Genomic DNA, 115,343 nt, shown 5'->3' with positions numbered 1-115,343 from the left:
GACAGCAAGCTGCCCGTCTCCGGCGCCATGGTCATCGTGACCGACGTGCGCGGTGACGTCCTGGCCACCGGGCTCTCCGGCGAGCAGGGCGAGTTCACCTTCGCCGAGCTGGTGCCCGGCACCGTGACCATCGCGGTGAACGCCGCGGGTCACCGGCCGATGGCCCTGCCCGTCGAGATCGGCGGCGCCGGTGTCACCCGGGTCGAGGTCGAGCTGAACTCCGGCGCGCAGGTGCTCGGCACCGTGCGTGCGGGCGGCGCGGCGCTGAACGACGCCCGGGTCACCCTGGTGGACGCGGCGGGCAACGTCGTCGCCACCGCGACCACCGGGGCGGACGGAGCCTACGGCTTCACCGACCTGGACAGCGGTGAGTACACGGTCATCGCGACCGGTTACCCGCCGGTGGCCACCGGCCTGACGGTGACCGGCAGCGGCGTCGACGGCCACGACATCGAACTCGCCCACCCGGGCGAGTGACGGCCCCGGCCCGTGGCCGCGCCCCGAGCGGAGGCGTGGCCACGGGCCGGTCGCGGAAAAGGGCCCCCGGGCCGATGGTGGCATTCACGGCAGGGGACGGCCGGCCACCACCGGCCCGGGGGCCCTCTGCGAGGGCCGCACGGCCCCGCGGCCGCCCCGCCAGACTCGATCTTTCTTGATCTTTCTTGATCTTTTATGGCCTTCGCTGACGGAGGCCCGGCAAGGAGTGAACGGATGGGACTCAACGCTCGGATCCGGACGCGTGACGGTTGGGCCGTGCCCCACGCCGTCGTGACGGTGACCGACATGACCGGGGCGCAGGTGCTGCGGGCCGCGGCGGACGAGGAGGGACTCGTACGGGACGCCACGGCCCTGCCGGCGGGCCCGTACACCGTCATCGTCACCGCCGTCGGCTACGCGCCCATCGCCTCGACCGCGCTGGTCACCGCCAGCGGGCGGGCCGACGTGGGCAACGTCGTCCTCGCCCGGCAGGGCGGCACCGAGCTGCCGCCGCCCGGACCCTGGACGATCGACCCCGCGCACTCGACGGTCGCCGCCGTCGCGCAGCACCTCGGGATCACCAGCGTGCACGGGCGGTTCCTGGAGTTCGGCGGGCGCGTCGAGATCGCCGAGGACGTGGAGAAGTCGCGCGTCGAGGCGGTCATCCGCTCGGCCTCGATCGACACGGGCAACGCGATGCGCGACGGGCACCTGAAGTCGGCCGACTTCCTGGACGTCGAGCAGTACCCGGAGATCACCTACCGGTCCAGCGGCCTGACGCCCGCGGGCCAGGACCGCTGGACGGTCCACGGTGAGCTGGGCATGCACGGCGTCGTACGCCCCGTCGACCTGGAGCTGAGCTACCTCGGCACCGGGGCGGACCCGTGGGGCGGCACGCGCGCCGCGTTCCGCGCCACGGCGGAGCTGCGCCGCGAGGACTTCGCGATGAACTACAACCAGGTCGTCCAGGCGGGCATCTCCGCCATCGGCACGACGCTGCGGGTGGAGCTGGACATCCAGGCGGTGCAGGGCGACGCCCTCCCGCAGGTCTGACACACCGCCCGTCGCGGGGGCGGGGCGGCATCGCGCCACCCCGCCGCCTCGTCACTCCCGGGAGACCAGCGCCTCGATCCCGGCGATCATGAGGTCGAGGGCGATCGTGAAGTCCCGGTGCCACATCTCCTCGACCGTGTCCTCGCCCCGGGCCCGGATCAGCTCGTCCGCGCTCTCCAGCACCTCGTGCGCGGCCAGTTCGTGGTGGACGGTGCCGATCGCCTCGCGGTAGTACTCGTCCTGGGAGACCCCGGCCTCCGCGCACCGCGCGATGTAGTGGCCTTCAATGGTCCCGAAGCCGTACACGAACTGGAAGACCGCCGAGATCGCGCCGTTCTGCGCGTACGCGGGAAGTCCGGTGTTGCGTACGGTGTGCTGGATCGCGACGGCGAAGGCCAGCCAGTTCGGGCCGATGTTGAGATAGCGGCCGACCAGCGGCGACACCCACGCGTGGCGGATCAGCAGCCCGCGGTACTCCTCCGCGAGGGCCCGCAGCTGGTCCCGCCAGGCGTCGGGGTCCGACTGCGGTTCGGGGATGCGCATCTCGCCGCACACCGCGTCCAGGGCGAGTTCGAGCAGGTCGTCCTTGGTGTCCACGTACCAGTAGACGGACATCGCGGTGACGTTCAGCTCGGTCGCCAGCCTGCGCATGGAGAACTTCGCGAGGCCCTCGGCGTCCAGGAGCCGCACCGTGGCCCCGGTGATCCGCTCCCGGTCGAGGCCGCTCGGCTGGTCGCCCTTGCGGGTGCCGCCGCGGGAGGCCTTGCCCTGCAGCCAGACGCTCGTCCGCGCCGTGTTCTTCGTGCGGCCGGCTGCCTTGACCATGGCGCACCTTCCTGATCGCTTCTCGAACCCGGGGCGGCGGCTCCGGCTTCCGACGGTTCGGGCCCCCGCAGGGCGGCCCGGCTTCCGACAGCCCCGGAACCCGGCGCTCCGGAACCCGGCTGCCCACCCCACCAGGATGCTATGCCGCCTTCGTCCCCACGGAGTCCGCCCTCTCCGCCCTGCGCAGCAGCGCCGCGGCGAGGACACCCCCGAGGAACACCGCGGCGGCCCCCACGAGCTGGCTCGTCTCCAGGCCCGAGGAGAACGCGTCGGCGATCCGCGCCCGCTCCCCGTCGGAGTCCGCCGCGGCCATGGCCGCCGGGAAGGACGTCGCGGAGACCGCCACGAGCGAGGCGAAGCGGGAGTTGAGGACCGCGCCGAGCACGGCGACGCCGAGCCCGTTGCCGAACTCCGCGAGCGTGCCGTTGACGCCCGCGCCCACGCCCGCCTTCTCCACGGGGATGGCGCTCATGATGGCGTTGGCCATGGCCGGCATGGCGATCGCGATGCCCGCGCCCATGACGACGAGCCCGGCGAGCATGCCGTTGTAGTCGTCGCCGCCGAGCAGGGCGATCACCGCGAGCCCGGCCGCGAGGCCGCTCATGCCGGTCAGGATGGTCACGGGCGTGCCGAGCTTCGCGTGCAGCTTGGCGCCGAGGCCCGACAGGTTCAGGGCCACGATGGTCACCGCGAGCGGCGCCGTCCGCAGCCCGGCCTCCAGCGGCTCGTATCCGAGGACGAACTGCAGGTGCTGGGTGAGCAGGAACAGCGAACCGCTGAGCCCGAAGGCGACGAGGATCGCGCCCGCCACCGCCCCGACGAAGCGCTGGTTGCGGAAGAAGTGCATGTCCAGCATCGGGTACGGGATGCGCAGCTCCCAGAGCGCGAAGGCGCCGAGGACCAGCACACCGACGGCCGCCGCCACGCCGACCTGCGCCGACGTCCAGCCGTGCTCGGGGCCCGAGATGATCGCGTAGACCACGGAGGCCATGCCGATCGTGGAGAGCAGCGCGCCGAGCAGGTCGGGGCGGTCGCCCTGGGGGTTCTTCGACTCGGGCACCAGCTTGGCGACCGCGACGAGGCCGAGCAGCGCCACGGGGAGGTTGATCAGGAAGATCGAGCCCCACCAGAAGTGGTTCAGCATGAAGCCGCCGAGCAGTGGTCCGGCCGCGAAGCCGAGGGAGCTGACGGTCGACCAGACGCCGATCGCCTTCACGCGCTCGGAGTCGTCGAAGATCTGCATGACGACCGCGAGCGTCGTGGTCATCAGGAGCGCCCCGCCGACGCCCATGCCGGCGCGGGCGGCGATGAGCTGCGCCGACGTCTGCGCGAACGCCGCGACCAGCGAGCCCGCGCCGAAGAGCGCGAGGCCCGCCATGAGCATCTTCTTGCGGCCGTAGCGGTCGGCGGAGCTGCCCGCGGTGAGCAGCAGGCCGGACTGCACGAGCGAGTAGGCGTTGATCATCCACTGGATGTCCGACGTGGACGCGTCCAGCTCCTCGGTGAGGGAGGGGATGGCGACGCTGAGGACGGTGTTGTCGAGCAGCACGGTGAGCTGGGCGAGGCAGATGACGCCGAGGATCAGCCAGCGCTGCGGATGCCGGGTGGTGGTGGCCGATGTGTCGGCGGTCGTCGCCGTCATGGGTGGGCTCCTTCGGGGACCGGGGGAACGACTGCTCTACGGTGTACGAGAACTGTCCCGTACACCGTAGAGCACATCCCATACGCCGTACAAGGCGTTATCGTCGCCGCCCCCGCGCTCCCTTGCTCCCGCGCTTTCCGGGCCCGGGCGCTACTTCTTCGGCCGCGTCAGGTCATAGAAGGTCGCGTCGCCCACCGTGACCTCGGTGAACGTCGACTCCACCCAGGAGGTGACCGCGGACGACGCGCCCTCGCCGCCCATGCCGCCCCCGCCCATGCCGCCGCCCGCGACGAAGTAGTGGATCTCGCCGTCCGCCACGTACCGCTTGATCTGCCGCAGCGTCGGGGAGGGGTCGCTGCCGTTGAAGCCGCCGATCGCCATCACCGGCTCGCCGGTCGCGAGTTGGTGACTCGCCGCGTTCTGCGAGCCGACGGCCGCCGCGGCCCAGGTGAACTCCCCGGCGTCCTTCTCCAGGAGCTCCTTCGCCTTGGCGGAGACCTGGGCGCCGTCGAGCAGGCCGCCCATGCCGCCGCCCCTGCCGCCCTCGCGCGAGCCGCCGGGGAATCCGCCCTGCCGGCCCTGCCGCGCCTGCCCGTTGCCGCCGGGGCCGCCGGTCGGCGCCTGTCCCGTACCGGCGTCCTTCGAACCACCCGGACCGCCCTGGCCGCCGCCCTGGCCGCCGCCCGCCGGGGGCCGACCCATGCCCTGGCCGCCCCGGCCGGGGCCGCCGCCACCGGGTCCCGTCCGCCCCGCGGACGCCGGGCCCGCCGTCACGATGGAACCGGTGTGCGCGCTGTCCACCGTCGAGAGGGTGTACGCCACCGGGCCCGCCAGGGACGCCGCGAGGCTCACGCCCACCGTGGTGAGCGCGAGACGGCGGCCGAACCGCCCGGCGAGCAGCAGCCCCGCCGCGCCCACGAGGCCGGCGCACAGCACCGCCCAGCGCAGCCACGGCAGGTGGTCGGGGACCCGGCCGAGCAGGACGTACGCCCAGACCGCCGTGGCCGCGACCGCCGCGCCGAGCGCCGCGCACGCCCACCGCGAGGCCCGCTCCTCCCACAGGACCGTGGCGCCCATGCCGATCAGCGCCGCGAGGTAGGGCGCGAGCGCCACCGTGTAGTACTGGTGGAAGATCCCCGCCATGAAGCTGAAGACGGCCGCGGTCATCAGGAGCGCACCGCCCCACGCCACGAACGCCGCCCGCGCGGTGTCCGTGCGGCGCGCCCTGCGCGTGAGCACGAGTCCGGCCGCCAGGAGGATCAGCGCGGCGGGCAGCAGCCAGGAGATCTGGCTCCCGACCTCGGCGTCGAACATCCGGCCGATGCCGGTCTCGCCCCACTGGCCGCCACCGGGGCCGCCGCCCCCGCCGACGCTGCCGGTCTCCTCGCCGTTGATGCGGCCGAGCCCGTTGTAGCCGAAGGTCAGCTCCAGGAAGGAGTTGTTCTGGGAGCCGCCGATGTACGGGCGCGAGGACGCGGGCCACAGCTCCACGACCGCGACCCACCAGCCACCGGCCACGACCGTCGCGAGCCCGGAGAGGGCGAGCTGGCCGAAGCGCCTGCGCGGCCGTGCCGGCGCGCACACCGCGTACAGGACGGCCAGCGGCGGCAGGATCAGGAACGCCTGGAGCGTCTTCGTCAGGAAGGCGAGGCCCACCGCGACGCCCGCCCACACCAGCCACGCGGTGCGGCCGTGCTCCAGGGCGCGCAGCACGCAGTAGACGGTGACGGTCATCAGGAGGGCGAGCAGCGCGTCCGGGTTGTTGAAGCGGAACATCAGCGCGGCCACCGGAGTCAGCGCGAGCACCGCGCCCGCGATCAGACCGGCCGCCGGGCTGAACCGCCGCCGCACGGCGGCGTACAGCACGCCGACCGTCGCGACGCCCATCAGCGCCTGCGGGACGAGCACGGCCCAGGAGCCGAGCCCGAAGATCCGTACGGAGAGCGCCATCGGCCAGAGCGCGGCCGGGGGCTTGTCGACGGTGATCGCGTTGCCCGCGTCGAGCGAGCCGAAGAACAGGGCCTTCCAGCTCTGGCTGCCCGCCTGGACGGCCGCCGAGTAGAAGGAGTTGGCGTAACCGGACGCACTGAGGTCGACGAGATAGAGGGCCGCCGTGGCGAGGAGCAGGCCGAGCAGCGCGGGGCGCGCCCAGCGGGGGTCGTCGGGCCGGCCGCGCCAGAGGCGGGCGCCGACGGAGGGGGCCGTCGTCATCGTGCGTTCCTCGGGTCGTCGGCGCGGGCCGTTCCGTGCGGGGGTACGGGGGTGTCGTGCCGGTCCGGGAAGACCCACGCCCGCAGCAGCAGGAACCGCAGGACCGTCGCCGCGAGGTTCGCCGCGACGAGGACCGCCAGTTCCGTGGAGTGCGCCGGGTCGCCGGACGCCGCGCCGAGCGCCGCGAGCGAGCCGCTGGTCAGGGCCAGGCCGATCGCGAAGACGACGAGGCCCTGCGCCTGGTGGCGGACCGCGCGGTCCCCGCCGCGTACCCCGAAGGTGAGCCTCCGGTTGGCCGCGGTGTTGGCCACGGCCGACACCAGCAGGGCGAACGCGTTGGCCGCCTGCGCCTCCGTGAACGTACGGAAGCCGCTGTAGAGCAGCAGATAGAACAGCGTCGAGAGGACGCCGACCACGCAGAAGCCGACGAGCTGGCGGGCAAGGCCGCGCGGGACGCCGGTCAGCTCGCGGTCCCTCGGGTCGTCGCCGAAGGGGCGGGCCAGCCGGTCGAGCGGCAGCGCGCCGACGGCGAGCGCACGGCCCACCCGCCACACGCCCTTGAGGTCGTCCGCGGCCGTCCGCACCAGATGCACCGTGGAGTCCGGGTCGTCGACCCAGTCGACCGGCACCTCGTGGATGCGCAGCCCGGCGCGCTCGGCCAGCACCAGCATCTCGGTGTCGAAGAACCACCCGGTGTCCTCGACCAGCGGCAGCAGCACCCGCGCCACGTCGCCGCGGATCGCCTTGAACCCGCACTGCGCGTCGGAGAACCGGGCGTGCAGGGACCCCCGCAGGATGAGGTTGTAGGCCCGTGAGATGAACTCGCGCTTCGGGCCGCGCACCACCCGTGAGCTACGCGTGAGGCGCGAGCCGATCGCCAGGTCCGAGTGGCCCGAGATCAGCGGGGCGACCAGCGGGAGCAGCGCGTTGAGGTCGGTGGAGAGGTCCACGTCCATGTACGCGAGGACCGGCGCGTCGGAGGCGGACCAGACCGCCCGCAGCGCCCGGCCGCGCCCCTTCCGGTCGAGCCTGACGTGCCGCACCTCCGCCACGGAGTCCGCGAGCCCGGCGGCGACCGCCGGGGTGCGGTCCGTGGAGGCGTTGTCGGCGACCGTGATGCGGAAGGGGTAGGGGAAGGTCCGCACGAGGTGGTCGCGGAGCCGCGCGACGCACGGCCCGAGGTCCTTCTCCTCGTTGTGGACGGGGATCACGACGTCCAGGACGGGGACCTCGCGCCAGGCGGCGGGAAGGTGCTCCCGGGCCGGCAGGACGCCCCGCGTCCGGGCGGGGACGGCTCGCGTGGCCGCGGGGGCGGACGCGGCCGGTGAGGGATCGGTTCGCATGCCACCGACGGTCGCCAAGTGGTCTGTCAGGGGCGTGTGGTGAGGCTGTGGCCGTGCTGTGAGGTGGGCTCGGGAGCCTGCCTGCGGCTGGTGGCGGCGGGCAGCTCGACGGCGAAGACGGTCCGCCCCGGCACGCTCTCGACGGTCACGGCGCCGCCGTGCGCGGTCACGATGGCGCGTACGAGGGCCAGCCCGAGGCCCGTCGAACCGGCCCGCCGGGAGCGGGACGCGTCACCGCGCGCGAACCGTTCGAAGACGGAGGGCAGCAGCTCGGCGGGGATGCCGGGCCCGTCGTCCCGCACCTCAAGACGGACGCGGCCCCCGGCCGCGCGCACCCGGACGGTGACCTCCGTGCCCGGCGGGGTGTGGGTGCGGGCGTTGGCGAGGAGGTTGGCCACGGCCTGGTGCAGCCGGTCGGTGTCGACGCGGACCAGGGCGGGTTCGTCGGGGCCGGGCAGTTCGAGCCGCCAGCGGTGGCCGGGCCCGGCGGCACGGGCGTCACTGACGGCGTCGACGACCAGCGGCGCGAGGTCACCGGTCCGGTACGCCGACGGGCGCACGCCCCCGCCGCCCGTGAGCCCCGTGCCCTCCTGCCGCTCGGCGTCGAGCCGCGCGAGCAGCAGCAGGTCCTCGACGAGCCCGGTCATCCGCTCGGCCTCGGACTCGATCCGCCCGAGGGCGTGCCGGGTGTCGGGCCCGGCGGACTCCCGGCCGCGACGGGTCAGTTCGGCGTAGCCGCGGATGGAGGCGAGCGGCGTGCGCAGCTCGTGGCTGGCGTCCGCGACGAACTGCCGCACCCGCGTCTCGCTGCGCTGACGTGCGTCGAGGGCGGAGTGGACGTGGTCGAGCATGCGGTTGAGCGCGGCGCCCACCTGTCCGACCTCCGTGTGCGGATCGGCGTACGGGACCCGCTCGCGCAGGTCCACCTCGCCGCTGTGCAACGGCAGTTCGGAGACGCGGGTCGCGGTGCCGGCGATCCTGCGCAGCGGGCGGAGCGCCACGCCGACCATGGCGGCGCCCGCGAGCGAGGCGGCGGCGAGGCCCGCGGCGGTGACGCTGACCTCGACGACGATCAGCGTGCCGAGGGTGTTGGCCACCTCGGCGGTCGGCACGCCGACGACGAAGTCGCCGTTGACGCCGGTCGCGTATGTGACGCGGTACTCGCCGAGCCCCGGAACGTCGACGGTGTGCTCGTCGCCGTCCCTCGGCGCCGCGGCGAGCGCGTCGACCTGGCCGGTGTCGAGGCGCGTCGCCTCGGGCGGGTCGCCGACGCTCTCCGCCTCGGTGCTGACCAGCGCGCGCTCGATGGACCCCGCGGCCACCTCGGCGCCGATCGTGCCGATCTCCTGCGGCCCCCGCGAGACGAACTCCAGCGGGTCACGTGACGCCGGGGGCCCGTCGCCACGGCGCCCCGGCAGGGCGACGCCGTCGGGCGCCCCGGCCGGCCCGGCGGCCCGCTCGGCGACCTGCCCCAGGGCGTCGTCGAGCTGCTCGTACAGATGTGACTTCAGGGCGATGGTGGTGACGGTCCCGATCACCGCGCAGACGACGGCGATCAACGCGACGGCGGAGAGCACGAGGCGCGTCCGCAGGGTGCGCCGCCGAGGCGGTGTCCGTGCCGCTGTCCGTACCCGTGTCCGTGTGCGTTCCCGTCTCACGAAGGCACGGGCACGGCGGACTTGATCAGGTACCCGGCGCCGCGCCGCGTGTGGATCATCGGCTCCCGGCCCGCGTCGATCTTCCTGCGCAGATACGAGATGTAGAGCTCGACGACGTTGGCCTGGCCCCCGAAGTCGTAGTTCCACACCCGGTCCAGGATCTGCGCCTTGCTGAGGACGCGCCGCGGGTTGCGCATGAGGTAGCGCAGCAGCTCGAACTCGGTGGCGGTGAGGTGGATGGAGTCGCCGCCCCGCGTCACCTCGTGGCTGTCCTCGTCGAGGGTCAGGTCGCCCACGACCAGCGTGGAGTCACTGCGCTTGTCCGCGGCCCCGGCCCGCCGGATGAGCCCGCGCAGCCGCGCCACGACCTCCTCCAGGCTGAAGGGCTTGGTGACGTAGTCGTCGCCGCCCGCCGTGAGCCCGGCGATACGGTCCTCCACCGCGTCCTTCGCGGTCAGGAACAGCACGGGCACGTCCGGCAGCTCGCGGCGCAGCCGGCCGAGGAGGGAGAGGCCGTCCATGTCGGGCAGCATCATGTCGAGCACCACGGCGTCGGGCCGGAAGGAGCGCGCGGCCCGAACCGCGCCCGCCCCGTCGCCCGCGCTGCGGATCTGCCAGCCCTCGTAGCGCAGGGCCATGGACAACAGCTCGGTGAGCGACACCTCGTCGTCCACCACGAGTACGCGGACGGGGCTCCCGTCCGGCCTGAGCAGTGCGGAGTGCGCGTGCGCCTGGGGAGAGATCGTGGTCATACCCCACACCTTGGGAGCCGCCCGTGAGAGCACTCTTGCGTGAACCTGTGAATTCCCTGAGAAAGGCGGGCGGGGGCTGTGGCCCCGGGGGGCGGCATCCGCCGGTGGCGGGAAAGTCCCGCCGACACTCCGTGGGACGCGGCATGCCGCAGGGGCTTTCCCGCTCGCTCCACGGCACAGCCCTGTCTGCCGCCGGGCGGAGGAACGCTCCAGGCCCCCGCCAGGTGGCCGGGAACGCCCCACGTCAGAACAGCCCCACCTGCTCCGCGCCGCCCGCGGCCCCGCCCCCGTCACCCCCGGCGGCCGCCACCGGCACGGTCACGCCGTCCGTGACGTCCGCCTTCACCAGCTCCCACCCCACGAGCACCCGCGTATCGACCACCAGGAGTGAGTACGCACCCGCCCCGCCCGGCACCGCCAGGTGGAGGTCCGGCCCGGCGGCGGCCACGAGCCGTCCCCCGACGCTCCCGCCGACGACCAGCTCCCGCACCACTCCCGCGGTTTCGCCTCCCAGTGCCGCGAGGCCGAAGGCCGGGGCGTGGTCGACCGCGGCGAAGTCGAGGCGCTCCAGCGACTCGGCCCAGCCCTCCAGCGCCACGGCCCGCCCGTACAGCTCCTCCAACTCCCGCGCCCGCTCGCCCCACTCGGGCAGGGCGGCCCGTACCGCCCGCTTGCGCGCGTACGGCACCCGGTCCGGCACCCCCAGCGCCGCGCGCAGCAATTCCTCCGTGCGCCGGGCCGCCATCAGCGGTCCGCGCCCGAGCCAGCAGAACGCCACGGCACCCTGTTCGAGCAACCGCACGGAACCTCGTTCCTCCGCGGTGATGCCGACCTTGACCATCCCTGGCCCGAACCACGCCAGGTAGACCCGATACGTCCGCGGATCATCGGGCACCCCGTCCGCCGCCACGGAGAACGCCCGGTCCAGCCGTGCGCACTCCGGGCACCGCGCCTGCGTGGCCCGTCCCGGCACCACGGCCCGCAGCGGACAGGCGTTCCCCCGCGCCCCCACGCACCGCCGCTCACCGACGGCCCGGAACCCGACCGCCTGCCCATACGCGAGGGAACTGACCCGGCCCCCCGCCCACCGCAGCACGGGCCGCCCCTCCGGCCACCCGAGCCCCGCACAACGCCACTCCAACGCCGCACTCCTTCCACCGACCGGACGCCCCGCCCTCCGGCCCCGGACACGCAAAAGCCAGAGGCCCCGTGGATTCCTCCACGGGGCCTCTGGTCTGCTGTGCACTCGGCAGGATTCGAACCTGCAACCTTCTGATCCGTAGTCAGATGCTCTATCCGTTAAGCTACGAGTGCTTGATTTTTCTTTTGTTCTCGTCTCCGCTTCCCGGCGCTTCGGCCCGTTCCCGGCGACAGGAAGAACATTACATGACTGCCGCCGCCATGTGAAATCCATTGGGCGGACCCCTTGTGAGCTGCGGAAACACCGTCCAGCGAGCTCCGCAGGGCCCATGACGCACCGAAGCCCCGGTCCAAGAGGACCGGGGCTTCGGATCGAGCTGCGGAGGCGGAGGGATTTGAACCCTCGATGGGCTTTAAGGCCCAAACCGCATTAGCAGTGCGGCGCCATAGACCGGACTAGGCGACGCCTCCAGCTTGCACACCACCACGAGCGCGGGGGTGCGTGCAGATGATGACACAGCCAGGCGGCGTGTCACCAATCGCGGCCTCCACGGTACAAGGAGCGCGCCCCGCAGAGCAAAGCACTTCGCCCCGCCCGCAACGTCCGGTGGCGCACGGCGTTAGAGGCGGTAGAGCCATCCGTCTACGTTCCGCCGACCCCCTGGGAGCCCCCATGCTGCGCCGTCTCCTCCTCACCGCCGCCGCCTCCGCCGCCGCGCTGTCCGCCCTGCCCTCCGCCGCGCAGGCGGCCCCGGGCCCCGTGGCCCCGGCCGACCGGCTGACCATCACCGTCGCCGGCACGGAGGGCGCCGACGGCACGTACGTACTGGACTGCCACCGCACGGGCGGCACCCATCCGCAGGCGGCGAAGGCGTGTGAGCGCCTCGACGCGGTCACGGTCTACGGAAAGGACCCGTTCGCCAAGACGCCGCCCGGCGCGATGTGCACCATGCAGTACGGCGGGCCGGCCACCGCCCGTGTGACGGGCACCTGGCAGGGGCGGCCCGTCAACGCGACGTACGACCGCAGCGACGGCTGCGAGATCTCCCGCTGGAACCACCTCGTCCCCGTGCTCCCCGACACCTCCGCGCGGACGTGACCCGGCGGGCGTGCCGGCGCGTCGGCCGCCCGTCGCACGAGGGCGGCCGCCGACCCGCGTACGAGGGCGGCGGGCGCCCCGGCCGTGACCTGGAGGTACGGAAAACTCACACGTTCTGCGTGCGACCTCCCTCTCATCCGGCGTCGCGCCCGCAACCTCTCCCCGTAGACTCCCTCCCGTGACACGCCACGGGCCGAGGGGCAAGATGGCCTGAGCGGGTCGGCAAGCAGCGGTAACCAGGGAGGAAGCGTCGTCGTGAGCAGCAGGCCATCCCGAGGCGCTGCTCGCCTCGCAGCCATACTCGACGCGCTCCCGGACGCCCTGGTGCTCGTCAACGCCAACGGCACCGTGGTGAACGCCAACGCCATCGCCCTCGAGGCGTTCGAGGCGCCGGGCACGGCCCTGGTGGGGCGCGGACTGCTCGATCTGCTGCCGGAGTTCGACTCCCGGCTCATCCCCGGGTCCATGCGGCGCCCCGACACCATCGACGACCGCGGCAGGACCAAGCCCACCCGGATGACCGCGCGCCGCACGGACGGCGCCGAGTTCCCCGTCGAGGTGACCAGCTCCCCGCTGGAGGACGGCAGGGCCGCCTACGACCAGTACGGCTACACGGGCGACGAGCTGCTGATGCTCGTCGTGCGGGACCTTTCGGGCACCGTGGACACCGAGGCCGAGCTGGCGCGTTCGCAGCGGCAGACCGAGATGATCCTGCGGGCCGCGGCCGAGGGCGTCGTCGGCACGGACACCGAGGGACGCGTCGTCCTGGTCAATCCGGCCGCCGCCCAGATCCTCGGCTTCCGGGCGAGCGACCTCGGCGGGCGGGAACTGCACCCGCTGGTCCTGCACTCGCGCGCCGACGGCGAACCCTTCCCCTACGACGAGTCCCCGCTCGCCGACACGCTCCGCTCCGGGCGCAAGCACCGGGTGCGCGGGCAGGTCCTGTGGTCCAAGAGCGGCGCCAAGGTGCCCGTCGACCTCACGACGTCGCCCGTGCGGGACGGGGACCAACTGGTCGGCGCGGTGATGACGTTCACCGACCGCAGGCCCTACGACGAGCTGAACGAGAAGTACGAGGCCGCCCTCGCGCGGCACGCGGAGGAGCTCGCCGCCGCCGCCGAGGAGCGCGCCGCCGAGATCAAGGCCGCCGAGGAGCAGCGGGCCGAGGCGCTGGCCGCCGAACAGGAGCGGTACGCGGCGCTCGCCGAGCGCGAGAAGGACCGCTTCGAGGAGCTGGCCGAGCGCGAGAAGACGCGCTATGAAGCGCTCGCCGCGCGGCACGAGCAGCTGCTCGCGGTCCTCGGCTCCTCGCTGCGCGGCCCCTTGGACGAGCTGCGCAGGGAGCTGGCCGCCCTCGCCTCCGACGACGCGGGTCAGCTCTGGCCCGAGGCCAACCAGGTCCTGCACCACCTGTCCGCCGGGTACGCCCGGATGACCACGCTCGTCGACAACGTCCTCGGCTTCCAGCGCCTGGACGCGGGGGACGAGCGGCTGTCCCGTACGCCGGCCATGCTCGACGCGGTCGTCGCCGCCGGCGTGGAGGGCGCGGTCGAGCTGATCGGGCCCGGCCGCGCGCAGTTCGCGGTGCACGCGCCGCCGATCGAGGTCTCGGTCGACGCGGGGCGGCTCGCCACGGCCGTGGCGCACCTCGTCGCGGACGTGGCGGGGATCGACGCCACCGGCAACACGCGCGCGGACCTCGGCGCGGGCACGGCCGGCGGCGGTTACGCCGACTCGACCGTCGTCGTGGCCGCGGCGCAGCGGGGCGAGGTCGTCCGCATCGAGGTGCGGGGGCCGTACGCGGGTGGCGACCCGGTGCACGAGCCGATCGTGCGGGGCGTCGTGCGGGCGCACGGCGGTGTGCTCCAGACGCACGAGGCGCCGGGCATGAGCGGCAGCGCGTACGTGCTCGAAGTCCCGATCGGCGCGGGCTCCGCGGAGAGCGCTGCCCCCGGGTCGGCCCCCGCGAAGAGCGGTGCTCCGGAGGGCGGCTCCGCGAAGACGCCGGTCCCCGGGACGGGGACGCCCGGCGGCGCGGTCGCCGTGCCCGAGCAGTCCACGGGCGGCGGGCGTCGGCGGGCCCGGCGTCCCTCCGTGGACTCCTTCCTGGAGAGCGGTGTCCCGGAGGCGGCTCCCGGTGGTCCCGAGGCCGGGGCGCCCGCCGCGCCGACCGGCACGGGGCGGCGCAGGGGGCGGCGTGCCGCGGAGGCCGCTCCGGACACGCTCGGCGGTTCGGTGACGACCGCTCCGGGCGTCGGCCCGGCCGGAATCGGCGCGCAGGCGCAGTCCCCTGAGACGTCCGGCGGGGCCGCCGGGGTGATGGGTGGCGCTTCGGGCGGGACCGGGCGGCGGCGCGGGCGGCCGAGTGCCGCCGAGGGGACGCAGGGCCCGGTGGAGGCCGCGGAGGCCTCGGGGGCCCCTGGTTCAGCCGGGTCCGTCGGGTCCGTGGTGACCGCGGCCGAGCATGCCGCCGGGTCCGCCGCGCTGGGGCAGACGGTGCCGCCGCAGGGCGTGCCCGTGCCCGCGGGCGGTACGGGGCGTCGCGCGCGGCGGGGCGGCGAGCAGCACGCGCTGCCCGCGCTCGCCTCCGGCCCCTCGGAGGCGTCCGGCGCCCCCGGCAACGAAATCGCCTCGGTGGAGGCCGGGCACGGCGATGCCGCGCGTCCCACGGGACGTCGGGCGCGGCGTGCGCTGGCCGCCGCCAAGGAGCGTGCCGCGGCCGAGGAGGCGAACAGCGGGCGCGTCTTCGCCCTGCCGCCCGCCACGGCCGACCGCGCGCCGGGCCAGGAGCTCGGCGGCCAGGAGCTGAGCGGGCCGGGAGACGCGGGCGTCGGCGGGCCCGGAGCCCCTCGGCCTGGCGTGGGCCATGCCGTGGTGAACCAAGGCGCTGTCGCCGTGAGCCAGGGCGCTCTCCAGCCGGGCACGGGACCGCAGGGCACAGGACCGCAGGGCACGGGACCGCAGCGCACCGGACCGCAGGGCACCGGACCGCAGGGCACCGGCACACCAGGCGCCGGCGTCCAGGGTGCCGGTACACCGGGCGGCGCCGACCGGCGGGGCGTCGGCCCTAGCGGTGCGCCCGCGGGCGCTCCCGGCCACGCCGTGCTGAATCAGGCGGCGGCCGGCCGTGCCGCGGTCGGCGAGGCTCCGCTGCCCGGCGGGTTCACGGTCCCCGTGACGCCGGGCGCCCCGGGGTATCCGGGCGTGCCGGGTGACGGCACCGGACAGCACGCCGCGGCGGCGCACGCCCCCGGCGACGACCACACCCCGCCGCAGCCGCACCCCGCGCAGGCTCCCACGGGGCGCCGCCGCTCCCGGCAGGCGCCTCCGGCTCAGGGGATGGTCCCGGGGGCGGCTCAGGGCGGCGCCCCGGGCAGCGCTCCGGGTGGAGTGGTTCCTCCGCGGCAGGCGAATGCCCGGCCCGTGGCGGCCCCCGGCGGCCCGGCCGGCCCTGCGGCCCCGGGCAATCCCGCGGCCACGAGCGGCCCTTCGGCACCGTCGGCCCCCGGCGCCCCGCAGACCACCTCTGCCCCGAGCGTCCCGGCAGCCCCGGGCACCCCGCAGGGCCCAGGAGCCCCGCAGGCCCCAGGAACCCCGCAGGCCCCGGGCGTCCCGCCAGCCGCAGCCGTCCCCGGCCCGCTCCCGGAGCCGCAGCAGCCGCCGCAGCCGCAGCCGTGGCCCGAAGGCGGCACCCCGGCGGCCGGTGTTCCGGCGCAGGGCGACCCGCACTCCACGGGCACACCGGCGCAGGGCGTTCCGGCGTCCGGCAGCGCCCAGCTCCCGCCGGAGCGCGGCGCCCAGGCGCGCGCCGCCCAGCCGCTGCCCGCGGAGGCCGCGCCGGTCGACCCCGACTCGACGCAGGGGCGCGCGTTCAGCGTGCGCACGCTCGGGCAGGGCGTGCCGTTCGGCCAGCGGATCACCGAGCAGCAGCGCGGGCCGCAGGACGAGGCGGCGCCCGCCCAGGAGCGCCGCTCGACACAGGGCCCGCGTGTCCCGCAGGCTCCGCTGCCCCCCGAGGCGGCCCCCGCGCCGCCGCAGGCTCCGAGTGGTTCGGGGCGTCGCCGCAGGCTGGGCACGCCTCCGGACCCGGCGGCCGAGGAGCGCGCCGAGGCTTCGGCGCGCCCGCACCCGCAGGCCCACGCCTCCGGCCCCGGGCTGCCCCAGTCCCGTATCGCCGCCGTGACGGAGGGCGCCGGACGTTCGTACGCGATCGGCGCTCCCGACGAGGACGCCGACGAGGGGCCTGAGCCGCTGGACGGCCCCGGTGGCGCGGTCGAGATCTCCAACCGGCCCCAGCCGCAGCCGATGGACGACGAGCTGCCGCCCGAGCCGCTGGACAACCCGCGCCGCCTCCTGGTGTGGCCCGCGCCCGACGTGACCACCCAGCAGGCGCTCAGCGACCGGGGCTACCGTCCCGTGATCGTGCACTCGCGCGAGGAGGTCGACGCGCAGATCGCGGCGTTCCCCGCGGCCCTGTTCGTGGACCCGCTGACCGGCCCGATCACGCGGACGGCGCTCCAGTCGCTGCGCCAGGCCGCGGTCGCGGCCGAGGTGCCGGTGCTCGTGACGGCGGGTCTCGGCCAGGCGACGCGGGAGGCGGCGTACGGCGCCGACCCCGCCGTCCTCCTGAAGGCGCTCGCGCCGCGCGACAGCGAGCAGCATCCGCCGCGGGTCCTGCTCATCGAGGAACATGAGGAGATCGCGCTCGCCCTGACCGCCACGCTGGAGCGGCGCGGCATGCAGGTGGCGCGGGCCCAGAGCGACGCGGACGCGGTCACGCTGGCGGCCCAGATGCGGCCGAACCTCGTGGTGATGGACCTGCACCAGGTGCGCCGCCGCAGGGCGGGGATCATCGACTGGCTGCGGGCGAACGGGCGGCTGAACCGCACGCCGCTGGTCGTCTACACCGCCGCCGTCGACGAGACGGAGCTGCCGCGGCTCGCCGCCGGTGAGACGGTGCTCTTCCTCGCGGAGCGTTCGACGAGCTCCGAGGTGCAGGACCGCATCGTGGACCTGCTGGCGAAGATCGGCACGAACTGAGCCACCGGTCCGGGAGCCGCCGGGCTCCCGGACCGCGCGGTCTGGGTCAGGTGGCCATCCGCCGTGCGGCCCGCGCGCCCCGTGGGGTCACAGCCGCGTGACGTCCAGGTCCCCGTCGGCGTACTGCCGGCGCAGTACCTTCTTGTCGAACTTGCCGACGCTGGTCTTGGGGACGGCGGGGATGATGGCCCAGCGCTCGGGGAGCTGCCACTTGGCGACGCTGCCGGCGAGGAAGTCCCGCAGCGCGGCGTAGTCGGCGGTGGCGTCCTCCTTCAGGACGACCGTGGCGAGCGGGCGTTCCCCCCACCGGTCGTCGGGGACGGCCACCACGGCGGCCTCCGCGACGTCGGGGTGGGCCATCAGGGCGTTCTCCAGCTCGACCGAGGAGATCCACTCGCCGCCCGACTTGATGACGTCCTTCGCGCGGTCGGTGAGGGTGAGGAAGCCGTCGGGGCTGATCACGCCGACGTCACCGGTCTTCAGCCAGCCGTCCTCGCTGAACTTGTCGGCCGGCCGGTGGTTCTCGCCGCCCGCGCCGCCGTAGTAGGAGCCCGCGATCCAGGGACCGCGCACCTCCAGCTCACCGGCCGACTCGCCGTCCCAGGGGAGGTGTTCGCCGCCGGGACCGACCAGGCGGGCCTCGACGGAGGCGGGGAAGCGGCCCTGGGTGAGCCGGTAGCCGAACTCCTCGTCGGTGCCGACGGCGTGGGCCGGCGGCCGGGCGATCGTGCCGAGCGGTGACGTCTCCGTCATGCCCCAGGCGTGGCAGACCCGCATGCCGAGGCGGTCGAAGGCCTCCATCAGGGACGCCGGGCAGGCCGAGCCGCCGATGGTGACCTGGCCGAGGGAGCTGACGTCGCGCGGCTTCGCGGTCAGCTCGGCGAGCAGGCCCTGCCAGATGGTGGGGACGGCCGCCGCGTGGGTGGGCCGCACGGTCTCGATCATCTCGGCCAGCGGGGCGGGCTGCAGGAAGCGGTCGGGCATCAGCATGTTGACGCCGGTCATCAGGGTGGCGTGCGGCAGGCCCCAGGCGTTCACGTGGAACTGCGGGACCACGACCAGGGAGGTGTCCGCGTCGGAGAGGCCCATCGACTGGGCCATGTTGACCTGCATGGAGTGCAGGTAGATGGAGCGGTGGGAGTACACGACGCCCTTGGGGTCGCCGGTGGTGCCGGAGGTGTAGCACATGGCGGCGGCGGAGCGCTCGTCCAGCTCGGGCCAGTCGTAGGCGGTGGGCTTGCCGGCGAGCAGTTCCTCGTACTCGTGGACCCGCACGTGCGCGTCCGCGAGGAGGGAGCGGTCGCCGGGCCCGGAGACCACGATGTGCTCGACGCCGGGCATCCGGGGGAGCAGCGGCGCAAGGAGGCCGAGGAGGGAGCCGTTGACGATGATGACGCGGTCCGCGGCGTGGGCGACGATCCAGGTGAGCTGGTCGGCGGGCAGCCGCAGGTTCAGGGTGTGCAGGACGGCGCCCATGCAGGGCACCGCGTAGTAGGCCTCGACGTGCTCGGCGTTGTTCCACATGAAAGTGGCCACACACTCGTCGCCGGTGACGCCGAGGTCGTCGCGCAGGGCGTGGGCGAGCTGGGCCGTGCGTTCGCCGATCTCGCGGAAGCTGCGGCGCTGCGGGGCGCCGTCGCCGGTCCAGGTGATGACCTGGGACGTCCCGTGCACGGTCGAACCGTGACGAAGGATGCGGGTGACGGTCAGCGGTACGTCCTGCATCGTGCTCAGCACGGCGTCCTCCTGGGGCGACATCGCCTACGCGGCAGTAGGGGCTGGGCCGATTCTGCGCGCATACCGCTCGGTATGTCACTAGGCCAGGGGATGATCGATCATCGGATCGGGCCGGGGGCGTCCGGAGCGGGGCCGCGGGGCGGGACGTGGGCCGGGACGTGGGCCGGGCGGAAGGACCGGTTCAGCGGACCGGCGTGAGTTCCGGGTCGTCGCGGAGCTTGCCGAGGGCGCGCGACACCGCGCTCTTCACCGTGCCGATGGAGACGCCGAGCACCTCGGCGGTCTGGGCCTCGCTCAGATCCTCGTAATACCTCAGTACGACCATCGCCCGCTGCCGCGTCGGCAGCTTCGTGATCGCGCGCCACATCGCGTCGCGGAGCACCTGCTGCTCGGCCGGGTCCCCGGCGGGCGCCGCGTCGGGCTCCGGAAGCTCGTCGCAGGCGAACTCGTCGACCTTGCGCTTGCGCCACTGCGACGTGCGCGTGTTCAGCAGGGCGCGGCGCACATAGCCGTCGAGCGCGCGGTGGTCCTCGATCCGGTCCCACGCCACATACGTCTTGGTCAGCGCCGTCTGCAGCAGGTCCTCGGCATCGCTCGGGTTCGCGGTGAGCGAGCGGGCGGTGCGCAGCAGCACGGGCTGGCGTGCCCGTACATAGGACGCGAACGACGGGTAGGTGAAGGGCCCGCCGGCCCGTGCCGGACCCGTGCCCCGCGTCGCGGCCTTCGATGCGCTGGTGCACACGGACACCATGGATGCGGTCATGGCTCCACGCTAGAAGCGCCCCCTACTCAGCGGATCGGCCCCAGGTCCCGAAGCGGTGTCCGCCTCAGGTTGTACGAGGGGTGCCTGCCCCACCTCCTACAGGTGGAGGAGGCGGAGCAGACCCCTTGGGGGTTCGTCCCGGAGAGCCGCCCCGGCGCACGGGCGCGGGAACAGGCGCGAGCGGCTAGAAGCGCGCCACGGGGGCGTGCATCAGGTTGCGGTCGATCACCAGCGTGCGTCCGCCGTGCCGCTCCTTGACGTTCCCCGCGTACTGGTGGATGCGGCGCGCGGGCCGCCACGCGCTGTCCCCGAGCGCCGGCTCCCCGTACAGGCGCGGCGCGGTGCGCCAGCGCGCGAACCACATCACCGAGGGGAGGTCCTTCTCGCCCGCGCGCCGGGCCACGTCCATGTGCCGCACGCCGGAGTCGGCGCTGCTGTAGAAGCCGGGCACGTAGCCACTGGCGCGCACCGTGCGGTTCCAGGACTGGATGAAGGCGAGCGTGGTGCGGGCGCACGCCGCCTTCTTGTACGCGTACGCCTCCATGTCCAGGTAGAGCGGGCTGCCCGCCCGCATGCCGTAGGCCTTGGCACGGGTGACCGCGTCGCGGCCCTCCTTCTTCCCCTGGCTCGTCGGGTACCGGCCGATGGGCACCCCCTTCTTGTTCTTCGCGCCGACGCAGGGCGACTGCGAGCCCACGTACACCGGCAGGATCCGCCAGCCGTCGGCACGCACCGTGTTCATCCAGCTCCGGCTCAGGTTCGGCTGGTTCTTGCAGGCCCGTCCCCGGCCCGCGTAATAGACCCCGATGGCGCGGTACTTGGAGCTCTTCCAGCGCCGCATGGTGTCGGCGGTCGGGGCGACGCAGGTGTCGAACGCGTAGCCGCGGAAGACGGACACGGGCGCGGCGGCGCCGGACTCCGGCTCCGGAGCGTCGCCGCGGGCGGGGGCGGCCGTCGCGCCCGGCGGGGAGGTGGTCATGTCGAGGGAGAGTGCGGCCAGGACCAGGACAAGTCCAATGATCATTTTTCGGAGACGCATACGCCGAGTGAACGGCGCGGGCCCTGCCGCGGCCCGAGGACACGCGCGCGTTCAGCCGTCCGACCCCAATATCAGCCCCGATGTGGGGACACCCGTGCCCGCCGTGACCAGCGTGCGCGCGGCACCTTGAATCTGGTTCACGGATGTGCCGCGCACCTGCCGGACAGCCTCGGCGATGCCGTTCATCCCGTGCAGGTACGCCTCGCCGAGCTGCCCGCCGTGGGTGTTGATCGGCAGCCGCTCCTCGGCGACGAACCCCGCCGCCTCCCCCCGGCCGCAGAACCCGAACTCCTCCAGCTGCGTCAGCACGAACGGCGTGAAGTGGTCGTAGAGGATGCCGACGTCGATATCGGCCGGGCCGAGCCCCGACGTGCGCCACAGCTGGTCCGCCACGACGCCCATCTCCGGCAGCCCGGTCAGGTCGTCGCGGGAGAAGCCGGTCATCTGCTCCTGCGCCCGGCCCGCGCCCTGGGCAGCCGCCGTGATCACGGCAGGGGGGTGCGGCAGGTCGCGGGCCCGCTCGACACTGGTCACGACGACCGCCTGGCCGCCGTCCGTCTCCTGGCAGCAGTCGAGGAGCCGCAGCGGTTCGACGATCCAGCGGGAGGCGGCGTGGTCGGCAAGGGTGATCGGCTTGCCGTGGAAGTACGCCGCCGGGTTCGTCGCCGCGTACTTCCGGTCCGTCACCGCCACGGGGCCGAAGGCGTCCGGCGTGAGCCCGTACGCGTGGAGGTAGCGCTGGGCGGCCATCGCGACCCAGGAGGCGGGGGTCAGCAGGCCGAACGGCAGCATCCAGCCGAGTGCGACGCCCTCCGCCGAGGGTTCGCGCCGCTGCACCCCGGAGCCGAACCGCCGCCCCGAGCGCTCGTTGAACGCCCGGTAGCAGACCACGACTTCGGCCACGCCCGTCGCCACCGCGAGCGCCGCCTGCTGCACGGTGGCGCAGGCCGCGCCGCCGCCGTAGTGGACGCGGGAGAAGAAGGACAGTTCGCCGACGCCCGCCGCCTGGGCCACCGTGATCTCCGGGCTCGTGTCCATGGTGAAGGTGACCATGCCGTCGACGTCGGCGGGGGCGAGCCCCGCGTCGTCGAGCGCCGCCCGCACCGCCTCCACCGCGAGCTTCAGCTCACTGCGCCCGGAGTCCTTGGAGAACTCCGTCGCCCCGATGCCGGCGATCGCCGCCCTGCCGCCGAGGCTGTCGCGCGTACGGACGCTCATGCGGCGCCTCCCGCCGGGACGGTCACGGTCACGGTTCCGGTGACGTGCCTGCCGACGCCGTTGGCCCCGACGACGCCGACCGTGGCGGTGTCCCCCTCGGGCGTCGCCTCGACCCGCTCAACGGTGCCGGTCAGGACCATGGTGTCGCCCGGGTGGTTGGGCGCGCCGAGCCGTATCGCCACCTTGCGCAGGATCGCCGTGGGGCCGAAGTGGTCGGTGATGTAGCGGCCGACGAGGCCGTTGGTCGTCAGGATGTTCATGAAGATGTCGGGCGAGCCCTTCGCCCGCGCCAGCTCCGCGTCGTGGTGCACGTCCTGGTAGTCGCGGGAGGCGATGGCCCCGGCGACGATCAGGGTGCGGGTGATCGGCACCTCAAGGGGCGGCAGCTCCTCACCTGGCCTCATGGGGTCCTCCGTCCGCCGAGGCCCGGAACACGGGCAGTTCGAGTTCCTCGTCCACCCGCTGGAACTCCAACCGCACCGGCATCCCGATGCGCACCTCGTCGCAGGGCACCCCGACGACGTTGCTGACGATCCGCACGCCCTCGGCCAGCTCGACGAGGCCCACGGCGTAGGGGGGATCGAAGGCGGGGAAGGGCGGATGGTGCATCACGACGTACGAGTGGACCGTGCCCTCGCCGCTCGCCTCGACGGTGTCCCACTCGGCGGAGCCGCACGCGTTGCACCCCGGCAGCCAGGGGAAACGCGGGGCGCCGCAGCCGCAGCAGCGCTGGATCAGCAGCCGGTGGGCGGCGACCCCCTCCCAGAACCCCGCGTTGTCGCGGTTGACCACCGGCCGGGGACGCCTGGCCACGGGCTCGCGGCGCGCGGCGGGGGCGTACTTGAGGATGCGGAAGCGGTGCGTTCCCGCGAGTGCGCCGTCCGCCCTGACATCCATCCGCGTGGTGACGAAGTGGCCCGTGCCGAGCCTGGTCGTCTTGCGCTCGGACACCGACTCGATCACCGCGTCGAAGGTGATCAGGTCGCCGGGCCGCAGCGCCCGTACGTACTCCTGCTCGCAGTCGGTGGCGACGACCGAGGTGTAGCCCGCCCCGTCGAGCAGGGCGAACAGCGCGTCGTACGCGTCCGAACGCCCCTTGTGCCCCTCATGCCCCTCCTGCCCCTCCTGCCCCTCGTGCTCCTCATGCCCCTCGCACCCCTCGCGCCCCTCGTGTCCGGAGAATCCCTCGTGTCCGGAGAGCCCGCCCATCGTCCACGCCTGGAGCATCGTCGGCGGCGCCACCTGGTCCGGGCCCGCGTACGCCGGGTTGGCGTCGCCCATGGCCTCGCACCAGTGCCTGATCATCGGCCCGTTGACCGGGTCCTTGCCGCGCCCCGCCACCGCGGCGGCCCGCCCCTCGAACGCCTTCAGCTCCACGTACGGAATCTCCTCGGCCCCCGCGTCCGCGCCCCCCGCGCCCTCCGCCACCCGCTCCGCGCCGCCCACGCATCCCCCTCCGAGTCCCGCCGCTCACCGAGTACCGCGCGGCTCCGGCTTCCGTCCCTCCGCCGGTTTCTGACTGTCCGTCAGCTCTTATGCCGGTGTCAAGACGTCGTGGCCGCCGGCGCCTCCCGCCCCCCCCTGCCGCACACAACTGTGCGGCGACGCCGAGGCGCCGCCGCACAGGACCCTTGTCCCATCACCCCTGAATGCCGGTCTCACCGGCCCCGCGGAGCCGTCCCGAGCGGCTCCGTGGGGGCCCGGTTCACCAGAGCTCGGCGAAGTTGACGGTGACGTTGTCGTTCGTCTGGTAGATCGGGGTCCATGCCGAGCCGTCCACCTGGGCGGTGTTGTTCTGGTTCGAGGCGCCGTTGCCGACGGCCTGCTGCTGCGTGGTGGACGAGTTGCCGTGGTTGCTGCCCGCGACGCCGCTGCCGACGACGGTCGCCACACCGGCGTTGGACCCGTTGCCCGCGATGGCGCCGTTGTCGGCCGTCGCGACGCCCGTGAAGAGGGCGGCGGCCAGGGGAAGGGCCGCTGCGGCGGCGATGACGCGGGCGGTACGGATGCTTGCCATGTCTTGATCCTCCGGAACAGGCGGTGCGCACCGGCGAGACCGGTGGCACCGGGAAGTACGGCTTGGCCGAAGCGGTCAACCGACCGCTTCGAGGTGCTGCGCGGCGGCCGGCCGACCGCCTGGAACTGCTGCTGCACGACGTCGCGGCATCAGAGTTGCCCACCGCGTCGCGGCGGACCACCCCGGAATCATGGAATCCCCCGCACGCGTGATGGCTTGTCGATAAACGCCGAATGCGCCCTTCGGGGCGCGAACCTGGCCCGAAACCCCCGCTCACGCGCGGGCGTCATGCACCCCTGCGCCGGGTGCCCCAAGGGGTGAAGCGTTACCGCACCCCTGCGGCGGAGGGGCCTGATATGGCGCGTGGCGTGCGCTCTCACGGACCACCCGGCCTGCGCCCTCTTCCCTTCTTCGAACATATGTACGAAACTCATTCCATGGCCCTCACCGACCGCCATGCCGCCGCCCTCGCGCTCGCGCACGCCCTGTCGGCCGCCGAGCGCGGGCTCGCGGTGATCCCGCTCTCCCGCACGAAACTGCCGGCGGTGCGCTCGCCGCACGTCCCGCACCGGGCCACCGCCCCTGACCGGGCCCCCGCCCCGGACCGGTCCGAGCGCATGGCCGGGCCCGCACCCGACGCCGTGCCCGGCTCCCGCCCCTGTCACGGGGAATGCGGCCGTCCGGGACACGGGGTGTACGACGCGACGACCGACCCGCAGCGCATCCGCGAGCTCTTCGCCGCCGCCCCCAAGGCCACCGGGTACGGCATCGCCTGCGGGCTGCCCCCGCACCATCTGATCGGCGTCGACCTGGACACCAAGTCCGGCACCGACGCCTCCGCCGCCCTGCGGGAACTCGCGCTGCGGCACCTCTTCACCATCCCCGAGACCGTCGTCGTCACCACGCCGAGCGGCGGCCGCCACATCTGGCTGGCCGGGCCGCCGGGCACCGTGGTGCCCAACTCGGCGGGGCGGCTGGCCCCCGGCATCGACGTCCGGGGCGCCGGCGGCTACCTCGTGGGCCCCGGCTCCCACACCGAACACGGCGTCTACGGCACCGTCCCCGGCACGGCCCACCTGGCGCCCGCGCCCTGCCCGCCGGCCCTGCTGCGCCTGCTCACCCCGCCGCCGCGCCCACCGCACCCCGCGCAGCCGCGCGCGAACGGGACCGGCGGCGCGCGGCAGGGCCTGGGGCTCGTCCAGTTCGTCCTCTCGGCGCACGAGGGCCAGCGCAACACCCGCCTCTTCTGGGCCGCGTGCCGCGCCTACGAGAACGGCATCGGCGAGACCCTGGCGCCCCGCCTGGTGGCCGCCGCCCTCCGCGTGGGCCTCACGGAACGTGAGGCCCACGCGACGATCGCGTCGGCGGCACGGTTGACGGGGGAGGCGTAGCGGTGACGGGGCGGGGTTGCGGCGGGGGCCGGGGCGCTGCGGCGGGGGAGCCGGTAGGCGAGCCTCCGCGACGGGGGACGGTGCGAGCCCCCGGGGGAGGTCGATGGGAGGCCGGTGGGAGACCTGCGGGAGGCCGGGCGGGAAGCCGGTGCGAGCCCAGGAGAGCAGGCCGGTGGGAGACCGGCGGGGAGCCGGTGCGAGCCCGGAAGGGGCGGCCGATGGGAGTTCAGCAGGAGACCGAGCGGGAAGCCAGTGCTGGCCGGGGAGGAGAGACCGGCGGGAAGCCGATGGGAGGCCGGTGCGAGCCCACGAGAGCAGGCCGGCGGGAGACCGGCGGGGTGCCGGTGCGAGCCCAAGGGGAGGCCGGCGGGAAGCCGACAGGAACCCGGACCGAGAAGCCGACAGGAACCCGGACCGAGAAGGCGACGAATAAAGGAAGCATAAGGTTCCAGTTACCTTTCTCTCCCCTCCTCGCCCCTCCTCACGACAGGGACGGCCACGGCCCGATGTCATGATCTTTTCGATCATGTCACCACCGGCCCTGACCAGGCCAGGCGGTGATCAACGCTTCACGAGGAGGGGAACTTCGTGACCACTTCCGCCCTGACCAAGGCACCGTCCGCACGCGTCGCCGGCCTGACCGCCGCCGCGCTGCTCGCCTGCACCGTCCCGGCCCTCGCGGCCACGGACGCCACCGCCGCGGACACGAACACGGCGGACACGCTCGCCGTCGAGAAGGCCACCGGCACCGACAGCCTCGCCGTCCCGCGCACCCGCGCCGATGGCACGCTGATCGCCGAAGCGGGGGGATCGCGGGTGGAACTCCCCGCGATGGGCTCCGGCGCGTTCACGGTGACCGACTCGACCGGCAAGCGGCTCCGCGTGGGCCTGCCCGGCTCCTCGGCGGCGACCGCGCGGGTCACGCCGAACGGCACCGTCGTCTACTCCCGGCCCGCCGACTCCGTGGACGTCGCCGCCCAGGTGGGCGAGGACGGCAGCGCGAGCGCCCTCATCACGATGAAGGACGCGGCGGCGCCGAAGGAGTACCGCTTCGCGCTCGACCTGCCGAGCGGCGCGCGGGCCCTCCTGGACGAGGACGGCGGCGTCCTGGTGCTCGACGGCTCGGGCGAACTGGTCGGCACCTTCCAGGCGCCGTGGGCCAAGGACGCCACCGGCAAGCCGGTCCCCACGTCGTACCGGATCGAAGGCGGCGAACTCGTCCAGAGCGTCCACACCGACGCGTCGACCGCCTACCCCGTCGTCGCCGACCCCAAGTGGTGGGACAAGACCAAGGAGATCACGGGCGGGATGGTCAGCGACACCTGGAACTCCATGAAGTGCGGCGGCGCCCTGGCCGCGGCCTTCCACCCGGGCACCGCGAGCTACAAGGCGATCAAGGCCGCGGGCGGCGTCAAGAAGCTGCTCGCCGTCCTCTCGGGCGTCAACTCCAAGCGGGGCGCGGCCTCCGCCCTCGGCAGCGGCTTCACCACGCTGTTCGGCGTGAAGAGCATCAAGAAGGCCTGCTTCGACGACCTGAAGTAGCCGGGCGGTCACCGCGCCCACACGGGTGAACGGCACGCTCCGTTCACCCGTTTGCCCTAACGGTCCCGATGGCCCCGTGGCCCCGGCACAGCGGCTCAGCCGCACTTCGGAGCGGCCTCCCGCACCCGCCGGAGTTGCGGGGCCATCGGGCGTCACGCGCCATGGGGTGCAGGACCCCGTCCGTGGGTCATGCAAGGAGGAACCATGCAGCGCACGACTATCGGTGCTCTCCTGACCGCCGTTCTCCTCGCGGGGCCCGCCGCGGCCACCGCGGAAGCGCAGACGCCGGCCGTGGCCGAGACAGCCGCCGTGCAGGCCGCCGTGCCGCAGGCGCAGGGCGACGACAAGGACGATGACGACAGCGGCGGCGGCTGGGGCCTCTGGGGCCTGGCGGGTCTCCTGGGTCTGCTCGGCCTCATGCCGCGCCGGAACAAGACGCGTGACACGGGCCACCGCGGCACGGGCGGCGCACACACCACCGACCGCCTCTGACCCGAACGCCCGCCCCCTGCCCCACCGGCCCCCGACCGAACGCCTTGGCCGGGGGCCTTCAACTCGGCGCGACGGCCACGGCGTGGGTGCCTGTCGCAACCATCGGTGTGCTGGCGGGCCAGAGTGCACTCACACAGTGGCGTCGCCGCGGTCGTCAGAAAGGCGACAACAGCCAGCCCCGGCTCCGTATGGGGCTGACAACAGATGGGCCTCCGCTCACGGTCTTGAGCGAGGGTCAATCACCACCATCCCCGACTGCTCAGGTCGACCACCTATCCGCCACCCCCATATTCGTCACTATGACGTGAATTGGATTGAACCCGGCAGTCTGTGGCTGTAGCTCTGCGATGCTGGAGGCCGATCGAGAGGGGCCGCAGCGATGCAGTGGAAGATCCGCGGGGAACGTCCGATCTACGAGAACAGTTGGGTGAACCTGTGGCTCACCGACGTCGAGACGCCGGACGGAAACCGGTGGGAGCACCACGTCGTAAGGCTCCGGCACTTGGCCGTGGCTGCCGTCGTCAACGAGCGACGCGAGGTGCTGATGATGTGGCGGCACCGCTTCATCACCAACGCCTGGGCGTGGGAACTTCCCATGGGCTTGGTCGAGGAAGGCGAGAGCCCGGCTGAAGCGGCGGCCCGTGAGGTGCTGGAGGAGACCGGTTGGCGGCCCGGCCCGATCAAGTCGCTGATCTATGCCGAGCCGGCCAACGGCATCACCGACTCCCAACACCACGTCTTCCGGGCTGATGGAGCAACGTACGAGGGTCCCCCGACCGAGAAGAACGAGTCGGATCGGATCGAGTGGATCCCGCTGGCCGACATACGGGACATGATCGACCGGCGAGAGATCGTCAGCAGCGGCTCCCTCGTCGGACTGCTCTACGTGCTCATGGACGAGGCGATGCGCTGACCCGCCGGGGCAGCACTTCCCGGAGCCGGGACTCGAACGCCACCGCGGCCGGTTCCCGGCGGAAGGGTTCCAGCTGCTCGTAGAACTCCCGCAGGTGGTCGGCGACTCGTTGCGAGCTGACGGCTGCCGCTGGGGCCAGGGCGTCCATGGCCGTGTGGCACGCCTCGTCGAGTTTGCCGCGTTGGAGCTGGGTGCGGGCGAGCCAGAAGGCGTGGAAGGCCCGGCTTCGGTGGTTCGACGCGTACTCGCGGCGTAGCGCGCCCGCGATGAGGGGTTCGGCGAGGTCGGCTGCACCGAGGCGGCCGTGTGCGATGCCGGTGTCCACGATCAGCTTCGGCTCGTCGAAGTAGGCGACCCAGGCCGGGTCCGGATCACCGGTGCTGATCCGTCCGAAGTGGGTGTGGGCTTCCGAGATCGCGGTGTGGGTCGCGCCGTGGTTGCCGAGGGTGGCGTGGGCGAAGGCTTCGCGCATCGCGAGCATGGCCAGCACGCGCGGCGTCGTCCCCGCGGCCGCGCGGGCTTGGTCCTGGGCGGCCGTGACGAGTGCGAGGGCGTCGCCAGGCTTGTCCTGGTAGGTGGCCTGGAGGCTCATGCAAGTGCCGTCGACGGCCCATCTGATTAGCCGCTTGTGAGCGGTCTGGAAGGAGCCGAGCTCGTCGGGAAGGTCCCGCCAGGGCGAATTGGTGCGGTACTTCCACGCAATGGCCTCGAGCGTGCGGCGGTGGTCAGCCCACCGCCGTCCGCGCACTGGATCGGCCGGCATCAGCGGCTCGATGCGGCCCCACATCGCATCACTGATCACTAATCGGACAGACACATCCGATCAACTGACCAACCCATCAAAGAGACACGCGCTAGCGCAGCTGGATCGGGGTGGCGTGCAGCTTTGGCCTGCTCAAGGTCGACCTGGCACTGCTGGAAGACGGACGTACTACAGCGACGAAGGCCGGCCCGTGGAGACGGCAGACATCGTGGTGCCCGCGGCTCACTGCGAGATCGTCTACGAGATCCCGACCAATCGCTGATCGTTCGCCCCACACGGAACTCGCTGCAACAGGCATCATGACGTGCGTGGGGATCGATGTGGAACTGCACTCGGCTCGGCCGGCGCGCAACTGGAATAAGGCGCGCCGGACATTCCTGCGAGGGTGCTACGGCCACGGCGGCGCGTTGGCCGACGCACTTGGCTCGCTTCACTATCTCGGCGTCCGCGGTCGGCTTCCCGCCGTTGATCCCTACGGGGACACGGTGATGAACGAGCAGGAAGCGGCAGCAGCACTCAGCGAGTTGCCGGGCCTGAGCGAGCAGTGTGCCGACGAGCGACAACGCGCGGCACTGGATGATCTCGCGGCGGTACTGGAACAGTGCGTGGCCACCCCGGGCAGCTACGTATGGTTCGCGGGCGACTGAGGGGCAGGTCCCAGGCGCTTATCGCAGTGCCCCCGGCGTGCTCCTTCCGTGCACGATAGAGCGGAAGACTGCGGGGAAGCACGGTGACGAGCGGGCAGCGCGCAGCACAACGGCCCCTGACCATATGACCTGGTCAGGGGCCGTCGAACACCGCGGTGGGTGTGGGATTTGAACCCACGGTGACTCGCGCCACGACGGTTTTCAAGACCGTTCCCTTAGGCCGCTCGGGCAACCCACCCCGCGCCGTTCACCGGAGGCCGGGCGGCGCGGGGACAAGACTAGCCTGTCGGGGGCCCGGGGAGGCAGCGGCTCAGCTGTCGCCCTTGCGCTGGCCCAGGGTGACGTCGACCGTGTGCTCCTTGCCGTCGCGCTCATACGTGATCTTGACCGTGTCGCCCGGCTTGTGGGTCCAGATCTGGCCGATCAGGGTCGGCCCGCTGTCGATGACCGTGCCGTCCAGCTTCGTGATGACGTCGCCGGGCTTCAGGCCCGCCTTGTCGGCCGGGCCGTTCGGGGTGACCGCCTCCGAACCGCTCGCGCCCTCCTGGGAGATGGTGGCGCCGTTGGCGCCCTCCTGCTGGAGCGAGACCGAGGCGCCGATCACCGGGTAGACCGGCTGGCCGGTCTTGATGAGCTGCTGGGCGACGTTCTTCGCCTGGTTGACCGGGATCGCGAAGCCGAGGCCGATGGAGCCGGACTGGCCGGTGCCGCCGAGGCCGCCGCTGTCGGCGGGCTTGATCGCGGAGTTGATGCCGATGACCGCGCCGCGGCCGTCGAGGAGCGGGCCGCCGGAGTTGCCGGGGTTGATCGAGGCGTCGGTCTGCAGGGCGCTCATGTACGAGCTCTTGCCGCTCTGCCCGCCGTCGCTGGAGGTCACCGGGCGGTTCTTGGCGCTGATGATGCCCGTCGTGACGGTGTTGGAGAGGCCGAAGGGGGCGCCGATCGCGATCGTCGAGTCGCCGACGGCCACGCGGTCGGAGTTGCCGAGCGGCAGCGGCTTCAGGTTGTCGGGGCGGTTCTTGAGCTTGATGACCGCCACGTCGTACCCCTCGGCGCGGCCGATGACCTCGGCGGCGTACTTCTTGCCGTTCGAGAACGTCGCCTGGAGCTTGCCGCCCTCGGCGGCCGACGCCACCACGTGGTTGTTGGTGAGGATGTGGCCCTGCTTGTCGTAGACGAAGCCGGTGCCCGTGCCGCCCTCGCCGCTGCCGCTCTGCGCCTCGATGGTGACGACGCTGGGCAGCGCGTCGTTCGCGATCCGGGCGACCGAGCCGGGGTCGCGCTTGAGGTCCGCCGGGGTGTCCGCGGCGGAGACCGTCGTCGAGCCGGTGTCGTTGTCGTTCTGCTCGGCGGCCCAGTACCCCACGCCGCCGCCGACGCCGCCCGCGACCAGCGCGGCCGCCAGTACGCCCGCGACCAGCCCTCCGCGCCGCCGGCCGGGCTTCGGCTCCTGCGGCTGGTACGAGGCGCCCCAGCCGGAACCGGAACCTCCGCCGCTGCCGTACGAGGGCGTGCCCGGCGGCTGCGGAGGCGGCCACGCCTCCGCCCCGGGCACGCCCGCACCACCGGCGCCCGCGCCGGCGCCCGCGCCAGCACCGGCACCGGGAGCAGCCGCACCGGACCCGGCACCGTCCCCGGCGCCGGAGGCAGCCCCGCCCGGAGCGGCCCCACCGGAAGCGGCCCCACCGGAAGCCCCGGCGCCAGGCGCGGCCGCGCCGGCGGCGGCCGCGTCGCGGGAGTCGGCGGAAACAGCGGGAGCGTCCACCGGCACGGGAGGTGCGGACGGGGCCTGGGGTACCGCGTTGCCCTCGTTCTCGGTGTTCACAGCTCTACTCCTCGGTCCATGCTGTCGTGGCTCGGCATTCGGTCACGGCCTGGCTGTGCCAACTGTGCACCTGTCTGCTGTCAGCTTTTCCCATGGGCCGTCAGGGCACCATAAGCCGAGCCTGTGTGTCCGGCGCTCCGGGCCGCCGCCCTCCGGCGAGCCTTCGGGTACCCCGTGATGGCACCATGACGCGGTGACCCTCGCACGACAGCACCAGATCCAGGTCGTCGCCCACCGCGGAGCCTCCGAGGACGCTCCCGAGCACACGCTCGCCGCGTACAAGAAGGCGGTCGAGGACGGGGCGGACGCCCTCGAATGCGATGTGCGGCTGACCGCGGACGGCCACCTCGTCTGCGTACACGACCGCCGCGTGAACCGCACCTCGAACGGCCGGGGAGCCGTCTCCGCCCTGGAGCTCGCCGACCTGGCCGCCCTCGACTTCGGCTCCTGGAAGCGGAACCACGACGAGGCCGTGGAGGGCGAGGGCCCCGACTGGGAGGGCTCCGCCCTGGAGGGCCGCCGCACGGAGGACACCTCCGTCCTGACCCTGGAGCGCCTCCTCGAACTCGTGGCCGAGAGCAACGCCTCGGGCCGCCGGGTGCGCCTCGCCATCGAGACCAAGCACCCCACGCGCTGGGCGGGCCAGGTGGAGGAGCGCCTGCTGGTGCTCCTCAAGCGCTTCGGCCTCGACGCGCCGCCCTCGGACGAGCTGTCGCCGGTACGGGTGATGAGCTTCTCGGCGCGTTCGCTGCTGCGCGTGCGCGCCGCCGCCCCCGCGCTGCCGACGGTCTACCTGATGCAGTTCATCTCGCCGCGCCACCGCGACGGACGCCTCCCCGACGGCGTACGGATCGCGGGCCCCTCCCTGCGCATCCTGCGGAGCCACCCCGGATACGTGGCGAAGCTGAAGCGGGCGGGTCACCAGGTGCACGTATGGACCGTGAACGAACCCGGCGACGTCGAGCTCTGCGCCGAGCTGGGGGTGGACGCGATCATCACCAACCGCCCCAAGCAGGTACTGACCCAGCTGGACCGACTCGGACTGCGGTGATCCCCCTGACAGGGAGTGCACCGGCGCGTTCGGTCCGTATTCGATCGTCATGAGTGCGTCACCGCACACGATCCGGCCGGTTTCCGGTCCAGGCCATTGGGGCATTCACACCGTGGCGTGGGGCGAAGGAGGTCTCGGGGGTGGCGTTGGTGGTGGCACGGGAGGTGCCCACGTCGTCGAGCATGGCCGTTCCCCATGGCCCTGCGGGCGTGGGGGAAGCAAGGCACCGGATGCGTGATCAACTGCGCGTCGGCGGGGTGTCCGAATCGGTCATCGACGACGCCGTACTGATCCTGTCGGAGTTGCTCAGCAACGCCTGCCGGCACGGCAGGCCGCTGGGGCGCGGGATGGTCGGCGACGGTGACGTGCGGGCGGCCTGGCACGTCGACAAGACGGGCCGGCTCACGGTCGAGGTGACGGACGGCGGCGGCCCGACCCGCCCGGCCCCGGCCACACCCTCGGTCACGGCGCACGGTGGCCGCGGGCTCAACATCATCACGGCGCTGGCCGACACCTGGGGCGTGCGCGACGACGTGCACGGCGAGGTCACGGTCTGGGCCGTCGTCCACGCGGGGCACCGCCACGAGGACTTCGCGACGCGCGTCACCGCCCCGTCGGCGGCCGCGCTCTCGGAGCTGGCCTTCGCGGACCCGTTCGACGACATGGACTGAGGGGTCCCAGCGGCTAGGCTCGCGCCCGTACGTGAAAGAGCACGAGAGCCGCAGCCGGGAGACACCCAGATGGCCAAGAAGCGCCCGCAGACCAAGGGCAAGCAGCAGCCGCAGCTCACAGAGGGCGAGATCCCCGTGGTCGGCGCCCGCGAGCCCTGCCCCTGCGGTTCGGGCCGCCGCTACAAGGCCTGTCACGGCCGCGCGGCGTCCCACGCGGTGACGGAACTGGTGCGGCACCCCTTCGAGGGCCTGCCCGGCGAGTGCGACTGGGTCGCGCTGCGCGAGCTGGTGCCCGCGGCCACCGTCGCGCTGACGCTCAAGGACGGGCTGCCCGAGGGCGTCCCCTCGGTCACCCTCGCCACCGTCCTGCCGATGGCGTGGCCCGCGCTGCGCCGCGAGGACGGTTCGGTCCTGCTCGGCCTGCAGAACGAGACCGCCTCCGGTGACATCAGCCGCGACCTGGCCGACACGCTGCTCCGCGCCCTCGACGCCGAACCGGGTACGCCGGTGCGGGCCCGCAGGGCTCCCGCGGACGGCCCGCGGCTGCAGGACCTGCTCGACCCCGAGGGCCCCTTCGAGCCGGTCGTGCACACCGGCTTCGAGTTCTGGGTGCCGGACGCGGAGAACGCGACGCCGGAGGTCTCCGCCTCCCTGGAGCGGGCGAACGCCGCCGCCATCCCGACCGTGCGGCTCACCGGCGTGGACTCCGCGTACTGGTGCGAGACGCCGGAGAAGAACCACCTGCGCTGGGTCATGCCGCACGCCGAGGAGCGGCTCCTCGACGCGCTGGCCCGGCTGCACGCGGCCGGCACGTCGAGCCTCGGCGAGGGCACCCGCCTCGTCGGCTCCTTCCGCGCGCACGGTCTGACCGTGCCGGTGTGGGACCTGCCGAGCGGTGTCGGCGCCGATGACGTGGAGAAGCCCGCCGCGGAGTTCGCCGAGCGGCTGGCGGCGGTGCTCGACTCCGACGCCCCGCTGACCCCGGAGGAGCGCCGCGCCCGCGGCGGCCTCACCAACCGCCAGGTCACCCTGAGCTGACTTCTGGCTCAGTCCGCACGGAATGCGTGACTCCTGTCACAACTCCCCGTTCCCGCAGGTAAATCCCTGTCCGGATAACTGAGATCGAATTTGCCAGGAGCAGATCTCTTGTTACCGTTCAGGTAGCCCGGTTGCTGGTGCATCCCCCGTCGCCAGCAACCGGGCCCTTCCATGTCCGGGGCTCGGTCGCGGCGCTCAACTCCCCCGAGGTCCCGCGGAGTTGCTGCCCGAGCGCAACAGCAGCGCTCCCGCCTCCCCCGCGGCGAACTCCGCCACCGCCGAGTACGCGGTCATCGCGCCCGCCGAGCGCTCCCGCGGCGTCTCGCACACTCCCGGCTCGTCCCCCGCGCCGACCGCGCAGTGCGTCAGCACGGTGCGCGCGCCGGGGCCCATCATCGTCAGCACGGCGGCGAGGTCCCCGCCCGTGACATTGCGGTAGTAGGTGCGGGCCCAGGTCTCGGCGCCCTCGGTGAGGACGCAGGTCTGCGCCTCGACGCCGTCGGGGGAGGAGAGTTCGGGGCCGCACCGGGAGGCGCGGGCCGGGTCGTCGGCGGGTTCTTCGGCCGACGCTGCGGCCGGTCCTTCGGCCGACGCCTCGGCGGGTTCCTCGGCCGGTTCTCGGGCGGGCGCCCCGGCGGGGGAGGGCGGGGGCGGCTTCGCGTCACCGTCGCCGACCGGTCCCGCCGCGGCGCCGGCGAGAGGCAGGAGAGCCACGGCGGCCACGGCGCCCAGGAGCACGATCAGGCGGGGTTGCATGGGCCGAAGATAACGACGGCCGGTGCACGGCCCGACCGCCGCGCGCCCATTTCCCCTACATCTCGGGCGCGCTCACACCCGTACGAGTGAGGGCGTCGACGACGGCGTCCACGACGGCCTCGACGTCGGGCACCCAGGGGGCGGCCGAGCCGGGCAGCGGGGCGCGCTCCCAGCGGACCGTGCCCTGGCCCGTCCCGGACGGCGGCAGCGCGAGATAACCGCCCTCGCCGTGGAAGCGGAGGGAGCCCGGCACATGGTCCTGGGCGTGGAGCAGCTCGCCCAGCTGGGCCAGGGAGTAGGGAGCGACCAGGATGAAGACGCGGCTCTCGGTGGCGACCACCGGACCGAGCCTGATGCCCGCCTCGTCCAGCGCGGCGAGGGCGCGCTCGCCCGCGTCCGCGGGGAGGCTCACGGCGCACGGGGCGCGGCCTCCGGTGGCGAGCACGACGGGCGCGGCCGGGCGGTTCGTCCACCACCACCGCACCATGCGCTCGTCGGTGCTCGCGGCGAGGAGGCCGGGGTCGAGGGGGTGCGCGCCCGGCACCACGCATTCGGGGTCGGGGCAGGCGCACCGGCCGCCGCCGCGCCGGTCGAGACCGACTCCGGGCAGGACGGGCCACCGCCAGGCGGTGGCGAAGGTCAGGGCCGCGCCGAGCTGTCCGGCGCCGCGGCCGGACCTTGTTCCGATTCGCCAGGACAGAAGCCTGCGTCGCCTACCGAGGATCTCGCGCATGAGCGCTCGTTCCTTTCCGTTGCACGCCGGTGTGAGCCGGAAGGACTGCGGGCCACATCGCACCATGGGTGGATCACTTCGCTGAACACGAGCTGAACGCACGAGCTGGCACATCTGACCCCAGCCTGCGGCATGGGGGACCACTCTGAACCGAGCGTTGACGTGGCGTGGGGTGGCGGCGCCTGGCGATTAGCCGTCACGCGATATTGCTGGCCGCCTCCCCCACGGGAGGATGGGGCACGGTCGTCGTGAGTTATGACGTCCGGGTCCTTCACGAGGTTCCGGAAGGTCTCCAACTGCCCCTTGCCATCACTGAGTACGTACCCAGCCCGACCGATGCAACGCTCTACCGAACTCCCTCAGTCGATCGTAATATGCCCTACCCGACGCTGTTTTCGGCCAAGTTTTCAAGATCAATTCCTGGTCCCAGAATTCCCACGGACACCAGGAGTCCCAGCAGGACAATGCTGGACATCTCCTCACCAGTGCGTGTACATCTGGAGACATTGCTAGCGGCGCATAACGACATGGGGGTTTGCGATGCTATTGAGCAATACGCACCGGCCGGAAAGCCGACAGCCATGAACGCCCCGCATGTTCCGAAAGTGGCCGGAATCGATCCCACAGTTCCGTCACCCGCCCACACTGTCGCGCCGACCGCGCGGAGCACATCCGTACCCCCGGACGCCCCCGCCCCGGGCGCCCCCGGCGCCGCCCTCCAGGACCGCCTCGCCGGCTGGGTCTCCGACCTCACCACGCTGCACGAACTCACCGGGCGGCTGGCCCGTACGGACACCCTCGACGGCGCCCTGCGCGAGGTGCTGCGCGCCGGCGCCGCCCTGCTCGGCGCCCGGCGCGGCCTCGTCGCCCTCGAACCGGCCGACGGGCTCGGTCCCGACACCACGGCCGGCCTCGGCCTGAGCCACGCGGACCTCGGCCACATCGAGACGGTCCCGCGCGCCGCGACGAGCCACGGCCGCCTCCTGGAGGACCCCCTGACCGGCGTGCCCGGCCGCGAGAGCGAGCTCGTCAGATCCGACCTCCTCGCCGAGGAGGGCCTCGACCCCCAGCACCGCGCCGTCGCCATCCGCCTCGGATACGCGGCGAGCTACGCCCTGCCGCTCACCACCGAGGCCGCGGGGGCGCTCGGCGCCGCCGTCTGGCTGTACGACGAGCCCGCCGAACCGGCGGGGTCCCGCCGCCACCTGGCCAAGCTCTACACGCGCTACGCCTCCGACCACCTCGCACGCCTGGTCGAACTGGACCGCGCCCGCACGGCCGCCGCGACGCTGCGCGAGGAGCTGATGCCCTCGCGGCTGCCCCCGGTCGCCGGAGTACGGCTCGCCGCACGGCACCGCACCGGGCCGCGCGGTGGCGGTGACTGGCACGACGCGCTGCCGCTGCCCGATGCCGCGCTCGGTCTCTCCGTGGGGTCGGTCACCGGGTCGGGGCCCGGCGCCGTCGCGGCGATGGGGCGGCTGCGGGCCGCTCTGCGGGCGTACGCCGTGATGGAGGGCGAGGACCCCGTCGCCGTACTCTCCGATCTGGAGCTGCTGCTCCGGCTGACCGAGCCCGCGCGGTCGGCCACGGCCCTCTTCGCGTACTGCGAACCCGCCCTGCGCAAGATCGTGTTCGCCGGCGCCGGACACAGCCCGCCGCTGGTCGTCGGGGAGCGGCGCACGGAATTCGTGGAGACCTCCCTCTCCGCCCCCCTCGGCATGCTCGCCTGCTGGGAGGCGCCCAGCGTGGAGTTCTCTCCGGAGCCAGGAGAAACGGTGCTGCTGTACACCGACGGGCTGCTGCGCCGCACCGGAGAGGCGGTGGACCGGGCCTTCGCGCGGCTGCACGCGGCGGCGGCCTGCGTGCCCCGGGGCATTCGGGAGGACCCCGGCGCCATCGCCGACCACGTCCTGCGGGCCATGCTGCCCGCAGGACCCGGCGCCGGCGACAGCGAGGAGGACGTGGTGCTCCTCGCGGCCCGCTTCGACTGAGGCCGCCCGTGGGGCACGCACGCGCGGACCGCGTTTCCGGGCACGCGCGCGTGGGGCGCGGTTTCGGGCACGCGCACGTGGGGGGCGGTTTCGGGCACGCGCACGTGGGGGGCGGTTTGGCGTGCCGCGTCGAGCACGCACGGTAAGAGGCCCTACGGCCCTGGGCCCCCTTCCGTACAGCCGTACGATGGAGGGTGGTCCAGTGTCGCACATAGGAGGCAGATCGTGTCGGACGCTCTCAACGCGGAGAACCCGGAGAACCCGGAGGAGACCGAGGAAGAGCCGATCAAGCAGCGCAAGAACGGCTTGTACCCGGGCGTCTCCGACGAGCTCGCCGAGAACATGAAGTCCGGCTGGGCCGACACCGAGCTGTACGACCTGCGGCCGATCGCCCAGGCCGACAACACCGCGGCCCGCCGTGCCGCGCTCTCCGCGCGCTTCCCCGGCGAGCGTCTGGTCATCCCCGCGGGCAACCTCAAGACCCGCTCGAACGACACCGAGTACGCCTTCCGCGCCTCCGTCGAGTACGCCTACCTCACCGGCAACCAGACCGAGGACGGCGTCCTGGTCATGGAGCCGACCGCCGCGGGCCACGACGCGACGCTGTACCTGCTGCCGCGCTCCGACCGCGAGAACGGCGAGTTCTGGCTGAGCGGCCAGGGCGAGCTGTGGGTCGGCCGCCGCCACTCCCTCACCGAGGCCGAGAAGCTGTACGGCATCCCCGCCTCCGACGTCCGCGAGCTGGCCGGCGCGCTGCGCGAGGCCACCGGCCCCGTCCGCGTCGTCCGCGGTCACGACGCCGGCATCGAGGCCGCGCTGACCGACAAGGTCACCGCCGAGCGCGACGAGGAGCTGCGCGTCTTCCTCTCCGAGGCCCGCCTCGTCAAGGACGACTTCGAGATCGCCGAGCTGCAGAAGGCCGTCGACTCCACCGTCCGCGGCTTCGAGGACGTCGTGAAGGTCCTCGACAAGGCCGAGGCGACGAGCGAGCGCTACATCGAGGGCACGTTCTTCCTGCGCGCCCGCGTCGAGGGCAACGACATCGGCTACGGCTCGATCTGCGCCGCGGGCCCGCACGCCACCACCCTGCACTGGGTGCGCAACGACGGCGCCGTCCGCTCCGGCGAGCTGCTCCTGCTCGACGCCGGCGTCGAGACGCACACGTACTACACCGCGGACGTCACCCGCACGCTGCCGATCAACGGCCGCTTCGACGAGCTCCAGAAGAAGATCTACGACGCGGTGTACGAGGCCCAGGAGGCCGGCATCGCGGCGGTGAAGCCGGGCGGCAAGTTCCGCGACTTCCACGACGCCTCGCAGCGCGTGCTCGCCGAGAAGCTGGTGGAGTGGGGCCTCGTCGAGGGCCCGGTCGAGCGCGTCCTTGAGCTGGGCCTCCAGCGCCGCTGGACCCTGCACGGCACCGGCCACATGCTCGGCATGGACGTCCACGACTGCGCCGCCGCGCGCCAGGAGGCCTACGTCGACGGCACGCTGGAGCCGGGCATGTGCCTGACCGTCGAGCCGGGCCTGTACTTCCAGGCCGACGACCTGACCGTGCCGGAGGAGTACCGCGGCATCGGCGTCCGGATCGAGGACGACATCCTCGTGACCGAGGACGGCAACCGGAACCTCTCGGAGGCGCTGCCGCGCCGCTCGGACGAGGTCGAGGCGTGGATGGCACGGCTCAAGGGCTGAGCGGTCCGCGTGGTCCTCTGAGGCAGTGACGGCCGGGCTCCCGCGGTTTCCGCGGGGGCCCGGCCGTCGTCGTGGGCACGGACGCCGTCGCAGGCGCGGACGTCGTCGCAGGCGCGGACGTCGTCGCAGGCGCGGACGCCGTCGCAGGCGCGGACGTCTTCGTAGGCGCTGGTCTCAGTGGGCGGCCGTGCGCTCGTCCTCGCCCGCGGTCTTGGCGGTGCTCAGGGCGATGCGGTTCCAGGTGTTGATGGTGAGGATCAGGGCGATGAGGCGGGCCAGCTCCGCCTCGTCGAAGTGCCGGGCGGCCCGCGCGTAGACGTCGTCGGGGACGCCGTCACGGGCGACCAGCGTGACCGCCTCGGTCAGCGCGAGCGCCGCCTGCTCCTTCTCCGTGAAGAAGGTCCGCGCCTCGCGCCATACGCCGATCATGTGCAGCCGCGCCTCGTCCTCGCCGGCCTTGCGGGCGTCGGAGGTGTGCATGTGGAGGCAGTAGGCGCAGCCGTTGAGGAGCGAGGCGCGGATCTGGACCAGTTCGACCAGGGCCGGGTCGAGGCCGTCCCTGGCGGCGGCGTCGAAGCCGATGAGGGCCTTGAACGCCTTGGGGGCGGCCTTGGCGAAGTCGAGGCGAGGGGCGGCGGTCCGGCCGTCGGCGGCGGTCGTGTTGTTCGTCATGCCCATGAATCTAGGCGCCGGAAAGACCTTGGATAGGGTGCATTCCCATGGGGGAATCATGGGTCAATCTGGCGGAGCGCATCGGCAGTGACCTGCACCTGGAGCTGTCCGGAGCCGGCAGCCGCCGGGCCGTGCTGATCCGGGCGCTGCGGGACGCCGTGCGCGAGGGCAGGCTGGCCCCCGGGACCCGGCTGCCGCCCTACCGCTCGCTCGCCGCCGATCTCGGCCTCGCCAGGAACACGGTCGCCGACGCCTACGCTGAACTGGTCGCCGAGGGCTGGCTGACCGCGCGCCAGGGCTCGGGGACCCGCGTGGCCGAACGGGCGGCGCCGCCCCGGCGCACCCGGGTGCCGAAGCCCGCCCCCGCGAGGCCCGCGGCCCCCGCGCACGATCTGCGCCAGGGCCGCCCCGACCCCGGGTCCTTCCCGCGCACGGCCTGGCTCACCGCCGCGCGGCGGGCCCTCGCCGCCGCCCCCAACGAGGCCTTCGGCCCCGGCGACCCCCGCGGCCGGATCGAGCTGCGGCGGGCGCTCGCCGGCTATCTGGCCAGGGCACGCGGGGTGCGCGCCGACCCGGGGCGCGTCGTGGTCTGCTCCGGCTTCGCGCACGCGCTGCGGTTGCTGTTCGCGGGCACGGACGGCGCGGGCGGCGCGGTGCTGCGCGGCCCCCTCGCCGTGGAGTCGTACGGGCTCGGCTTCCACCGGGAGATCCTGCGGGGCGCGGGCGTGCGGACGGTTCCGCTGGGCCTCGACGAACAGGGCGCCCGGGTGGAGGAGTTGCCGGTCGCGGGGCGTGGCGGACGGGTCCGCGGGGCGCTGCTCACCCCCGCGCACCAGTTCCCCACCGGCGGCCCGCTGCACCCGTCGAGGCGGGCCGCGGTCGTGGACTGGGCCCGCGCGGGCGGCGGACTGCTCCTGGAGGACGACTACGACGGGGAGTTCCGCTACGACCGCGAACCCGTCGGCGCCGTGCAGGGTCTCGACCCCGAACAGGTGGTCTACCTCGGCTCGGTGAGCAAGAGCCTGTCGCCCGCCGTGCGCCTCGGCTGGATGGTGCTCCCGGAGCGGCTCGTCGAGGGCGTGGTCGCCTCCAAGGGGGAGCGGGAGGCGTGGGCGAGCGTCCTCGACCAGCTCACGCTCGCCGAGTTCATCGCCTCCGGGCAGTACGACCGGCACATCCGCCGGATGCGGCAGCGCTACCGGCGCCGCCGTGACCTGCTCGTCTCCGCCCTCGCCGAACGGGCCCCGCACATCACCGCCACCGGGGTCGCGGCCGGGCTGCACGCGGTGCTGCGGCTGCCGCCGGGGACGGAGGCCTCCGCGGCCAAGGCGGCGGCCTGGCAGGGCGTCGCGGTCGAGGGCCTCGCGGAGTTCCGCCATCCGCGGGCCACGATGGCGGCGGCCGACGGCCTGGTGGTGGGGTACTCGACGCCCGCCGAACACGCGTACGGGGCAGCGGTCGACGCGCTGGTACGGGCGTTGCCGCCGGGGCCGTAGGGAAGGGGCGGGGTGGGGTCAGGCCGTCACCAGGGGCGTGTCCTCACGCCACTTGAGGATCTTGTCGAAGCTGATCACCGCTCCCCTGCCGGGTCTGTTGCCGCAGTGGACGTGGTCGGCCAGTTCCCTGATCAGGCACAGCCCCCGGCCGTGCTCATCGGTGTGCGCGGCCGTCTGCCGTGCCGGCGTGGCCGCCGTCCTGCCCCGCGACGCCTTCGGGAAGCCGGGGCCGGAGTCGGCCACCTCGATGCGGCACTTCTCGCCGTCCAGATAGGCCGTGACGCGGTACGCGCCCGCCGTGCTCCCGGGCGCGGCGGCGCCCCCGTGCTCCACGGCGTTGGCGCACGCCTCGGTGAGGGCGAGCGACAGGTCGAAGGAGACGTCCGGGTCCACGCCCGCGGTCTCCATCGTGCCGATCAACAGGCGGCGGGCGAGCGGAACGCTCGCAGCCTCGCGCCGCAAATGGAGAGACCACCAGATGCTCATGCTCCAGCCTCCTGGCTGCGGCTCGACATACCGATACGTATTGCCGCGAGTGAACACGAATAAGCACCGTGTGCACGTGATGCCGCCCATACGGCGGACGCGCGCACGGGCCCTTTCCTGTTAGCTGGACGGAACCGGACCTTCCGGACCTGCCGTGTGCGCGGAGTGGGCCCAGTGCGATGATGGCCCCGCCATGACTGCCCCCCACCAGCACCAGCCGCGTGACGGAGTCGATCTCCGGCTGCTCAGGGCCGCGATGTTCGCCGCGGTCTGCGTCGTTCTGTCCGCCGGGGGCCATGTGCTCGCTTCCTGCATCGCCGTCCCGCTGTGGACGCTCGGCGCGGGCTTCGCCGCCGTCCTCGCCGTGGCGCTGCCGCTCGCCGGGCGGGCGCGCTCGCTGCCCGGCATCGCCGCGCTGCTCGCGGTGGGACAGCTCGGGCTGCACGCCCTGTTCGGGCTCGGTCAGCACGGCACGGCCGGCGTCCAGAACGGTGACGCCTCCCTGGTGGAGCGGGCCGCGCGCCTGGTCTGTGGGGCGGGCGCGGCGACGATCACTCCCGCGCAGGCCCACCGCATCCTCACCACGGCGGGGCTCGGCCCCGACGGCGGCGGAGCGGGGCACTCCGCCACGCATCAGCACGGGCAGTCGGCCGCCTCGGCCGCGGACACCGCGCTGGACTCCATGCCGGCGGGATCGATGGGCGCCGAGGCGCTCCTGCCGTCGTTGCCCATGCTCGTCGCCCACCTCCTCGCCGCCCTCGCCGCCGGCTGGCTGCTGCGGCGCGGCGACCTCGCCCTGCTCCGGCTCGTGCGGCTCGCGCACGGGGCCCAGGGGGTCGCGGAAGGGGCGCTCGTACGTTCCCTGCGCTCGGCCCTGACCCTCGTACGCGCGCTGCGGGCCGGGCTGCCCGGAGCCGCCGAGACAGCCGGGCCGCCGGTGCCGCGGACCGCCCTGCGGTCACCGCGGAAGCCGCGCACGGTCGCGCTGAAGGACGCCGTGATCAGGCGCGGCCCGCCGGCCCGCGCCCTCGACGTCGAACTCGCCGCCTGACGCGACGCACTCCACCCATGGGTTCCCACTCATCGGTGCGGAGGGGCCGCCCCGGCGGCACGCACGCGCGCGTGCAGATCACGTGGCCGCGCGCATTCCCCCGTACCGACTCGTACGACCCGTAGTGACTCGTACCGAGTGCCGGACGCCGCTCGCCACGTACGGATGAGCGCGTACCGGTCACCGCTCACGAAAGTGGAGTGTTCCTCATGAAGATGTCCCGCATCGCCGCCGCAGGCACCGTCGCCGCCTCCGCCGTTCTCGTCCTGTCCGCGCCCGCGTTCGCGCACGTGAGCGTCTCGCCGGAGGGCACCGCCGCCAAGGGCGGCTACGCGACCGTGAACTTCAAGGTGCCGAACGAGATGGACGACGCCTCGACCAACAAGCTCGAGGTCTCCTTCCCGGCCGACCACCCGCTCGCCTCCGTGATGACGCAGCCCGTCGCCGGCTGGACCGCGAAGGTCACCAAGTCCAAGCTCGACAAGCCGCTGGAGATCCACGGCGAGAAGATCGACGAGGCCGTCACCAAGGTCACCTGGACCGCCGACGGCAAGGGCGGGATCGAGCCCGGCACCTTCCAGAAGTTCCCCGTCTCCATGGGCCAGCTGCCCGAGGACGCCGACGAACTGGTCTTCAAGGCCGTCCAGACGTACGACAACAAGGAAGTCGTCCGCTGGATCGAGCCGCAGCAGAAGGGCCAGGAGGAGCCGGAGCACCCCGCTCCCGTCCTGCCGCTGACCGCCGCCTCCGACGACCACCACGGCGGCGCGGCCGACGACACCGAGGCGGACGCCGAGGACGGCAAGAACGAGAACGCCGCCGCGGACGCGGAGTCCTCGGACAGCAGCGACACCACCGCCCGCGTCCTCGGCATCGTCGGCATCGTCGTCGGCGCCGCGGGCGTCGCGTTCGGCGTCCTCGCGGGCCGCCGCCGCGTCAACGGCTGAGCCATCGGTCGAGCCACCCCTCGGGGTGTGCCGGGGGCGGCGCCACGCCGCCCCCGGCACACCCCGGCCCCCTCACATCTGGGACATTTTCGTATGCGCACCAAGAGTTTGAAGACTTCGAGGAAGACGCTCGCCGCGGCCGCCCTGCTGGCCGCGGCCGCGTTCACGCTGACCGCCTGCGGCAGCGGTGACGACGGCGGCAAGGAACCGGTGGCCGAGGTCTCCACCGAGGCCGACTCGGGCAAGGCGGCGACCGTGCTCGACAAGCCGTTCGAGAAGCCGGACCTGGTCCTGAAGGACACGCACGGCAAGAAGTACGACCTGCGCGAGGAGACCAAGGGCAGGCCCACGCTGGTCTACTTCGGCTACACCCACTGCCCCGACGTGTGCCCGCTGACGATGAACAACATCGCGGTCGCCAAGAAGGCCCTGCCCAAGGCCGACCAGGACAAGCTCAAGGTCGTCTTCGTCACCACCGACCCCGAGCGGGACACCTCCGCCGAGCTCGGCAAGTGGCTGAAGGGCGTGGACGCCGACTTCACCGGTCTGACCGGCGACTTCGCCACCATCCAGGCGGGCGCCCGCCAGCTCGGCATCAGCATCGAGCCGTCCAAGAAGGACAAGAACGGCAAGATCGTCTCGATGCACGGCACGCAGGTCATCGCCTTCTCGCCGAAGACCGACGGGGGCTACGTCCTCTACAGCGAGTCGGCCACCGCCGCCGACTACACCAAGGACCTCCCGAAGCTCCTCAAGGGAGAGACCCCGTGAGCCACCGCACCACCGGCCGCGGCCGCGCGCTCGCGGGCGGCGCCCTGGCGCTGGCCGCCACGCTCGCCCTCGCGGGCTGCGAGGGCTCGGGACCCGGCGCCGACGAGGCCGCGAAGAAGCCGGACCTCAAGGTCACCGGGGCCTACATCCCCGAGCCGACCATGGACGACATGGCGGCCGGGTTCCTCACGGTCACCAACAAGGGCGGCGCCGCCGACACCCTCACCTCCGCCACCAGCGACGTCGCGGGCTCCGTCACGCTGCACAGCACCAAGGGCGGTGCCATGAAGGAGGAGAAGTCCTTCGGCGTACCGGCCGGCGGCGAACTGAGGTTCGTGAGCGGCGGCAACCACCTGATGCTCGAAAAGCTGAAGCGCAAGCCGAAGCGGGGCGAGAAGGTGGCCATGACGCTGCACTTCCGGACGTCGGACCCGATCACGATCGAGGTGCCGGTCAAGGAAGCCACGTACAGCCCCGGTGAGGACGGCGGCGCCGACGCCTCGCACGACACCCACATGTCGCACGCGTCGCACGCCCCGGGCGCGTCGATCACCCCGGGCACCCCCGGCACGTCGAACACGCCGCACATGTCGCACAAGTCGCACTGAGGGACGGACGGACTGTTGATGGAGACCATCGCTCCCCGCTCCAGGGGCAACGCCGCCCTCTGGCGGCTCGTGCTCGTGCTCATCGCCGCGACCGGCGCCTTCCTCGCCGGTGCCGCGCCGGTCGCCGCGCACGCCGCGCTGACCGGCAGCGACCCGAAGCAGGGAGCGGTGGTCGACAAGGCCCCCGCCCAGGTGAAGCTGACCTTCTCCGAGAAGGTGGCCATGTCGGACGGCTCGGTACGGGTGCTCGACCCGGCCGGCAAGCGCGTCGACACCGAGAAGACCACCGACCTGGGCGCCAACACCTACGGCGTGAAGCTGCGCCCGGGGCTGCCCGACGGCACCTTCACCGTCGCCTACCAAGTGGTGTCCGCCGACAGCCATCCCGTCGCCGGCGCCTTCACGTTCTCCATCGGCGCGCCGTCGGACACCAAGGCGACCCTGCCCGACCAGGAGGCGGGCGGCGGCCTCGTCGGCGTGCTCTACGACATCGCGCGCTACTTCTCCTACGCCGGGTTCATCCTGGTCGTCGGCGGCGCCGCCTTCGTGCTCGGCTGCTGGCCGCGCGGCGCCGGCGTGCGTCCCGTGCAGCGGCTCGTGACGTACGGCTGGGTCACGCTCACCGCCTCCACGCTCGCGCTGCTCCTGCTGCGCGCCCCGTACACCGGTTCGGGAAAGCTCGCCGACATCTTCGACATGGGCGCTCTCGGTGACGTCCTGAACACCAAGACCGGCGCGGCCCTGGTCTCCCGGCTGCTGCTGCTCGCCGCCGCCGCGCTGTTCATCGCGGTGCTCTTCGGGGCGTACGTGAAGCGTGAGGGGCCCGAGGACGCTGCCGAGAAGAAGGACCTCACCTTCGGGCTCGCCATCGGCGGCACGGTCGTCGCCATCGGGATCGCGGCGACCTGGGCCATGGCGGAGCACGCCTCGACCGGCATCCAGGCGGGCGTCGCGATGCCCGTCGACGTCCTGCACCTGCTGGCCGTCGCCGCCTGGCTCGGCGGGCTCGCGGCCCTGGTCGTGGCGTTGTACCGCACCTCTTCGGTGGAGGCCTCGGCCGTGCGGCGGTTCTCGCGCGTGGCGTTCACGAGCGTCGTCGTGCTCGCCGCGACCGGGCTCTACCAGTCGTGGCGTCAGGTCGGCTCGTGGTCGGCGCTGACCGGCACGCGGTACGGGCAGCTCCTCCTCGTCAAGGTCGGCCTGGTCGTCGTCCTGGTGGGCGTCGCGGCGATCTCGCGGCGCTGGACGGGGCGCGTCGTCGCCGAGGCGGCCGGTGACGGGGCGGCGGGTTCGGCGGGTTCGGGGGGCTCTCGGTCGGCTGTCACGGTTGCTGCGGGTGCTTCTGGGGCCGCTGGTTCTGGAGCTGCGGGTCCGGGGGGTTCAGGTTCGGGGGGTCCGGGTGCCTCTGGGGCTGCGGGTGCCTCTGGGGCTGCGGGCTCCGAGGGCTCGGGCGGCTCCGAGGGCTCGGGCGGCTCCGGGGACCCGGGGGGCTCCGCTGGTTCTGCGGGCTCCGAGGGGACGGACGGCTCCGGCGAGCGCGCCGCCCAGCTCGCGCGGCAGCGGGCCGCCATGGCCACCGCTCGCGAGAAGCGCGTGCGCGACGCCGATCCGCACCGCACCGGCCTGCGCCGATCGGTGCTCACCGAGGCGGGCGTCGCCGTCGCCCTGCTGGCCGTCACGACCGTCCTGACGACCACCGAGCCGGGCCGTACCGAGGAAGAGGCCGCCAAGGCCACCTCCGCGGCGGCGGCACAGCGCTCGGGCCCACTCGTCATCAAGGTGCCGTTCGACACGGGCGCCAAGGACGGCAAGGGCACCGTGCGGCTCGACCTCGACCCGGGCCGCACCGGCGGCAACGACCTCCACGTCTATGTGAAGCGGCCCAACGGCAGCGCCTTCGACGTCCCCGAGGTGAAGGTCTCCTTCACCCTCAAGGCGAAGGACGTGGGCCCGCTGCCCGTGGCCCCGGACCGCATCGCCACCGGACACTGGACCGCGAGCGGCGTGCAGATCCCGATGGCGGGCGACTGGGAGATCAAGGTGACGGTACGGACCTCCGACATCGACCAGGTCACGGTCGACAAGAACGCGCAGATCGGCTGAACGGAAACACCATGGCGGACAACGGGTCCACATCGGATACGGGTACGAGCGGGACGACGGGGACGAACAGGACGACGGGGACGACGGGGGTTACGGGCACGAGCGCGGCCAAAGGCACTAGTGGGGCCAAGGGCACCAGTGGGGCTGCGGGCACCGGCGGGTCCCGGGGGGCCGGGAAGGCCACGGCTACCGGCGGGGCCGCAGCCACCGGCGAGGCCGCCGGCCCCGGCCGGTTCTCCAGGCGGCGGCTGCTCGGCACGGCCGGCGCGACCGGTCTCGCGCTCGGCGCGGCGGGCGGCGGCATCGTCGGCTACGCGGCGGCGCCCTCCTCCGGGGCGTCCTCCGCCCCGGCGGGATCGGGCGCCGAACTGGTCTCGCTCGGCGCGGACCGGGTGATGTTTCACGGGAAACATCAGCCCGGCATCACCACGCCCATGCAGTCCCGCGGCCACCTCGTCGCCTTCGACCTGAAGGCAGGCGCGGGCCGCAAGGAGGCGGCGGCGCTGCTGCGCCGCTGGTCGCAGACGGCCGAGCGGCTGATGGCCGGCGAGCCGGTCGACGACGACACGGCGGTGGCACGGGACGCGGGCCCGTCCTCGCTCTCGGTCACCTTCGGCTTCGGCGCCTCCTTCTTCGCCCGTACGGGTCTGGAGAAGCAACGCCCGGCCGCCCTGGAACCGCTGCCCGACTTCTCCTCGGACCACCTCGACAAGGCGCGCAGCAACGGCGACCTGTGGGTGCAGATCGGCGCGAACGACCCGCTGGTGGCGTTCAACGCGCTGCGTGCGCTCCAGCGGGAGGCCACCGGTGTGGCGCGCGTGCGCTGGCAGATGAACGGCTTCAACCGTTCGCCGGGAGCCACCGCGCACCCGATGACGACCCGCAACCTCATGGGCCAGGTCGACGGCACGAACAACCCGAAGCCCTCCGAGAAGGACTTCGACGAGCGGATCTTCGTGCCCGCCGACGGTGACCCCGCCTGGATGGCGGGTGGCTCCTACGTCGTCGTACGCCGTATCCGGATGCTGCTCGACGACTGGGAGAAGCTCGGCCTGAAGGCACAGGAGGCGGTCATCGGGCGGAAGAAGTCGGACGGTTCACCGCTGACCGGCGGCACGGAGACGACCGAGCCGCAGCTGGAGAAGACGGGTCCCGACGGCAAAGTGGTCATTCCCGTCAACGCGCACGCCCGCATCACCCGGCCGGATCAGAACGGCGGCGCCGCGATGCTCCGCCGCCCGTTCTCCTACCACGACGGCTTCGACTCCCACGGCGAGCCGGACGCGGGGCTGCTCTTCGTCTGCTGGCAGGCGGACCCCCTGCGCGGTTTCGTCCCGGTGCAGCGCAAGCTCGACCGGGGCGACGCGCTCTCGGAGTTCATCCGCCACGAGGCGAGCGGCCTCTACGCGGTGCCGGGCGGCGCGGCCGAGGGCGAGTACGTGGGACAGCGACTGCTGGAGGCGTGACCCCGGCGCCTTCGGGGGGCGCAGCCGGACGGTCCCGATGTGCGGGCCGGACAGAATCCCGATGTGCGGACGGACGGTACGGCCGTGCGGTCCGGCCGCACGCACGGTACGGCCGCACGGTACGCCGCGCGGTCCGGCCGTGCGGCCTGGTCACACGAGGGCCGGGGGGCCGGTCCGTGAGACGCGTGAGCCGTGCCACGTACGGCGCATTAGGGTGACGGCATGTCGGCGATGCGCTACACCTATCTCGGCCCCGAAGGCACCTTCACCGAGGCCGCTCTCCGTACGCTGCCGGAGGCGGCCACCCGGGAACTCGTCCCGATGGTGTCCGTGCCCGCCGCGTTGGACGCGGTCCGCAGCGGTGAGGCGGCGGCGGCGCTCGTGCCCATCGAGAACTCGGTCGAGGGCGGCGTCACGACCACCGTCGACGAACTCGCCAAGGGCGAACCGTTGATGATCTACCGCGAGGTGGTCCTGCCGATCACCTTCGCGCTGCTGGTGCGCCCCGGCACCCAGCTGACGGACATCAAGACGGTGACCGGCCACCCGGTGGCCCAGCCCCAGGTGCGCAACTGGCTCGCCGCCCATCTGCCGGACGCCCTGTGGGAGTCCGCGGCCTCGAACGCGGACGGTGCGCGCCTGGTCCAGGAGGGCCGCTTCGACGCCGCCTTCGCCGGGAAGTTCGCCGCGGCGACGTACGGCCTCGAACCGCTGGTCAGCGAGATCCACGACGCGGCGAACGCCGCCACCCGCTTCGTCCTCGCGGGCCGCCCCGCCCGTCCGGCCGCGCCGACGGGCGCGGACAAGACCTCGGTGGTCATCTGGCTGGGCGACGACCACCCCGGCGCCCTGCTCGAACTGCTCCAGGAGTTCGCCGTACGGGGCGTCAACCTGATGCGGATCGAGTCCCGTCCGACGGGTCAGGGCATCGGCAACTACTGCTTCTCGGTGGACGCCGAGGGCCACATCACCGACCGCCGCGTCGGCGAGGCGCTGATGGGCCTCAAGCGCATCTGCCCCCAGGTGCGCTTCCTCGGTTCGTATCCGCGGGCCGGGATGACGTCGGCGGACGTACGGCAACTGCGGCCCGGGACATCGGACGCCGAGTTCGTGGCGGCGTCCGACTGGTTGACGCGCTGCCAGGACGGCCGTTTCTAGCCACGGCCCGGCCATCCGTCCGGCCACCGCTGGCCGCCGTCGCCCCGTCGGCGGCTTGCGCAGCGTCCCTGACGCCATTCCTACCTGCAGATTTACGTTGTCCACAAAAGTTATCCACAGGCGCGCATCTCGACCTGGGGACAAGTCGACAACGAGGTGCGACATGGTCGACAAATCGGCCCACAGGCCTCAAGTCCGTCCCCGGCCCCGCAGGTCACCCCTCGTCCACCCTTTTCCCTTGATCACCTCTTTGGGGCGAACCTTTTCCACTCGAAAGTGGGTGAGGGGGTGGTTTGGGAAGGGATTCCTTCGTCGCACTTGCGGCTTTCGGAATGACCTCTTCCGGCATCCACAGATCTTTCGCACAGCCTGTGGATAACTCTTGCGAGTCACCCATTCCTGTGGACAACCAGAACGGACGGAGGCCCCAAGTCCCGCTTCTGGCACGGGGTTCGAGTCAAGGCGGCGCAAGCGTTCTGCCCCATTTCAGGGAGGGCGCCCCTTTTATTGACCCCGCCCGGGCAATGCGCGCACGACCTCGCGGGAGGAAGCTTTTCGGCCTCCTCTTCCCGCCCCTTGACCGGCTTTCGGATCGGCCCCAGCCTCTTCGATCTTGGCATTCACATCCGGCAAAACGGTCATAACGCGCGGGCGGGGATATGGAGTCGTGGGCCCGAACCACGCGACGGTAGCCTTGAGGGGTGATTGACCTTCGCCTGCTCCGTGAGGACCCCGACCGTGTTCGCGCCTCCCAGCGCGCCCGTGGAGAGGACGTCGCGCTCGTCGACGCCCTGCTCTCCGCCGACGAGCGGCGCAGGTCGTCCGGCGTCCGCTTCGACGAGCTGCGCTCCGAGCAGAAGGCGCTCGGCAAGCTGATCCCCAAGGCCTCGCCCGAGGAGAAGCAGGAGCTCCTGAAGAAGGCGGGCGAACTCTCCGCCGCCGTCAAGGCCGCCGACGCCGCGCAGGACGAGGCCGACGAGGAGACCAAGAAGCTCCTTCAGCGGCTCGGCAACATCGTCCACGAGGACGTCCCGGTCGGCGGCGAGGAGGACTTCGTCGTCCTCGACACGATCGGCACCCCGCGCGACTTCGCGGCCGAGGGCTTCGAGCCGAAGGACCACCTGGAGCTCGGCGAGGCGCTCGGCGCCATCGACGTCGAGCGCGGCGCGAAGGTCTCGGGATCGCGCTTCTACTACCTGACCGGCGTCGGCGCGCTCCTGGAGCTCGCCCTGGTCAACGCGGCGATCGCGCAGGCGACGGAGGCCGGGTTCATCCCGATGCTGACGCCCTCGCTGGTCCGCCCGCGCGCCATGGAGGGCACGGGCTTCCTCGGCCAGGCCGCGGAGAACGTCTACCACCTGGAGAAGGACGACTACTACCTGGTCGGCACCTCCGAGGTCCCCCTCGCGGCGTACCACATGGACGAGATCATCGACGCCGACAAGCTCCCCCTGCGGTACGCGGGCTTCTCGCCCTGCTACCGCCGCGAGGCGGGCACCTACGGCAAGGACACCCGCGGCATCTTCCGCGTCCACCAGTTCGACAAGGTCGAGATGTTCTCGTACGTCGACCCGGCCGACGCCGAGAACGAGCACCAGCGTCTCCTGGAGTGGGAGAAGCAGTGGCTGAGCGGTCTCGGACTGCCCTTCCAGGTGATCGACGTGGCGACGGGTGACCTCGGCGCCTCGGCCTCGCGCAAGTTCGACTGCGAGGCGTGGATCCCCACCCAGGGCAAGTACCGCGAGCTGACCTCCGCGTCGAACTGCGACGGCTTCCAGGCCCGCCGCCTCTCCATCCGCTACCGCGACGGCAAGAAGGTCCAGCCGCTCTCGACCCTGAACGGCACGCTCTGCGCCGTCCCGCGCACGATCGTGGCGCTCCTGGAGAACCACCAGCAGGCCGACGGCTCCGTATGGGTGCCCGAGGTCCTGCGTCCGTACCTCGGGGGCCGAGAGATCCTGGAGCCCGTCGCCAAGTGAGCCAGCCAGCTCCGGTCACGCCGTCCTTCCCGTACAAGCTGGTCGCGACCGACCTCGACGGGACGCTGCTGCGCTCCGACGACACGGTGTCGGACCGCACGCGCGACGCCCTCGCCGCGGCCACCGCGGCGGGCGCGGCGCACATCGTCGTCACCGGTCGCGCGGTGCCGTGGACGCGGCACATCCTCGACGACCTCGGTTACGACGGCATAGCGGTGTGCGGGCAGGGCGCGCAGGTCTATCACGCGGGTGAGCACCGGCTGCTCACCTCCGTGACGCTCGACCGGCAGCTCGCGGGCCTGGCCCTGGCGAAGATCGAGGCGGAGATCGGCCCGTTGGCTCTCGCCGCGAGCCGCGACGGCATCGACGGCGAGGTCCTGGTCGGCCCGGGGTACGCGGTCCAGGACGGCCCGCTCCCCGTCATCTCCATGACGGACCCTTCCGACCTGTGGTCGGCCCCGCTGAACAAGGTGTACGTCCAGCATCCCGGCCTCGGCGACGACGCCCTCGCGGCCGTGGCGCACCAGGTGGCCGGGGACCTCGTCGGTGTGACGATGGCCGGTGAGGGCATAGTCGAACTGCTGCCGCTCGGCCTCACCAAGGCCACCGGCCTCTCCCTCGCGGCCCGCCGCCTGGGCGCGAAGGCCGTGGACACGATCGCCTTCGGCGACATGCCGAACGACATCCCCATGTTCGCCTGGGCGGCCCACGGCGTGGCCATGGCCAACGCCCACGAGGAACTCAAGGCAGTGGCCGACGAGGTGACGACGTCGAACGAGAAGGACGGCATCGCAGTCGTCCTCGAACGGCTGCTCGGCCGCTAGCACCGGGGCCGGTCCGGCCGGCCCCGGCCTTCCTTCTACTCCTCCCCGGCCAGCGTCAGCGACCTGAGCTTCTGGCCCGCGTACCAGGTGGCCGCGACGGTGACGATCACCAGGAGAACCGTCGCCGTCGGCAGGCCGACGTCGGACGTGATCAGGTCGCCCTCGCCTATCTTCTGGGCCACCGCGAGGGACCACTGCTGCACGCTGAGCGTGCGCGCACCGGCCACCAGCGACCCGAACAGCGCCTCCCAGACCAGTGCGTAGACCAGGCCGAAGACCACGGCGTGCCGGGTGACCGTGCCGAGGAGCAGGAAGATCGCGGCGTACGTGATGGAGGCGACCAGCGCCGCGATCGTGTGGGCCACGGCGATCTGCTGGCCGTTGCCGTTCAGGATCATGCCGGCGATGAAGGTGGGTATCGCGGAGAAGGCCATGGTCACGGCGATGGCGACGATCAGCTTGGTGGAGATGATCGTGGGCCGCTTGACCGGCTTGGAGAGCAGATAGACGACGGAGCCGTCGTCGATCTCGGGGCCGATGGCGCCGGTGCCCGCGATGACGCCGATGATCGGCACCATGGTGGCGAGGGCGAAGCCGCCCAAAACGTCGACGGCCACCTGGTCGTCGGCGCCGCTGAAGCCGCGCACCGCGGCGGCGATGACGATCAGCAGGACGGGCAGGGCGAAGAGGATCAGTGCCCGGCGGCGGCCGAGCAGGGCCCGGTAGGTGAGCCGGGCGACAGTGGGGTCGTACATGAAGGCTCCCTTCAGGCCGCGACGAGGTAGGAGAAGACCGACTCGAGGGACTCGTCCGACGGCGAGACCGTGAGGAGCCGGATGCCGTGCTCGCGGGCGACCCGGGGCAGCAGCGTGGTGAATCGGCCGAAGTCGACCGCCTGGATGCGCAACGCGCCCTCCTTGAGATCGACTTCGATCCCGGCCGTCGACGGATCGGCTATGAGCGCGGCGGCCAGGGCGCGGTCGTCGCTGGAACGGATCAGATAGCGGTGGGGCCGGTCGGTCATCAGGCGGCGGATCTTGCGGAAGTCACCGCTCGCCGCGTGCCGTCCGGCGACGATCACCTCGATGTGCGAGGCCAGTTGCTCGACCTCTTCGAGGATGTGCGAGGAGAACAGGACGGTGCGGCCCTGGTCGCCCATGGACCGCAGGAGCTCCATCAGCTGCATGCGCTGACGGGGGTCCATGCCGTTGAACGGCTCGTCGAGCAGCAGGACCGCGGGGTCGTGCACCAGGGCGGACGCCATCTTCACGCGTTGGCGCATGCCCTTGCTGTACGTGGAGATCTTCCGGTCCTGCGCGTACTCCATGTCGACGGTCGCCAGGGCCTTCTTGGCGGCCCGCTCGTCCAGGCCGTGCAGTTCGGCGTTGGCCACGACGAACTCGCGGCCGGTGAGGAAGTCGTACATCGCCTCGCGCTCGGGGACGATGCCGATGTCCTTGTAGATCTCCTCGTTGCGCCAGATCGGCCTGGCGTCGAGGGTGACGCTGCCCGTGGAAGGGGCGAGGAAGCCGCCCATCATATTGATGAGGGTCGACTTGCCGGCGCCGTTCGGGCCGAGGAGGCCGGTGACACCGGGGCCGATGTTCATGGTGATGTCGTTGACCGCCACCACGTTGCCGAACCAGCGGGACGTGTGGTCGATGCTGATGGTGGTCATGAGAGGCCGACCTTTCGGTAGCGGCGCATCAGCGCGCCATAGCAGCCGGCGATGAGGCCGAGGACGACGAGCACGTACACCACGCCGACGCCGGACGAAGGTCCGTCCCCGCCGGGGAAGGCCGAGGTCGCGCCGAGGAACGCCGTCTGCACACCGTCGATGAGCGTGATGGGCGAGAAGAGTCCGAGCCAGGCGATGGCGTCCGTGCTGCCCTGTTCGTAGGCGATGGCCTGGACCGTGGAGACCGCTCCGTAGGTGATGGTCAGCACGGCGATGACGGCCGCTATGCCGAAGCCGCGGCGGGGTGTGATCGCCGAGATGACGAGGGCGATGCCGGAGAAGAGGAGGGAGAGCAGCGCCACGGAGACCAGGCCCTGGCCGAAGCCCTCCGTCTGGTCCAGGAAGTCGAGCTTGGCCAGCAGTGCCCCTACGTAGAGCACGAGCAGCGGCGCGGCGGTGAGGACGAAGAGGGCGGAGGTCATGGCGGCGAACTTCGCGAGGACGTAGTCCCCCCGCTCTATGGGCCGGGAGAAGTAGAGGGGCACGGTCTTGAAGCGCAGGTCGCGGGAGACGGTCTGCGGCGCCTGGGCGGCGAGGAAAAGGCTGATGAGGGCCTGCATGACGATCGCGTAGCGCGTGTAGTCGACGGGGAGGTCCTTGGTTTTCGTCGCCACGGCGACGGCCACCATGATCGCCGCCGGCAGGCACATCACCGCGAAAAGGATCATGGGCAGGACCTTGGACTTGGCGGAGCGCCCGAGTCCGTATGCGCCGCGCAGGCTCTGGGAGAAGAGCGAGCGGCGGGCATAGGCACGGCCGAGCCGCGGTCCTTCGTAGTCGCGGTAGCCGATGTTGTGGATCTGGGTGGACTCAACGCTCATCGCGCCCGCCTCCTGTCTGCTGTGCGGCCGCGGTCGGCGCGGGGACCGCCACGGGGGCGGAGGCGGACTCCGGCCGTGCCGCGTCCGCCGCGTCCTTGTCCTTGAAGACCTCCGCGATGTGGTGCCTGCGCTGCTCCATCCGGATCAGGCCGAGGCCGAGGTCGGCGACGAGGTCCCGCACGAGGTCGTACGTCTCCTCGCCCTCGGCGGTGAGCAGGACCGTGTGGCCGGCGCCGGGCAGCTCGCCGCCGGTCTCCGTCTCCATGCCGCGCTCGCGCAGGGCCTCGCGCAACGCCCGTGTGCCGTCGGGGCATTCGTCGGAATCGGTGACCTCGACGGCCAGCGTCGTGGTGATCTGGGTGAAGTCGGTGGTGGAGCTGGAGCGCAGGAGCTTGCCGCCGTCGATGACGACGACGTGGTCGCAGGTGCGCTCCAGCTCGCCGAGGAGGTGCGAGGTGACGAGGACCGAGATGCCGAAGTCGGTGTGGACGCGGCGGATCAGGCCGAGCATCTCGTCGCGCCCGACCGGGTCGAGGCCGTTCGTCGGCTCGTCGAGGAAGACCAGCTGGGGGTCGTGCACCAGGGCCTGGGCGAGCTTGACGCGCTGTTTCATGCCCGTCGAATAGCCGCCGATCGGGCGGTACCTCTCCTCGTAGAGCCCGACGTGCCGCAGGGTGTCCGCGGTGCGCTCGCGGGCCGCGGTGGGCGGGAGCCCCGACATCCGCGCCATGTGGACGACGAACTCGGTGGCCGAGACGTCGGGCGGCAGGCAGTCGTGCTCCGGCATGTATCCGACGCGCTCGCGGATCTGGCCGCCGTTCGTGGCGACGTCCAGGCCGAGCACGGCGGCGCGGCCCTCCGTGGCGGGGGACAGACCCAGCAGGATCTTGATCAGTGTGGACTTGCCGGCTCCGTTGGCCCCGACGAGTCCGGTCACACCGGGCCCGATATCCATGGAGAGCCGGTCAAGCGCGGTCACCCTCGGGAACCGCTTGCTCAGGCTTTCGGTCGCGATCACAGTCACGATTCGACGGTAGTGGCGCGGGCCACATCCGTCGTCAGACCACGGTCTTGCGCTGCTCTCACTCTGGAGTATTACGGGCCCGTAAGGGTCATCCGGAGGTCGACCCCTGGGGGAACTTCCGGACCTGTCCCGGATGATCCGGCGGAACGGTTGACGCGGCCGTCGAGCATTGTCACATTCATCAGTGTCACGTTACGAGCGCGTACGGCGATGGCCGCACGGGCCGGGAACGCACGGGCCGGACACGGGACGGACGGTGACATGACCGCACGAGGCACAACGGAACTCCCCGCCGGGCTGCGGGGGTTCAGGGACGTGCAGGCTCTCGCGTACGCATGCGCGGAGACGGTCGCGGCCCAGCTCAGGCCGGGAGTGACGGAGCGCGAGGCCGCCCGGATGCAGCGCCTGTGGCTGCGGGAGCGGGGTGTGCGGGACTGGTTCCACCTGCCCTTCGCCTGGTTCGGGGATCGCACGGCGTTCGTGGACTTCCGGGTGCCGCTGCAGTTCTTCCCCACGAACCGCGCGCTGGAGCCGGGGATGCCCTTCATCCTCGACATGGCCCCGGTCCACCGGGGTTTCACGGCCGACATCGGCTACTCGGGCTGTCTGGGGCTCAACCCCGTGCACGACAAGCTCCTCGCCGACCTGGAGGCGCACCGCGAGCTGATCCTGCGCGAGGTGCGCGAGCGCCGCCCGCTGCGCGAGATATACGAGGACGTGGACCGCCTCATGGTCCGCCAGGGTTATGCCAACCGTCATCGCGCGTATCCCTTCGGGGTCGTCGCACACAAGGTCGACCGGGTCAAGGAGCGCCGTCTGTCGCCGCACTTCCTCGGGTTCGGCGCGCGGTCGCTGAAGGGGCTCGCGAGCGACGTGCTCCATGGCCACCGGGACGGATGGTCGCCCCTGTGGTCCCCCCACAAGTTCTTTGACCACCCTCCCCGGCAGGGGCTCTGGGCGGTCGAACCACACCTCGGGTTCCGGGGTACGGGCGCGAAGTTCGAGGAGATCCTGGTCGTCACCGACTCGAAGGATCCCGAGGAGAGCGCGTTCTGGCTGGACGACGACCTGCCGCATGTGCGGCGCTGGGCTGAGGAGAGGACCGCCGCATGACGACCGGAGCGGGGAGTCGGGACACCGACGGACTGAAGGGCGCGCGCGAGCACCGGGTGCGTACGGGCGGCGTGGAGCTGTGCGTCGCCGAGCTGGGCGATCCGTCGCGGCCCACGGTCGTGCTCGTCCACGGCTATCCGGACTCCAAGGAGGTCTGGACCGAGGTCGCCCGGCGCCTCGTGGACGACGGTGACTTTCACGTGGTGCTGTATGACGTGCGTGGTCACGGCGGGTCGACCGCGCCGAAGCCGTTGCGCGGGGGCTTCACCCTGGAGAAGCTGACCGACGACTTCGTGGCGGTGATCGACGCGGTGAGCCCGGACGGGCCGGTGCACGTGGTCGGACACGACTGGGGGTCGGTGCAGTCCTGGGAGTTCGTCACGGTGCAGCGCACCGAGGGCCGCATTGCCTCGTTCACGTCGATATCGGGCCCCTCGCTCGACCACTTCGGGCACTGGATCAAAAAACGCGTGGCCCGGCCGACTCCGCGCCGAGTGGGTCAACTGCTCGGCCAGGGCGCGAAGTCCTGGTACGTGTACCTGCTGCACACACCGGCCCTGCCGGAGCTGGCCTGGCGCGGCCCTCTCGGCAAGCGGTGGCCCAAGATCCTGGAGCGCGTGGAAAGGGTCCCGGCGGGCGACTACCCGACGTCCTCGCTGCCCCGGGACGCGGCGCACGGAGCGTGGCTCTACCGCGACAACGTCCGCGCGAGGCTGCGCAGGCCACGCGCCGATGCCTACGCCCACGCGCCCGTGCAGCTCATCATGGCCTCGGGGGACGTCTTCCTCTCCGAGCGTCTCTACGACGATCTCGGCCTCTGGGTCCCGCGGCTGGTCCGGCGCACCTTGCCGGCCAGGCACTGGGTGCCCCGCACCCGGCCCGACCAAGTGGCGGCCTGGGTGTCCGAGTTCGTGACGGCCAACGAGGGCGGCGCCGCTCCGCGGGAGCACATGGCCACGGGGAAGTACGCCGACCGGTTCGGGGGTCAGCTCGTCCTGGTCACGGGCGCGGCCGGCGGCATCGGGCGGGCCACGGCCTTCGCGTTCGCCGAGGCCGGGGCGCGCGTGGTGGCCGTCGACCGGGATGCGGAGGGCGCGGCCCGTACGGCGGAGCTGGCACGGCTGATCGGTGCGCCCGACGCCTGGGGCGAGACGGTCGACGTCTCCGACGAGCAGGCCATGGAGAAACTGGCCGAGAAGGTCACCAGGGAGTACGGCGTCGTCGACGTCCTGGTGAACAACGCGGGCATCGGTCTCTCCGGCCCCTTCCTCGACAGCAGCACGGCGGACTGGAAGGAAGTCCTCGACGTCAACCTGTGGGGTGTCATCCACGGCTGCCGGTTGTTCGGCAGGCAGATGGCCGAGCGGGGCCAGGGCGGCCACATCGTGAACATGGCGTCGGCGGCGGCGTTCCAGCCCTCCAGGGCGCTGCCCGCGTACGGCACGTCGAAGGCCGCGGTCCTCATGCTCAGCGAGTGCCTGCGCGCGGAGCTGGCGGGCCAGGACATCGGGGTCTCCGCGATCTGCCCCGGGATCGTCAACACCGGCATCACCTCGACCGCCCGCTTCACCGGTGTCGACGCCGAGGAGGAGAAGCGCCGCCGGAAGCGGAGCTCCCGGCTCTACGGCCTGCGCAACTACCCGCCGGAGAAGGTGGCCGACGCGGTCCTGCGCGCCGTCGCCGAGAACCGGGCGGTGGTGCCGGTCACCCCGGAGGCCCGGGGCGCCCGGCTCCTGTCCCGCTTCGCCCCCAAGGCCCTGCGCGCCATCGCCCGGTTGGAGCCACCGCTGTGAACACGGAGAGGGATGGCCGGCCCGAGGCCGAGCAAGTGCACGAGGAGCAGCAGCGGCACGGGGACGAGGGGTGCGGTGGACCTGCCGAACATGGGAGCGATGAGCGCGGCGGGCCCGCGGAGCACAGGGACGAGAAGCACGGCGGGACCACGGAGCGCAGGGACGAGAAGCGCGGTGAGCCCGCGGAGCACGGGGATGAGGAGCGCGGCGGGTCCGCCGAGCACCGGGCCGAGTACCGCATCGAGGACCTGGCCCACCACAGCGGTGCGACGGTCCGCACGATCCGGGCCTACCAGGACCGCGGCCTGCTCCCCCGCCCGGAGCGCCGCGGCAGGGCCAACGTCTACGGCGAGGCCCACCTGGCACGGCTGCGGCAGATAGCCGATCTGCTGGACCGCGGGTACACCCTGGCGTCCATCAAGGAGCTCCTGGAGGCCTGGGACGCGGGCCGGGGCCTCGGCGGGGTGCTCGGCCTGGCCGTGGAGGTGGACGGGCCCTGGACGGACGAGAAGGCCGACCGGATATCCCGTGCCGAGCTGGACGCGGCCTTCGGTGGCGCACCGGACGAGGCCGCTGTCGCGGACGCGGTCGCCCTGGGCGTGCTGGAGCCGATAGCAGGGCGTGAGGACGAGTTCCTGGTACCCAGTCCACAAGAGCTGGCTGTGGCCGTCGAGTTGCACGCGGCTGGCGTTCCGTTGTCGGCGATATCCGCCCATTTACGGGAGTTGCGGGGGCAGGTCGAGCATATAGCCGCCCGTTTCCTGGAGTTCACCACGGAGCACGTCTTCGCGCGTTATCTCGGCAGTCACCCGCCGACCGAGGCGGGAGCCGCCGAGGCCGCTGATCTCGTACGGCGTCTGCGGCCGCTCGCCCAGCAGTCGGTCGACGCGGAACTGGCACGGGCGATGCGGCTGTTCGCCGCGCGGCACCTCCGCCAGCAGCTGGCTCCGGGGAGGCCCGCCCAAAGCGTCGGCGGGACGGTTTCCGTCAGTCTGCCGGTCGGAACAATGCGCGCGGTGGAGGGCCTGGTTGGTGCCGAGCGGGCGGCCGAGTTCGTGGCTGCCGCCGCTGAACGGGAGGTCCGGGCACGGAGCTTGGACTCCATGACGGCAATGCACAGGGCAACTGCGGGAGTTACACAAAAGCCTTAAATGGCACGGCAGTTATCCACAGAATTGTCAATAGGCCTGTGGATAACCGCACTTGGTTGTGGATCAAACCTGGGAGGCGGCAGTGATGGATGAAAAGTCGGTGGACGAAAATCGAGTGCGCGGGAAACGGTTCGCCGTGACGCTGAGGAGATGAAAGAAGGAATGACCTCGCCGGACGAGAGCACGTACCCGCGAGCGAACCGGCCTCCGGCGTCGCCACCCGTGCCGCCCGCCGCACCACCCGCCACGTCGCTCGCCGCGTCACCTCCTGTGCCGGACGACCGACGCACCGTGAAAGTGTCCAAGTACCTGTCGAAGCACCTGCGCCACGAGCCGGGCCGGATCGGGATCACCCTCGACGAGCACGGCTGGGTGGGGATCGACACGCTCATCGCCGCCGCTGCCGCGCACCGCTTCCCGTTCAGCCGTGCCGAGCTGGAGCACGTGGTGGCTGTCAACGACAAGCAGCGCTTCGCCGTGGAGGACGGCCGTATCCGCGCCAGCCAGGGCCACTCCGTCGCCGTGGACCTCGACCTGCCCCCTGCGGCGCCGCCCGGCCACCTGTTCCACGGCACCGTGCCGGCTCGTCTGGCCGCCATCCGGGCCGAGGGGCTGCGGCCGATGAACCGGCACGCCGTGCACCTCTCGGCGGACCGCGAGACCGCCGGGCGGGTCGGTGCCCGGCGCGGGCGGCCCGTCGTCCTCTCCGTCGACGCCGGGGCGATGCACCGTGACGGCCACGTCTTCCACGTCAGCGCCAACGGGGTCTGGCTCACCGCGGCCGTCCCGCCGCGATACCTCCGCTTCCCCGGGCCTCGCTGAGCAGCCGGCACGTCGGCGGCAGGGCACGCCACCTGGGCCCTGAGCCACGGGCCCCCGGGCACAGGGGCACAGGGGCACCTGAGCCACGCCCGCCGCTCCGGCCGGGCATGATCATCTCCATGGAGCATCTGCACAGCAACGAGGCCGCCATCGAAGCCCTGCGCGAGGTCGCCCGCGAGTACAACCGGGAGATCGAGGTCTCGCACGACATCGGCGCCGACCAGACGTCGCGCCGCTCCGCCGCGGGGGTCGGCGTGACGACGGACCCGGACGGTTCGCTGCCCCACGAGGCACTCGTGGAGTTCGGCGGCTCGCCCCGGCTCATGGTGCGGCTCTTCCCCGAGGACGACGGTGACGCCGACGCCCTGATCACCGTCGAGGACGTCGAGTGCCACGACATCCAGCGCGACCAGGTACCCGCCTTCGTCCGCTCGGTCTTCGGCGGCCTCGCCCACGTCAAGGCCAAGCGCTTCCCGCCCGGCTACCGCCTGGTCGTGCCGCTGCCCGGTGACAAGACGTTCAAGGAGTACATCCCGATGGTGCTGCTCACGCCGTGGCTCAGCTCCCAGGTCCGCTGAGCGGCCGGCCGCTGCCTCAGATCCCTCCGAGCGGCCGGCCACTGCTCCCGGTCCGCTGAGTCGCCGGCCACTGCTCCCGGGTCCGCTGAGCGGCCGGGCTTCGGGCGGACATACGCTCGGGGCCATGAACCTGCGTCTGAGCACCGTGATCCTGCCTGTCCGCCGCTGGCACGAGGGTGGCAGGGAGCGCTGGCAGCGTGCGGAAGAGCTCGGTTTCCACACCGCGTACACCTATGACCACCTCTCCTGGCGGAGTTTCCGTGACGGGCCCTGGTTCGGGGCGGTGCCCACGCTGACCGCCGCCGCCGCGGCCACCGAGCGGATTCGCCTCGGCACCCTCGTGACCTCGCCCAACTTCCGGCACCCAGTGACCCTCGCCAAGGAGTTGATCACTCTCGACGACGTGTCGAACGGCCGGATCACCCTCGGCATCGGCGCGGGCGGCAACGGGTTCGACGCGACGGCGCTGCGGGCGAGCGGCGAGGAGCCCTGGACGCCGCGTGAGCGGGCCGACCACTTCGGCGAGTTCCTGCCCCTGCTCGACCGGCTCCTCACCGAGGACGTCGTCTCGTACGACGGAACGCACTACTCCGCCACCGAGGTGCGGAACATCCCCGGCTGCGTGCAGCGCCCGCGGCTGCCCTTCGCCGTGGCCGCGACCGGGCCGCGCGGGCTGCGGCTCGCCGCGCGCCACGGGCAGGCCTGGGTCACCACGGGCGACCCGAAGCTCTTCGAGACCGGCACCCCGGAGCAGTCACTTCAAGCCATCCGCGGACAGGTCGAGAAGCTCACGGCCGCCTGTGACGAGATCGGCCGGGACGTCGCCGACGTCGACAAGATCCTGCTGACCGGTTTCACGCCCGACCGGCCCCTGGACTCCTTCGACGCCTTCGTCGACTTCGCCGGTCACCACGCGGACCTGGGCTTCGACGAGATCGTGCTGCACTGGCCGCTGCCCGGCACCTGCTTCGCGGCGGACGAGAAGATCTTCGAGCGGATCGCCCTGGAGGCGTCGGGCCAGTTGAACACGGACGGGATCAAGTCCTGATGGCTCTCAGATGTGCGCCCCACCGCACGCCCGTGCACGTCGGTGCGGGACAATCGGTGGCGTGACCTCAGCTACCCCAGGGCCCCAGACCCCCGCCCCGAACGCCCCGGCCACGACCGACCGGACCGGCCGGATCGCCCGGACCGGCCAGGTCGACCGGCCCGGGCCGCGTCCGCGGCTGATCGCCACGGACCTGGACGGCACGCTGCTGCGCGACGACAAGACGGTCTCCGACCGCACGATCGCCGCGCTCGCCGCCGCCGAGGCCGCCGGGATCGAGGTCTTCTTCGTGACCGGCCGCCCGGCCCGCTGGATGGACGTCGTCAGCGCCCACGTCCACGGTCACGGCCTCGCCATCTGCGGAAACGGCGCGGCGGTGGTCGATCTGCACGGCGGCCCCGGCGCCCACAGCTTCGTCAAGGTCCGCGAGCTGGAGCGGGAGTGCGCCCTCGACGTCGTCCGCAGGGTCCGTGCCGCCTCACCGGGCACGTCCTTCGCGGTCGAGCGGACCGGGGGCCTGCACCACGAGGAGACGTATCCGCCGCTGCACATGGAGCCCGGCGAGAGCGTCGCGCCCGCCGAGAAGCTCCTCGCGGAGATCCCCGCGGACCCCGCGGTGGCCGAGCAGCCCGTGCTCAAGATCCTCGCCTTCCACCCGGAGCTCGCGCCCGACGACTTCCTGGTGGTGGCGCGGGCGGCCGTCGGGGACCGGGCGACGGTCACCCGTTCCAGCCCCAGCGCGCTCCTGGAGATCAGCGGCCCCGGCGTCTCCAAGGCCAGCACGCTGGAGCTGTGCTGCGCCGAGCGCGGCATCACGCCCGCCGAGGTCGTCGCCTTCGGGGACATGCCCAACGACATAGAGATGCTGAGCTGGGCGGGCACGTCGTACGCGATGGGCAACGCCCACCCCGACGTCATCGCCGCCGCCTCCGGCCGCACGGTCGCCAACAACGACGACGGCGTGGCCGTGGTGATCGAACAGATCCTGGCCGACCACCACCACGAGGCCCAGCGGCCCCCGGCCTAGGGCCCGCGCCCATGCCGGGCCGGGCTAATACGGAGCCTGCCAGACCACCGTCGTGCCGCCGCCGTCCTCGCCGGTGCCCGGCCCGTACCAGCTGTCGCCGCCCAGGGACTCGGCCCGCCGCTTGAGGTTCTTCAGGCCGCTGCGCCGGCCGCCCTCGGCGATGCCCACGCCGTCGTCGGCGACGGTCAGCCGTACGCCCTGGCTCCCGTCCGGCAGCGTCACCGTCGCGTCGACGACCACGTCGATACGGTCGGCCCGCGCATGGCGGAACGCGTTGGAGAGGGCCTCCCGCAGGGCCGCGATGAGGTTCTTGCCGGTCAGTTCGCCGACCACGGTGTCGACGGGGCCCACGAAGCGGTGCGAGGGCTGGAAGCCGAGCGGGACGGCGGCCATGTTGATCTCCCGGAGCACCCGCGTGCGCAGCCCCGACGGCGCCTCGGCCGGGCCCTGCTGCAGCGCGAAGATCGCCGTGCGGATCTCCTGGATGGTCACGTCCAGCTCGTCGACGGCCTTGCCCACGCCGACCTGCACCTCCGGCACGACCGACCGCCGCTGGGCGCTCTCCAGCATCATGCCGGTGGCGAACAGCCGCTGGATGACGAGGTCGTGCAGGTCCCTGGCGATCCGGTCGCGGTCCTCGTAGACCGCGAGGCGCTCACGGTCCCGCTGGGCGTCGGCCATCATCAGCGCGAGCGCGGCCTGCGAGGCGAACTGGATGGCGAGCGTCCGCTCGGCCCCGGTGAAGGGGCGTGCCCCACGCGCGCGTGGCGTGGCGAGCGTCCCCAGGACACGTCCGTCGCTCTGCAGTGGCAGGAGCATGACGGGGCCGTAGCGGTCGGCCAGTTCCGTCATGACCCGGGGGTCATCCGCCGCGTCGTCGATGAAGACGGGCTCTCCCGCGAGGAGCTGGGAGACGATGCGGCTCTCCGGGGGGACGGTCATGCCGAGCGCCCCGAGGGGCTCGGCCGAGGAGACCGCGACGACCTCCATGCCGCCCTCGTCGTCGGGCACCAGCACGATCCCCGCGGCCGATTCCGCGAGGCGCCTGGCCTGTTCGGCCACGACGGCGAGGGCGTCCTCCGCGTCGCTGCCGGAGAGCAGGGCCGTGGTGACCGCGACCGAGCCGTCGATCCAGCGTTCGCGCTGCTTGGCGGCCTCGTACAGACGCGCGTTGCCGATGGCGATGCCGGCCTCCGCGGCGAGGACGCGCACCATGTGAACGTCGTCGTCGTTGAACTCGGCCCCGTCCCGCTTCTCCGTCAGGTAGAGGTTGCCGAAGATCTCGCCCTGTACGCGGATGGGCACCCCGAGGAAGGTCCGCATCGGCGGGTGGTGGGCCGGGAAGCCGCAGGAGCGGGGGTCGGTGGAGAGATCGGAGAGGCGCAGCGTCCTCGGCTGGTGGATCAGCGCGCCGAGCAGGCCTCTGTGCCCGTCGGGCAGCCGTCCGATGCGGTCGGCAGTCTCCTCGCCGATGCCGTGGTGGACGAAGTCGGAGAGCCCTTCGCCGTCCTCGGCGACGACGCCGATCGCCGCGTAGCGGGCGTCCGCGAGTTCGGCGGCGGTCTCGCAGATGCGGTCCAGGGTGACGTGGAGTTCCAGCCCGGTGCCCACCGACCGCATGGCTTCGAGGAGCTGCGGCACCCGCTTGGCCAGCTCGGGCGTGAGTCCCTGGAGGCCGCGCGCCGCCGCCTGCCCCGGGCGGGACGTGCCGTCGGGGAGCGGTGAATCGGCGGAGGCCGGAGGCAGGGACATGGCTTTGAGCCTAGTAAGTCCTATTTACGGGGGAAAGTCGGAGCCGTGCCGGGCCCCGGAAAGCCGCCGGGGGCGGCGGCCTCGGTCAGGCGGGGCCGCCCTCACCCCACCGCCAGCAGATCCGCCGTCCGCTCCACGTCCAGCATCCGCCGCAGCGGACCCTCCACCGCCGCGAGCTCCGCGTAGGTGCCGCGCTGCGCCACCCGGCCCCCGTCGAGGACGATCACCTCGTCCACCGCGTCGAGCCCGGCGAGCCGGTGGGTGATGAGCAGCGTCGTCCGCCCCTCCGTCGCGGCCATCAGGTCGGCGGTGAGGGCGTCCGCGGTCGGCAGGTCGAGGTGCTCGGCCGGCTCGTCGAGGACGAGTACGGGGAAGTCCGCGAGCAGCGCGCGAGCCAGCGCGAGCCGCTGCCGCTGGCCCCCGGAGAGCCGGGCGCCGTGCTCGCCGACCAGTGTGTCGAGCCCCTGTGGCAGCGAGTCGGCCCAGCCGTCGAGCCGTGCCCGCGCGAGGGCGGCCCGCAGCTCGGCGTCCGTGGCGTCCTTCTTGGCGAGCAGCAGGTTCTCGCGGACCGAGCTGTCGAAGATGTGCGCGTCCTGGGCGCAGAGCCCGACCATGCGGCGCACGGTGTCGCCGTCGAGCGTCGCCGCGTCCGTGCCGCCCAGCGAGTACGTCCCCTCGGACGCGCCGAGGAACCGCAGGAGCACCTGGGCGAGCGTCGTCTTGCCCGAGCCCGAGGGGCCCACGACGGCGATCCGCCGGCCCGGCTCCAGCGTCAGGCTCACGCCCGCGAGCGCGGGGGCGTCGGGCGACTGGCCCGCGTGGCGGGCGTGCAGTGCCTCGACCCGGAGCGGGAAGGGCGTGGCCGGCGCCTCGGCGGGAACAGCGGGCTCCGGAACCGGCTCGGCGGCGTCCAGGACCTCGTACACGCGCTCCGCGCTCCTGATGACCCGCTGCCGGTACTGGACGGCGAGGGGCAGGCCGATGACCGCTTCGAAGGCGGCGAGCGGGGTGAGCACCACGACGGCCAGGGCGAGTCCGTCGAGCCGCCCGTCCCGCACGGCCTGGACCCCGACGAGCGCGGCGGCGGCCACCGTGAGCCCGGTGGCGAGCGCGCCGAGTCCGTTGCCGAGCGCGGTGGCTCCGGCCTGCCGGGAGGCGATCCGCGTCAGCTCGGCGTCGGCCTCCCTGGCCTTGGCCGTACGACGGCCCAGCGCACCGGCGACGGTCAGCTCGGCGGTCCCGGTCAGCAGATCGGTGACGCGGGTGGCGAGCGCCCCGCGTGCGGGGGCCAGCCTCCGCTCGGCGCGCCGCGCCACGGCACCGCTCAGCAGCGGCGCCCCGACGCCCGCGACGAGCAGCCCGGCGGCGAGCACGGCGCCCGCCTCGGGCAGCAGCCAGGCGGTGAACCCGACGGCCCCGGCGCCCACGAACGCGGCGGCGGACGCGGGCAGCAGCCAGCGCAGCCAGTAGTCCTGCAAGGCGTCGACGTCGGCGACCAGGCGGGAGAGGAGATCCCCCCGGCGGGCGGTGCGCAGACCTGCGGGGGCGAGGCGTTCGAGGCGCCGGTAGACCGCGACGCGGGTGTCGGCGAGCATGCGGAGCACCGCGTCGTGCGAGACGAGCCGCTCGGCGTAGCGGAAGACGGCGCGGCCGATGCCGAAGGCACGGGTCGCCGTCACGGCGATCATCAGGTACATCACCGGCGGCTGCTCCGAGGCCCGCGAGATCAGCCACCCCGAGGTGGCCATGAGCCCCACGGCGCTGCCGAGCGCGAGGCTTCCGAGCAGCAGCGCGAGCCCGAGCTGCGCCCGCCGCGCCCGAGCGGCCTCCCGTACGCGGGCGAGCACGCCGCGCGGCTGCGCCGGGCTCTGGCTCCGGGGGCCGTCCACGGGTGCGTCGTCACCGACGGCCTCGGGCCGGCCCGGGGCCTCGCGCGTCCCGCCGGGGCGCTCCGCCGTGCCGGAGAGCGGAGTCGTGCCCGTCCGCGTCTCGGCGGCGGGCAGCCGCACCACCCGGTCCGCGACGGCGAGCAGCGCGGGCCTGTGCACGACCAGCAGCACGGTCCGGCCCACGGCCAGGCGTCGCACCGCCTCCACGACCTCCGCCTCGGTCCCGCCGTCGAGCGCGGCCGTGGGCTCGTCGAGCAGGACCACGGGGCGGTCGGCGAGGAACGCGCGTGCCAACGCGAGCCGCTGCCGCTGCCCGGCCGAGAGCCCGCCCCCGTCCTCCCCGAGGACCGTCTCCGTCCCCTGGGGCAGCGCGTCCACGAAGGACAGCGCACCGGCGGCCCGCAGGGCGTCCCGCACCTGCTCCGGGTCCGCCGACGGCTTGGCCAGCCGTACGTTCTCCGCGATGGACCCGGCGAAGAGGTGCGGCCGCTGCGGCACCCACGCGATCCGCTCCCGCCAGAGCTCGGGGGACACCTCCGCCAGGTCGACGCCCCCGACGCGGACCCGCCCGCCGGTGGGCCCGACGAACCCGAGCACCACGTTCAGGAGGGTCGACTTGCCCGCCCCGCTCGGCCCGACGAGGGCCACCGTCTCCCCGTGCCCCACCTCGAAGGAGACCCCGCGGACCGCGTCGGCGCCCCGGCCCGGATACCGCACCGACACGTTCTCCACGCTCAGCGCGCCCGAGGGCACAGGCCCGCTCCCGGCGGCCGGAACGGGCGCCTCGAGCACCTCGAAGATCTCCTCGGCGGCTGCCAGGCCCTCAGCCGCCGCGTGGTACTGCGCCCCGACCTGGCGGAGCGGCAGATAGGCCTCGGGCGCCAGGACGAGGATGACCAGACCCACGTACAAGTCCATCTCGCCGTGGACGAGCCGCATGCCGATGGTGACCGCGACCAGCGCGACCGAGATCGTGGCGAGGAGTTCCAGGGCGAACGAGGAGAGGAAGGCGATCCGCAGCGTCCGCATGGTCGCCCGGCGGTACTCGCCGGTGATCTTCCTGATCGACTCGGCCTGGGCCTTGGCGCGGCCGAACACCTTGAGGGTGGGCAGGCCCGCCACGACGTCCAGGAAGTGGCCGGAGAGCCGTGAGAGCAGCCGCCACTGGCGGTCCATCCGGTTCTGGGTCGCCCAGCCGATGAGGATCATGAAGACCGGGATGAGCGGGAGCGTCACGACGATGATCGCCGCCGACACCCAGTCCTCGGTCACGACGCGGGCGAGCACCGCCACCGGCACGACCACGGCGAGCCCGAGCTGCGGCAGATAGCGGGAGAAGTAGTCGTCCAGGGCGTCCACGCCCCGTGTCGCGAGCGAGACCAGGGAGCCGGTGCGCTGCCCGCTCAGCCAGCCGGGGCCGAGCGCGGCGGCCCTCTCCAGGAGCCGCCCGCGCAGCTCGGACTTGACGGCCGCGCTCGCCCGGTGCGCCGCGAGCTCGGTCAGCCAGGAGACGAGTCCCCGGCCCGCCGCGACCAGGGCGAGCAGCAGCAGCGGCGTGCCCAGGTCGGCGACGGAGAGGTCCTGCTGGAAGGCGCCCACCACGATCTCGGCGATGAGCATCGCCTGACCGATGACCAGCCCCGCCCCGACCAGGCCCAGGGCCACGACGGCGACGAGGAAGAGGCGCGTGGCGCGGGCGTACCGCAGCAGACGCGGGTCGATTGGTTTCACGTGAAACACACCCTCCGGGGCGAGTCAGTGCGCGGCGTCGGCGATGTGCTGCGTCCCGATCCGCTTGCGGAACACCCAGTACGTCCACCCCTGGTAGAGCAGGACGACGGGCGTCGCGATGACCGCGCACCAGGTCATGATCCGCAGCGTGTACGGGCTCGACGAGGCGTTGGTGACCGTGAGGCTCCACTCCTCGTTCAGCGACGACGGCATGACGTTCGGGAAGAGCGTCAGGAAGAGCATCGCGACGGCCGCCGCGATCGTGACGCCCGACAGCGCGAACGACCAGCCCTCGCGCCCCGCCTTGATGGCCACGATGGCTCCGAGCAGCGCCAGGACCGCCACCACCATCGCGATCAGGCTCTTGCCGTCACCCTTGTCGGCCTGCGTCCAGAGCAGGAACCCGAGCGCGAGCACCGCCGTGACGAGCCCGAGGCCCAGTGCCGCCTTGCGGGCCCGTACCCGGATGTCGCCCACCGTCTTGAGCGAGGCGAACACCGCTCCGTGGAAGGTGAACAGCGTCAGCGTGACGAGACCGCCCAGGATCGCGTACGGGTTGAGCAGGTCGAAGAAGGAACCCACGTACTCCTTGTGGGCGTCGATCTCCACGCCGCGCACGATGTTCCCGAAGGCGACGCCCCACATGACCGCGGGGATCAGCGACGTCCAGAAGATCGCGTGCTCCCAGTTGGTCTGCCACCGCTCCTCCGGCCGCTTCGCCCGGTACTCGAAGGCCACGCCCCGCACGATCAGGCAGACCAGGATGAGCAGCAGCGGCAGGTAGAAGCCGGAGAACAGCGTCGCGTACCACTCGGGGAAGGCGGCGAAGGTCGCGCCGCCCGCCGTGAGCAGCCACACCTCGTTGCCGTCCCAGACGGGGCCGATGGTGTTGATGAGGACCCGCTTCTCCACCCGGTTCCGGGCGAGCAGCTTGGTCAGGACCCCGATGCCGAAGTCGAAGCCCTCCAGGAAGAAGTAGCCGATCCACAGGACGGCGATCAGTACGAACCATATGTCGTGAAGTTGCATGGCCTGGTCGCTCCTTCCTTCAGTACGAGAAGGCCATGGGCCGGTCGGCGTCGGCGTCGGAATCGCTGTCCGAGCCCTTGCCCGAGCCGGGGCCCCCGATCTTGGTCGGTGGGTTCAGGTCCGCCTCCGTGAGCTCGGGCGGCCCCTGCCTGACGTACTTGAGCAGCAGCCTCACCTCGATCACGGCGAGGACCGCGTAGATCAGCGTGAAGCCGATCAGCGAGGTGAGCACTTCGCCCTGGGAGACGCCGGGGGAGACCGCGTCCTCGGTGCGCAGCACGCCGTAGACCACCCAGGGCTGCCGGCCCGTCTCGGTGAAGATCCAGCCCCAGGCCGTGCCGATGAGGGGGAAGATCAGCGTCCACTGCGAGAGCCGCCACCACCACGAGCCGATCCTGGGAGCGAGCTCCCGGTTCTTGGTGAGCATGAGCTTGGGGATCTCGTCCGCCCCCGTGCGGTGCTCGGGCGCCAGCCAGAACTTTTTCCGCGTCAGCCAGAGGCCCGCCGTGCACAGGGCCATCGAGACCCCGCCGAAGCCGATCATCCAGCGGTAGGACCAGTAGGCGGTGGGGATGTTGGGCCGGTAGTCGCCGGGCCCGAACTTCTCCCGCGCCTCCTTGTTGAGGTCGTTGATGCCGGGGATCTCGGCGTGGAAGTTGTTCTTGGCCAGGAAGGACAGGACGCCGGGGACCTCGATGGCCACCTTGTTGTGTCCCTCGGAGACGTCCCCGTAGGCGAAGATCGAGAACGGCGCCGGCTTCTCCGACTCCCACAGCGCCTCGGCCGCCGACATCTTCATCGGCTGCTGCTCGTACATGACCTTGCCGAGGGTGTCGGCGCTGACCACGGTGAGCAGCGTGCCCACGAAGGCGGTGACCAGGCCGAGCCGCAGCGAGGTGCGCATGGTGCGGATGTGCCGCTTCTTGCGCAGGTGGACGATGGCGATGCCGGTCATGAAGGCGCCGCCGACCAGGATGGCCGCCGAGATGACGTGGAAGAAGTTGACCAGCGCCGTCTCCTGGAAGAGCACCTTCGCGAAGTCGGTGAGCTCCGCGCGCTTGACGCCGTCCCGCTCCACGATCTTGTAGCCGACCGGGTGCTGCATAAAGGCGTTGGCGGCGATGATGAAGTACGCCGAGAGGATCGTGCCGATCGAGACGATCCAGATCGTGGCGCAGTGCAGCTTCTTGGGGAGCTTGTCCCAGCCGAAGATCCACAGGCCGATGAAGGTCGACTCGAAGAAGAAGGCGATCAGCGCCTCGAAGGCCAGCGGCGCCCCGAAGACGTCCCCGACGAAGCGCGAGTAGTCGGACCAGTTCATGCCGAACTGGAACTCCTGCACGATGCCGGTGACGACCCCCATCGCGATGTTGATCAGGAACAGCTTGCCCCAGAACTTGGTCGCTCTGAGGTAGTGCTCCTTGCCCGTGCGGACCCAGGCGGTCTCGAGGATCGCCGTCAGGGCGGCGAGGGAGATCGTCAGGGGAACGAACAGGAAGTGGTAGACGGTCGTGATGCCGAACTGCCATCGCGCCAATGTCTCCGGCGCCAGAGCCAGGTCCACTGCGTCATCTCCTTACTCGCCGTGGTCAAAGCGGCAGTTTGTACCCGCCTGTCCCGTTGATCTCCGGAGGAACCGGGCACGCTTGTGAACGCGTTCACATTCACAAGCATTATGTCGTACCGGATTCACGCATCCCAAGGGGGGTCCCTGTCTTGCTCGTCACAGCGCCCCCTCGGGCGTGGAGGGATACGAACACAAGTGCGAACACGGGTATGGCTTCCGGGGCCCGAACACGGCCAGGGGCGGGCACGGCTACGCCACCGATGCCCGGCCGGGAGCCTTGGGGCGGGTACGGCCACCGAGGCCCGGGCCGGGGCCCGCCGACCGCACGCGAGAAGGCCCCGGCTCTCGCGAGTCCGGGGCCTTGCCGTGATCAAGGGCGCGGGAAGAGGCGCGCGAGGCGAAGCTCCGCGCCGGCCGGGGGTCAGAGCTCCTTGCGGAACTCCTCGGCCGCCCGCAGGAAGATGTCGTTGGCCTCGGTCTCGCCGATCGTGGCCCGCATCCCCTCGCCCGCGAACGGCCGCACCACGACGCCCGCCTTCTCACAGGCGGCGGCGAAGTCGGTCGTACGGTCGCCGAGCCGCAGCCAGACGAAGTTCGCCTGCGTCTCGGGCACCGTCCAGCCCTGGCCCCGCAGCGCGTCGACCACCCGCGTCCGCTCGGCGACCAGCGCGCCGACGCGGCCCATCAGCTCGTCCTCGGCCCGCAGCGACGCCACGGCCGCGTCCTGCGCGAGCTGGCTCACACCGAAGGGCACCGCCGTCTTGCGCAGCGCGGCGGCCACCGGCTCGTGGGCGACCGCGAAGCCGACGCGCAGCCCCGCGAGGCCGTACGCCTTGGAGAACGTCCGCAGGACGCAGACGTTGGGACGGTCGCGGTAGATCTCGACGCCGTCCGGGACCTCGGGGTCACGGATGAACTCGCGGTACGCCTCGTCGAGCACCACGAGGACGTCGCTCGGCACCCGGTCGAGGAACCGTTCGAGCTCGGCCCTGCGGACCACGGTGCCGGTGGGGTTGTTGGGGTTGCAGACAAAGATGAGGCGGGTGCGGTCCGTGATGGCGGCGGCCATCGCGTCCAGGTCGTGCACCTCGCCCTCCGTCAGCGGCACCCGCACCGACGTCGCCCCGCTGACCTGCGTGATGATCGGGTACGCCTCGAAGGACCGCCAGGCGTAGATGACCTCGTCACCCGGGCCCGCGGTCGCCTGGAGCAGCTGCTGGGCGACGCCGACGGAGCCGGTGCCGGTCGCGATGTGCGACGCCGGCACCCCGAAGCGGTCGGCCAGCTCGCTCATCAGGGCCGTGCAGGCCATGTCGGGGTAGCGGTTGAAGGACGCGGCGGCGGCGAGCGTGCTCTCCATGACGCCCGGCAGCGGCGGGTAGGGGTTCTCGTTGGAGGACAGCTTGTAGGCCGCGGGACCGTCCGTCGCGGCGGGCTTGCCCGGCTTGTAGGTGGGAATACCCTCCAGCTCGGCGCGCAGCCTCGGGCTCGTCTCGCTCACCGCAGTCCTCCTCGTGCCAGTGCCAACACAGTTCGAATACTGCTTACCTTATGAGGATTCGCCGCCGCTGCGAATGGCCTGCCGAGATCCGCGGACGAGCGACCACGGCGCCGTCTCCCGTGCGGCGCCCCGGGACAGAGGGAGCGCCCGTGCTCCCCCGTGCGCCGTGGCTTGCACCGTGGCGCGCGTCCCCCGTGAAGGTGAGTTGAGACCTCCCCGAGACCTGGCACATCAATCAGGGCCCATCGAGACGATCAGTGAAGGCCACTGTCTCAGACCTCAACTCCATTGGTTTCCAAGGTCATTGTGCATCCACGGCCTTGCAGAAACGTGCCTGTCAACGGCTGCATATGCACCCGCGCTATCCAAGCCGATGAGCCCTACTATCGGCTCGCCATGACAGCAGCAGGTAAACACCAGGTGAGCCGAGCGGAGACTACCCGCCGGGGGAACCGGCAGAGCCGCGCGGGCATCAGAGATGTCGCCGCCGCCGCCGGTGTCTCCATCACGACTGTCTCCGATGCCCTCAACGGTAAGGGCCGTCTGCCGGACGCCACCCGACGCCACGTCCGCGAGGTCGCCGAACGGCTGGGCTACCGCCCCTCCGCCGCGGCCCGAACCCTCCGCACCGGCAAGTCGGGCCTCATCGGCCTGACCGTGACCACGTACGGGGATGAACCTTTCACCTTCACCGAGTTCGCCTACTTCGCGGAGATGGCCAGAGCCGCCACCTCCGCCGCCCTCGCCCGGGGCTACGCCCTGGTCATCCTGCCCGCCACCTCCCGCCGCAGCCCGGTCGACGTGTGGTCGAACGTCGCGCTCGACGGGACGGTCGTCGTCGACCCCTCCGACCACGACCCGGTGGTCAGCGAGCTGGTCCGCCAGGGCCTCCCGGTGGTCTCCGACGGCCGCCCGGCCGGCTCCCTGCCGGTCACCGCCTGGGTCGACAACGACCACGAGACGGCGGTCCTGGAGATCCTCGACCACCTCGCGGCCGCCGGCGCCCGCCGGATCGGCCTGCTCACGGGCACCACCACGGACACCTACACACACCTGTCCACGACCGCCTATCTGAACTGGTGCGAACGCGTCGGCCAGGACCCCGTCTACGAGTCCTACCCCGCCCATGACCCCTGCGCGGGAGCGGTCGCCGCCGACCGGCTGCTCGCCAGGCCCGACCGGCCCGACGCTGTCTACGGCCTCTTCGACCCCAACGGCACCGACCTCCTCGCCGCCGCCCGGCGGTACGGCCTGCGGGTCCCCGACGACCTGCTGCTCGTCTGCTGCAGCGAGTCCACGGTGTACGCGACCACCGAGCCGCCGATCACCACGCTCTCGCTCAAGCCCCGGCGCATCGGCACGGCCGTCGTGCAGCTCCTCATCGACGCCATCGAGGGACTGGACACGGGCGGACCGGTCGAGCGGGTCATACCGACCGAGCTGATCGTGCGCACCTCGTCCGAGCGGCGTCCGCCGCGCACGACGGTCAGCCCGCCGCGCTCGCCCGGCCCGGGCTGACACCGAAGATCCACTGACACCGAAGATCCACTGGGCAGGGGCGGGTGAGCAGTCGGCCACCAACACGGAAACCTCTGCCCAATTCGGGAGAAAACCACGGTGAACCGGGGCCAAGGACCGATTCACCACCCCTGGTGCACCACACAGCGGGAGCCGCATTCCTATGATGGGCGGACGACACCGCGGGCAGCTGCGACCAGGCAGTCCGATCTCGGTGCAGATGCGGCGCAATGGTGGTGGAGGGGTCGATGACTCAGGGGGCCGGTCAGGGACCCGATGTGCGGACGGCGACGCTGCGCGACTTCCGCGTACCGGCGTACGTCCATGAGACGACCGGACCCGCCGAGGCGGGCCCCGGAGCACCCGGTGATCCGGGGGCCGACGGGTACACGCCGACACAGCGCGACCTGCCCGTCATCAACCGCGGGGACACCGTGCAGGTGCAGGTCATGCCGGAACCCCCGCAGCCGCGGGCGAGCGAGGAGCACGGCCCGCTGTTCGTGGTGGGCGACGTGCACGGGTATCTCGGCGAGCTGATGGCCGCGCTCCACGAGCAGGGCCTCGTCGACGCCGAGGGGAACTGGTCCGCGGGCAACGCGCGCCTGTGGTTCCTCGGCGACTTCACCGACCGCGGGCCCGACGGCATCGGGGTCATCGACCTCGTGATGCGCCTCTCCGCGGAGGCCGCCGCCGCTGGCGGCTACTGCAAGGCGCTCCTCGGCAACCACGAGCTGCTCCTGCTCGGCGCCAAGCGCTTCGGCGACACCCCGGTCAACTCCGGCGCGGGCACCGCCACGTTCCAGGCCGCATGGCTGCTCAACGGGGGCCAGAAGACGGACATGGAGCGTCTGGAGGACCACCATCTGCAGTGGATGGCCCGCCTGGACGCGATGGAGGAGGCCGACGGACATCTCCTCATGCACTCCGACACGACCGCCTACCTGGATTACGGCGACTCGATCGAGGCGGTCAACGACACGGTCCGCGAGACCCTGACGCGCAACGACGCCGACGAGTGCTGGGACCTTTTCCGGAAGTTCACCAAGCGCTTCGCCTTCCGCGACGAATCGGGCCCCTCCGCCGTGCGGGAACTGCTCGACATGTACGGCGGCACGCGCGTCGTCCATGGTCACAGCCCCATCCCGTACCTCCTGGGCGACGTCGGCTCCGAGGACGAGTCGGACGGCGGCGGGCCCGTCATCGAGGGCCCCCATGTCTACGCCGACGGTCTGGCCATCGCCATGGACGGCGGAGTGACCATGGCAGGAAAGCTGCTGGTCTGCCAACTGCCGCTGGCCGCATAGGCGGTTCGCGAGCGCGCCCCCCTCTACAGGATTGTGCCCGGCAGGGGGGCAATTTCTGGAAACCCCCTGTCACCGCGCGCCGTCACGGCTCTACCATCGGCTTATCCGTAGCAGGCTCCCCTCCGTTTCTGCCCAACGGCTCGCAGCCATGCGAGTCTCAGCCCTACGGAGCATCGGGGGATGCACATGAACAGCGCTCCACACCTGCTCAACGAGGACCGCCCCGAGTACGAGCGGATCCTCGACGAGGCGCTGCGCACCGCACCGGACCGTCCGGAACTCGCCGCAGTGGGCCAGCGGCTCAACACCGAACAACTGCGCACCATGGCCCTGAACGCGACCGTTCTGATCACCGCCGCGGCCGCCACGGAGTACGCGCACTACGTGAAGGTTCGCGAGGAGTTGCGCGAACCTCGACCGTCTTCCTCATCGATCCGCGAAGGGAGTGGACACAGCGCCGCGGAGTCGGGCTCCGGCGGCGTCGGGCTCGCCACCACGATGGGCGAGATCGCCGAACCGGCGGCAGTGGGAGCCGGGGCGGTCGCCGTCGTCGCGGTCCTCGCACCCGTGCTCGCGGGCGCGGCAGCCGCGATCTTCCTGCTCGTGGGCTACGTCCTGAAGATGCTCGAACCGGAACCCGCCTTCGCGGACACCCTGCTCACGGCGGGCTGGCTGTTCGGCGCGCTCACCGCGGGAGGCATCCTGGTGGCCGCCGGGGGGCTGCTCCTGACCGCCCTGCGCAATGGCTCCACCTCTCTCCAGGCGGACCTCCACGGCGAGCAGCATCTGGAGGTCACCCGGGCCAGGGAGGTGTGGGGGCGGGCGCTCCTGGAGCGGGGCATCGTGCCGTTCCTCCGGGAGGCCCTCGCGGAAGCGGGCCCCGGCCCCACGCCCCGGACTCCTTCGCGGAGGTCCGGGACGAGCAGCCGCATGCCGCAACTCGGCTATCACAGGCCGGGGTTCAGCAGCCCGGACGGCGGCTCGACCGCCGGTTCACGTCCGAGCTACTCGAGCCCCGACTTCTCCAGCCCGGACTTCGGCGGGCCCGACCACAAGCCGGAGTAGCCGGCCCGACGCACAGCACGCACCACTTAGGGCCACCGCACCGCATCAGGCCACAGCATTACTTCAGGCCACCCCACCGCTTCGTGGTCCCGCCGCTGACGAGGGGCGGCGAGACCACGAGGCCATGAGGAGCGCCGGACCCACCGGGCACGCCGGTGTGCCCGGCCGTGCTCAGTCGGCGATCGGCAGATAGACCCGGTTACCCGCCGCGGCGAACTCCTTGGACTTCTGGTCCATGCCGGCCTGGATCTCGTCCTGGCCGGTCCCACCGTCGCCGCCGTGCTTGCGCCGGATGTCCTGCGAAATCTTCATGGAGCAGAACTTCGGCCCGCACATCGAGCAGAAGTGCGCCGTCTTCGCGGGCTCCGCGGGCAACGTCTCGTCGTGGAACTCCCGCGCCGTGACCGGGTCGAGCGCCAGGTTGAACTGGTCCTCCCAGCGGAACTCGAAGCGCGCGTCCGAGAGCGCGTCGTCCCAGTCCTGCGCGCCCGGGTGCCCCTTGGCGAGGTCCGCCGCGTGCGCCGCGATCTTGTACGTGATGACGCCGGTCTTCACGTCGTCGCGGTTGGGCAGGCCCAGGTGCTCCTTGGGCGTGACGTAGCAGAGCATGGCCGTGCCCCACCAGCCGATCATCGCGGCGCCGATGCCGGAGGTGATGTGGTCGTAGGCGGGAGCGATGTCGGTGGTCAGCGGGCCGAGGGTGTAGAACGGCGCCTCCTCGCAGATCTCCTGCTGGAGGTCGATGTTCTCCTTGATCTTGTGCATCGGGACGTGACCGGGGCCCTCGATCATCGTCTGTACGTGGTGACGTTTGGCGATCGTGTTGAGTTCCCCGAGGGTCCGCAACTCCGCGAACTGCGCCTCGTCGTTGGCGTCCGCGATCGACCCGGGCCGCAGGCCGTCGCCGAGGGAGTACGTCACGTCGTACGCCGCGAGGATCTCGCAGAGCTCCTCGAAGTTCTCGTAGAGGAAGCTCTCCTTGTGGTGCGCGAGGCACCAGGCGGCCATGATCGAGCCGCCGCGCGAGACGATGCCGGTCTTGCGGCGCGCGGTGAGCGGCACGTACGGCAGCCGCACACCCGCGTGCACCGTCATGTAGTCCACGCCCTGCTCGGCCTGCTCGATGACGGTGTCCTTGTAGATCTCCCAGGTCAGCTCCTCGGCCTTGCCGTCGACCTTCTCCAGCGCCTGGTAGAGGGGGACGGTGCCGATCGGCACGGGGGAGTTGCGCAGGACCCACTCGCGCGTGGTGTGGATGTTGCGGCCGGTGGAGAGGTCCATGACCGTGTCGGCGCCCCACTTGGTGGCCCAGGTCATCTTGTCCACCTCCTCCTCGATGGAAGAGGTCACCGCGGAGTTGCCGATGTTGGCGTTCACCTTCACCAGGAACTTCTTGCCGATGATCATCGGCTCGATCTCCGGGTGGTTGACGTTGGCCGGGATCACCGCGCGGCCCGCCGCGACCTCCTCGCGGACGATCTCGGGGTCGAGGTTCTCGCGGATCCCGATGAACTCCATCTCGGGCGTGATCTCACCGCGCCGCGCGTACGCGAGCTGCGTCACCGCCTGGCCCTGCCGGCCGCGGCGCGGCAGCCGGGGCCGGCCGGGAAAGACCGCGTCGAGGTTCTTCAGACCTCCGCGCGGCGAGGTGTGCTTGATGCCGTCGTCCTCGGGGCGGGGCGGGCGGCCCGTGTACTCCTCGGTGTCGCCGCGGGCGATGATCCAGTTCTCCCGCAGCGGCGGAAGGCCGCGACGGACGTCGGTCTCGGCCGACGGGTCGGTGTACGGACCCGACGTGTCGTACAGGGTGACGGCCTTGCCGTTGGTCAGGTGCACCTGACGGACCGGCACGCGCAGGTCGGGGCGTGAACCCTCGACATACGCCTTGTGCCAGCCGATGGACTTCCCGGCCTCGTCGCGCTCGTTCCAGGCCTGGTCCTGGCCCTGGGCGTGCGTCGAGGCAGGCGTGCGTGCGTCCGATGTGGTCATGAGACCTACTCCCTACGCCGGCATTACCCGGTAACAGGTTCGGCGGTCGACGCAGCGAATTCCGTACGGCTCGTGCACGTTCGTGCCACTTCGTACGGAGGTCAGCGCCCTCTCAGCCCGGTGCTCCGAGCTCCCGCGTGTGCAAAGGTGGCTCCACGCTAGCGTCCTATCGGGCGCGCTGAACAGAGGGCCCCCTCCGTTCTTGCGATGATCGGGCCGTGACCACCACAGAGCCGCCGCCCCCGCCGCCGCCCTCACAGCCGCCCCTCCCCGGCCCGCCCCCGGGTGACAACGGCCGTGGGGACGGCCACGCGCACAGTCATGGACACTCACACAGCCATGGTCCGGCCGCGCCCGTATCCCAGCATCTGCGCAAGGTCATCGCCGCCGTGCTGATCCCGTTTGCCGCCGCGGTCGTCGTGGGGCTCCTGGTCTACTGGCCCGGAGGCACCCCCTCGCACGAGCGCACCGGCGTCGGCTTCGACCGGCAGACGCAGTCGGCGTCGGTCACGAAGGTGCGGGAGCTCCCCTGCAAGGACCTCAACCCCTCGCAGACCCCGCCGAACGGCGACACCTCCACGGCCGAGGGCCAGTCCGCCCAGTCACGGGCCAGCGGCACCTGCAAGAAGGCGACGATCGAGGTCAGCAGCGGCGAGCACAAGGGCCGCACGTTCACCGAGGTCATCCAGCCGGACTCGCCCCGCCAGCTGAAGCAGGGCCAAGAGGTGGTGGTCGCCTACGAACCCAAGGCCCCCGAGGGCCTGCAGTACTCGGTCGCCGACGTGAACCGCAGGATTCCGATGGCCCTGCTCGCCGGCATCTTCGCGCTGGCGGTCGTCGTGGTGGGTCGGCTGCGGGGCGTCATGGCCCTGGTCGCGCTCGCCATCAGCTTCCTGGTGCTCACCTTCTTCATCCTGCCCGCCATCCTCCAGGGCTCCAATCCCCTGGTCGTGGCGGTGATCGGGGCGAGCGCCATCATGCTGATCGCGCTCTATCTCTGCCATGGGCTCACGGCCCGCACCTCCGTCGCCGTACTCGGCACGCTCATCTCCCTCCTCCTGATCGGCCTGCTCGGTTCGCTCTTCATCGGCTGGGCCGCGCTGACCGGCAACACGGACGACAACACCGGCCTCATCCATGGCCTGTATCCGTCCATCGACATGAGCGGCCTGCTGCTCGCGGGCGTCATCATCGGCTCGCTCGGCGTCCTGGACGACGTGACGGTCACCCAGACGTCGGCGGTCTGGGAACTGCACCAGGCCAACCCGACGATGGGCTGGCGCGGCCTCTACCGTGCCGGCATCCGCATCGGCCGCGATCACATCGCCTCGGTCGTCAACACCCTCGTCCTCGCCTACGCGGGCGCCGCGCTGCCCCTGCTGCTGCTCTTCTCCATCGCCCAGTCCAGCGTGGGCACGGTCGCCAACAGCGAGCTGGTCGCCGAGGAGATCGTGCGCACCCTGATCGGCTCGATCGGTCTGGTCGCCTCGGTCCCCGTGACGACCGCGCTGGCCGCCCTGGTGGTCTCAGCCGACCGCACGTCAGGTCCGGTCCCCGCGACGGCGGGCACTCCCGCCCCCCGCTCCTCCCGTGGAGGCAAGGGACGCCGCAGGAAGGCGTGAGCGCCTTCCTGCCCCGCCGCGAAATGCAGCAATCTGCCATGACCCCTGGCCCTTTGGGGCCGGGGTCAGCCGGCGTTCTGCTCCTCGGCGAGGATCCGGTCGAGCGTCTCGTCGAGGTGTGCGTCGAAGTCGGCGAGCGCCCGCTCCTGCCCGAGCGGCACCAGCCGGTCCGTCCGGTCGAGGAAGGCCAGGAGCGGCGGGATGCCCACACGGAACAGCGCCTGCTCCGGACCCACCTGAAGCTTGATCAGCGCCTCGTCGAGCAGATCGGGATCGGTGGGCTCGATGCGCACGTCCCCCACCCCGCACGGCCGGCCCACCCCGTCGATCAGCAGCTCCCGCCCGAAAGCCCAGGTCACCGGCGCGTCACCGGGCAGGTGGAACGTCAGCCGCACGGCGTACGGATCAACGCTCTCGTACCTCAGCTCCACCGGAATACGGAACGACAGATCCTCGGAAACGAGGAAGTTCATCATGACCTCTGCCTGTACCGAGTCGCCCATCGCGCAATACCCCGTCCCTCAGCCCTCGGAGTGGCCAGGAACCTACTCCCTGACGCTCTGGGCATCTTGCTCAAAGTGCATACCACGTCACAAGGAGTGAGTTTTCAGATGCTGATAGAGAAGCCGAGTGTCCCTAGTAGCTTTCCGATTTCGCGTTGCAGGGCCTGCACCGCTGGTAGCAGCCGGTCGGCTTGATGAGAAGGGACAGAAATGGCCATCGTTGCCGCGATGTCACCCACCGTGATCGGTACGGCGGCGCACACGGTCCCCAGGGCATACTCCTGATGCTCCACGACCGGGCGCATCCGGCCCACCGCGTCGAGTCTGCGGAGGAACGTGCGGTCGTCCCGCACCGAGTAGCGCGTGATCGACTGCACGGGATAGCGCTCCAGGTGGTCCCTCCTCGCCTCGGCGTCGAGTTGACTCAGCAGGCACTGGCCGATCGCATGGGCGTGGCCCGTCTCCCGGAAATCGGCCCACTCCTCGACGGCCGGGTTGCCGGGACTGTCCGCGACGGTCACGAGCTCGATCTCGCCCTCGCGGTAGACGGCGAAGTAGATGGGCGCCCCGATGGCCTCGTGCCAGTGCGCAAGGGTGTCGTCGAGCGTGCCGCGCTGCTTCTGCCGCGCCCCGCCGGCGCCCAGCCGCTCGGCCGCCTCGCCGAGCACGAGCAGCCCCTTCCTCCGTCTCAGATAGCCCTCGTAGGTCAGCGTGCGCAACAGGTGATACGCCGTGGGCAGCGCGAGCCCGGCCTCCCGGGCCAACTGCTTGGCAGGGGCCCCGCCCGGGTGCGAGGCGGCGGCTTCCAGCAACCGCATCGCCCGCTGCACGGAGCCGATGAGGGTCGGTGCGGTCGCGGCCTGGTCCGGTGGCGTGGCTCCGCCCGGTGGAGTGGCTCCACCCGGTGAGGTGCCGGCAGCGGCCGCGGCCAAGGTTCACTCCCGAAGCGCGAGGGGGGCCGCCCGTAGCCGGATGCTCACGGGGCGGGCAGTGCGCCCGTACGCGAGGCCGACCCGACGGCGGACTCGGACTCTAGCCGTTGGCCCCCGCCCTACGGCCGCCTGTTGCGGAAACATCCCCCGGCCGAGGGAATCCCGACGTGGGTTCGCCGGTGGGAGGGCGGCGCGGTCACCAGTCCGAGCGCGCCGAGGACGAGCCGGATATGAACTTCCGTACGACATAGATGAGTCCGCCGACCAGGGCGACGAAGAGCAGCGCCTTGAAGAGCAGGCTGATCACGAAGCCGACGACGCTGACTATCACGCTGCCGAACACGACCAGCGCGATGACGGGCACCGCCACCCACTTCACCCACCACGGCAATCCCGCAAAGATCTCCTTCGCCGCCATCGTCCTTACCTCTCTCCGCACGCTTCGCATCGGTGCAGGTCCCTGAAGCTCCGCAGGTCCCCGACTTCTTGCCTTCGATGCTAGGCCGCCGAAGGGCTCCGTGGGGGCCTCGGAGCCCTTGTCTGCCCCTGATCCGTCCCCTAGGGAACCCCGAGGCCGGAGCCCTGATCCCGTCACCCTTCGGGCGGATCCCGTCAGCCTTCGGGCGGAGAGAAGACGACGAGGACCCGCAGGTCCTCGCTGATGTGGTGGAACTTGTGGGCCACTCCGGCCGGGACGTAGACGACGCTGCCGCGCGCCACCGACGTGGTCTCCATGCCCACCGTGATCGAGGCGCGGCCGCTGACGACCATGTACACCTCGTCCTGCCCGTGCGGCTGCTGCGGATCGGTGTCTCCCGCATCGAGCGCGTAGAGACCGACCGACATGTTCCGCTCCCGCAGAAACTGCAGATACGCGCCGTCGTTCGCCGCGCGCTCCGCCTCCAGCTCGTCCAGTCGGAATGCCTTCATCGCCGTCGTACGCCCCTTGCTGGTGTTGGCCTGCGGGCACTCTTGCGCGGACCTGTCCGCCGCCCGTGAGCCGACCCTCTCGTGATCCCCGTCTGCCACGATCAGACACATGAAGAATTTCGTAGTCAAGACGATCGCCAACGCCGCGGCTCTGGCCGTCGCCGTGTGGCTGCTGGACAAGATCACTCTGACCGGAGACAGCACGGGCAAGAAGATCGGCACGCTCATTGTCGTGGCCCTGCTCTTCGGCCTGGTGAACTTCCTGGTCAAGCCGGTGGTGAAGGTCCTCACCTTCCCGTTGTTCATCCTGACCCTCGGCCTGATCACCCTGGTGGTCAACGCCCTGATGCTGCTGCTCACCTCGTGGCTCTCCGACAAACTGGACGTCAGTTTCCATGTGGACGGCTTCGGGACCGCCGTCCTGGGCGGCTTGATCATCTCCATCGTGTCCTGGGCCATGAATGTCGTGCTCCCCGACGACAAGGACTGACGGCCGCCGTCTCGCCGGGGGCGGTGTCGCCGGGGGCCGTATCGCCGGGGCCGTATCGCCGGATGGGTTGTCCCGTCGGGCGGGCCGTCTCCCCCGACGCCGCGCCCCAGCGACCCCACGCCCCTTCCGACCTGCCGGTGCCCGAGAATGGTGGCGGCGTCGGGCGAAGACCTGCCCGACGCCGTACGGCGAGCGGTGGAAGGCAGGCGGCATGACGGATTCGGCAGCCAGGGGCGATGGCCCCGCGGGCGTGGGCGACGGCACACGGGCGGTGCGGGCCGGAATGCCCGAGCCGGTGAAGTACGAGCCGACGCTGCCGGGACCGGTGTTCGCCGCTCACTTCCATCTGCCCGGTGACCCCACGGGCGGGTATGCCTACGCGCGCGACGAGAACCCCACCTGGACGCATCTGGAGCGCGCCATCGGCGAGCTGGAGGCCCCGGACGCCGAGGACGTCGAGACGCTCGCCTTCGCCTCCGGCATGGCCGCGATCTCGGCGGTGCTGTTCTCACAGTTGCGAGCCGGTGACGCGGTGGTCCTGCCGGACGACGGCTACCAAGTGCTCCCCCTGGTCCGTGAACAGCTCATGGCGTACGGGATCGAGGTGCGGACCGCGCCGACCGGCGGTGACGCCCAGCTCGACGTGCTCGACGTGCTCGACGGCGCGAAGCTGCTGTGGATCGAGACACCGTCCAATCCCGGCCTCGACGTGTGTGACGTGCGCAGGCTCGCCGACGCGGCACACGCGCGTGGCACCCTCGTGGCCGTCGACAACACGCTGGCCACGCCACTCGGCCAGCGCCCGCTCGAACTGGGCGCCGACTTCGCGGTGGCCAGCGGCACGAAGATGCTCACCGGCCACGGGGACCTCCTTCTGGGGTACGTCTCCTGCCGCGACGCGGAGCTCACCGCTTCCGTGCGGCGCTGGCGCAAGATCGTCGGAGCCATTCCGGGGCCGATGGAGGCCTGGCTCGCACACCGTTCGCTGGCCACGCTCCAGCTGCGCGCCGACCGGCAGAACGCGAACGCCCTGGCTCTCGCCGAGGCCCTGCGCGAGCGCCCCGAGGTCTCCGGGCTGCGCTACCCCGGCTTGCCCGAAGACCCTTCGCACAAGGTCGCCTCGCGGCAGATGCGTCGCTTCGGGTGTGTGGTCTCGTTCACGCTGCCCACACGCGCGCGTGCCGAGCGCTTCCTCGACTCGCTGCGGCTGGTGGACGACGCGACCAGCTTCGGGGGCGTGCGCTCGACGGCGGAGCGGCGTCGGCGATGGGGCGGAGACGCCGTCCCGGAGGGCTTCATCCGCTTCTCGGCGGGCGCGGAGGACCCCGCCGACCTGGTGGCCGACGTGCTCCGCGCGCTGGACGAGTCGACCGACTGAGCACCACCGCGCGCACTGGACCCGCTTGGGCTGCGTCAACGCTTCGAGGGCTGGGCTTCGGGGGCTGGGCTTCGGGGCTCCGAGGCCGCGCACATCAAACGGTCCGAGCCTCCCCCCTCGTGGCTCGGACCGCTCTGATTCCTCGCGTTCCCCGCGCGAAGAACCGCGTCGACAAGGCTAGTTGACTGTGTGTCAGTGTCCAATCACGGTAGCGACAGAGACCTATCGACATATTTATAGTTGGGCACGCCTTGAGGATGTGGAGGGAAGGAACGCCGTCATGGATCTGGCCCTGCTGCGCACCTTCGTGACGGTGCACCGGGCCGGTTCCTTCACTCGTGCGGCGGCCCTCCTCGGGCTCTCCCAGCCGGCCGTCACCTCGCAGATCAGGACGCTGGAACGCCAGTTGGGCCGCCCCCTCTTCCTGCGCCAGGCCCGCGGGGTGACCCCTACGACCATCGGGGACGAGCTCGCCCACAAGGCCGCCCCTCATCTGGACGCCCTCGTGGAGATAGCCGAGACAGGGCTCGACGAGGACTCCTCGGTGCGCACGCTCCACCTCGCGGGGCCCCCGGAGTTCACCGCGGAGCGCGCGCTGCCCGCGCTCACCGCGCTGACCGGCCAGGACGGCCACAGCTACGCCCTGCGCGCGTCGTTCGGCACCGCCGAGGAAACCCTGGAGGGGCTGGCCGCCGGGCACCACGAGCTGGCCATCAGCACCGCTCAGCCGCGCGGCGGGCTGCTCACCGCCACGCCGCTCTGCGACGAGGAGCACGTCCTGGTCGCGGGGGAGCGCTGGGCCGCCCGCATCGGGCCCGGCAAACTGCGCCGCAAGGGGGCGCTGCCGTTGGAGAACCTGCCGGTGGTCGAGGTGCACGAGTCACTGCCGTTCGTCTCGCGCTACTGGGCCGCCGTCTTCGACGCCCGCCCCGCGGCCTCCGGCGCCGTCATCGTGCCGGACCTACGTGCGGTCCTCGCCTGCGCGGCCTCGGGCGCCGGTCTGGCCGTGCTGCCCCGCTATCTGTGCACCGAGGCCCTGAAGCGCGGGGACGTCGTCGCGCTGCTCGACCCCGCGGTGCCGCCGCTGCGCACGTACTTCCTGGCGGTGCGCACGGGCACGCTGGCCATGCCGCACATAGCGCGGGCGCATGAGTGGCTGCTGCGGGTGGCGGCCGACTGGGCCTGATGCCGCACACGACCTGACCGACGGCGAGGGCCGGCCGCACCGGATGGCTGGGGCCGACCGGGCCAGGCGCCTGCGGGCGGTTCACTGGGCTTGATGGCCGCCACGGCCGGGCCGTGATGTTTCACGTGGAACAGTCCGGGCCACATTCCCCCCATGACCGTCCGACCTGTGGTCAAGCGCACCGCACGCGCCGTCCTGCTGGACGGCGACGACCTGATCCTGATCAAGCGCACCAAACCCGGCGTCGATCCCTACTGGCTCACCCCCGGTGGTGGCGTGGAGCCGGAGGACGAGACTGTCGTCGATGCCCTGCACCGCGAGCTGGACGAGGAACTCGGGGCCAAGGTCACCGACGTGGTCCCTTGCTTCGTCGACACCGTGGAGCACATCGGTGAGGACAGCGGGTCGACCGGCGTGAAGGTGCAGCACTTCTTCGTCTGCCGCCTTGAGTCCATGGACCTCGGTCGCCGGCACGGCCCGGAGATCGAGGAGCCGTGCGGCGAGTACGAGGTCGTGCATGTGCCCTTCACCCGGATCGGCATCGCCTCGGTCCACCTCGTACCGCTGTCGCTGCGGCACTACCTGGACGGCAACATCGAGGGGGTACGCGCGATGCACGCCCCTGACCTGGGCTGACACCCGCACTCGGGGAAGGGACCCGCCGGCTTCGCGTCAGACAGCGTCGTGTCTCACCAGGTCGTACGCCTCACGGAGGTCTCGTCCCACATAGCTGTGGGTTGCCAGGCTCACCAGCCGTGGATCGGCGTTGACGGCGACCGAGACGGGCACGGCGGCGAACAGGTCCAGGTCGGAGAGCGAGTCGCCGTACGCGACACAGTCGTCGACGCTGACGCCGAACTCCGCGCAGAGGCGGTTCGCGATCTCCACCTTGGTCGCCGCGTTGAGGATGCCCGTCGGCTCCACGGGCTCGGTGAACGGCACGGCGGGGAAGCGTGAGCCGTGCGCGGCATGCGCTCCCCAACCGGTGAGCCGCTCGACGAAGAAGGACGGGGAGAGGGAGACCACCGCGCAGTAGTCTCCGCCCTCCCGGATCTCGGCCCAGGTCTCCCGGATACCGGAAAGCCAGGGCGCGCCCTCGAAGGCGGCCGTCACCTGCGTATCCGTGAGCTCCGCCCACAGGGCGTGCACCCGCACCGCGTACTCCGGCGAGTCGATCCGCCCCGCGACGAACTCACGCTCCAGTGCGGCGATCTCCGTGTCCAGGCCGAGCTGCCGCGAGATCAGTACGGGGGCGGCCGTGCCGTGCAGCAGCGTTCCGTCCAGGTCGAAGAGGTGAAGGCGTGCCATGTACGCCGAGGCTAGTACCCGCGGTTACTCCCGCGGTCAGACGCCTGGGGCCTCCTCGGTCGGCACTGTGTTTCACGTGAAACCAAGCCGCCCCGTTCGTCGGGCCACCCTGGTCGTCCACGTAGTCGGCGCAGCCGGCTGGCTCGGGCTCTCGCTCGGGCTGGTCGCCCTCGCCCTCGCCGCCCTCTCGACGGAGTCCTCCGCCGCCACTGAGGCCGCCGTCCGCTCCATGAAGGTCTTCACCGACTGGCTCGTGCTGCCGCTCGCTCTGCTCACACTGCTGAGCGGGCTGTTGCTCGCCCTCGGCACGCCCTGGGGGCTCGCCAGGCACCGCTGGGTCTACACGAAGTTCTGGCTGACCCTGATCACCACTGCCGCCTCCGCCTTCGCGCTGCGTCCCGGCATCAACGAGGCGGCCGGGACCGTGGCCGCCGGGGAGCCGATCACCGACGCGGCCGATCTCGTGGCCGGACCACTCGTCTCACTCGGGGCCTATGTGTTCATGACGGTCCTTTCGGTGCTCAAGCCGTGGGGACTGACCCGGCGCGGCCGTAAACAACGTGCTTCTGCCCACAAACGGGTGGACGCCGGGGACGTACGTCAGACAGCCTGAGCCGGTGTCGACACCTTCCCTCTCCGCTCTGCCCATCCGCCGGCTCTCCCCCCGCGATGTGATGTCCTGCGCCGCCCTCTCCGAGGACCGGGGCTGGCCTCGCGAAGAACACAAGTGGGGCTTCCTGTTGTCGGCCGGAACGGGCTACGGCATCGACGACCCCGACGGCAACGGCCTCATCGGCGCCTTCGTCGTGACCCGGTACGGTTCGCCGGAGCGGCCCGACCTCGCGGCGATCGGCATGGTCCTCGTCGCCGAGCGGTACGCCCGCCGGGGTATCGGCCGCCGTCTGATGCGGCACGCCATCGAGGCGGAGGCCACCACGCCGCTGACCCTGCACGCGACACCGGCCGGACAACCCCTCTATGAGCAGCTCGGCTTCAAGATGATCGGGCGTGCCGAGATGGTCCGCGGTCATCTCACCCCCGCGGGCCCGCTTCCCGCCGTGGCCACACGTGCGGCCACCGCGGAGGATCTGAGCACCATCCTGCGGCTCGACACCGAGGTCTTCGGCCATGACCGCACGCACGTGATCACCCGCCTGCCCGCCTTCACCGACCAGTTGCGGGTCGCGGAGTCCGACGGCGAGATCATCGGGTACGCGGGGGCCTGGCCGAACATGGAGACCCACGTCGTCGGTCCGCTCATCGCCCGTGACACGGAGACCGCGAAGGCGCTCATCGCCTCGCTCGCGGCCCACAGCGACCGCCCGCTGCGCACCGACATCGACGTACGGCACGAAGAGCTCCTGGCGTGGGTCAAGGAGAGCGGCCTCGAACCCATCGCCTTCAACGCGGTGATGGCCCACGGCACCCCGGAACTGCCCGGCGACTGGACGCGCCGCTTCGCGCCGCTGACGGTGGCGGCCGGCTGACGCGGCCCGCGCGACACGGCAAAGGCCCGCCCTCGTACGCCGAACGACATCGGTGTGAGGGCGGGCCTGCCTGCTCGCGGGGGGTGCGCGGAGTTACGCGAGTGCCTCCACGGCCGCCGTCGCGAAGCCGTGGTCCTGCTCGGGCGCACCGCCGCCGACGCCGATCGCGCCGACCAGACGGCCGTCGCGGTGGACCGGTACGCCGCCCGCGATGAACAGGAGCGGCCGGTCCAGGGCGGTGGGCAGGGTGTGGAAGAGGCCGCCGGGCTGGACCGCGTCGACCAGGTCGGCGGTCGGGGAGTCCAGCTGGAGGGCGGTGTAGGCCTTGCGGGTGCTGGTCTCGCCGGAGATCAGCACAGCCCGGTCGTCCCGCCGGAAGGCGAGGAGGTGACCGCCCGCGTCGAGGACGGTGACGCTGACGGTGACGCCGGCCGCTTCGGCCGCTCGACGGGCCGCGTCGACGAGCGTCTCCGCGTTCTCGATGGTCAGCGGGGTGACAGCGGTGGTGCTCATGGGTTTCTCCTTCAGGGGTGGTGCTTGAGGGGACGGGGTGGTCAGTGGTGGACGGGCGTCGGCTGTTCGGCGGGCGCCGTGCCGGTCACGACCAGGCTCGGGACGGCGGCGGAGCGGCGCTCCAGCGCGGCCGAGAGGATGGCGAGGACCAGGGCGGAGCCGGCGAGTGCGGCTCCCACCCAGTTGGGGGCGGTGTAGCCGAGGCCTGCGGCGATGACGATGCCGCCGAGCCAGGCCGAGAGGGCGTTGCCGAGGTTGAAGGCGCCGATGTTGACCGCCGAGGCGAGGGTGGGGGCACCGGACGCCTGGTCGAGGACGCGTTTCTGGAGCGGCGGTACGGTCGCGAAGCCCAGTGCGCCGATCAGCGCGATCGTCACGGCGGCGGCGATCTTGTTGTGCGCGGTGAACGTGAAGAGGGCCAGGACGACGGCCAGGGCGCCCAGGGAGATGAAGAGCAGGGGCATCAGCGCACGGTCGGCGAACTTCCCGCCGATCAGGTTGCCTGCGACCATGCCGAGCCCGAAGAGGACGAGCAGCCAGGTCACGGAGGAGTCCGCGTAACCGGCGACGTCCGTCATCATCGGCGCCAGGTAGGTGACGGCCGCGAAGACCCCGCCGAAGCCGAGGACGGTCATCGCCATGGCCAGGAGCACCTGTACGTTGCGGAAGGCCGCCAGTTCATGGCGGAGCCGTACGCCTTGGGGCTTGGGCAGGTCCGGGATGAGCTTGGCGATGCCCGCGAGCCCGACGACGCCGAGCGCGGCGACGATCGCGAACGTCATGCGCCATCCGAGCGTCTGCCCGACGAGGGTGCCGAGCGGCACACCGACGACGTTGGCCACGGTCAGACCGGTGAACATCATGGCGATGGCGCCGGCCTTCTTCTCCGGGGCGACCAGCTCGGCCGCGACGACGGAGCCGATGCCGAAGAAGGCACCGTGGGCGAGGGAGGCCACGACGCGGCCCGCCAGCATCACGCCGAAGGCGGGTGCTACGGCGGAGAGCACGTTGCCGACGACGAACAGGCCCATGAGCAGCATCAGCATCCGCTTGCGCGAGATCTTGGTGCCGAGCACGGTCATCAGCGGGGCGCCGAGGACCACACCCAGGGCGTAGCCGGTCACGAGGAAGCCGGCGGTCGGGATGGAGACGCCGAAGTCGCCCGCGACCTCGGGCAGGAGCCCCATGATCACGAACTCCGTGGTCCCGATCCCAAAGGCCCCGATCGCGAGGGCCAGTAGCGCGAGAGGCATGGCTCTACCTTCCAGAAGATTGCAGGTGCGCTTAACGTGCGTCCACAATAGTTGCACACGCGGGCTAAGCGCAAGCGCCGTATATTGCATCCGTGGACTACCCTGGTTCGTAGCCGCTCCGGGACGGAGGAACGAAGAGCCATGACAGCGACCGACCCCGCACTCACCGCCCTCGCTCAGGGCTGGTGCGCGCTCTCCCTGCTCCATGGGCAGATCGAGAGCCACATCGAGCGCGCCCTCCAGGCCGAGCACGGACTGAGCGTGCGCGAGTACTCCCTGCTCGACGTCCTCAGCCGCCAGCACGACGGCGAGGGCGGGCACCTGCAGATGAAGCAGGTCGCGGATGCCGTGGTGCTCAGCCAGAGCGCCACCACCCGTCTGGTCACGCGCCTTGAGGACCGTGGGCTCCTGGCCCGCTATCTGTGCCCCACCGACCGTCGAGGCATCTACACGGACGTCAGTGAGGCGGGCGCGGCGCTGCTCGCCGAGGCGCGCCCGACCAACGACGCGGCCCTGCGCGAGGCGCTCGACGAGGCCGCGCAGAATCCGGAGCTCGCCCCGCTGGTCAGGGCCGTGGAGACCCTCCGCGTACCGGCCTAGGTGGAGACCCTCCGCGTACCGGCCTAGAGGGACGGACCGGCCGCCCTGGTGAACTCCCCCTCGGCGGCCTCCCTTCCGCATAGGCTGCGCCTATGGGAGATCTTGAGATACGCCCAGCCGTCGTCGACGACCTGCCGGCCATCGTGGCCATGCTCGCCGACGACGCCCTGGGCGCGGCGCGAGAAACACCGGACGACCTCACCCCGTACGTCACCGCGTTCGAGCGCCTGGACGTCGACCCGAATCAGCATCTGGTCGTCGCCGTGCGCGAGGGCCGGGTGGTCGGCACACTGCAGCTCACCATCGTGCCGGGACTCTCCCGCACGGGGGCGACGCGGTCGATCATCGAAGGCGTACGCGTCCATGCCGATGAGCGGGGCAGCGGGCTCGGCACCCGCTTCATCGAGTGGGCCGTCGACGAATCGCGTCGGCAGGGCTGCCAATTGGTCCAGCTGACTTCCGACGCCACGCGCACCGACGCCCACCGCTTCTACGAGCGGCTCGGGTTCACCGCGTCGCACCTGGGTTTCAAGCTCCAGCTCTGAGCCGACCCGCCTCGCAGGTGCCGCTCTCCAGGGGAGAGCCGTTGAGGAGCGGTTTCACGTGAAACGGGGACGTCGTTTCACGTGAAACCGCTCCACCGCACGAAGCCGGCCGACGCCGTCCGGAACCGCTCGGAGCCGACCTCGGCCACCCGGGGCCAACCGGCGCACCGGTCGGCCCGCATGGTCAGAAGCCGCGCCACCCCTGCGGGTCCACGCCACCGGGGATCGGCGCTCCCGCGTCGTACGGCTCTCGGGTCAACACGAACGACCCGAGGTCGAGATGGCTCACGGCGCCGTCCGCCGTGCGCACCGCCCGCAACAGCTCCCCCGCGTAGTAGCCGTTGAGCCCCGTCCAGGTGCCGTCACCGTTGGCGCGGAACCGCGCCTGACGCCCCGCCCCGGACAGCGGGCCCAGCTCCACGCCGCCGTCGGCCGTGAGACGGAGCGCGAGGACCTGAGTACCCCAGTACCAGGGCCCGGTCAGCTCCAGGACCTTCTCGTCCACCTCGGGGAGAGGGCGCCAGGGCTCCGGGATACGCGGCTCGGCCTCGGCCACGATCTTCACCAGGTCGGCCGCGAGCGCGGCCACCAGCGGCCCGGAGGTGCAGTTGGCGAGCGCGACCGCGGCCACTCCGTCCCGCTCGCTCACCCAGAGCCCTGCCAGGAACCCCGGCAGCGAGCCCGTGTGGCCCGCCAGGTCGATCCCGTCGTACGTCAGCAGGTCGAGGCCGAGGCCATAGGCCCTCTCCCGGCTCTCCGGCTGCGGCGGCGCCGAAGGGGTGCGCATCTCGCGCACGGACTCGGCGCTCAGGACCCGGTCGTCGCCCTTCACCAGGAAGTCGGCGAAGCGCACCAGGTCGGCCGTCGTGGACCACAGCTGCCCGGCCGGGGCCATCAGCCCGAGGTCCTCGACCGGCTCCGGCATCATCACGTCGGCCCACGGGTGCACGGCCCAGCCCCCGGCGTGCGGCGCCTCGGCCCGCACGCTCGTCCGGTTCAGGCCCAGCGGCACCAGGACCTCACGCCGCAGCACCTCGGCCCAGGGCGCGCCCCGCACCTCCTCCACCAGAGAGCCCAGCAGCGTATAGCCGGGGTTGGAGTAGTGGTGGAGCCGGCCCACGGGGTGCTTGAAGGGCTGCTCGCCGAGGACGTCGGAGAGGGCCGGGCGCGTCGAGCCCGGCGTGCGCTCCCACCACGCCCCCGGGGTCTCCGCCGCCAGCCCCGCGGTGTGCGCGAGCAGCTCGGCGATCGTGGCCTCCCCCGCGCCGGTACCGGGCAGATGCTTCTCCAGGGGGTCCACCAGGCTCAGCAGGCCCTCGTCCCGCAGCCGCATCACCAGTACGGCGGTGAAGGTCTTGGTGATCGAGCCGACGCGGTACTGGACGTTCTCATCCGGCGCGTGCCCGTCCACCATGCTGCGGCCGGCGCTCCACACCAGCTCGCCGTCCCGGGCGACCGAGGCGACCAGTGAGGGGGCCCGCCCGCGCGCCTGTTCGGTCGCGACGCGGTGCAGCAGGGCCCGGCGGGTGGCGGGGAGGAGTTCTTCAGAGAGCTTCGTCATGGGACCAGTCCACCTGGGAGCCGCTTCCACGTCGAGCTGATTCGGACGACGGATCAGGTCTGCGCCATGTCCACGAAGCGGGAGTAATGGCCCTGGAAGGCGACCGTGATCGTCGCCGTCGGACCGTTACGGTGCTTGCCGACGATGATGTCGGCCTCACCGGCGCGCGGGGACTCCTTCTCGTACGCGTCCTCCCGGTGCAGGAGGATCACCATGTCCGCGTCCTGCTCGATCGATCCGGACTCACGCAGGTCGGAGACCATGGGCTTCTTGTCCGTGCGCTGCTCGGGGCCACGGTTCAGCTGGGAGAGCGCGATCACCGGAAGCTCCAGCTCCTTCGCGAGAAGCTTGAGGTTTCGCGACATGTCCGAGACTTCCTGCTGCCGGCTCTCGGCCCGCTTGGAACCACCGGACTGCATCAGCTGGAGGTAGTCGATGACGACGAGCTTCAGGTCGTTGCGTTGCTTGAGCCGGCGGCACTTCGCACGGATCTCCATCATCGACAAGTTCGGGGAGTCGTCGATGTAGAGCGGGGCGGCCGAGACGTCCGGCATACGGCGGGCCAGCCGGGTCCAGTCCTCATCCGTCATCGTGCCGGACCGCATGTGGTGCAGCGCCACCCTGGCCTCGGCGGACAGCAGGCGCATCGCGATCTCGTTGCGCCCCATCTCGAGCGAGAAGATCACACTCGGCATGTTGTGCTTGATCGAGCAGGCCCGTGCGAAGTCCAGTGCCAGCGTCGACTTACCCATGGCGGGACGCGCGGCGATGATGATCATCTGGCCCGGGTGCAGGCCGTTGGTGAGCTGGTCGAGGTCGGTGAAGCCGGTCGGCACACCGGTCATCTCCCCGGACCGCGAACCGATCGCCTCGATCTCGTCGAGGGCGCCCTCCATGATGTCGCCGAGCGGCAGATAGTCCTCGGTGGTGCGCTGCTCGGTGACCGCGTAGATCTCCGCCTGGGCGCTGTTGACGATCTCGTCGACGTCGCCGTCGGCCGCGTATCCCATCTGTGTGATGCGCGTGCCGGCCTCCACGAGGCGGCGCAGCACGGCGCGCTCGTGGACGATCTCCGCGTAGTACTCGGCGTTGGCCGCGGTCGGCACCGTCTGCACCAGGGTGTGCAGATACGATGCGCCGCCGACCTTGGTGATCTCGCCCCGCTTGGTGAGCTCGGCCGCGACCGTGATGGGGTCGGCCGGCTCGCCCTTCGCGTACAGATCGAGGATCGAGGCGTAGATCGTCTCGTGCGCCGGGCGGTAGAAGTCGTGCCCCTTGAGGACCTCGACGACGTCGGCAATGGCGTCCTTGGACAGGAGCATGCCGCCGAGCACGGACTGCTCGGCGTCGAGGTCCTGCGGGGGGACGCGCTCGAAGGACGAACCGCCGTCCCAGCCGCTCTCGCGGCCCCGCTCGTGCTGCTCGTCGCGGCTTCGGCCTCCGTCGCGGCGCTGGCGGGAGACGGGCAGACGGTCACTGGGACCGCTGTCGGCCCAGGGGTCGTCCAAAGGCTCGGAGATACTCACCGGGCCACCTCCTCCCGTCCGCCGAGCGGACCTCGCCGTGCCCCTCTTTCTAAGGCACGACACTGACAAATAACGGGCCCGACTCCGGTTCTGAACGCGTCGGTTTTGCGGGGATTCCGAGGTCGTCTGACGAGGCGGGCGCCGGACCACGGTAGGCCCGCGGGCACCGTCAGCCAATCTGGTTATCCACAGGCACTGTGGATGACGGGCCCATTGCTGTGGAGAACTTGTCGAAACCTGTGCACGGCTCGGTGGACAGCCCTGTGAACAAGCACTCAGCCATCTCCCCGAACTGCGTCCCACCTGCGTCTTTGCCGTCCACCGGCTGTGCAGAAGAAAAACTTTCCCGGTCGGGCCAAGTTCGTCGCGAACGGCGTGCCACGGAGTGTTCACCCGCGGTCAAAGTAAGGGGCTAACTTCCATTGCATCTCTTACCTGTGGAAGATTACATTGGTGCCCATGACACAGGCTTCCGCCGCGCCCAAGGCCGACCGACGCAGGCACGACCGAGAGATCATCGCGCTCGCCGTACCCGCCTTCGGCGCGCTGGTCGCCGAACCCCTCTTCGTGCTCGCCGACAGCGCCATCGTCGGCCACCTCGGCACCGCCCAACTGGCCGGACTCGGCGTCGCCTCCGCCCTCCTCACGACCGCCGTGAGCATCTTCGTCTTCCTCGCCTACGCCACCACCGCCGCCGTCGCCCGGCGCGTGGGCGCCGGAGACCTCCAGGCCGCCATCCGCCAGGGCATGGACGGCATCTGGCTCGCCCTGCTGCTCGGCGCGGCGGTCATCGCCGTCGTGCTGCCCACCGCACCCGCACTCGTCGACCTCTTCGGCGCCTCGGACACCGCGGCGCCGTACGCCGTCACATATCTACGGATCTCCTCGCTCGGCATCCCCGCCATGCTCGTGGTGCTCGCCGCCACCGGCGTCCTGCGCGGTCTACAGGACACCAAGACGCCGTTGTACGTCGCGATCGGCGGCTTCGTCGCCAACGGCGCCCTGAACCTCGGCCTGGTCTACGGAGCGGACCTCGGCATCGCCGGTTCGGCCTGGGGCACCGTCATCGCCCAGTGCGCCATGGCCGCCGTGTACCTCGTCGTCGTCGTACGCGGCGCCCGGCGCCATGGAGCCTCGCTGCGCCCCGACGCCGCCGGAATCCGGGCGTGCGCACAGGCCGGAGCACCGCTCCTGGTCCGCACGCTCTCCCTGCGGGCCATCCTGATGATCGCGACCGCCGTGGCAGCCCGTCTCGGGGACGCCGATGTGGCCGCCCACCAGATCATTCTGTCCCTGTGGAGTCTGATGGCCTTCGCCCTGGACGCCATCGCCATCGCCGGGCAGGCGATCATCGGGCGCTATCTCGGCGCCGACGACCCGGCCGGCGCGCGCGCCGTCTGCCGCCGCATGGTGCAGTGGGGCATCGCCGCGGGCACCGTCCTCGGCCTGCTGATCGTTCTCGCACGACCGCTGTTCATCCCGCTCTTCACCGGTGACGCCGCCGTCCAGGACGCGGCACTGCCCGCCCTGGTGGTGGTGGCTCTCGCACAGCCGATCTGCGGCATCGTCTTCGTGCTCGACGGTGTCCTGATGGGCGCGGGCGACGGACCGTATCTCGCGTGGGCCATGCTCATCACCCTCGCGGTCTTCACGCCCGTGGCCCTGCTGGTGCCCACCTTCGGCGGTGGCCTCACCGCGGTGTGGGCGGCGATGACCCTGATGATGGCGGTGCGCATGGTGACCCTGTGGTCCCGCTCCCGCTCCGGCCGCTGGCTGGTCACCGGGGCGACCCGGTAGCCGCCCACGAGACCCGCCCGCTGACCGTTTCACGTGAAACGGTCAGCCGCCGCGGCAACGGCCGACCGGCATCGGAGAGGCGGCGCACGAGGAAGGGGCCGCACCCCATGGGTGCGGCCCCTCCCCTCAGTTCAGCCAAGCGCAACGCTTAGGCGGAAACGACCTCGATGTTGACCTTCGCGGCAACCTCGGGGTGCAGACGCACGGACGTCGCGTGGGCGCCCAGCGTCTTGATCGGCGAGCCCAGCTCGACACGACGCTTGTCGATCTTCGGGCCACCGGCAGCCTCGATCGCCGAAGCGACGTCGGCCGGGGTGACGGAACCGAAGAGACGACCGGCGTCGCCGGAGCGGACAGCCAGACGGACCTTGACGCCCTCGAGCTGGGCCTTGACCTCGTTGGCCTGCTCGATGGTCGCGATCTCGTGGATCTTGCGAGCACGACGGATCTGCTCGACGTCCTTCTCGCCGCCCTTGGTCCAGCGGATCGCGAAGTTCCGCGGGATCAGGTAGTTGCGGGCGTAGCCGTCCTTGACGTCTACGACCTCGCCGGCGGTGCCGAGGCCGGAGACCTCGTGGGTGAGGATGATCTTCATTAGTCGGTCACCCTTCCCTTATCGCGCGGTGGACGTGTAGGGCAGCAGCGCCATCTCACGGCTGTTCTTCACGGCCGTGGCGACGTCACGCTGGTGCTGCGTGCAGTTGCCGGTCACGCGGCGGGCACGGATCTTGCCGCGGTCGGAAATGAACTTCCGCAGCATGTTCGTGTCCTTGTAGTCCACGTACGTGACCTTGTCCTTGCAGAAAGCGCAGACCTTCTTCTTCGGCTTGCGCACAGGCGGCTTCGCCATGGTGTATCTCCTGTGTGATCAAGAAGTGGGGTTACGGCCCACCCTCGGCCCGCGGCCCGAAGGCCCCGAGGCTTAGAAGGGGGGCTCGTCCGAGTAGCCGCCACCGGAGCCGCCGGAGCTTCCGCCCCAGCCGCCACCGCCGCCGCCCTGCTGCTGGCCGCCGCCGGCCGGCGCACCGGTCGCCCAGGGGTCATCGGCGGGAGCACCGCCACCGCCACCCTGCTGCTGACCGCCGCCGGAGCCACCGCCCCAGCCGCCGCCCTGCTGGCCGCCGCCACCGCCGCCGTAACCGCCCTGGCCACCTCGGCCGGTGGTCTTGGTGACCTTGGCCGTGGCGTTCTTCAGGCTGGCGCCGACTTCCTCGACGTCCAGCTCGTAGACCGTGCGCTTGATGCCCTCACGGTCCTCGTAGGACCGCTGCTTCAGCCGGCCCTGCACGACGACGCGCATGCCTCGCTGGAGCGACTCCGCGACGTTCTCCGCCGCCTGACGCCAGACCGAGCAGGTGAGGAAGAGGCTCTCGCCGTCCTTCCACTCGTTCGTCTGGCGGTCGAAGGTGCGGGGGGTGGACGCGACACGGAACTTCGCGACCGCCGCACCGGAGGGGGTGAAGCGCAGCTCGGGGTCGTCGACAAGATTGCCGACGACCGTGATGACGGTCTCGCCTGCCATGGGGGAACCTCTCGGCGGGTTTGCTGCTGGCTGCTTGTTGCTGCTACTCGATTCCCGGGTGCCGCTGAGCTAGGAAGCTCAGTGCATCTCGGGACGGAGGACCTTGGTCCGGAGGACCGACTCGTTCAGGTTCATCTGCCGGTCGAGCTCCTTGACGACCGCGGGCTCGGCCTGCAGGTCGATGACCGAGTAGATGCCCTCGGGCTTCTTCTTGATCTCGTAGGACAGACGACGACGGCCCCAGGTGTCGACCTTCTCGACCTTTCCGTTGCCCTCACGGACGACGGAGAGGAAGTTCTCGATCAGCGGGGAGACAGCGCGCTCCTCGAGATCGGGGTCGAGGATGACCATCACTTCGTAGTGACGCATGTGGAACCCACCTCCTTTGGACTCAGCGGCCACGGTCGTTCCGTGGCAGGAGGGTCGTGATGCGTACGCAACGGTATCGGCCGCCACTGACAATCGGCTCCCGCGGACGGGAGCTCGTGCTGTGGACAGGGCAGACACCGGTGCAGACGGTACAGACTACCCGCACTGAGGCTTCCGGTTGAAATCCAGCGGTGGAAGGGGAGAATCTGTACACATCGGGTGTCTACGGCGCTACGATGCGCCGTCTTTTCCGCAGGAGGTGCCTCCCATGGCACAGGCAATGCGACCCCACGCCGCGTCTTCCCTCTTCTCCACGGACGGCAAGCCCCATCCGCTGCAGGACACGCTCCTCGCCGTGACCCTGGTGCTCGGAGCGATCGCCTTCGTGACGGCGATGTTCCACCACCTGCACCTGCTCAGCTCGTGGACGGGCCTGATCGGTATCGCCACGGGTCTGTACGGCCAGTACATCTCCGTGACGACCCGCGAGCGCTTCGGCCTGATCCTGGGCCTCGGCGCCTCGGCGATCGGCTTCTTCCTCGGCATGGCGCACGGCGGACTCTTCGGCGGAATCCTCGGCGCCTGACGGGCCTCGCGGCACCCCCGGCCCGGGCGGGCCGGGGGTCGAGGTCGTGTACGGCCAGACAGGGCGCTCGCGGGGCGCAGTAGGCTTCGGCGCGAGAGCCGGAGCCCCTGAACCCATGGGGACACACCAGCCCGAGGAGCGCCCCGAATGAGTCTGACCCTGAGGACCATCAGTCGTGAGCAGCATCTGGCGTATATCCAGACACTGCCGTCGGCGAGTCATTGCCAGGTCCCGGCATGGGCTGACGTGAAGAGCGAATGGCGCTCGGAGAACCTGGGCTGGTTCGACGACAGGACCGGCCACCTGGTCGGTGTGGGCCTGGTGCTCTACCGGCAGCTGCCCAAGCTGAAGCGCTACCTCGCCTACCTTCCCGAGGGCCCGGTCATCAACTGGTACGCCCCGAACCTGGACGAGTGGCTCCAGCCGATGCTGGCGCACCTCAAGCAGCAGGGCGCCTTCTCCGTGAAGATGGGCCCGCCCGTCGTGATCCGCCGCTGGGACGCTCCGGCGATCAAGGCGGGCATCCAGAACCCGGACGTGAAGCGGCTGCGGGACACCGAGGCCACGTACGTCGAGCCGCGTGCCTTCGAGGTCTCCGACCGGCTGCGCCGCATGGGCTGGCAGCAGGGCGAGGACGGCGGCGCCGGCTTCGGTGACGTACAGCCCCGCTTCGTCTTCCAGGTGCCGCTGGCCAACCGCTCCCTTGACGAGGTACAGAAGGGCTTCAACCAGCTCTGGCGACGGAACATCAAGAAGGCCGAGAAGGCCGGCGTCGAGGTCGTCCAGGGCGGCTACCAGGACCTCGCCGAATGGCAGCGCCTCTACGAGATCACGGCCGTGCGCGACAAGTTCCGTCCGCGCCCCCTCGGCTACTTCCAGCAGATGTGGCAGGCCCTCAACTCCGAGGACCCCAACCGCATGCGGCTGTACTTCGCGCGGCACAACGGCGTGAACCTCTCGGCCGCCACGATGCTCGTCGTCGGCGGGCACGTCTGGTACTCCTACGGCGCCTCGGACAACATCGGGCGTGAGGTCAGGCCCTCGAACGCGATGCAGTGGCGCATGCTGCGCGACGCGTACGCCATGGGCGCGACGGTCTACGACCTGCGCGGCATCTCCGACTCCCTGGACGAGACGGACCACCTGTTCGGCCTGATCCAGTTCAAGGTGGGCACCGGCGGTGAGGCCGCCGAGTACATCGGCGAGTGGGACTTCCCGCTCAACAAGCTGCTGCACAAGGCCCTCGACATCTACATGTCGCGCCGCTGATCCCGCACAATTCCTTCCACCCCTCTGACATACCGCAGACACGAGAAAGGTTCCGGGATCCAGCCATGGCGCTCACGCTCTATGTCGACACCGCGCGCTGGCGGGCACACCACAAGCACGTGCTGGAGCGGTTTCCGGGCATCGTCCCGGTCTGCAAGGGCAACGGCTACGGCTTCGGGCACGAGCGCCTGGCCGAGGAAGCCACGCGCTTCGGCTCCGACATCCTCGCCGTGGGCACCACCTACGAAGCGGCCCGGATCAAGGACTGGTTCAGCGGGGACCTGCTGGTCCTGACGCCGTTCCGGCGGGGCGAGGAGCCCGTGCCGCTGCCCGACCGCGTCGTCCGCTCCGTCTCCTCCCTGGACGGCGTGCACGGCCTCGTGGGCGCCCGTGTGGTCATCGAGGTCATGTCCTCGATGAAGCGCCACGGCGTCAGCGAGCAGGACCTTCCGCAGCTGCATGCCGCCATCGAGGACGTACGTCTCGAGGGCTTCGCGCTCCACCTGCCGCTGGACCGCACCGACGGCTCGGACGCTGTCGAGGAGGTCATTGGCTGGATGGACCGACTGCGCGCGGCCCGTCTTCCGCTGCACACCATGTTCGTCAGCCACCTCAAGGCCGATGAGCTGGTCCGCCTCCAGCAGCAGTTCCCGCAGACCCGCTTCCGGGCGCGCATCGGCACCAACCTCTGGCTGGGCGACCACGAGGCCACCGAGTACCGCGGCGCCGTCCTCGACGTCACCGCCGTCGCGAAGGGGGACCGCTTCGGCTACCGCCAGCAGAAGGTGGCCTCCGACGGCTGGCTCGTCGTCGTCGCGGGCGGTACCTCCCACGGTGTGGGGCTGGAGGCCCCGAAGGCCCTGCACGGCATGATGCCGCGCGCCAAGGGCGTGGCCCGCGCCGGCCTCGCGACCGTCAACCGCAACCTCTCGCCGTTCGTCTGGGCGGGGAAGCAGCGCTGGTTCGCGGAGCCGCCGCACATGCAGGTGTCGATCCTCTTCGTGCCCTCCGACGCCCCGGAGCCGAAGGTCGGCGAGGAGCTGGTGGCCCACCTGCGGCACACCACCACCCAGTTCGACCGGATGGTGGATCGCTGAGCCCGAAGGCTCTGACAGCCCGGTACGCCGAAGGGGCCGGACACGACATGAGTTGTGTCCGGCCCCTTCGGCCGTGAGCCGCCTCAGTGGGGCGGCCCGGCGCCGGCTCAGCGGGGCAGCTCGACCGCCGATCCCCATTTCACCGCGGGCCCCGCGGTGGAGTGCGCCACGGTCCGCGCCGGATACGCCGCGGCCCCGAGCACGAAGACGTCCTCGGCGGAGTCCAGGACACCTCCCGAGGGGTCGTCGTCCCCGCCGCGCCGGACCGGGTCCCGCTCCGGCATCCAGATGTCGCGTACGACCACGGCGCAGAGGTACAGCGTTCCCAGCAGATGGACGGCGATCACCACCTGGTAGCCCTCGGTGGGCAGCCCCTTGTGGGCGTCTCCGCTCGTCGTGTACGCCAGGTACATCCAGATCCCGAGGAAGTACGCGACCTCACACGCCTGCCAGATCAGGAAGTCGCGCCAGCGGGGCCTCGCGAGCACGGCGAGGGGGATGAGCCACAGGACGTACTGCGGTGAGTAGACCTTGTTGGTGAGGACGAAGGCGGCCACCAGCAGGAAGGCGAGCTGTGCGAAGCGCGGCCGGCGCGGCGCGGTCAGGCCGAGTGCGGCGACGCCCAGGCAGGCGAGGAGCATCAGCGCCATGGCGAGCACGTTGACCGTCTCGGTGCTCAGCGGCGAGTCCATGCGCTGGGACAGGATCAGCCAGAAGGAGCCGAAGTCGACGGGGCGCTCCTTGCTGAAGGAGTAGAACTTCGACCAGCCGTCATTCGCCAACAGCATCACCGGCAGGTTGACCACCAGCCAGATCCCCGCCGTGCCGAGCAGCGCGGCCCCGAACTCCCGCCACCGCCCCGCACGCCAGCAGAGGATCAGCAGGGGCCCGAGCAGCAGGAAGGGATACAGCTTGGCGGCCGTCGCGAGGCCGAGCAGCACACCGAAGGCCAGGGCGCGCGAGCGCGACCACATCAGCATCGCCGCGGAGGTGAAGGCGACGGCGAGCAGGTCCCAGTTGATGGTGGCCGTCAGCGCCAGTGCCGGGGAGAGGGCGACGAGGAGCGCGTCCCACGGGCGCCGCCGGTGCGTACGCGCCACGCAGACGGCGACGACCGCCACGCAGACCATCAGTATCGCGGAGTTGACCATCCAGTAGGCCTTCTCCTGATGCGGCATGGAGCCGCTGCCGGGCGTCACCCAGGAGGCCACTTCCATGAACGCGCCGGTCAGCACCGGGTATTCGAGGTACTCCATGTCGCCGGGCAGCTTGTCGAAGTACGGCACGAGGCCGTCGGCGAATCCGCGTCCCTGGTAGAGGTGCGGGATGTCGGAGTAGCACGCGTGCGTGTACTGGGAGCTGGTGCCGAAGAACCACGCGCCGTTGTAGCACGGCATCTTCTGGACCATCCCGAGCGCGAACATGCCGATGGCGATCAGCGCGATGATGCGCACGGGGGACCACCAGGTGGCCGCGTAGAGCATTCTCCGGCCGAGGGGGCCACCGATCAGCTCGCTGCCGGCCCGGGCGACCTCGTCCTCCTTCGTGGGCCGTACCGGCTCCGGCTCATGCGGCCGCACGGGCTCGTACGCACTCGTGCTCGGTGTCTCTGCGCCGCGGCCGGCGCTGGGGTCTGCACTGGGCATGCCCGCCATCCTGCCGTAAGCGGCTGGGAACGCGGAGAGGACCGCCGCACCGGTCGGTGCGACGGTCCTCGTTTCACGTGAAACATCGGCGGGGCGGGCTCGGCCCCGCGGTCAGCCGAAGATCCCTCCGTGGTCCTCCTGGCCCGGTGGCTCCTCCGTGGCCGACGGCGACTCGCCGCCGGGACCGCCGCCGGGACCGCCGCCCGGGCCGCCGTCCTCGCCTCCGCCGTCCGCACCACCGCTGTGGTTGCATTCCCAGTCGAACTGGTCGCAGGACTCGGTGGGGTCGGGCGACTTCGTGGGCGGTTTCGTCGTCTCGGTCTCCGAGGGCGTCGGCGACGAAGGCTCCTCCGTCTCCTTCTCGGTCACCGTCGGGGAGGGCGGCGGGGGCGACGTCTCACCGACGATGGAACCGATCGGTTCCGGCACGGGGAACGCCTTGGGAGGCGTGTTCTTGAGCGCCTCCGCCATGTAGTTCTGCCAGATCTGCGCGGGGAATGAGGCACCGTGGATCTTCGCCTCGCCACCCGTGCCGAACATCTCCAGGAACTGGCGCTTCTTGTTGGACTCGTCGTCGTCGAGCCGGTACATGCTGACCGCCGTCGACAGCTGGGGCGTGTACCCGACGAACCAGGCGGACTTGTTGCCGTCGGTCGTACCGGTCTTGCCGGCGACCTGCCGATCGGGGAGCTTGGCCGAGGTGCCCGTGCCCTTCTCCACCACGGTCCGCAGAACGTCCGTGACGTTGTCGGCCACCTCCGGGGAGAAGGCCAGCTTGGTCTCCTTCGAATGCTTGTAGACCTCGTTGCCCCCGTGCTCGACCTTGCTGACCGAGTAGGGCTCGTTCTGCTTGCCGCTGGCCGCGAACGTGGAGTACGCCCCGGCCATGCGGATCGCGCTCGGCGACGAGGTGCCGAGCGAGAAGGACGGGTAGTCCGCGCCGGCCATGGAGGTGTCGTCCTTGAGACCGGCCTCCATGGCCGTCTGCTTGACCTTGTCCAGGCCGACGTCCATGCCGAGCTGGACGTATGCCGAGTTGACCGACTCCCTCATCGCCTCGCGCAGGTCGATCTGGAAGGACGGCCGGTTGTACGACTGGTCACCGTCGTTCTTCTGGTTCCACTGCTTGCCGTCGCGGTCCGTCCAGACGGTCCCGTCGTAGTTCTGGATCTTCAGCTCGTTCTTGCCGCTGTACAGGCTCTTCGGATTGACGATCGTGCGCTGGCCGTCACCCTGCTCCGGCGGACCGTCGGGGTCGCGCACACCGTGCTTGAAGGCCGCGGCCAGCACGAACGGCTTGTACGTCGAACCGACCTGCGCACCGGTCTGGTCGGCGTTGTTGGTGAAGTGCTTCGTCGCGTCCTCACCGCCGTAGATGGCCTTGATCGCGCCGTCCGCCGGGTCCACGGAGGCACCGCCGAACTGGACGTGCGTGTCCTTGTCCGGACGCAGCTTCGGCTTGATCTTCGCCTTGCGGACCTTGTTCACCGACTTCTCCAGCGCCTTGACCTTGGCCCTGTTGAAGGTCGTGTGGATCTCGTAGCCGCCCTGCCGGAGCTCTTCGGCGGTGATGTCGGAGTTCCGGATGACGTACGCCTTGGCGAGGTCCACGAGGTAACCGGTCTGACCGGCCAGGTCGACGTTGGACCGCGGGTTCTGGAGCTTGGGGAACGTCCGGTACTTGTTCCGCCGCTCCTCCGACAGCCAGCCGTCCTTGACCTCCTCGTCGAGGATCCACTTCCACCGCTTCTTGGCGCGGGCGGTGTTGTCCTCCCGGCTGGCCGCGGGGTCGATCTCGGGGGCGCCGGCGGGGTCGTAGTACGTGGCTCCCTTGAGCACCGTCGCGAGCAGCGCGCACTCGCTCGGGTTCAGCGCCTTGGCCTCCTTGTCGAAGTACGCCCTGGCCGCCGCCTGGATGCCGTACGCCCCACGTCCGTAGTAGGCCGTGTTGAGGTAGCCGGCCATGATGTTTTCCTTGGATACGGTCCGGCCGACCTTTATGGAGATGAAGAGCTCTTTGAACTTACGGCTGAACGTCTGCGACTGGTCGCCCAGGCGCGCGTTCTTCACGTACTGCTGGGTGATCGTGGAGCCACCCTGGGTCTGCCCGCCCTTGGCCATGTTGACCAGGGCACGCGCGATGCCCATGGGGTCGACGCCCTTGTCGTCCTCGAACGTCTTGTTCTCCGCCGACATGACGGCGTAGCGCATCTCTTCGGGGATGTCGTCGTAGTCGATGATCTGCCGGTTGCGCTCACCGCCCGTCGCGACCATCTGCTTGCCGTCGTCCCAGAAGTAGACGTTGTTCTGGGCCGTGGCCGCCTTGGCGACCTCCGGCACCTCCACCAGGGCGTACGAGATGCCGGCGACCGCCATCAGGCTGCCGAGGAAGCCGATGAACACGCCGGACACCAGGCGCCACGACGGCACCCAGCGCCGTGCGCCCTGCCTGCCCGCGCGCGGGTAGTCGATGAACCGCTTCTTCCCGGACGGCTGCGGGCCACGGCCCCTGCCGCGCCCTGCGCCGCCGGTCCCCCCGGCTCCACCGCCACGACGGCCACCGCCGCCGCCACCACCGGCGCCGTCGGCGGCCCGGCGGCGGCCGCCCGTGGCGCCGACGGAACCGCTGCGCTGGGCGGCGCGCCGGGCCTCGGCCCGACCGCCGTAGGTACGGCCCCCACCCTCTCCGGGCCCGGACCCGTGCGGCTCGTGGGAGGAAGAAGACGATCCGGTGGCATCTCGCGGTGCCGCGCGGCGGCCCGACGGCGCTCCTGGGGCGCCACGCCTGGCCGCGGCGCGTCCGCCGCCCTGCGGCTGCGGCGGCTTGCGACGGTGCTCGCTCATCGAACGATTACTCCTCGGGCAGGCGCAGTTGTCCGCGCCTGGAAACGGCGGCTGGTTTCCGGTCCCCCCGAAGTGCGGACGAGCCGGTTCCGACCCTCACCCGCACTACACCAGGGACGACGACGCTCCCTGGCGTCACATGGTTCCCGGTGGCATACATGGCGCACAGACTACGCACCGTCAAAACCCTCTAGAGCCGAAGTTCACCCCAAATCAGGCAAGTTCCTTCCTACGAATCGGTGATGTGACGCCGTTCACCGTGGCCCCTCTTGTCTCAACCCGGTCACCGTTCTATCGTCTCGATGTATCGAGTCGATACATCAGCTCGGCATAAAGGCCGTACTGAAGGACCGCGGCAGACGGGAGGCGAAGATGAGCAGGCGCTCCGGCATCCTGGAATTCGCCGTGCTCGGACTGCTCCGCGAGTCCCCCATGCACGGCTATGAGCTGCGGAAACGCCTCAATACATCATTGGGCGTGTTCCGCGCCTTCAGCTACGGGACGCTCTACCCCTGCCTCAAGACGCTGGTCGCCAACGGCTGGTTGATCGAGGAGACGGGCAGCACCTCCGAGGAAGCCCTCGCCGCTCCGCTCGCGGGGCGTCGCGCCAAGATCGTCTATCGGTTGACGGCGGAAGGTAAGGAACACTTCGAGGACCTGCTCTCGCAGACCGGCCCCGACGCGTACGAGGACGAGCACTTCGCCGCCCGCTTCGCCTTCTTCGGCCAGACCTCGCGGGACGTGCGCATGCGGGTGCTGGAGGGCCGCCGCAGCCGCCTCGAGGAACGCCTGGAGAAGATGCGCGCCTCCCTGGCCCGTACCCGGGAGCGCCTGGACGACTACACGCTTGAGCTGCAGCGGCACGGCATGGAGTCCGTGGAGCGCGAAGTGCGCTGGCTGAACGAGCTCATCGAGAGCGAGCGCGCGGGGCGGGACCAGCACCGGTCCGCCTCCCGGGGTTCCGCTCAGCAGGACAGCACATCCGGGGAGTCGGCGGGCCTGCCCCGGCGGCGGGAGAACGACCCGCCGCCGGATCCGTCCGATGACCCCACCAAGTGAGACCCAGCATTCCGCCGGGTCTCATCCGGAATACCGAGATCACACAGGGAGCAACCGGAATGGGTTCGGTTCGCGTAGCCATCGTCGGCGTGGGCAACTGCGCCGCCTCGCTGGTCCAGGGCGTCGAGTACTACAAGGACGCCGACCCGGACACCAAGGTCCCGGGACTGATGCACGTCCAGTTCGGCGAGTACCACGTCGGTGACGTCGAGTTCGTCGCCGCCTTCGACGTCGACGCGAAGAAGGTCGGCCTCGACCTCTCGGACGCCATCGGCGCCAGCGAGAACAACACCATCAAGATCTGCGACGTGCCGAGCAAGGGCGTCACCGTCCAGCGCGGCCACACCCTCGATGGCCTGGGCAAGTACTACCGCCAGACCATCGAGGAGTCCGACGAGGCCCCGGTCGACGTCGTCCAGATCCTCAAGGACCGCGAGGTCGACGTCCTCGTCTGCTACCTGCCCGTCGGCTCCGAGGACGCGGCGAAGTTCTACGCGCAGTGCGCCATCGACGCCAAGGTCGCGTTCGTCAACGCGCTGCCGGTCTTCATCGCCGGTACCAAGGAGTGGGCGGACAAGTTCACCGAGGCCGGTGTCCCGATCGTCGGCGACGACATCAAGTCCCAGGTCGGCGCCACCATCACGCACCGAGTGATGGCGAAGCTGTTCGAGGACCGCGGTGTCCGCCTCGAGCGCACCATGCAGCTGAACGTCGGCGGCAACATGGACTTCAAGAACATGTTGGAGCGTGACCGCCTGGAGTCGAAGAAGATCTCGAAGACGCAGGCCGTCACCTCGCAGATCCCCGACCGCGAGCTGGGCGAGAAGAACGTCCACATCGGCCCGTCCGACTACGTGGCGTGGCTCGACGACCGCAAGTGGGCCTACGTCCGCCTTGAGGGCCGTGCCTTCGGTGACGTCCCGCTGAACCTGGAGTACAAGCTCGAGGTCTGGGACTCCCCGAACTCCGCGGGTGTCATCATCGACGCCCTGCGCGCCGCGAAGATCGCCAAGGACCGCGGTGTCGGCGGCCCGATCCTCTCCGCGTCGTCGTACTTCATGAAGTCGCCGCCGGTCCAGTACTTCGACGACGAGGCCTACGACAACGTCGAGAAGTTCATCAAGGGCGAGGTCGAGCGCTAAGCGCCCGCTTCCCGCCGCGCGTCGAGGGTCCCCGGGCATTGCGCTCGGGGGCCCTCCTCGCTGTTGAGTCCATACGAGGGTGAGGCCCATGGCTGTCGTCGGTGACCTGCGTGTTCTGCTGCGCCTGCGGGACTTCCGACGCCTGCTCGCCGTACGGCTGGTCTCCCAGAGCGCGGACGGGGTCTACCAGGTCGCGCTGGCCACCTACGTCGTCTTCTCCCCGGAGAAGCAGGCCTCACCAGGGGCGATCGCCTCGGCCATGGCCGTGCTGCTCCTGCCGTACTCGCTGGTCGGGCCCTTCGCCGGCGTCCTGCTCGACCGCTGGCAGCGCCGCCAGGTCTTCCTGTACGGCAACCTCCTGCGGGCCGCGCTCGCCGCGCTGACCGCCGTGCTGATGCTCAGCGGCGTACCCGACTGGCTCTTCTACGCCTCCGCGCTCTGCGTCACGGCCGTCAACCGCTTCGTCCTGGCCGGCCTCTCCGCCGCCCTTCCCCGCGTGGTCGACGCGGACCGCCTGGTCATCGCCAACTCGCTCTCGCCGACCGCGGGCACGCTCGCCGCGACCGCGGGCGGCGGCCTCGCCTTCCTCGTGCGCCTGGTGGCGTCGGACTCCGACGCTGCGGTGGTCCTCCTCGGAGCCGCCCTGTACCTGTGCGCCGCGCTCGCCTCGCTGCGCATGGCCCGCGAATTGCTCGGCCCCGATCCGGGCCTGGTCCCGCCACGGCTCGCGGCCGCGCTCGCCGGCACGGCCCGCGGGCTGGCCGCGGGGCTGCGACACCTGCGGCGACGCCCGGCAGCGCTGCGCGCTCTCACGGCCATGACGGTGATGCGGTTCTGCTACGGCGCCCTGACGGTCATGGTCCTGATGCTGTGCCGGTACGCCTGGTCGTCGTCGGAGTCCGAGGGGCTCGCGCTGCTCGGGCTCGCCCTCGGCGTCTCCGGAGCGGGCTTCTTCGTGGCGGCCGTGGTCACACCTGTCGCGGTGGGACGCTTCGGGGCCGGGGGCTGGATCATCGTCTGCGCGGGCGCGGCAGCGGTCCTGGTGCCGGCGCTCGCCCTCTCCTTCGCGCCCGCTCCGCTCCTGGTCGCCGCCTTCGCCCTCGGCGTGACGACGCAGGGCGCGAAGATCGCCACGGACACGGTGGTCCAGTCCGCCGTGGACGACGGCTTCCGCGGCCGCGTCTTCTCCCTCTACGACGTCCTCTTCAACGTCGCCTTCGTGGGAGCGGCGGCGGTGGCGGCGCTGGTCCTGCCGCCGGACGGACGGTCGGTCTCCCTGGTCGCGGGGGTGGCGCTGCTCTACGCGGCGGTTGCTGCGTCTATGGCCCGGTTTGACTTGCAGTAAGTGTCACATCAGTGCCACAGAGCCTCTCTCAGCTTCAGAGTGGCGGTCCCACCTCGGTAACTTACGGGCGTCGTATTCGCGCCATCGCGCTTTCGTTCGAGGGGGACCCCCAAGTGACCACTCCGCCGCCCCAGGGCCAGGCTCCTTACCCGCCCCAGGGCCAGAATCCCTATGGCCAGCCGCAGGGGCAGAACCCCTACGGTCAGCCGCAGGGGGGTGCCCCCTACCCTCCGCAGCAGGGCCAGCCCGGCGTCCCGCAGCAGCCATATCCGGCCTTCAACCAGGGCGGACCCGTGCCCCCGCCGCAGCCGCAGCGCCGACCCCTCAAGTTCTACCTGCGGATCGCGGGTGCGGTGGTGGTCGTCATCATGATCGCGATCGGCTACTTCGCCAGCCAGGACGACGCGGATACCGCCAAGGTCGGTGACTGCCTGAAGTCGGCCTCGTCCTCCTCGCAACGCATGGAGGTCGTGGACTGCTCGTCCTCCGAGGCGGAGTCCAAGGTCATCAAGAAGATCGACGGCCACTTCACCCAGTTCAGCGCGGAGACCGAGTGCCGCAAGGTGGAAGGCGCCACCGGCTTCTATGCGGAGACCGGCAAGGGCGACGAGTTCCTGCTCTGCACGAAGGGCGCCTGATCTGACGCAGGCGCGAGCCTGCACGTCGACGGCGGTACACCGAGGGGCACTGTTTCACGTGAAACAGTGCCCCTCGGTCTCTATGGGCCCGGTTGGGGTGTTTCACGTGAAACACCCCGTCCGAGCCGTTCAGCTCTGCGCGGCCCACCACTCCTTGAGCGCCGCCACGGCCGCTTCCCGCTCCATCGGCCCGTTCTCCAGCCTCAGCTCCAGCAGGAACTTGTAGGCCTGGCCGATCACCGGCCCGGGACGCACGTCCAGGACCTCCATGATCTCGTTGCCGTCGAGGTCGGGGCGGATGGCGTCCAGCTCTTCCTGCTCCTGGAGGCGGGCGATGCGCTCCTCCAGGCCGTCGTACGCACGCGACAGCGCGCTCGCCTTGCGCTTGTTGCGCGTTGTGCAGTCCGAGCGGGTGAGCTTGTGCAGACGCTCCAGAAGGGGGCCCGCGTCGCGTACGTAGCGGCGGACGGCCGAGTCCGTCCACTCGCCCGTGCCATAGCCGTGGAAGCGCAGGTGCAGCTCGACCAGGCGCGAGACGTCCTTGACGAGTTCGTTGGAGTACTTGAGGGCCGTCATGCGCTTCTTGACCATCTTGGCGCCGACCACCTCGTGGTGGTGGAAGGAGACCCGGCCGTCGTCCTCGAAGCGCCGCGTCTTCGGCTTGCCGATGTCGTGCAGCAGCGCGGCGAGCCGCAGCGTGAGGTCGGGACCGTCCTCCTCCAGCTCGATCGCCTGCTCCAGGACGATCAGCGAGTGGTCGTAGACGTCCTTGTGACGGTGGTGCTCGTCCCGTTCCAGACGCAGGGCGGGCAGCTCGGGCAGAACCCGCTCCGCGAGGCCGGTGTCGACCAGCAGGGCGAGGCCCTGGCGCGGGTGCCGGGACAGGAGCAGCTTGTTCAGCTCGTCCCGCACGCGCTCCGCGGAGACGATGTCGATGCGCTCGGCCATGGCCCGCATCGCGGCGACGACCTCGGGGTCCACCTCGAAGTCGAGCTGCGCGGCGAAGCGCGCGGCCCGCATCATCCGCAGCGGGTCGTCCGAGAAGGACTCCTCGGGGGTTCCGGGGGTGCGCAGGACGCGCTCCGCGAGATCGTCGAGCCCGCCGTGCGGGTCGATGAACTCCTTTTCGGGCAGCGCCACAGCCATCGCGTTGACGGTGAAGTCGCGACGGACGAGGTCCTGCTCGATGGAGTCGCCGTAGGACACCTCTGGCTTGCGGGAGGTCCTGTCGTACGCCTCCGACCGGTAGGTCGTGACCTCGATCTGGAAGCTCTGGTCGGCGTCCGCGACACGGGCGTCCTTCTGGCAGCCGACCGTGCCGAAGGCGATCCCGACCTCCCACACGGCGTCCGCCCAGGGCCGCACGATCTTCAGCACGTTCTCGGGGCGGGCATCCGTCGTGAAGTCCAGGTCGTTGCCGAGCCGGCCCAGGAGGGCGTCCCTGACCGAGCCGCCGACCAGGGCGAGAGAGAACCCGGCCTCCTGGAATCGGCGGGCGAGCTCGTCCGCGACAGGGGACACCCGCAGCAGTTCGCTGACCGCGCGGCGCTGCACCTGGCTCAGTGCGCTGGGATTGTCTTCATTGGCGTTCGGCACAACAGAAAAGGGTACGTGCACCGGGCCACCGGAGCCGACCCGATTCCCGCCGGGCGCGCACGGCGCGCTCCGGCGGACACGGCCGCCTGTTCCGATGGCGTGGAGCAGTCCGCGGCACTTCGCCACAGCGCACCTCGTTACCATGCGTGGACGCACAACCGACGACCACTGACGACGAGGGATAGGCGAACGCGTGGCCGAGGCGGCAGACTTCCCGGGGACACGCCCCACACCTGCCCGCCGGTGGCTGCGGCGCACCGCAGCACTGCTGGTGGGTACCCCTTTGCTGGCCGGACTCCTGCAGGTCCCGGCGAGCCCGGCCGCGGACGCCGCGGTTCCCGAGGCACCGGTCGCCGCCGCCACGGACAAGGGGCCCGTCGAGGTCTCGCTGGACGAGCTCACCCCCGCCGTCCCCCGTGAGGGCGACACGGTCACCGTCTCCGGCACCGTGACCAACACACGCAAGCAGACGGTGACCGACGCGGAGGTCGGGCTGCGCCTGGGAGCGCCCCTCAGCGGTCGCAGCGCCCTCGACAGCGCGGCCAGGCGCAAGGACTTCCAGCCGGGCGCCGACGGCGCCGAGGTGGGCGGCAAGCACGTCGACAAGATCGCCAAGCTCGTCCCCGGCGTGCCCACGGACTTCAGCATCTCCGTCCCGGTGAAGGCGCTCGACCTGGGCGAGGACGGCGTCTACCAGCTCGGCGTGACTCTCACCGGGCAGAGCGCCGCCCAGCCCTACCCCCAGGTGCTCGGCATCGAGCGGACCTTCCTGCCGTGGCAGCCCGACGGCGCCGAGACCAAGACGAAGACGACGTATCTGTGGCCGCTCATCTCCGAGACGCATCTCACCGCGGAGACGGGGTCCGACGAGCAGCAGACGCCCGTCTTCAAGAACGATGACCTCGCCGACGAGCTGGCCGCCGGCGGTCGCCTGCAGCAGCTCCTCGCGCTGGGCAGCGACCTCGACGTCACCTGGGTGATCGATCCGGACACGCTGGCCTCGGTCGAGGCGATGACCGAGGGCTACCGGATCCGCAACGACGACGGGAAGACCACCAGGGCGGGCAAGCACCAGGCCGTTGCCAAGCAGTGGCTCAACGACCTCGAGGCCGCCGTCAAGGACGAGAAGGTCGTCGCCCTTCCCTTCGCCGACCCCGACCTGGCGTCACTCGCGCACACCGGCAAGGGCGTCACCGGCTCCCTCAGTCACCTCAAGGAGGCCACTGAGGCCGGGGTCAGCGCGGTGAAGGCGATCCTGCACACCGAGCCCAGCACCGACTTCGCGTGGCCCGCCGAAGGGGCCATCGACCCGTCGATCGTGGACGTCTCCACCTCGGCGGGCGCCCACACGGTGATCGCCCGCAGCGACAGCCTCCGGGAAAGCCAGGCCCTTCCGTACTCGCCGACCGCGGCCAGGCCCATCGGCGGCGGCACGACGGCTGTGGTGGCCGACGCGCGCCTGTCCACCGCCTTCCGCGGTGACATGACGGTGAGCGAGGACGCCACGCTCGCCGTGCAGGAGTTCACCGCCCAGAGCCTGATGCTCAACCAGCAGGTCCCCGGCAAGCAGCGCAGCATCGTGATCGCCCCGCAGCGCATGCCCACGGTCAGCCAGGCCCAGGCGATGGCCAAGGGCCTCACGGCTCTGCAGGAAGGCACCTGGACGCAGTTCCAGGGGCTGACCGCGGCGGCGAAGGCGAAGCCGGACCCGCAGGCCACGACGCGGGTGCCGTCCGCCGGGGCGTACCCGGCCGCGCTGCGCAAGCGGGAGCTGCCGCAGTCGGCCTTCATGACCTTCCGTGACACACAGAGCGCCCTGGAGCGCTTCCAGGTCATCCTCACCAAGAGGGACCGCGTGGTCACCCCGTTCAGGCGGGCCATAGACCGCGGGATGTCCACGTCCTGGCGCGGCCGTCCGGCCGAGGCGACCACCTACCGCGACGGCGTGCAGAACTACCTGAACAGCCTCACCAAGCAGGTCTCGCTGATCAAGAGGTCCGACGCCAAGCTCTCCGGGCGCAGCGCCACCATCCCGGTGTCGGTGCAGAACAACCTGGTGCAGGGCGTGGAGAACCTGACGCTGCGGCTGTACTCCAGGAAGCCGAGCCGTCTGAAGATCGGCGACGGTGAGTACGAGGAGAAGCAGGTAAAGATCGCCGGCGGGCACTCCCAGTCGGTGAAGTTCACCACCACGGCCAAGGCCAACGGCCCGGTCCCGGTGTACGCCCAGCTCTTCACGGAGGACGGGCAGCCCTACGGGGACCCCGTGCACTTCGAGGTCAACGTCACCGAGTTCACCCTCGCCGTGATGCTCGTCATCGCCGGTGGCCTGCTGCTCCTGGTGCTCGCCGGATTCCGGATGTACACGCAGCGCAAGCGCGCGGCGCGCAAGCGGGCCGAAGAGGGCCCGGACGAGGGCCCCGAGGACGAGAACGGGGCCGCTGCCGAGGCCGGCGACCCCGAGCAGCCGAGTGACCCGACACCGGACACCGCTCCCGAAAGCACCGACCCGTCGGACACGGGTGAGAGAGTGGACCGTTGAGCGATGTCGTGGCCGGTGGGCCCGGGGACGATGAGGTGGGGTAATCCATGAACGCGCCGTACGACGGTGACCGTGGCGAGGGCTCGGGTGGCCCTGGCCCGGCCGGCGGCCCCCCTCCGGGCCCCGGCGACCACGGGCAGCAGGTCCCACCGCAGCCCGCGCCCGACGTGTACCTCCAGGACGCCTACGACCAGGACCCCTACCGCGGACAGGACCTCTCCGCCCAGGACCCGGTCGCCGAAGCGCTCTACGACCGCGCGGCGCACCCCCCGCCGCCGCCCGGCACCTACCCCCAGCAGCCGCTCTACGGCCGGCCGCCCGTCTCGGAGCACGCGCCGGACCCCCGCGTCTGGGCGCAGCCCCCGGCCCCGGAGCCGGAGGGCCCCTCGCGGCACCTGCCGTACGGCGACGACGCCCGTACGACGCAGTTCGTGGGCGTCGACGACCTGGTGACCCAGGCCGGCGAGGAGTACCACGAGCCGGACGCCTTCGCGCATCTCTACCGCGACCAGCA

98 protein-coding genes, 3 tRNA genes and 3 pseudogenes (2 of these 104 running past the window's edge) are annotated in these 115,343 nt (G+C 71.5%); 54 read left to right on the top strand and 50 right to left on the bottom strand.

Translation table 11 applies throughout. The features are described 5' to 3' along the window. A protein-coding gene (locus DCW30_RS11595) for an MFS transporter (RefSeq protein WP_472573274.1) crosses the window boundary here: on the top strand, positions 1-477 show its final stretch. 1,989 nt of this gene lie to the left of the window's left edge; 477 of the gene's 2,466 nt are visible here — the last part of the coding sequence; the start codon falls outside the window, past its left edge; the stop codon is at positions 475-477. 234 nt (positions 478-711) lie between these two features. Beyond that, entirely contained in the window at positions 712-1,530 is an 819-nt protein-coding gene (locus tag DCW30_RS11590; RefSeq protein ID WP_062780943.1) for a YceI family protein, read from the top strand. Positions 1,531-1,581: 51 nt separating this feature from the next. Here DCW30_RS11590 and DCW30_RS11585 read toward each other — a convergent pair whose 3' ends face one another. The 9 genes from DCW30_RS11585 to DCW30_RS11545 all read right to left on the bottom strand — a co-directional run bounded on the left by DCW30_RS11585 (position 1,582) and on the right by DCW30_RS11545 (position 11,572). Beyond that, positions 1,582-2,355: a TetR/AcrR family transcriptional regulator gene (locus tag DCW30_RS11585; RefSeq protein WP_076685406.1), complete on the bottom strand. Its 774-nt coding sequence runs from the start codon at positions 2,353-2,355 to the stop codon at positions 1,582-1,584. 139 nt (positions 2,356-2,494) lie between these two features. Next, on the bottom strand, positions 2,495-3,997 hold the full coding sequence (locus DCW30_RS11580; protein ID WP_076685405.1) for an MFS transporter: 1,503 nt from the start codon (positions 3,995-3,997) through the stop codon (positions 2,495-2,497). A 150-nt stretch (positions 3,998-4,147) separates the two neighbouring features. After that, positions 4,148-6,208 (bottom strand): ArnT family glycosyltransferase, encoded by a 2,061-nt coding sequence (locus tag DCW30_RS11575; protein ID WP_076685404.1) that lies wholly within the window; start codon positions 6,206-6,208, stop codon positions 4,148-4,150. Then, positions 6,205-7,551, bottom strand: coding sequence for a bifunctional glycosyltransferase family 2/GtrA family protein (locus DCW30_RS11570; protein ID WP_079250385.1), 1,347 nt, complete (start codon positions 7,549-7,551; stop codon positions 6,205-6,207). Before DCW30_RS11570 ends, DCW30_RS11575 begins: the two co-directional genes overlap by 4 nt. A gap of 26 nt (positions 7,552-7,577) precedes the next feature. Then, positions 7,578-9,143, bottom strand: coding sequence for a sensor histidine kinase (locus DCW30_RS11565; RefSeq protein WP_245001738.1), 1,566 nt, complete (start codon positions 9,141-9,143; stop codon positions 7,578-7,580). A 62-nt stretch (positions 9,144-9,205) separates the two neighbouring features. Continuing rightward, on the bottom strand, positions 9,206-9,961 hold the full coding sequence (locus DCW30_RS11560) for a response regulator transcription factor (protein ID WP_062780939.1): 756 nt from the start codon (positions 9,959-9,961) through the stop codon (positions 9,206-9,208). Positions 9,962-10,205: 244 nt separating this feature from the next. Further along, positions 10,206-11,057, bottom strand: coding sequence for a DUF2797 domain-containing protein (locus DCW30_RS11555; RefSeq protein WP_076685402.1), 852 nt, complete (start codon positions 11,055-11,057; stop codon positions 10,206-10,208). A gap of 145 nt (positions 11,058-11,202) precedes the next feature. Continuing rightward, a tRNA-Arg gene (locus DCW30_RS11550) sits at positions 11,203-11,275 on the bottom strand. Between the two features lie 206 nt (positions 11,276-11,481). Next, positions 11,482-11,572: transfer RNA gene (locus DCW30_RS11545), tRNA-Ser, on the bottom strand. Positions 11,573-11,774: 202 nt separating this feature from the next. Here DCW30_RS11545 and DCW30_RS11540 point away from each other — a divergent pair. Together DCW30_RS11540 and DCW30_RS11535 are read left to right on the top strand one after the other, a co-directional pair. Beyond that, positions 11,775-12,200 carry an SSI family serine proteinase inhibitor gene (locus DCW30_RS11540; protein WP_076685401.1) on the top strand — a complete coding sequence of 142 codons (426 nt, stop codon included), beginning with the start codon at positions 11,775-11,777 and terminating at the stop codon, positions 12,198-12,200. Positions 12,201-12,455: 255 nt separating this feature from the next. Beyond that, a complete protein-coding gene (locus DCW30_RS11535; RefSeq protein ID WP_079250058.1) occupies positions 12,456-17,240 on the top strand; it encodes a PAS domain-containing protein in 4,785 nt (1,594 codons plus the stop codon). A gap of 87 nt (positions 17,241-17,327) precedes the next feature. Here DCW30_RS11535 and DCW30_RS11530 read toward each other — a convergent pair whose 3' ends face one another. The 7 genes from DCW30_RS11530 to DCW30_RS11500 all read right to left on the bottom strand — a co-directional run bounded on the left by DCW30_RS11530 (position 17,328) and on the right by DCW30_RS11500 (position 24,014). Next, the gene (locus tag DCW30_RS11530) at positions 17,328-18,977 is read right to left on the bottom strand and encodes a long-chain fatty acid--CoA ligase (RefSeq protein ID WP_062770494.1); all 1,650 of its coding nucleotides are present in this window, start codon (positions 18,975-18,977) and stop codon (positions 17,328-17,330) included. A gap of 181 nt (positions 18,978-19,158) precedes the next feature. Further along, complete coding sequence (locus DCW30_RS11525) at positions 19,159-19,740, bottom strand: SigE family RNA polymerase sigma factor (RefSeq protein ID WP_076685400.1); 582 nt, start codon at positions 19,738-19,740, stop codon at positions 19,159-19,161. 184 nt (positions 19,741-19,924) lie between these two features. After that, a complete protein-coding gene (locus DCW30_RS11520; RefSeq protein ID WP_232626757.1) occupies positions 19,925-20,779 on the bottom strand; it encodes a DUF1906 domain-containing protein in 855 nt (284 codons plus the stop codon). 51 nt (positions 20,780-20,830) lie between these two features. Then, entirely contained in the window at positions 20,831-21,997 is a 1,167-nt protein-coding gene (locus DCW30_RS11515; RefSeq protein ID WP_076685399.1) for a lipid-transfer protein, read from the bottom strand. Then, positions 21,994-22,401, bottom strand: a complete 408-nt coding sequence (locus DCW30_RS11510) for a MaoC/PaaZ C-terminal domain-containing protein (RefSeq protein WP_076685398.1) — start codon at positions 22,399-22,401, stop codon at positions 21,994-21,996. Before DCW30_RS11510 ends, DCW30_RS11515 begins: the two co-directional genes overlap by 4 nt. Next, the gene (locus tag DCW30_RS11505) at positions 22,388-23,425 is read right to left on the bottom strand and encodes a bifunctional MaoC family dehydratase N-terminal/OB-fold nucleic acid binding domain-containing protein (protein ID WP_076689098.1); all 1,038 of its coding nucleotides are present in this window, start codon (positions 23,423-23,425) and stop codon (positions 22,388-22,390) included. Before DCW30_RS11505 ends, DCW30_RS11510 begins: the two co-directional genes overlap by 14 nt. A 277-nt stretch (positions 23,426-23,702) precedes the next feature. Then, complete coding sequence (locus tag DCW30_RS11500; RefSeq protein WP_062770479.1) at positions 23,703-24,014, bottom strand: hypothetical protein; 312 nt, start codon at positions 24,012-24,014, stop codon at positions 23,703-23,705. A gap of 437 nt (positions 24,015-24,451) precedes the next feature. Here DCW30_RS11500 and DCW30_RS11495 point away from each other — a divergent pair, with 437 nt between their 5' ends. The 4 genes from DCW30_RS11495 (at position 24,452) to DCW30_RS11480 (ending at position 28,352) form a co-directional block, all read left to right on the top strand. Then, positions 24,452-25,405 (top strand): bifunctional DNA primase/polymerase, encoded by a 954-nt coding sequence (locus DCW30_RS11495; RefSeq protein WP_076685397.1) that lies wholly within the window; start codon positions 24,452-24,454, stop codon positions 25,403-25,405. Positions 25,406-25,993: 588 nt separating this feature from the next. After that, complete coding sequence (locus tag DCW30_RS11490) at positions 25,994-26,947, top strand: hypothetical protein (RefSeq protein WP_076685396.1); 954 nt, start codon at positions 25,994-25,996, stop codon at positions 26,945-26,947. 204 nt (positions 26,948-27,151) lie between these two features. Beyond that, positions 27,152-27,439 (top strand): WGxxGxxG family protein, encoded by a 288-nt coding sequence (locus tag DCW30_RS11485; protein ID WP_076685395.1) that lies wholly within the window; start codon positions 27,152-27,154, stop codon positions 27,437-27,439. Between the two features lie 379 nt (positions 27,440-27,818). Continuing rightward, on the top strand, positions 27,819-28,352 hold the full coding sequence (locus tag DCW30_RS11480) for an NUDIX hydrolase (RefSeq protein ID WP_076685394.1): 534 nt from the start codon (positions 27,819-27,821) through the stop codon (positions 28,350-28,352). Here DCW30_RS11480 and DCW30_RS11475 read toward each other — a convergent pair. Next, positions 28,330-28,947: pseudogene (locus tag DCW30_RS11475) on the bottom strand (hypothetical protein); the annotation flags it as partial. The gene DCW30_RS11480 and the pseudogene DCW30_RS11475 overlap by 23 nt on opposite strands. Next, positions 28,948-29,169 (bottom strand): annotated as a pseudogene (locus DCW30_RS37030) (transposase); the annotation flags it as partial. It abuts the pseudogene before it with no gap. 103 nt (positions 29,170-29,272) lie between these two features. On the opposite strand from DCW30_RS37030, the pseudogene DCW30_RS11470 reads away from it, so the two are divergent. Continuing rightward, positions 29,273-29,377, top strand: a pseudogene (locus tag DCW30_RS11470) (GntR family transcriptional regulator); the annotation flags it as partial. Between the two features lie 46 nt (positions 29,378-29,423). Continuing rightward, positions 29,424-29,762: a hypothetical protein gene (locus DCW30_RS11465; RefSeq protein ID WP_076689096.1), complete on the top strand. Its 339-nt coding sequence runs from the start codon at positions 29,424-29,426 to the stop codon at positions 29,760-29,762. Positions 29,763-29,915: 153 nt separating this feature from the next. Here the strand turns inward: DCW30_RS11465 and DCW30_RS11460 are convergent. Both DCW30_RS11460 and DCW30_RS11455 read right to left on the bottom strand, forming a co-directional pair. Next, positions 29,916-30,000 (bottom strand) — tRNA-Ser (locus DCW30_RS11460). 72 nt (positions 30,001-30,072) lie between these two features. Then, on the bottom strand, positions 30,073-31,587 hold the full coding sequence (locus DCW30_RS11455) for a S1C family serine protease (protein WP_076685391.1): 1,515 nt from the start codon (positions 31,585-31,587) through the stop codon (positions 30,073-30,075). Between the two features lie 193 nt (positions 31,588-31,780). Between DCW30_RS11455 and DCW30_RS11450 the strand changes: the two genes are divergently transcribed. The 3 genes from DCW30_RS11450 to DCW30_RS11440 all read left to right on the top strand — a co-directional run bounded on the left by DCW30_RS11450 (position 31,781) and on the right by DCW30_RS11440 (position 34,347). Beyond that, positions 31,781-32,638 (top strand): glycerophosphodiester phosphodiesterase, encoded by an 858-nt coding sequence (locus DCW30_RS11450; RefSeq protein ID WP_076685390.1) that lies wholly within the window; start codon positions 31,781-31,783, stop codon positions 32,636-32,638. Positions 32,639-32,691: 53 nt separating this feature from the next. Next, positions 32,692-33,309: an ATP-binding protein gene (locus DCW30_RS11445; protein WP_076685389.1), complete on the top strand. Its 618-nt coding sequence runs from the start codon at positions 32,692-32,694 to the stop codon at positions 33,307-33,309. Between the two features lie 69 nt (positions 33,310-33,378). After that, positions 33,379-34,347 carry a DUF5926 family protein gene (locus tag DCW30_RS11440; RefSeq protein ID WP_076685388.1) on the top strand — a complete coding sequence of 323 codons (969 nt, stop codon included), beginning with the start codon at positions 33,379-33,381 and terminating at the stop codon, positions 34,345-34,347. 195 nt (positions 34,348-34,542) lie between these two features. Here DCW30_RS11440 and DCW30_RS11435 read toward each other — a convergent pair whose 3' ends face one another. Together DCW30_RS11435 and DCW30_RS11430 are read right to left on the bottom strand one after the other, a co-directional pair. Then, positions 34,543-35,103, bottom strand: a complete 561-nt coding sequence (locus DCW30_RS11435; RefSeq protein WP_076685387.1) for a hypothetical protein — start codon at positions 35,101-35,103, stop codon at positions 34,543-34,545. A 55-nt stretch (positions 35,104-35,158) separates the two neighbouring features. After that, positions 35,159-35,836: a bifunctional DNA primase/polymerase gene (locus tag DCW30_RS11430; RefSeq protein WP_076685386.1), complete on the bottom strand. Its 678-nt coding sequence runs from the start codon at positions 35,834-35,836 to the stop codon at positions 35,159-35,161. Positions 35,837-36,300: 464 nt separating this feature from the next. On the opposite strand from DCW30_RS11430, the gene DCW30_RS11425 reads away from it, so the two are divergent. Both DCW30_RS11425 and DCW30_RS11420 read left to right on the top strand, forming a co-directional pair. After that, entirely contained in the window at positions 36,301-37,827 is a 1,527-nt protein-coding gene (locus DCW30_RS11425; RefSeq protein WP_076685385.1) for a PP2C family protein-serine/threonine phosphatase, read from the top strand. 225 nt (positions 37,828-38,052) lie between these two features. Continuing rightward, positions 38,053-39,522, top strand: a complete 1,470-nt coding sequence (locus DCW30_RS11420) for an aminopeptidase P family protein (protein WP_076685384.1) — start codon at positions 38,053-38,055, stop codon at positions 39,520-39,522. 174 nt (positions 39,523-39,696) lie between these two features. Here DCW30_RS11420 and DCW30_RS11410 read toward each other — a convergent pair whose 3' ends face one another. After that, positions 39,697-40,194, bottom strand: coding sequence for a carboxymuconolactone decarboxylase family protein (locus tag DCW30_RS11410; RefSeq protein WP_076689094.1), 498 nt, complete (start codon positions 40,192-40,194; stop codon positions 39,697-39,699). Between the two features lie 47 nt (positions 40,195-40,241). On the opposite strand from DCW30_RS11410, the gene pdxR reads away from it, so the two are divergent. Further along, positions 40,242-41,690: a MocR-like pyridoxine biosynthesis transcription factor PdxR gene (gene pdxR / locus DCW30_RS11405; RefSeq protein WP_076685383.1), complete on the top strand. Its 1,449-nt coding sequence runs from the start codon at positions 40,242-40,244 to the stop codon at positions 41,688-41,690. Between the two features lie 18 nt (positions 41,691-41,708). On the opposite strand, the gene DCW30_RS11400 is transcribed toward pdxR, so the two are convergent. Next, entirely contained in the window at positions 41,709-42,176 is a 468-nt protein-coding gene (locus DCW30_RS11400) for an ATP-binding protein (RefSeq protein WP_062771328.1), read from the bottom strand. A 193-nt stretch (positions 42,177-42,369) separates the two neighbouring features. Between DCW30_RS11400 and DCW30_RS11395 the strand changes: the two genes are divergently transcribed. The 9 genes from DCW30_RS11395 to DCW30_RS11355 all read left to right on the top strand — a co-directional run bounded on the left by DCW30_RS11395 (position 42,370) and on the right by DCW30_RS11355 (position 53,083). Next, a complete protein-coding gene (locus DCW30_RS11395; protein ID WP_076685382.1) occupies positions 42,370-43,227 on the top strand; it encodes a hypothetical protein in 858 nt (285 codons plus the stop codon). A 209-nt stretch (positions 43,228-43,436) separates the two neighbouring features. Continuing rightward, positions 43,437-44,174 carry a YcnI family copper-binding membrane protein gene (locus DCW30_RS11390; protein WP_076689092.1) on the top strand — a complete coding sequence of 246 codons (738 nt, stop codon included), beginning with the start codon at positions 43,437-43,439 and terminating at the stop codon, positions 44,172-44,174. A 93-nt stretch (positions 44,175-44,267) separates the two neighbouring features. After that, a complete protein-coding gene (locus DCW30_RS11385) occupies positions 44,268-44,945 on the top strand; it encodes an SCO family protein (protein ID WP_076685381.1) in 678 nt (225 codons plus the stop codon). After that, a complete protein-coding gene (locus tag DCW30_RS11380) occupies positions 44,942-45,553 on the top strand; it encodes a copper chaperone PCu(A)C (RefSeq protein ID WP_076685380.1) in 612 nt (203 codons plus the stop codon). The genes DCW30_RS11385 and DCW30_RS11380 overlap by 4 nt, the downstream gene beginning before the upstream one ends. An 18-nt stretch (positions 45,554-45,571) precedes the next feature. Then, positions 45,572-47,656 (top strand): copper resistance CopC/CopD family protein, encoded by a 2,085-nt coding sequence (locus DCW30_RS11375; protein WP_076685379.1) that lies wholly within the window; start codon positions 45,572-45,574, stop codon positions 47,654-47,656. A gap of 11 nt (positions 47,657-47,667) precedes the next feature. Then, positions 47,668-49,122, top strand: a complete 1,455-nt coding sequence (gene efeB, locus DCW30_RS11370) for an iron uptake transporter deferrochelatase/peroxidase subunit (RefSeq protein WP_103557454.1) — start codon at positions 47,668-47,670, stop codon at positions 49,120-49,122. Positions 49,123-49,344: 222 nt separating this feature from the next. Further along, positions 49,345-50,280 carry a prephenate dehydratase gene (gene pheA / locus DCW30_RS11365; protein ID WP_062771332.1) on the top strand — a complete coding sequence of 312 codons (936 nt, stop codon included), beginning with the start codon at positions 49,345-49,347 and terminating at the stop codon, positions 50,278-50,280. Positions 50,281-50,981: 701 nt separating this feature from the next. Beyond that, complete coding sequence (serS, locus tag DCW30_RS11360; RefSeq protein WP_062771333.1) at positions 50,982-52,259, top strand: serine--tRNA ligase; 1,278 nt, start codon at positions 50,982-50,984, stop codon at positions 52,257-52,259. Beyond that, positions 52,256-53,083: an HAD family hydrolase gene (locus DCW30_RS11355; RefSeq protein ID WP_076685378.1), complete on the top strand. Its 828-nt coding sequence runs from the start codon at positions 52,256-52,258 to the stop codon at positions 53,081-53,083. Before serS ends, DCW30_RS11355 begins: the two co-directional genes overlap by 4 nt. Positions 53,084-53,118: 35 nt before the next feature. On the opposite strand, the gene DCW30_RS11350 is transcribed toward DCW30_RS11355, so the two are convergent. The 4 genes from DCW30_RS11350 to DCW30_RS11335 are packed head-to-tail and all read right to left on the bottom strand — an operon-like array spanning position 53,119 to position 56,660. Beyond that, positions 53,119-53,838: an ABC transporter permease gene (locus DCW30_RS11350; RefSeq protein ID WP_062771335.1), complete on the bottom strand. Its 720-nt coding sequence runs from the start codon at positions 53,836-53,838 to the stop codon at positions 53,119-53,121. A gap of 11 nt (positions 53,839-53,849) precedes the next feature. Continuing rightward, a complete protein-coding gene (locus DCW30_RS11345) occupies positions 53,850-54,761 on the bottom strand; it encodes an ABC transporter ATP-binding protein (RefSeq protein WP_062771336.1) in 912 nt (303 codons plus the stop codon). Continuing rightward, a complete protein-coding gene (locus DCW30_RS11340; protein ID WP_076685377.1) occupies positions 54,758-55,642 on the bottom strand; it encodes an ABC transporter permease in 885 nt (294 codons plus the stop codon). Before DCW30_RS11340 ends, DCW30_RS11345 begins: the two co-directional genes overlap by 4 nt. Then, entirely contained in the window at positions 55,632-56,660 is a 1,029-nt protein-coding gene (locus tag DCW30_RS11335) for an ABC transporter ATP-binding protein (protein WP_076685376.1), read from the bottom strand. The genes DCW30_RS11340 and DCW30_RS11335 overlap by 11 nt, the downstream gene beginning before the upstream one ends. 267 nt (positions 56,661-56,927) lie before the next feature. Here DCW30_RS11335 and DCW30_RS11330 point away from each other — a divergent pair, with 267 nt between their 5' ends. The 7 genes from DCW30_RS11330 to DCW30_RS11300 all read left to right on the top strand — a co-directional run bounded on the left by DCW30_RS11330 (position 56,928) and on the right by DCW30_RS11300 (position 64,198). Next, complete coding sequence (locus DCW30_RS11330; protein WP_076685375.1) at positions 56,928-57,779, top strand: M24 family metallopeptidase; 852 nt, start codon at positions 56,928-56,930, stop codon at positions 57,777-57,779. Then, the gene (locus tag DCW30_RS11325; protein ID WP_076685374.1) at positions 57,776-59,572 is read left to right on the top strand and encodes an SDR family oxidoreductase; all 1,797 of its coding nucleotides are present in this window, start codon (positions 57,776-57,778) and stop codon (positions 59,570-59,572) included. Before DCW30_RS11330 ends, DCW30_RS11325 begins: the two co-directional genes overlap by 4 nt. A 239-nt stretch (positions 59,573-59,811) precedes the next feature. Further along, the gene (locus DCW30_RS11320) at positions 59,812-60,723 is read left to right on the top strand and encodes a MerR family transcriptional regulator (protein ID WP_076689090.1); all 912 of its coding nucleotides are present in this window, start codon (positions 59,812-59,814) and stop codon (positions 60,721-60,723) included. Positions 60,724-61,014: 291 nt separating this feature from the next. Next, positions 61,015-61,545 (top strand): RNA 2'-phosphotransferase, encoded by a 531-nt coding sequence (locus DCW30_RS11315; RefSeq protein WP_076685373.1) that lies wholly within the window; start codon positions 61,015-61,017, stop codon positions 61,543-61,545. A 107-nt stretch (positions 61,546-61,652) separates the two neighbouring features. After that, positions 61,653-62,123: a hypothetical protein gene (locus DCW30_RS11310; protein WP_076685372.1), complete on the top strand. Its 471-nt coding sequence runs from the start codon at positions 61,653-61,655 to the stop codon at positions 62,121-62,123. A gap of 124 nt (positions 62,124-62,247) precedes the next feature. Beyond that, positions 62,248-63,171, top strand: coding sequence for an LLM class flavin-dependent oxidoreductase (locus DCW30_RS11305; RefSeq protein ID WP_076685371.1), 924 nt, complete (start codon positions 62,248-62,250; stop codon positions 63,169-63,171). Positions 63,172-63,232: 61 nt separating this feature from the next. Beyond that, positions 63,233-64,198, top strand: coding sequence for a Cof-type HAD-IIB family hydrolase (locus DCW30_RS11300; RefSeq protein WP_373569053.1), 966 nt, complete (start codon positions 63,233-63,235; stop codon positions 64,196-64,198). Positions 64,199-64,222: 24 nt separating this feature from the next. Here the strand turns inward: DCW30_RS11300 and DCW30_RS11295 are convergent, their stop codons facing one another. The 5 genes from DCW30_RS11295 to hisC all read right to left on the bottom strand — a co-directional run bounded on the left by DCW30_RS11295 (position 64,223) and on the right by hisC (position 73,667). Next, positions 64,223-65,950 carry a GAF domain-containing sensor histidine kinase gene (locus DCW30_RS11295; RefSeq protein WP_079250055.1) on the bottom strand — a complete coding sequence of 576 codons (1,728 nt, stop codon included), beginning with the start codon at positions 65,948-65,950 and terminating at the stop codon, positions 64,223-64,225. A 101-nt stretch (positions 65,951-66,051) separates the two neighbouring features. Beyond that, complete coding sequence (gene cydD, locus DCW30_RS11290) at positions 66,052-69,570, bottom strand: thiol reductant ABC exporter subunit CydD (RefSeq protein WP_076685370.1); 3,519 nt, start codon at positions 69,568-69,570, stop codon at positions 66,052-66,054. Between the two features lie 24 nt (positions 69,571-69,594). Then, on the bottom strand, positions 69,595-70,599 hold the full coding sequence (cydB, locus tag DCW30_RS11285; protein ID WP_076685369.1) for a cytochrome d ubiquinol oxidase subunit II: 1,005 nt from the start codon (positions 70,597-70,599) through the stop codon (positions 69,595-69,597). Positions 70,600-70,618: 19 nt separating this feature from the next. Then, positions 70,619-72,163 (bottom strand): cytochrome ubiquinol oxidase subunit I, encoded by a 1,545-nt coding sequence (locus DCW30_RS11280; RefSeq protein WP_076685368.1) that lies wholly within the window; start codon positions 72,161-72,163, stop codon positions 70,619-70,621. A 424-nt stretch (positions 72,164-72,587) separates the two neighbouring features. Then, positions 72,588-73,667: a histidinol-phosphate transaminase gene (hisC, locus tag DCW30_RS11275; RefSeq protein ID WP_076685367.1), complete on the bottom strand. Its 1,080-nt coding sequence runs from the start codon at positions 73,665-73,667 to the stop codon at positions 72,588-72,590. A gap of 396 nt (positions 73,668-74,063) precedes the next feature. On the opposite strand from hisC, the gene DCW30_RS11270 reads away from it, so the two are divergent. The 3 genes from DCW30_RS11270 (at position 74,064) to DCW30_RS11260 (ending at position 77,554) form a co-directional block, all read left to right on the top strand. After that, positions 74,064-75,185 (top strand): LacI family DNA-binding transcriptional regulator, encoded by a 1,122-nt coding sequence (locus DCW30_RS11270; RefSeq protein ID WP_076685366.1) that lies wholly within the window; start codon positions 74,064-74,066, stop codon positions 75,183-75,185. Positions 75,186-75,418: 233 nt separating this feature from the next. Beyond that, on the top strand, positions 75,419-76,489 hold the full coding sequence (locus DCW30_RS11265; protein ID WP_076689085.1) for a metallophosphoesterase: 1,071 nt from the start codon (positions 75,419-75,421) through the stop codon (positions 76,487-76,489). A 180-nt stretch (positions 76,490-76,669) separates the two neighbouring features. After that, entirely contained in the window at positions 76,670-77,554 is an 885-nt protein-coding gene (locus DCW30_RS11260; protein ID WP_076685365.1) for a hypothetical protein, read from the top strand. A gap of 171 nt (positions 77,555-77,725) precedes the next feature. Here the strand turns inward: DCW30_RS11260 and thiC are convergent, their stop codons facing one another. Continuing rightward, positions 77,726-79,543: a phosphomethylpyrimidine synthase ThiC gene (thiC, locus tag DCW30_RS11255; RefSeq protein ID WP_076685364.1), complete on the bottom strand. Its 1,818-nt coding sequence runs from the start codon at positions 79,541-79,543 to the stop codon at positions 77,726-77,728. A 218-nt stretch (positions 79,544-79,761) separates the two neighbouring features. Between thiC and DCW30_RS11250 the strand changes: the two genes are divergently transcribed. Beyond that, a complete protein-coding gene (locus tag DCW30_RS11250; protein WP_076685363.1) occupies positions 79,762-81,165 on the top strand; it encodes a YibE/F family protein in 1,404 nt (467 codons plus the stop codon). 65 nt (positions 81,166-81,230) lie between these two features. Here DCW30_RS11250 and DCW30_RS11245 read toward each other — a convergent pair whose 3' ends face one another. The 4 genes from DCW30_RS11245 to DCW30_RS11230 all read right to left on the bottom strand — a co-directional run bounded on the left by DCW30_RS11245 (position 81,231) and on the right by DCW30_RS11230 (position 83,530). Next, positions 81,231-81,668: an SsgA family sporulation/cell division regulator gene (locus tag DCW30_RS11245; protein WP_062771354.1), complete on the bottom strand. Its 438-nt coding sequence runs from the start codon at positions 81,666-81,668 to the stop codon at positions 81,231-81,233. A gap of 104 nt (positions 81,669-81,772) precedes the next feature. Next, on the bottom strand, positions 81,773-82,498 hold the full coding sequence (locus DCW30_RS11240; protein ID WP_418347128.1) for an IclR family transcriptional regulator: 726 nt from the start codon (positions 82,496-82,498) through the stop codon (positions 81,773-81,775). Positions 82,499-82,796: 298 nt separating this feature from the next. Then, complete coding sequence (locus tag DCW30_RS11235; protein ID WP_062771361.1) at positions 82,797-83,018, bottom strand: DUF5326 family protein; 222 nt, start codon at positions 83,016-83,018, stop codon at positions 82,797-82,799. Between the two features lie 194 nt (positions 83,019-83,212). Continuing rightward, positions 83,213-83,530, bottom strand: coding sequence for a cupin domain-containing protein (locus tag DCW30_RS11230; RefSeq protein WP_062771364.1), 318 nt, complete (start codon positions 83,528-83,530; stop codon positions 83,213-83,215). 109 nt (positions 83,531-83,639) lie between these two features. Between DCW30_RS11230 and DCW30_RS11225 the strand changes: the two genes are divergently transcribed. The 4 genes from DCW30_RS11225 (at position 83,640) to DCW30_RS11210 (ending at position 87,220) form a co-directional block, all read left to right on the top strand. Then, complete coding sequence (locus tag DCW30_RS11225) at positions 83,640-84,020, top strand: phage holin family protein (RefSeq protein ID WP_062771366.1); 381 nt, start codon at positions 83,640-83,642, stop codon at positions 84,018-84,020. Between the two features lie 211 nt (positions 84,021-84,231). Next, complete coding sequence (locus DCW30_RS11220; protein ID WP_076685361.1) at positions 84,232-85,398, top strand: cystathionine gamma-lyase; 1,167 nt, start codon at positions 84,232-84,234, stop codon at positions 85,396-85,398. Positions 85,399-85,678: 280 nt separating this feature from the next. Then, positions 85,679-86,584: a LysR family transcriptional regulator gene (locus tag DCW30_RS11215; RefSeq protein WP_076685360.1), complete on the top strand. Its 906-nt coding sequence runs from the start codon at positions 85,679-85,681 to the stop codon at positions 86,582-86,584. A gap of 153 nt (positions 86,585-86,737) precedes the next feature. Beyond that, complete coding sequence (locus DCW30_RS11210) at positions 86,738-87,220, top strand: NUDIX domain-containing protein (RefSeq protein WP_076685359.1); 483 nt, start codon at positions 86,738-86,740, stop codon at positions 87,218-87,220. Between the two features lie 36 nt (positions 87,221-87,256). Here the strand turns inward: DCW30_RS11210 and DCW30_RS11205 are convergent, their stop codons facing one another. Further along, positions 87,257-87,892: an HAD family hydrolase gene (locus DCW30_RS11205; RefSeq protein WP_076685358.1), complete on the bottom strand. Its 636-nt coding sequence runs from the start codon at positions 87,890-87,892 to the stop codon at positions 87,257-87,259. Between the two features lie 76 nt (positions 87,893-87,968). Here DCW30_RS11205 and DCW30_RS11200 point away from each other — a divergent pair, with 76 nt between their 5' ends. Both DCW30_RS11200 and DCW30_RS11195 read left to right on the top strand, forming a co-directional pair. Further along, positions 87,969-88,505, top strand: a complete 537-nt coding sequence (locus DCW30_RS11200) for a DUF2269 family protein (RefSeq protein WP_076685357.1) — start codon at positions 87,969-87,971, stop codon at positions 88,503-88,505. Positions 88,506-88,509: 4 nt separating this feature from the next. Further along, positions 88,510-89,379: a GNAT family N-acetyltransferase gene (locus DCW30_RS11195; protein WP_076685356.1), complete on the top strand. Its 870-nt coding sequence runs from the start codon at positions 88,510-88,512 to the stop codon at positions 89,377-89,379. Positions 89,380-89,472: 93 nt separating this feature from the next. On the opposite strand, the gene DCW30_RS11190 is transcribed toward DCW30_RS11195, so the two are convergent. Continuing rightward, positions 89,473-89,892, bottom strand: a complete 420-nt coding sequence (locus DCW30_RS11190; RefSeq protein WP_076685355.1) for a GlcG/HbpS family heme-binding protein — start codon at positions 89,890-89,892, stop codon at positions 89,473-89,475. Between the two features lie 41 nt (positions 89,893-89,933). Then, complete coding sequence (locus DCW30_RS11185) at positions 89,934-91,145, bottom strand: MFS transporter (protein ID WP_076685354.1); 1,212 nt, start codon at positions 91,143-91,145, stop codon at positions 89,934-89,936. A 141-nt stretch (positions 91,146-91,286) separates the two neighbouring features. Here DCW30_RS11185 and DCW30_RS11180 point away from each other — a divergent pair, with 141 nt between their 5' ends. Next, positions 91,287-91,745, top strand: coding sequence for a MarR family winged helix-turn-helix transcriptional regulator (locus DCW30_RS11180; RefSeq protein ID WP_062771378.1), 459 nt, complete (start codon positions 91,287-91,289; stop codon positions 91,743-91,745). A 92-nt stretch (positions 91,746-91,837) separates the two neighbouring features. Beyond that, positions 91,838-92,290 carry a GNAT family N-acetyltransferase gene (locus tag DCW30_RS11175; RefSeq protein ID WP_076685353.1) on the top strand — a complete coding sequence of 151 codons (453 nt, stop codon included), beginning with the start codon at positions 91,838-91,840 and terminating at the stop codon, positions 92,288-92,290. A gap of 184 nt (positions 92,291-92,474) precedes the next feature. Here the strand turns inward: DCW30_RS11175 and DCW30_RS11170 are convergent, their stop codons facing one another. Beyond that, positions 92,475-93,851 carry a serine hydrolase domain-containing protein gene (locus DCW30_RS11170; RefSeq protein WP_076685352.1) on the bottom strand — a complete coding sequence of 459 codons (1,377 nt, stop codon included), beginning with the start codon at positions 93,849-93,851 and terminating at the stop codon, positions 92,475-92,477. Positions 93,852-93,904: 53 nt separating this feature from the next. Next, positions 93,905-95,377 carry a replicative DNA helicase gene (gene dnaB / locus DCW30_RS11165; protein ID WP_076685351.1) on the bottom strand — a complete coding sequence of 491 codons (1,473 nt, stop codon included), beginning with the start codon at positions 95,375-95,377 and terminating at the stop codon, positions 93,905-93,907. A gap of 459 nt (positions 95,378-95,836) precedes the next feature. On the opposite strand from dnaB, the gene DCW30_RS11160 reads away from it, so the two are divergent. Beyond that, entirely contained in the window at positions 95,837-97,174 is a 1,338-nt protein-coding gene (locus DCW30_RS11160) for an MATE family efflux transporter (RefSeq protein ID WP_076685350.1), read from the top strand. A 148-nt stretch (positions 97,175-97,322) separates the two neighbouring features. On the opposite strand, the gene rplI is transcribed toward DCW30_RS11160, so the two are convergent. The 4 genes from rplI to rpsF all read right to left on the bottom strand — a co-directional run bounded on the left by rplI (position 97,323) and on the right by rpsF (position 99,065). Next, positions 97,323-97,769 carry a 50S ribosomal protein L9 gene (gene rplI, locus DCW30_RS11155; RefSeq protein ID WP_062771390.1) on the bottom strand — a complete coding sequence of 149 codons (447 nt, stop codon included), beginning with the start codon at positions 97,767-97,769 and terminating at the stop codon, positions 97,323-97,325. A gap of 18 nt (positions 97,770-97,787) precedes the next feature. After that, positions 97,788-98,024: a 30S ribosomal protein S18 gene (gene rpsR / locus DCW30_RS11150; protein WP_003949403.1), complete on the bottom strand. Its 237-nt coding sequence runs from the start codon at positions 98,022-98,024 to the stop codon at positions 97,788-97,790. Positions 98,025-98,096: 72 nt separating this feature from the next. Beyond that, on the bottom strand, positions 98,097-98,696 hold the full coding sequence (locus DCW30_RS11145) for a single-stranded DNA-binding protein (protein WP_062771392.1): 600 nt from the start codon (positions 98,694-98,696) through the stop codon (positions 98,097-98,099). 78 nt (positions 98,697-98,774) lie between these two features. Then, positions 98,775-99,065, bottom strand: coding sequence for a 30S ribosomal protein S6 (gene rpsF / locus DCW30_RS11140; protein WP_016644628.1), 291 nt, complete (start codon positions 99,063-99,065; stop codon positions 98,775-98,777). 268 nt (positions 99,066-99,333) lie between these two features. On the opposite strand from rpsF, the gene DCW30_RS11135 reads away from it, so the two are divergent. The 3 genes from DCW30_RS11135 (at position 99,334) to DCW30_RS11125 (ending at position 102,017) form a co-directional block, all read left to right on the top strand. Further along, a complete protein-coding gene (locus DCW30_RS11135; protein WP_076685349.1) occupies positions 99,334-99,651 on the top strand; it encodes a hypothetical protein in 318 nt (105 codons plus the stop codon). Between the two features lie 147 nt (positions 99,652-99,798). After that, positions 99,799-100,920, top strand: a complete 1,122-nt coding sequence (locus DCW30_RS11130; protein WP_076685348.1) for a lipid II:glycine glycyltransferase FemX — start codon at positions 99,799-99,801, stop codon at positions 100,918-100,920. A 65-nt stretch (positions 100,921-100,985) separates the two neighbouring features. Next, positions 100,986-102,017 (top strand): alanine racemase, encoded by a 1,032-nt coding sequence (locus DCW30_RS11125; RefSeq protein WP_062771400.1) that lies wholly within the window; start codon positions 100,986-100,988, stop codon positions 102,015-102,017. A 107-nt stretch (positions 102,018-102,124) separates the two neighbouring features. Here DCW30_RS11125 and DCW30_RS11120 read toward each other — a convergent pair whose 3' ends face one another. Both DCW30_RS11120 and DCW30_RS11115 read right to left on the bottom strand, forming a co-directional pair. Then, positions 102,125-103,672 carry a glycosyltransferase family 87 protein gene (locus tag DCW30_RS11120; protein WP_373569074.1) on the bottom strand — a complete coding sequence of 516 codons (1,548 nt, stop codon included), beginning with the start codon at positions 103,670-103,672 and terminating at the stop codon, positions 102,125-102,127. 102 nt (positions 103,673-103,774) lie between these two features. Then, positions 103,775-106,507 (bottom strand): transglycosylase domain-containing protein, encoded by a 2,733-nt coding sequence (locus DCW30_RS11115; protein WP_076685347.1) that lies wholly within the window; start codon positions 106,505-106,507, stop codon positions 103,775-103,777. 372 nt (positions 106,508-106,879) lie between these two features. On the opposite strand from DCW30_RS11115, the gene DCW30_RS11110 reads away from it, so the two are divergent. From DCW30_RS11110 to DCW30_RS11095, 4 genes are all read left to right on the top strand, one after another. After that, complete coding sequence (locus DCW30_RS11110) at positions 106,880-107,566, top strand: PadR family transcriptional regulator (RefSeq protein WP_076685346.1); 687 nt, start codon at positions 106,880-106,882, stop codon at positions 107,564-107,566. Positions 107,567-107,625: 59 nt separating this feature from the next. Then, the gene (locus DCW30_RS11105) at positions 107,626-108,708 is read left to right on the top strand and encodes an inositol-3-phosphate synthase (RefSeq protein ID WP_076685345.1); all 1,083 of its coding nucleotides are present in this window, start codon (positions 107,626-107,628) and stop codon (positions 108,706-108,708) included. An 88-nt stretch (positions 108,709-108,796) separates the two neighbouring features. Then, positions 108,797-110,053 (top strand): MFS transporter, encoded by a 1,257-nt coding sequence (locus DCW30_RS11100; RefSeq protein WP_076685344.1) that lies wholly within the window; start codon positions 108,797-108,799, stop codon positions 110,051-110,053. A gap of 293 nt (positions 110,054-110,346) precedes the next feature. Beyond that, positions 110,347-110,691 (top strand): LppU/SCO3897 family protein, encoded by a 345-nt coding sequence (locus DCW30_RS11095; protein WP_237283407.1) that lies wholly within the window; start codon positions 110,347-110,349, stop codon positions 110,689-110,691. A gap of 129 nt (positions 110,692-110,820) precedes the next feature. On the opposite strand, the gene DCW30_RS11090 is transcribed toward DCW30_RS11095, so the two are convergent. After that, positions 110,821-112,287 carry a CCA tRNA nucleotidyltransferase gene (locus DCW30_RS11090; RefSeq protein WP_076685342.1) on the bottom strand — a complete coding sequence of 489 codons (1,467 nt, stop codon included), beginning with the start codon at positions 112,285-112,287 and terminating at the stop codon, positions 110,821-110,823. Between the two features lie 193 nt (positions 112,288-112,480). Between DCW30_RS11090 and DCW30_RS11085 the strand changes: the two genes are divergently transcribed. Together DCW30_RS11085 and murJ are read left to right on the top strand one after the other, a co-directional pair. Continuing rightward, positions 112,481-114,829: a DUF6049 family protein gene (locus DCW30_RS11085; protein WP_076685341.1), complete on the top strand. Its 2,349-nt coding sequence runs from the start codon at positions 112,481-112,483 to the stop codon at positions 114,827-114,829. A gap of 47 nt (positions 114,830-114,876) precedes the next feature. Further along, positions 114,877-115,343, top strand: partial view of a murein biosynthesis integral membrane protein MurJ gene (gene murJ, locus DCW30_RS11080; protein WP_076685340.1) — the start only. It continues 1,969 nt past the right edge of the window; 467 of the gene's 2,436 nt are visible here — the first part of the coding sequence; its start codon is at positions 114,877-114,879; its stop codon lies off the right edge, out of view.

It is taken from the genome of Streptomyces alfalfae (assembly GCF_004127445.1).
GTDB lineage: Bacteria > Actinomycetota > Actinomycetes > Streptomycetales > Streptomycetaceae > Streptomyces > Streptomyces alfalfae.
Note: the sequence above shows the minus strand (reverse complement) of the source record. Positions and strands in the feature narration are given on the sequence as shown.

Bases quoted from the DNA above. Each gene is read 5' to 3' on its own strand.
- DCW30_RS11590 (WP_062780943.1), top strand. From the start codon at position 712: ATGGGACTCAACGCTCGGATCCGGACGCGTGACGGTTGGGCCGTGCCC.
- DCW30_RS11585 (WP_076685406.1), bottom strand. From the start codon at position 2,355: ATGGTCAAGGCAGCCGGCCGCACGAAGAACACGGCGCGGACGAGCGTC.
- DCW30_RS11580 (WP_076685405.1), bottom strand. From the start codon at position 3,997: ATGACGGCGACGACCGCCGACACATCGGCCACCACCACCCGGCATCCG.
- DCW30_RS11575 (WP_076685404.1), bottom strand. From the start codon at position 6,208: ATGACGACGGCCCCCTCCGTCGGCGCCCGCCTCTGGCGCGGCCGGCCC.
- DCW30_RS11570 (WP_079250385.1), bottom strand. From the start codon at position 7,551: ATGCGAACCGATCCCTCACCGGCCGCGTCCGCCCCCGCGGCCACGCGA.
- DCW30_RS11560 (WP_062780939.1), bottom strand. From the start codon at position 9,961: ATGACCACGATCTCTCCCCAGGCGCACGCGCACTCCGCACTGCTCAGG.
- DCW30_RS11540 (WP_076685401.1), top strand. From the start codon at position 11,775: ATGCTGCGCCGTCTCCTCCTCACCGCCGCCGCCTCCGCCGCCGCGCTG.
- DCW30_RS11525 (WP_076685400.1), bottom strand. From the start codon at position 19,740: ATGACCGCATCCATGGTGTCCGTGTGCACCAGCGCATCGAAGGCCGCG.
- DCW30_RS11520 (WP_232626757.1), bottom strand. From the start codon at position 20,779: ATGCGTCTCCGAAAAATGATCATTGGACTTGTCCTGGTCCTGGCCGCA.
- DCW30_RS11515 (WP_076685399.1), bottom strand. From the start codon at position 21,997: ATGAGCGTCCGTACGCGCGACAGCCTCGGCGGCAGGGCGGCGATCGCC.
- DCW30_RS11510 (WP_076685398.1), bottom strand. From the start codon at position 22,401: ATGAGGCCAGGTGAGGAGCTGCCGCCCCTTGAGGTGCCGATCACCCGC.
- DCW30_RS11500 (WP_062770479.1), bottom strand. From the start codon at position 24,014: ATGGCAAGCATCCGTACCGCCCGCGTCATCGCCGCCGCAGCGGCCCTT.
- DCW30_RS11495 (WP_076685397.1), top strand. From the start codon at position 24,452: ATGGCCCTCACCGACCGCCATGCCGCCGCCCTCGCGCTCGCGCACGCC.
- DCW30_RS11485 (WP_076685395.1), top strand. From the start codon at position 27,152: ATGCAGCGCACGACTATCGGTGCTCTCCTGACCGCCGTTCTCCTCGCG.
- DCW30_RS11480 (WP_076685394.1), top strand. From the start codon at position 27,819: ATGCAGTGGAAGATCCGCGGGGAACGTCCGATCTACGAGAACAGTTGG.
- DCW30_RS11440 (WP_076685388.1), top strand. From the start codon at position 33,379: ATGGCCAAGAAGCGCCCGCAGACCAAGGGCAAGCAGCAGCCGCAGCTC.
- DCW30_RS11435 (WP_076685387.1), bottom strand. From the start codon at position 35,103: ATGCAACCCCGCCTGATCGTGCTCCTGGGCGCCGTGGCCGCCGTGGCT.
- DCW30_RS11430 (WP_076685386.1), bottom strand. From the start codon at position 35,836: ATGCGCGAGATCCTCGGTAGGCGACGCAGGCTTCTGTCCTGGCGAATC.
- DCW30_RS11425 (WP_076685385.1), top strand. From the start codon at position 36,301: ATGCTGGACATCTCCTCACCAGTGCGTGTACATCTGGAGACATTGCTA.
- DCW30_RS11410 (WP_076689094.1), bottom strand. From the start codon at position 40,194: ATGACGAACAACACGACCGCCGCCGACGGCCGGACCGCCGCCCCTCGC.
- pdxR (WP_076685383.1), top strand. From the start codon at position 40,242: ATGGGGGAATCATGGGTCAATCTGGCGGAGCGCATCGGCAGTGACCTG.
- DCW30_RS11400 (WP_062771328.1), bottom strand. From the start codon at position 42,176: ATGAGCATCTGGTGGTCTCTCCATTTGCGGCGCGAGGCTGCGAGCGTT.
- DCW30_RS11395 (WP_076685382.1), top strand. From the start codon at position 42,370: ATGACTGCCCCCCACCAGCACCAGCCGCGTGACGGAGTCGATCTCCGG.
- DCW30_RS11390 (WP_076689092.1), top strand. From the start codon at position 43,437: ATGAAGATGTCCCGCATCGCCGCCGCAGGCACCGTCGCCGCCTCCGCC.
- DCW30_RS11385 (WP_076685381.1), top strand. From the start codon at position 44,268: ATGCGCACCAAGAGTTTGAAGACTTCGAGGAAGACGCTCGCCGCGGCC.
- DCW30_RS11375 (WP_076685379.1), top strand. From the start codon at position 45,572: ATGGAGACCATCGCTCCCCGCTCCAGGGGCAACGCCGCCCTCTGGCGG.
- efeB (WP_103557454.1), top strand. From the start codon at position 47,668: ATGGCGGACAACGGGTCCACATCGGATACGGGTACGAGCGGGACGACG.
- pheA (WP_062771332.1), top strand. From the start codon at position 49,345: ATGTCGGCGATGCGCTACACCTATCTCGGCCCCGAAGGCACCTTCACC.
- DCW30_RS11350 (WP_062771335.1), bottom strand. From the start codon at position 53,838: ATGTACGACCCCACTGTCGCCCGGCTCACCTACCGGGCCCTGCTCGGC.
- DCW30_RS11345 (WP_062771336.1), bottom strand. From the start codon at position 54,761: ATGACCACCATCAGCATCGACCACACGTCCCGCTGGTTCGGCAACGTG.
- DCW30_RS11340 (WP_076685377.1), bottom strand. From the start codon at position 55,642: ATGAGCGTTGAGTCCACCCAGATCCACAACATCGGCTACCGCGACTAC.
- DCW30_RS11330 (WP_076685375.1), top strand. From the start codon at position 56,928: ATGACCGCACGAGGCACAACGGAACTCCCCGCCGGGCTGCGGGGGTTC.
- DCW30_RS11325 (WP_076685374.1), top strand. From the start codon at position 57,776: ATGACGACCGGAGCGGGGAGTCGGGACACCGACGGACTGAAGGGCGCG.
- DCW30_RS11310 (WP_076685372.1), top strand. From the start codon at position 61,653: ATGATCATCTCCATGGAGCATCTGCACAGCAACGAGGCCGCCATCGAA.
- DCW30_RS11305 (WP_076685371.1), top strand. From the start codon at position 62,248: ATGAACCTGCGTCTGAGCACCGTGATCCTGCCTGTCCGCCGCTGGCAC.
- DCW30_RS11295 (WP_079250055.1), bottom strand. From the start codon at position 65,950: ATGTCCCTGCCTCCGGCCTCCGCCGATTCACCGCTCCCCGACGGCACG.
- cydB (WP_076685369.1), bottom strand. From the start codon at position 70,599: ATGCAACTTCACGACATATGGTTCGTACTGATCGCCGTCCTGTGGATC.
- DCW30_RS11270 (WP_076685366.1), top strand. From the start codon at position 74,064: ATGACAGCAGCAGGTAAACACCAGGTGAGCCGAGCGGAGACTACCCGC.
- DCW30_RS11260 (WP_076685365.1), top strand. From the start codon at position 76,670: ATGCACATGAACAGCGCTCCACACCTGCTCAACGAGGACCGCCCCGAG.
- thiC (WP_076685364.1), bottom strand. From the start codon at position 79,543: ATGACCACATCGGACGCACGCACGCCTGCCTCGACGCACGCCCAGGGC.
- DCW30_RS11245 (WP_062771354.1), bottom strand. From the start codon at position 81,668: ATGGGCGACTCGGTACAGGCAGAGGTCATGATGAACTTCCTCGTTTCC.
- DCW30_RS11235 (WP_062771361.1), bottom strand. From the start codon at position 83,018: ATGGCGGCGAAGGAGATCTTTGCGGGATTGCCGTGGTGGGTGAAGTGG.
- DCW30_RS11230 (WP_062771364.1), bottom strand. From the start codon at position 83,530: ATGAAGGCATTCCGACTGGACGAGCTGGAGGCGGAGCGCGCGGCGAAC.
- DCW30_RS11225 (WP_062771366.1), top strand. From the start codon at position 83,640: ATGAAGAATTTCGTAGTCAAGACGATCGCCAACGCCGCGGCTCTGGCC.
- DCW30_RS11220 (WP_076685361.1), top strand. From the start codon at position 84,232: ATGACGGATTCGGCAGCCAGGGGCGATGGCCCCGCGGGCGTGGGCGAC.
- DCW30_RS11215 (WP_076685360.1), top strand. From the start codon at position 85,679: ATGGATCTGGCCCTGCTGCGCACCTTCGTGACGGTGCACCGGGCCGGT.
- DCW30_RS11210 (WP_076685359.1), top strand. From the start codon at position 86,738: ATGACCGTCCGACCTGTGGTCAAGCGCACCGCACGCGCCGTCCTGCTG.
- DCW30_RS11205 (WP_076685358.1), bottom strand. From the start codon at position 87,892: ATGGCACGCCTTCACCTCTTCGACCTGGACGGAACGCTGCTGCACGGC.
- DCW30_RS11190 (WP_076685355.1), bottom strand. From the start codon at position 89,892: ATGAGCACCACCGCTGTCACCCCGCTGACCATCGAGAACGCGGAGACG.
- DCW30_RS11185 (WP_076685354.1), bottom strand. From the start codon at position 91,145: ATGCCTCTCGCGCTACTGGCCCTCGCGATCGGGGCCTTTGGGATCGGG.
- DCW30_RS11180 (WP_062771378.1), top strand. From the start codon at position 91,287: ATGACAGCGACCGACCCCGCACTCACCGCCCTCGCTCAGGGCTGGTGC.
- DCW30_RS11175 (WP_076685353.1), top strand. From the start codon at position 91,838: ATGGGAGATCTTGAGATACGCCCAGCCGTCGTCGACGACCTGCCGGCC.
- DCW30_RS11170 (WP_076685352.1), bottom strand. From the start codon at position 93,851: ATGACGAAGCTCTCTGAAGAACTCCTCCCCGCCACCCGCCGGGCCCTG.
- DCW30_RS11160 (WP_076685350.1), top strand. From the start codon at position 95,837: ATGACACAGGCTTCCGCCGCGCCCAAGGCCGACCGACGCAGGCACGAC.
- rplI (WP_062771390.1), bottom strand. From the start codon at position 97,769: ATGAAGATCATCCTCACCCACGAGGTCTCCGGCCTCGGCACCGCCGGC.
- rpsR (WP_003949403.1), bottom strand. From the start codon at position 98,024: ATGGCGAAGCCGCCTGTGCGCAAGCCGAAGAAGAAGGTCTGCGCTTTC.
- DCW30_RS11145 (WP_062771392.1), bottom strand. From the start codon at position 98,696: ATGGCAGGCGAGACCGTCATCACGGTCGTCGGCAATCTTGTCGACGAC.
- rpsF (WP_016644628.1), bottom strand. From the start codon at position 99,065: ATGCGTCACTACGAAGTGATGGTCATCCTCGACCCCGATCTCGAGGAG.
- DCW30_RS11135 (WP_076685349.1), top strand. From the start codon at position 99,334: ATGGCACAGGCAATGCGACCCCACGCCGCGTCTTCCCTCTTCTCCACG.
- DCW30_RS11130 (WP_076685348.1), top strand. From the start codon at position 99,799: ATGAGTCTGACCCTGAGGACCATCAGTCGTGAGCAGCATCTGGCGTAT.
- DCW30_RS11125 (WP_062771400.1), top strand. From the start codon at position 100,986: ATGGCGCTCACGCTCTATGTCGACACCGCGCGCTGGCGGGCACACCAC.
- DCW30_RS11120 (WP_373569074.1), bottom strand. From the start codon at position 103,672: ATGGCGGGCATGCCCAGTGCAGACCCCAGCGCCGGCCGCGGCGCAGAG.
- DCW30_RS11115 (WP_076685347.1), bottom strand. From the start codon at position 106,507: ATGAGCGAGCACCGTCGCAAGCCGCCGCAGCCGCAGGGCGGCGGACGC.
- DCW30_RS11110 (WP_076685346.1), top strand. From the start codon at position 106,880: ATGAGCAGGCGCTCCGGCATCCTGGAATTCGCCGTGCTCGGACTGCTC.
- DCW30_RS11105 (WP_076685345.1), top strand. From the start codon at position 107,626: ATGGGTTCGGTTCGCGTAGCCATCGTCGGCGTGGGCAACTGCGCCGCC.
- DCW30_RS11100 (WP_076685344.1), top strand. From the start codon at position 108,797: ATGGCTGTCGTCGGTGACCTGCGTGTTCTGCTGCGCCTGCGGGACTTC.